This is a genomic window from Streptomyces vinaceus (assembly GCF_008704935.1).
Lineage (GTDB): Bacteria > Actinomycetota > Actinomycetes > Streptomycetales > Streptomycetaceae > Streptomyces > Streptomyces vinaceus.
Window position 1 is genome coordinate 7533026 of the sequence record NZ_CP023692.1, and the last position, 113218, is coordinate 7646243.

Here is a 113218-nt window from a genome sequence, read left to right on the forward strand (position 1 = left end):
CCGGTCCAGGGTCAGGCCGCCGTGTGAGTCACCCTGCCGCCGCCAGACCATTCGTGTCGTGCAGTCGATGTGCACGCACTAAACGGTCTGATCCACGAAGCCCGCATGTCCACCAGGACGGCGGCGCACCGGTGCTGGCCGCCGTCAACCGCAAGGCCGCCCAGCACGGAGATCATTTACGGGACAGCCCTTAGGCCGTCGACGCGGGAGCTCTGAGCACCGTCCAGGAGTAGAACTCGTCCATCAGCTCCTCGTGTACCCGGAGACTCCCGCCGCCGCCGTGGTGTACGTCCGTCATGAATGGCGCGAGGAATGCCCGCTGTTCTCCGTCGGCACCTGCCGACCGCCCCACGGTCCGCACCCCGGTCCCGGTCTTGTGGTCGCCGGCGAGGTCGTGCGCACCGATCTACCGGTCGCGCTGATGGAACGGGCGGCCACGAGCGGTCCAGGCGGCGAATGCCCTGCTCTCGTGCCGGGGTCTGCACGGCCAGACTTTGTGGGCGGTACCGAACCGCGGTCGCACCGCCCTCCTGCGCGAGGCGGCAGCCTGGGCGGGGTGCCGAACTGCGACGCCTCACCGATCGGCCCCATCCGCCGAAAACACTGCGCTCGTGATGAATCAATATCTGTCACCGCGACCTAAGGATTTAACGGATCCCGTTGGGAGAGTTTCTATCGCCACGCGGCAGCCGGAAATATTCAACACCCACGGGCCGCCGCAGCGTGCTACTGTCGATCTCGGTTGCAGTTTTGGTACCCAAGAATTTTAAGCGTATCCAGTAGGGCTTCGGGCCACAGGAAACGCTTCGTATTTCCCGGTAAATTTCCGGGCGGGGCATCATCGCGGCGACACGGCGTCCGTACAGTGCGGACGTTGATGTATTGCCCCAAAGGAGATATGACATGGCTGCTGGTACCGTCAAGTGGTTCAACGCGGAAAAGGGTTTCGGCTTCATCGAGCAGGACGGTGGCGGCGCTGACGTGTTCGCCCACTACTCGAACATCGCCGCCCAGGGATTCCGTGAGCTGAACGAGGGCCAGAAGGTCACCTTCGACATCGCGCAGGGCCAGAAGGGCCCGACGGCCGAGAACATCGTTCCCGCCTGACGCTGACACGCTTTCTGCAGCTGGGCCCGCACCCTCGGGGTGCGGGCCCAGCTGCATGTATTTCCCGTGGTGCGTTCACCGGCGGTATCAGAACCTGAGAGATCGCTCTACTTGCCCTCTCGGAGCTGCATTCAATTTCGTTCTTGGTTGTCGCTTCCGCATGACGCCACCTCATTTGAGCGTCTGTCCGCATTTCAATCGGGCCCGTTCTTTCAATTCCCTGCGCCGCGGGAGCCTCCTGCGGTCGCACCTGCGGCCCCGCTTTCGGTACCGGCACCGGTTCGGGGGCGGGGCAGCCGCTTGGGCTCGCCACCCCGAGCCGTTCCGGAGGTCCGAGCCGCTCGGGCGGATACGGCCGCGAACAGATTCCTGTCAGCCAGACTCGCCATTCGAAAACGGGCACCGCGGGCAGGCGGGTCAGGAGTGGAGGCGAGCCCGCGCCTCCCGGGCCCTGCGGCGCTTGACGGCGCGCCGTTCCTCCTCGGTGAGGCCTCCGCACACGCCCATGTCCATGCCCCCTTCGAGGGCCCACTCCAAGCAGCGCTCCAAGACCGGGCATCGGCGGCACACCGCCTTGGCCTCCTCGATTTGGAGCAGAGCTGGGCCGCTGCTCCCGACAGGGAAGAACAGGTCCGGGTCTTCCTCGCGGCAAGCCGCTCGGTGACGCCAGTCCATCGTCATGCCTCCGTTCACTAGTCGGTCGCTCACCCGCGCACCTGACCGGGATCCGCAGCTCTATGCAGTCGGCAGGGGCATCAGCGCATTCTTGACCAACGGCCTGCTGCTCCGAAAATGCCGTACCGAGTTCTGCTGGCCGTCGGCGTCCGGGGCGTGTTGTGCGCAAGTTCAAGCGTCGACGTGTACGCACGGCCGTGGTTCTCGTGGTGGCCTGGCGGTCCTGACGGGAGTCGAGCGGTGGGCTGAATCGGCGGCGTGGCCCAAGGCCGTGCTGCAAGGGCTGCTCTGGGCTGCCGGGGTCACCGCAGCCTGGTGGTTCGCCGACCGGACCCGGGCGGGCAGCCCCCAGCCGCGACGTCTTGGGGGCCCCTATGGCTTTGGTCAAGGTGGTTGGCTGGCAGTGTGGCTGTCGTGAGTGATGACGCGCCTGCGCGAGAGTCGGCGGGCGAGAGCAAGCGGCCGTGCGACTTCTGCGGTCATCCGGTCGTGATGGGCTCGGCTGACGAGCGGGACTGCCCCGTGTGCGGTGAGGCCGCTGAGGATCAGCCGGTTGAGGCTGGTCGGGGTTCGTAGAAGGTTCCGTCGCGGAGCATCGCGAAGAGGACGTCGGCCAGGCGTCTGGCGAGGCAGAGCAGGGCCTGGGTGTGGTGCCCGCCCTGGCTGATCTTCTTGTCGTATGAGGTCCGCGATGCCGGGTCGCCGCCCAGGGGGCGAAGGCGGAGAGGGAGGGTTGTTCGCCGCGGATCGAGCGCGTGACCACCAGGCTTCGTCGTCCTCGAACTTGGAGGTACGGAATCTGCCCTGATGGGGGAGGCACCCCGTCGCCTGGCCCTGTCGCCGTCCCGAAGCGCGCCAGAGACACGTGAGGAAGGCTCGTTCATGCTCCCCACGCTCAGCGCATCCGTTCATGTCGCGCCCGTAGCACCGGCGTCCACCGTGGCGGCGCGCCGGTGGTTGCTCGGCGCAGTCGCGGCCGGTCCGGTGTTCCTTGCGGTCGGTGTCGCGCTGGGATTCGCCCGTGACGGCTTCGACTTCAGCCGGATGGGGCTCAGTCAGCTCGCGCTCGGCGAGGGGGGCTGGGTCCAGACGGTGAACTTCCTGCTCGCCGGCGCTCTGCTGGTCATGGGGGCGGTCGGTCTGCATGAAACCCGCCCTCCTCGCCCGGCTCCGCACGGTCCAGGAAGACTTCGTCTGCGCACTGCTGAAGGACCGATGACCCCCACAGGACGCGGACCGCCGGCTACACGCTCCCGGAGTCGTGGGGCCGATCACCGTCGTGACCAGTCGGGCGTGCTGCCCGGGTGCAGCGACCCAGGGGATCTGGCCGTCCGGCGAGGCGCGGCGGCCGGTGAGGTGATCGCCGGTGTGCGTCGGGCGTGAGGGCGGCCGAGAACACCTTCGCAGCTTCTGGCGGCGCGTTCGGGAAAGCGCTCAATGTCTGCTGACCGGCTAGGCCCATGAGGTGACCGCCTGGCTGCGCGCGTCGCCGGGTGAGACAGTGCCCGCGACCGGTCGGGACCCCGAAGGCGTGTTGTCTGCGGACGCCTGCTTCGTCGAGCCGGTCCATGCAGCGTCCGACACGGCCGATTACAAGGATCCTCATCAAGAGCGCACTCTTGCCTGTTTTCGTGCGGTTCACGACTGACGAATTCTTGCCATGGCGAGGACTTGCCGCCCCTTGGTCTTCACTCCGGCGCTGCTCCGTCGATAGACCCATGGCATGTTCTCCTCCTCTCAGCCCTCCGTCTTCGGGCACAGGTACAGGCACAGGTACAGGCGCGGGCAGTTGATCTCCGCCGCCATCACGGTGCCTCTGCTGACATCGGTGCTCGCAGTCCTGCAAGCGCCCGCACAAGCCGCCCCGAGCAAGCCCACCGTTCCCGTCAGACCTTCGACGACCCACAAAGTCACCTTGGTCACCGGCGACGTCGTCACGGTCACCACGATGGCCGACGGCAAGCAGACCGCCGAGGTCGACCGGCCGGAGAGCGCTGTCGGCGGCGTGAAGATCCAGCAGGTCAAGGGTGACCTGTTCGTCGTGCCGGACGAGGCCGTACCGTTGCTGGGCGCGGACAGGCTCGACCGGCGGCTGTTCAACGTCACCGACCTGATCGAGATGGGTTACGACGACGCGAAGTCGCCCGCGGTTCCGCTGATCGCGATGTACGCCCGGACGAGGTCCGGGGCAGCTGCCGAGCCGGCGCCACCCCGGGGCAGCCGGCTGACCCGCAAGCTCGCTGACATCGGCGGTGCCGTGCTCAGCACCGACAAGGGGCAGGCCCGTACGTTCTGGAGCTCCGTCGCGCCGCAGGGGAGCGCGACGTTGGGCGCCGGCGTGTCGAAGCTGTGGCTCGACGGTCGGGTGAAGGCCAACCTGAAGGAGAGCGTGCCGCTGATCGGCGCTCCCGAGGCATGGGCGGCCGGATATACCGGCAAGGGCGTCAAGGTCGCGGTCCTCGACACCGGTATCGACGTCAACCACCCCGACTTCGCGGGCCTGATCGACGGCACGGCCAGCTTCGTGCCGGGTGAGGCCGTCACCGACGTCAACGGGCACGGCACGCATGTGGCGAGCACGATCGTCGGCTCGGGCGCCGCATCCGGAGGCGCCCTCAAGGGCGTCGCTCCAGGCGCCGACTTGTACGTCGGCAAGGTGCTCGGCGGCGCGGAGGGCTACGGCCAGGACTCCTGGATCATGGCCGGCATGCAGTGGGCCGCCGAATCGGGGGCGGACGTCGTCAACATGAGTCTGGGCGACTCGTACCCGACGGACGGCAGCGACCCGATGTCGCAGACCGTCGACGTGTTGTCCGCGCAGTACGGCACGCTGTTCGTCATAGCCGCCGGCAACTCGGGACCCGAGAGCATTTCCGCCCCGGGCGCGGCCGCCTCGGCGCTGACCGTGGCCGCCACGGACAAACAGGACCGGCTCGCGAGTTTCTCCAGTACGGGCCCGCTGACGCACTCCGGCGGTATGAAGCCGGACATCGCAGCGCCGGGCGTGGACATCACGGCGGCCCGCTCGTCCCAGATGACCGGCGGCGGCGAGGGCTCCTACCGCACCCTCAGCGGCACCTCGATGGCCACCCCGCACGTTGCCGGCGCGGCGGCGATCCTGGCCCAGCAGCACCCGGACTGGACCGGGGCACAGCTCAAGGAACACCTGATGAGCACCGCGAAGGGGCTGGACGGCGGGTACTCGCCGTACGAAGTCGGTGCCGGCCGTCTCGACGTGGCCGCTGCCGTGCACAGTACGGTCCGCGCCACCGGTTCACTCTTCTTCGGCAACTACACCTGGCCGCACGAGCCGAGCGATGTCGCCGTCACGAAGGACCTGACCTTCACCAACACCGGCTCCGCCGACGTCACGCTGAACCTGGCGCTGACCGGCGGCGCCCCGTTCAGGCTGGGGGCCACCGAGGTGAACGTCCCGGCGGGTGGCACCGCGGCCGCCCCGGTGACCGGTGATCCACAAGCCGTCCCGCCAGGCCGGCACACCGGCTACGTCACGGCCACGGACGCGGCGACCGGGCGGGCGGTGACCCGCACTTCGGTGGCGCTCCTCGAGGAGGAGGAGCGCTACGACTTGAACGTCAAGCTGGTGGGAAGGGACGGCAAGCCCGCCGCCGGCTGGGTCGGGATCAACCTCGCGGGCGACGTCTGGCCCTGGTCGCTCTACGTCGACGGATCGACGACCCTGCGCATGGCACCGGGCACGTACACCGTCGCCGGGTACCTCGATGTGGCGGGCGAGAAGGCGGACCGCTCGGGTCTGGCCGTGCTGGTTCAGCCGGAGACCGTGCTCAGGGGCCGCTCGGCCGTCGTGGTACTGGACGCGAGCAGGGCGCACCTGCTGCAGACGGAGGCGCCGGAGCGTACCGAGGACCGCCAGCGCAAGGTCGACTTCAACGTCCACTACAAGGGGCTCGATCCGTCCCTGGACTACCGCAGCGCGTATGTGCTGCCGCCGACCTACGACGACGTTTACGTCGCGCCGACGGAGGCGATGAAGCAGGGCGAGTTCATGCTGACCACCCGATGGCGCAAGGGCGAGCCGAAGCTAGGCCTGACGATGTCGGGCAGTCGGCTCCCCCTCGACGCGCTGGTGCAGGCCGGGAGCGCCCTGGGCACCGCCACGGACAGGCTGGACGTCGTCTACGCGGGCACCGGCGGGGCGGCCGCGTACAAGAAGGTGCGGGCCAAGGGCAGGGCGGTCGTGGTCGACCGCAGCGACGAGGTTCCGCCGCAGGAGCGCACCGCGGCTGCGGTCGCGGCCGGCGCGAAAGCGCTGATCGTGGTCAACGACGGTGTCGGCGCTCTGATGGAGTACGTCGGAGAGTCAGCCATCCCCGTCGCCTCCGTACACCGCGACGCGGGCAGAGCCCTCGTCTCGATGGCCCGGCGCGGCCACGACCAGCTGACCGTCGAACAGACCGAGTACACACCGTTCGTCTACGACCTGACCAGGGACTATGCCGGCCGGGTGCCGGACCGGGCCCTGGTCTACCGGCCGGCCAAGGCTGACCTCGCACGGATCGACGCCCGCTACTACTCCGCTGCGGGCGGCCGGCTGGCGGAGGGCTACCGGTCCGACTTCACCCTCAGCCCGTCGTTCAACTTGCCCGACGAGGAGTGGCACCCGGGCACCCGCACCGAGTGGGTGACTCCGGGACAGGTCTGGAGGGAGTTTCACACGCAGGGCGTCGACGGACCCCTTCCATGGTCGATGGTGTCGGGCGACAACACGTACGCCAAGGGCAGGAGCACCCGGCTGGACTGGTTCGCTCCGGCTACCCGGCCCGGCCAGAGCGAGTCCTTCGGTGTGTACAACTCCCGCTGGCAGAACTACATGACGTGGAACGTGCAGGCGTGGGCCTCCGCCAGCGACACCATGCGGTTGGGAGGCTACCTGCCGTGGGGTGAGACGCCGTCGCACCTGCAGGTCTTCCAGGGGGACACGCTGATCCACGACAACCCGGTCAGCGGAGACATGCAGTGGCAGGAAGTACCGGCGGGCGACTTGCCCTACCGCGCCGTCCTCGACGCGGAGCGGCCCGGTGACCTCTTCCGGCTGTCGACGCGCACCCATACCGAGTGGACCTTCATGTCGGGCACCGTCGACTCGGACTCCTTCGAGCCGTTCTCGGTGCTGAACCTGGACTACGAACTGGAGTCGGACCTGCACGGCGACCTCAAGGCCGGTGCGAAGCAGCAGATCGCCCTCAAGCCGGTGTCCATGGACCTCGGCACGGTGCCGGGCAGGGTTGCCGCAGTGGCGCTGGACGTCTCGTACGACGATGGCACCACCTGGCAGAAGGTGACCCTGGTCAAGGGCGCCGGCGGCACCTGGACGGGCTCGTTCATGGCGGCCAGGAAGCCCGGCGGCTTCCTCTCATTGCGCGCGAGCGCCACGACGGACAGCGGCTTCGGCGTCAAGAACGAGATCATCCGGGCGTACGGCCTGCGATGAACCGTAGTGGCGGGCCCCGGGGCGGCGATGCCTCGGGGCCCTTCCCGTCAGACCTGCTCCCATCAGGCGCTATTCAAGGTCTGCCGCCATGGCGCATACTCTCCCCGCTGCGGCAAGCGGAAGAGAGTCGGTCGCCGATGCTGGATGTTCTGGGCCTCGAACCCGATGACGAGCGCGTCTACCGGGCGCTGCTCGGCCGGCCGGACACCCGCGCATCCCCGCTTGCGGACCAGCTCGTGCTGCCGCAGGCCGACGTCGACAGGGCGTTGTCCCGTCTCGTCGGGTGGGGCCTCGTGACCAGAACGGCGGAAGAGCAATTCACCGCCGCGCCGCCGGCGGTGGCCCTGGGCGCTCTCATCAGCGAGCGCCGGGACGGGTTGCGCATGGCGGAGCACGCGTTGGTGACTTTCGCCGAGGAACACCGGGCGGCGATGACCGGGAACAGCCTCAGCGATCTGATCGAGGTCGTCACGGGTGTCGACGCCATTCGCCACCGCTTCCTGCAGGTGCAGCGGGCGGCCCGCTCGCAGGTCCGGAGCTTCATCACAGCGCCGTTCGTTGCTCTGTCGCCCGGCGAGAACACGGCCGAACCCGCGGCAATCGGCCGTGGGGTGCAATTCCGGGCGGTACTCGACCGGGCCGTTCTGGGAGAGCCCGGCATCATTGACGATGCGATCGAATCACTGCGCAAGGGCGTCCAGTTGCGCGTCGCCGACCAGCTTCCGATGAAACTCGTGCTGGCCGATGCCGATCTCTGCCTCGTCCCACTGGCGGTCACACCGGACGGAGAGCCCGGAGCCGTGCTGCTGCACCGCAGCGGTCTGTTGGACGCGTTGGACGCGCTGTTCGAGACGGTATGGCGCACCGCGCACCCCCTCGAACTCTCGGAGACCGGCGCAGACGCCGAACCCGCCGTCGAGTTCGGTGCGACCGGCCCGACCGACCTGGACCGGAAGATCCTCGGGCTGCTCCTGGCCGGACTGACCGACCAGACGGCCGCGGCGCAGCTCGGTCTGTCACCGCGGACGCTGCACCGACGCCTGCGCCACCTCACGGACTTGGCGGGAGTCCGCACCCGGATGCAGCTCGGAGGTTACGCCGTCCGGCACGGCTGGGTAGGGCCGCACCGAGACTGCGAGGGTCAGGACGGCTCGGCGCCCCCCTCGCCCTGAGCGGCGGCATCACGCGTTCCGAGGCGAGCTACGAGGCAGGCCCTCGCCGCTCACGACGTGAGCCCGCACATGGCTGCGGCCGATGCCGCCAACAAGGCGTTTCGCGCGGGCCCGGTCAAGGTGCTCGAGTTGTCGGGAACGCCCGTGGCCTGACGGCTCCCGGAGTCGGATCAGGGCGGGCCGAGGGGCAGCGCCGCCGTCGGCGGCTGAGGGATCCGGCAAAGCCGAGGAAGTCGTGGCGCGGGCAGCTTGGCCGCCGCTCTCGGGTTAGCGTCTTGGGATGGTCGAAGAGGGCTCTTCAGTGCTGGTCGATGTGCGGAAGTACGACGGCAGGGTGAGCGCGCGGTGGACTGCTGTCCGGCTGGGGGAGGACGAGCACGGCGTGTGGCTGGGTACGGCGCGGGGTGTCCCCGTCAGTTCGTCCGCAGGCGAGCGGCCAGGCCGGTTCGCGTACGTGGTGCTGGTCCCGCGCAGGGGGTGGTGGACGGCCACGTTCTGTGCGGCCCCGGGTCCGGAGGTGTATTGCGACGTGTGCACGGTTCCCGAATGGAGCGCGGACGGGACCGTTGTGAGCATGGTGGACCTCGATCTCGATGTCGTGAGGCCGCGGGGAGGCGAGGCCCACGTCGAGGACGAGGACCAGTTCGCGGAACGACGGGTGCGCTACGGCTACCCGGACGGCGTCGTCGAGGCGGCCCGGCAGACCTGCGAGTGGTTGATGGAGAGGGTCGGCCCCGAACGTGGTGGGGCCGTCGAACCCTTCGCCTCGACGTACCGCTACTGGCTCGGCCTTGTCGGATAGATCCCCGCCGGCGACTCCGCTCGGTGGTGCCGTTCGGCCGGGTGTGGGCGAAGGCGCCTTCGGCTAGGACGTGTACAGAATCCGGGTGAATCGAGGTCGGGTTCCAGTGCGGGCAGCCGTACCCACCGGGTGGTCCGTTCGGCCCGGTGCTTAGGGTCGCGGTGTGATCCATCCTCTTTCAGGGCCTCCCACGTGGAGGCTTCCGTTCGCCGCATTTCTTCTTGTCCTTGCGACATTCACCTGCTGGTACGGGCTCCAGCCGGTTCCCCAGGAGTGCACGTTGCTGTACGGAGGGGGCAGCAGTTGGAAGGAGGCTTATCGGCACGCGGTCGAAGCGGGCGTCTGTGAGGCGCCGGCGCGTTGGAGGACCTGGATCGGGTGACCCGATCCGAAGCCCGCGACGGAATCCGGGCGGGGGGCGTTCCGTCCACCCGGCGGTCTCCCAGCTGCCCCGCCAGCCGGGGCCCGACCAGGACGAAGCCGATGCGGGGCCCATAAGCGTCGCGGTAGTGCCGACAGGGTGAGGCCGAGACCGGCCACCGCCGCGTCCGGGCGCCGGGGAATACGGAAAGCCGGAAGGTGCCCCGCGACGTCTCCGCCTCTGCCGTCGAGGAGAGCTTTCGTGCTCGAACGTAGGCAGGTCAAGGACCGCACCCACGTCACGTTCGTCCTGCCGGCCGAAACCCCGCCCGGCCCGGTCGGTGTGGTGGGTGATTTCAACGACAGGCAGCCCGGTGTCCACACTCTGGAACCGCGCCACGACGGAACCAAAGGCCGCCTGCTCGGGGCGAAGCGGTGACCATGGGCGCGGACGACGATGCCGCGGAGATACTGTGCACCGTGACCGGGCACAAGGTCCGCCGCCTCCCGGTGATCGATGGCCACCGCCTGGCCGGCATGGTCGCCCAAGCCGCTGTCGCCCGCGCCCTGCCCGACCCGCAGGTCGGGGAGGCGAGGGCCGTGAGAGTTACGGTCAAGGCGCCCCGGCGTTCCGCTCGCCCGCCGCTCTCGTGGAGAGGGCAAGCCGGCGCTGGGCCCGGCGCAGCATCAGGCGGGTCATGTACGGGTGGGCGAGGCCCGCCACCGCGACGTACAGGCGTCCGCGGGTGTTGTGGAGTCGTACGGCCGCTGCCAGGGCCACGGCGTCGTCCTCGATCACGATCGAGGACCGGAAGTCCAGGTGGGAGGCGTCCTTGCCGACCATGAGCTCACGGTCGGCGGTGCCGCGGACGGGGAACGGCGGCACGTTCCTCCAATCCCGTGGGTCGCGGGACATCCCCGGTGGCAGGGGCAGACGCCATGCGTCGGTGAAGTCCGGCCGGGGCACGGCCTCGTGCAGCAGCCGGGCGTGCGAGGGCACGGGAACGGCGTGCGGACGGGCCCAGAACAGCCGGTTGGCCAGCAGTGCGCGCGGCTGTCGACGGGTCGGCGCGTGGGGCGGACGGCTGAGGGCGCTCCGCTCGATGTTGTCGAAGACCTCCTCGATCATTTGCACGAACGGCCTGAGCGGCATGGTGAGTTCGAGGACATGGACGACCCGGCAGCGGTCCGGCCCGAGGGGTTCGACGTCGAAACGGTGGTACCCCTGCCCCATCGCCCCACCGGTGGTGTCGAAGCGTACGGAGCGCCCCGGCGCGTACGCGGTCACGCAGTAGCGGACCGCCAGACCGGTGTGGGGAAGATGGGGTCGTCGGGTGCCGACACCCGGTCGAGGAGCGCCCCGACGCAGTCGGCTGGTGCCGGGATGATCCGCTGGCCGCGCTGTACCCGCAGGGCCAACTGGTCGAGATCGCCGACTCGTCCACCCTCATCCCCGAGGACCAGCCCGAGGCCACCGTCGTCGAACGCCGTGCCGAGCTGCTGTGCCTGTACACCGGGCTGCCCGGGGAAACCCGCCCTTGCGCGGGTCGCGCGGGTCGATGCTCCCGCGCCCGGATCCCTGCTCATCCATGAGCCGGATGCCGGCCAGCTGGTGCCGGGGGCACGGTGACGGCCGCTCTGGGATGCCTGGACAAGTACCGGTGGCTGAGACGAATGGCGAAACGGCCGGGTTCGTTGGGCAAACGCCTCGATTGGGTGAGAGCGCTCGGCTTCGGGAGTCACGGGGTGATCCCCCCGCTTGGCCAATGTCGATGAGTTCGGCGTTCTGGGCACAGAAGCTGGGATGAGGATGCCCGCGCCGACGGGGACGACCAGGCTCAGTGATCTGGGCTCCGTTCGGATCGGCGGGTAGCTCCTTCAGGCCCATCCGGCTGTGTTCGCGCATGGTCATCTCTCCAGTGAGCAGAAGAGACGCAGCGAGTTGCCTACCCCCTTGGAGGGCAAGCACGATGGCAGACGACGTACGGCCGGGGAATGGGTCCTCGGCGAGCATTTCCGCGGGCGAACAGATCGCCGCCGCGCTGAACAGTCTTCCTCCATCCATGGTGGTGGCCCTGAAGCAGTTGATGATCTCATTCGGGTTCCCCGCGACGGGCACCGTCAACGAAATGCCTCCGGGTGTTGCCCCCGCGCTGACCGCGATCGCGGACGCGTTCTACGGAAGCAGCTCGGGCGGGCAAGGGACGGCCTCGCGGGGTGGCGGAACCCCGCCCTTCCCGAACACGCCGCCGCTTCCTCCGCCCCCGCCCGGCGTGATCACCGGCTAGCCGCTGCCCGGGCAGGGCCTGGTGGGAGCCCTACGGCCTCGGCTGCCGACCCCGGCCCCGCCAGGTCGTCGCCTTGCGCCGGGATCCCACCGGTACGGCAGGGCAGCGGATCGACACCGCGCGCCGGGGGGCTTTGGGCCCCTCGGGCAGGGCGCTGCGCCCCGTGCCCACCCTCACGAGGTAGAGGAAGCAAAACCCGTCCCGATCCCGCCGGCTCCCCGATCGGGGTGCGGGCGGTCCGCGTCGATGGTGCGACTGCGTCAGGGCGCTGCCGGGCTGCTCGCACGCCTTTGCCGGCCAAGGAGCACGCTGTGGAGCGGGTACCTGAACGCTTGCCTCCGGGCTCAGTGCACTCAGTGGACGGCTGCGTCGGGCGACGGAGTGAGGGCCGAGGGCGTGAGGGTCGAGGGCGTGAGCCCCGGAGAGCAGCTTCACAGGGCGAAGGTCCGGCGCCGATCGCGGACTGCCGCCATGTCCGCCGCGGCGCGGCGTGCGGCGGCGGCGTGGTGGGGCGCGTTCCAGGCCAGGGCGACACGTTCGGCCAGCGCGTAGGCGTCGGCCGCGGCCCGCTCTTCGCCGAGGAGGAGGTGGAGGTCGGCCAAGGGGTGGGCGAGCGGGCGGGTGGCGTAGGCAGCGTTCGCCGCGCCGGCGAACTGGTCCCGGACCGGGCGCAGATGCTCGACCAACAGGGCCGCGGAGTCGGTGTCGGCGTGCAGGACGGCGAGTTCGCTGCGGTAGTCGAGCTCCACGCCGTAGAGGTGGTCCGTCATCGGTTGCGGGGGGAAACGCACGTCGCGTGCCTCGTCCAGTCGGCCCTGGCGGGCCAGCACGAGAGCGTGCGCGACGGCGACGGGGGCGCCTACGGCCTCGTGCACCTCGCGGACGCTCTGCGCGATCTCGGCGGTCCGTCCCTGGGTGAAGCGGATGGTCCACAGGCCGAGCGTGCGTGGGCCGGTCGCGTGGTGTGCCCCGACCCGCTGGAACAGCTCGTCCGCCTGGGCGTACCGCTCCTCGGCCTCCGTGAACCGACCCGCGATGGCGGCGAGCATGGCCAGGGTCGTGACGTTGATGCCGAGCGCCCACAGCATCCCGTAGCGGTGCGCGAGGTCCAGGCCCTCAGTCGTGTGTCGGTGGACGGCCGCGGGCTCGTTGCGGACGGCTGCCGCCACGGCGTCGAGATGTTCGCACACCCAGCGGTGAGCGGGCAGGTCGTGCTCCGCGGCCAGCGCGCGCAGTTCGGCGACGAGCGCGGGCCGGGTGGCGCCCTGCAGTTCGTACGGCAGCAGCTTCGCCGAGGTCATCACGGCCGAGGCGAGCAGCCGCGGTCCGCCGGCGGAGCGGGCCAGGGCCAGCTGTGCGCCGGCCGCGGCGCGAGCACGCTCGGAGTCCTCGCCGGCCACGGCGTCGGCGAGGACCTGGAGCACGCGGGCCCGTGTCGCCCCGTCCAGGGAGTGGTCGCGGGCCAGCCGTTCGAGACGGGCCAGCGCCGTCCGGTCGATGAACCCCTCCAGCCGGCTGCGCCAGGGTGAGGGCTCGGTCCAGGCCCCGTAGACCGCCGCCACCAGGTCGTCGCGATGGGCCCGTACCGCGAGGTCCACGGCCTGCTGCCGGGTGCGCCGGGCCGCGGCCGTGGCGCCGGCGCGGAGCTGCGCCCCGAGCAGGCGCATCAGGAGGGCGAGGGTGGTGTCGGGGTCCGCGTACGGGTCGGCGGTGGCCGCGCTGTGCACGTCCAGCGCCTGGGCGATCAGCCCGACCGCGACGTCGTGCGCGTACCGGCGCTCCGCCAGCCCGGCAGCGCCCAGGGCGTATTCGACGGCCAGGGGGGCGTTCACGGCGCTCCCGGATCGGGCGAAGTGGTGGGCGAGCGCGGCCAGGTCGTCGGGCCGCTGCCGGTGCAGCGTCCGGGCGATGCGGTCGTGCAGGCGGGATCGCCGTACGCCGGAGAGGTCGGTGTAGACGGTGTCGCGGACCAACGCGTGCACGAAGCCGACCCGGCCGGGTCCCGCCTCGGTCAGCAGGTCCGCGGCGAGAGCGGCGTCGAGTCCTTCGAGTACGGTCTCCTCGTCCGTGTCGGACGCCTCGACCAGCAGCGCGACGTCCGCCTCCACCCCTACGGCGGCGGCGAGCCGCACGACCGCCAGCGCGGCGTCGGGCAGCAGGGCCAGGCGCCTGCGCAGGACGTCCCGGACGCCTTGGGGGACCTCGGAGAGGGCCACCAGTGCCCCTTCGCTGTCGAGCAGGCGCGCGCTCTCCCAGACGTAGAACGGATTGCCGCCCGTCCGGGCCGTGATCGTGGCCACGGTGGCCCGGTCGACCGGCTTGCGGCAGACGGCGTCGACGAGGGTCGCGACGTCGCGCGCTGAGAGTCCGCCGAGCGCGATCCGGTGCGGGAGGCGCGGGGCGAGCTGCGCGAGAGTCTTGCCCAGCCGGTCTGTCACCTCGGCGGGCCGGTAGCAGGCAATGGTGAGCAAGGGGACGCCGGTGACGGCGGCCGCTGCTTCGAGCAGGGCCAGTGTTTCCCCGTCGGCGCGGTGCAGGTCGTCCAGGAGCACCGCGAGGGGGCGCCCGGCGGAGGCGGCGGTGAGCCACGCCGCGAAGGCGCGGTGCGTACGGAAGCGGTCGGCTGCCGCCTCGTCGCGCGTGGCGGCGGCCGCCCCTTCCGGCTCGTGCAGGAGGACAGCCAGGTCTGCCGTCTGCGCGGGGGGCACCTCCCGGGCGAGCGCACCGAGCGCCTCCACCCACGCCCAGGCAGGCGGAGCTCCCTCGTGCCCGGGGCAGCGGCCGATCACCACGGTCCAGCCCTCGCGGCGCAGCCGGTGCGCGAACCGGTCGAGGAAGGCGGACTTGCCGGCCCCCGCTTCGCCGGTCACCAGCAGCAGTCCGCCGGTGGTACGGGCTTCTCGTGCCGCGGTGTCGGCGGCGGCGAGTTCCTTCGTCCGGCCGAGGAAGAGGGGCGGTCGGCCGGCGGGCAGGGCGCCGGAGCCCGCGTTCGGGGTGCTGCCGTGGCCGGGCCTGGCGATCTCCGTACGCGGATCCGGTCCGGCGGTGCCCGGCCGTTGCTCTGGCACGTGCGCGTGCAGCACTTCCAGCTGCTGGTCGAGGAGGGCCTGCTCGAGCTCGACCAGGGCGCGGGAGGGATCACAGCCCAGCTCCTCGCGCAGCACCGCCCGGGCCCGGCGTAGCGCGGCCAGGGCATCGGCGCGCCGCCCGCACGCCCAGTGGGCGAGCGTGAGCAGACGCCAGCCCTCCTCCCGCAGGGGGTGCTCGCCCACCAGGGCCTCGGCGGCCGACGCCGCCCTGACGGTGTGTCCGGTGCGCAGGTCCGCGGCGAGGGCCAGCTCGCGGGCGTCCGCCCGCAGCGCGGCCAGCCGGGCCGCTTCGGGACGGGCCCACGTCTCGTCGGAGAACTCCTGGAAGGCAGGGCCCCGCCACCAGGCCAGCGCTTCGGCCAGCAGCTGGCGCGCCTGCGCGGCCGGGGCGCGCTGCGCCCGGTCCAGCCGGTCCTCGAACCGCCAGGCGTCCACCGCCTCCTGGGGGAGGAGAAGGGCGTACCCCGGAGGGGAGGTGACCAGGACCGCCGCGGGCGTGCGGGGCGGCCGATCGGGTTCGAGCACGCGGCGGAGGTTGGACACGTAGGCGTGCAGTGACACGGTGGCCTTGGCCGGTGGGGTGCCGCGCCACAGGTCCTCGACGAGGCGGTCGACGGACACCACCGCCCCGCGGGCCGCGAGCAAGCAGGCGAGCACGGCCCTCTGCCGCGGTGCTCCCAGGGGACCGGCGTGCCTCTCGTCTCGGCCTCCAATGAGCCCAGCACTCGTATGCGCAACACGTCCGGGAATCTACCGGAGGTGGCGAGAACGAGTCGTCAACGAAGGCTGAACGCCCAGGTCGGAGGCGGTTCCGGCAAGGTCCGTAGGAGACGGCCCATGGGTTCGCCAAGCCAACACCAAGTGGCGACGGGCAGTTTCGGTACGTCCATTGCCCCGCATGCGATCCATGGAGCGAGCGAGCGTGTCCCCCAGCACCACCTCCCAACGACCCCACACCCACGAGATGGTCGTGGTCCACCGTGTCTTCCGCCGCGAGTCGGCGCTGCTGCCGCGGCTGGTCCGGGCCGTCCCGGACGGTGCGACCGGCCGGGCCGCCCAGGTCGGGGCGCACCTGGCCGAATATATGGAGGGGCTGCGCCACCACCACACCGTCGAGGACGAGACGATCTGGCCGCTGCTGCGCGAACGCGCGGCGGATGAGGAACTGGTCGCGCGGATGGAGGAGCAGCACACCGGGATCGACACCTGCTCAGCTATGGTGGCCGACCGCGCGCTCCAGTGGCAGCGGACCGCCGACCGTACGGCGGGGCAGCAGCTCGCGCTGGCGTTGGACGAGCACCGTACGGCGTTGTTCGAGCACCTCGACGACGAGGAGCGGCTGGTCCTGCCCCTGGTGGCCCAACACCTGACCGTCGCTGAGTGGGACGCGGTCGGGCGCCGCGGTATGGAGGGCATACCCAAGGAGAAGCTCATGATTGCGCTCGGTGCCCTGCTTGAGGACGCCACCCCGCAGGAAGAGGCCTACTTCCTCGGCAGGGCCCCGTTCATCGGGCGCCTGCTGTGGAAGGCGGTCGGACGCAGGCAGTACGCCGCTTCCTGCCGGGCCCTGAGGGCCCCGCTCTCCGAGCTCGACGGTGGCCCGGGACGATGACCGTACTCGACTCCGCCCCCACGGCCCTGGACGCCTACCGGACCTGCGAGTTCGTCACCCTCGGCAGGAACGGGACCCCACTGGCCTGGCCCACGGCGGTGGCCCGGCGCCCGGACGGGACCCTCCTGCTGACCACCTCCCTGGCCTTCGCGCAGAAGGCGCTGAACGTGCGCCGGGACGGCAGGGTCGCCCTGCTCTTCTCGGACCCGACCGGCAGCGGCCTCGATCCCGCCCCGCAGGTCTTCGTGGGAGGCCGGGCCCAGTGCCCGGACGAGATCATGACCGGCCCGGAAGGGGCGGAGGAGTACTGGCGGATGCTCTTCGACCGGCAGCCGCACAGCCGTTCGTACCTCTCGGCGCCCATGCGGCCACTGATGCAGTGGTACTACCTACGGCTCCTCATCACCGTCGAGCCCGAGCAATTGACGGTACGGCCGCCCCTGGCCGCGCTGTCGGAACCGGGTGCGGCGGCAGCCGTCACCGGGACCGAGGCGCTCTCCGGCGCCGCGCAGCTGAGCCGCTTCCCCACCGCCGTACTCGCCGCACGGGACGCCACCGGGGCGCCGCTGCTCGCCCGGACCCGGCCGCGGCCCACCCCGGCCGGCTACCTGGTGGACGTGCCGCCGGACTGCGCGGTGGAACGCGGGTCGGCCTCGCTGCTGGTGCACCGACACGACGAGCGGCTGAACCACATGTACAACGCATCCGTCCGCGGGGACCTGAGGCGGACCGACGACGGCTGGTTGCTGGTCCCGTCGGCCGTGGTCGAACCGATGGGGTCGGGACGGCCGACCGACGCGCTCCGCGTCCTGCGGCACACGAAGCGCTCCACCGACCGCTATCTGGAGCGGAGGGGGCTGCCCCGGCCGAAGGTGCAGTGGGACCGCTTCCGTGCCCTGGCGAAGTCCGCGGCACAGAAGGAGCAGGCCTCGTGAGCAATCTGGTGGTCCGCCTCGCCGCCGCGCTCACGGGCGTCCGGAGCCGCGCCGCACACCCCCGGGCCCGGACCGGCGGTGACCGCATGCGGCAGGTGATGCGCTCGCCCCACCACTGACCTGCGAACTGCGTGCGGGTCGTTACAGGACCGAGGCGGAATCCCGCCTCGGTCGCCGCTCAGATCCTGGTAGGCGGCAATGCCTCACCGTGTGCGCGCTGCCTGAAGAGGCGCTACTCGTGGCCGGCTTCGACAGTGCAGCACCGGTGCGGCTGACGCCTGTCTGCAGCCCGCTGTTCTGGGACCCTGTGTTTGTTGCCACACGCCTTCCACCACACCGCCCCATGTGCCGCGACCAGGGGCCTTTTCGCGCAGTCGAGTGTCTTGCACCTCAGTGCCTCTCCACCGGGTCTTCTGAGGCGATGTCGAGTTCGACGGACCATGTCGGACCGGCATGGTCGCCCGAGGCGGGGTCCGAGAGATCGACTTCGGGACAGGCCTGGGCGACGGCCGTGAGTACGTCGTGCCGCCGACCGAGCTGGTCCGGCGTTGCCCGCTAGGCCGACGTTGCACCGTCGGTCGGGGAGGGTCGCCCGTGCTGAGCGTAGTGAATGCCGATGGAACGACGAGACCGGCTCCCTGATTGACGACATCGTCCGCAGGCGCTAGGCGGATGCTGGTCGCCGCTGGCGAGGCTGAACTCAACCCCTACATCGCCGAGTTGGCTGACCAGCGAGATGAGAGTGGGCGTCGCCTGGTGGTCCGCATCGCCGGCCACCGTCACCCGGCTGACCGCCCAGTGGCAGGGCGACCACAAGGCGTTCAGCAAGCGTGACCTGTCCGCCACGGACTACGTCTACGTCTGGGCCGATGGTATCCACCTGCGCATACGGCTGGAGGAGGCGTACGGCGCGGAGTTCCCCAAGGCCGGCAATAAGATCGTCGATGACGAGGATGAGCTGCTGGCGTTCTTCGACTTCCCCGCCGAGCACTGGATCCACCTGCGGACAACCAACCCCATCGACTCGACCTTCGCGACCGTCCGTCTGCGGACCAAGGTCACCAAGGCCGCCGGATCCCGGGCCGCCGCCCTGACGATGGTCTTCAAGCTCGTCGAGTCTGCCCAGGCCCGCCGGCGCGCCGTGAATGCACCCCACCTCGTTGCCCTCGTCCGCGCCGGGGCCCGCTTCGAACGCGGCCAGCTCGCTGAACGGCCGCAGACGACCGCATCGTGAATAAGGTGGCGGACCTGCCTCGAAGTTCGAGAACATCCGGTCATGTTGGATGGCACGGCAGGACAGGACCTTCCGGTCGGCTTCGGATTCCGCCCGTATCGTGGCGACGAAGACCACGGCGCCATGGCCGCGGTGCGGCTGGGGTGTGTTGAACGGGACCGGGTCGATGTCCATTCGGTCGTGGAAGGGCTCCCGACAGCCGCCGAGATCGCCGAAGCTTCTGCCAGGTTGGAGGAGCCGTCCAGGAACCAGATCCTGGTGGTGCTCGACGGGAGCGTCGTCGGCTACTCGACGATCCGGTGGTGGCAAGAGCGGGACGATACGTGGCTGTACCTGCACCGCGGCCACCTCTTGCCCGAGCATCGCGGCCAGGGCATCGGCTCGGCCATGCTGAGCTGGGCCGAAGCGCGGATCCGCCAGCTCGTCATACAGCACGGAACGGCGCGGACGGCAGTGATCGGCGCGAACGCCACGGCCTCCGAGCAGGACGCCACGGCACTTCTGCGCGCAGCCGGCTACCGACGTGTCTTCAGCCTGGTCGAGCTGGAGCTGGGCGATCTGCAGCAGGTGCCTGAGCCAGGCAGCGCACTGCCAGCCCGGATACGGACAGGGCCGATCGGACCAAGCCACTACCGTGCAGCCTGGAGGACGGTCGTCGATTCGTACGCGGACACCGGTTTCACTCAGAGATGGCCTTTCCAGGACTTCGTCGACACCGCCGACCCGGCATGCTGGAGGGCTGCCTGGAACGGGCAGGACATGGTCGGCGTCGCCCTCTGCTCCATCCACCGTCACGACCACACCGTGGGCGAGGTGGAAGAGCTGAGTGTCCGCACGGACCAGCGACGCCTCGGAATCGGCCGGGCTCTGCTGCTGGACGGGCTGCGGAGCCTTCGCGAGCAGGGTGCAACGACCGCCCGGCTGTTCACGGGCACGGCAAATCCGCACCGGTCCTACGACCTGTACGAGAGTGTGGGGTTCCGGCAGCAGAACGAGTACGTCCGTTATCGCAAGCCGCTTGCTTGATCGACCGGCCACGGGGCTGTCAGGTCAGGCCACAGGATTTGACCATGCCTCCTCGACGCCCGAGCGGGCAGGCCGGTGGCGCTGACAAGAGCCGTGGCCGACTTCGCCTGCAGCCCCGGGTTCCTTCCGGCGGCGGACCATCCCAGCAGAATTCAATGCAGAAACGTTGCGAGTTTCGGCACGGATGCTCTCTGGCCATCCTGGTGTCCTCGGGACACCCTGCGATCGTGGGAGAGCCCATGCGCCTTAGAGACGAAATGCCCGTGGACCACCGGCTCAGTCAGGTGTACAGAGTCGGTGCCGCAGTCTGCGGGCTGCTGCTCCTCCTGTTCGGCTGTCTCGGCTTCGCCGACGGGCTGTCCTCCTTCGGAACGGATGGGCAGCGCATCGCAGGCCTGTCCACCAACAACCTGCTGAGCGGCGTCTCGGTGGCCTTCGGGTTGCTTCTGGTCGTGGCCGCGGCGGTGGGAGGGAACCTTGCGTCAACGGTCAACATCAGCGTCGGCGTGCTCTTCGTCCTGAGCGGATTCGTCCACCTTTTCCTCATCGGGCATGAGGGCAACATATTGGACTTCGGCATGTCCAACGTCGTCTTCAGCTTTCTGATGGGTCTGCTTGTCATGACCTTCGGGATGTACGGCCGGGTCAGCGGCGGGCTCCCACACGACAACCCCTACTGGCGGCGCCGACACCCCAAACAGGCGGCGCGCGAGGCGCCGATCTCCCTCCCGCAGGCCGGTATCGCGACAGCCGCTTCCGACCGGCTCCCGGAGCGTCGAGATGACCACGTGTGACTCCAGCCCACGAGTACTTCTGGTCGGTGCGACCGGGGAGGTCGGCCGACTCGCGGCGACGGACATGATCGGCCGCGGCGCCCACCTCGCCCTGGCAGGGCGCAACGAGCAGAGGCTGGCCGAGCTGGCCGCGAGTTCAGGCTGCCCCAGCCGTCGGCTGGACGCCTACGACCTGGATGCCTGCGCCAGAACGGGCCCCTGGGCACTGGTGAAGCTGGGCAGACTCGACGGTGTCCTCGTGACGATCGGGATCGCGGGCTTCGGACCGGCAGCGGAGGTCCCGGACGCCGCCGCCGAGCACCTCATGACCGTGAACGCCCTGTGCCCGATGGCCGTGCTGAGAGGCGCCATACCCGCCGTACGCGACGGCGGATTCCTGGCCGCCGTGAGCGGGGCGATCGTCAACGCTCCACTCATAGGCACCGCGGACTACGCGGCGTCGAAAACCGCCTTGGCCTGCTGGCTCGGAGTCCTGGCACGAGAGGTGCGCAGCCGCCACATCGCAGTGGTCGATGCCCGTCTTCGCCACATGGACACGGGCTTCGCCTCACGCGCTGTGGTGGGAAACCCGCCGCCCCTCCGGCCAGGCAATGATCCAGGCCCTGAGGTGCGGGCGCTGATCGATCATCTCGTCGGGCACCTCGCGAAACTCGCACCCCCAGGACCGCGGCCTCACCAGGGCCGGTGAGAACCGAACCTGCCCAACGCAGCGGACATCACAGGAGGAATCATGTCTACGCCGAAGGTTTCACCGGAGGAGACACCCGAGGTGGAGGGCTCGACAGCTTCCCCCCACGCGGAGCGCCCGGACGGAGGGCTCTGGGAGCATCCCTGGGTCATTCTGGCGCTCATCGCCACCGGAGCGGCCATGGTCGCCGCCTTCTTCGCCGTCCGTATCGTGCAATGGTGAACGGATACCAAGGGATGAATCACCGATCGCGCGCCGGCGACCATGGTGCACGCGTTTGCTGACGGGGCGCCTTCCGGGGAGGTTGACGGGTGGTCATGGGAAGGTGGCGCACCGCCGATACCGGCTTCGCACCCCGTCCCGTGGCCGCACGTGCGGCCACCGTTGGGTCGCGCGGACCTGGTCGGCGGTGTGGGGTAGCTGCGGCCAACCAGAGCAACGCCGTACCCGCACAGCTGCCAGACATGTCCTTGCCCCCGAGCCTGGCCTGTCGCGGCGGTTGTGCGCGCGGGCCGACGCCTGGCAGCCCCGACAGCGTCGGAGGAAGTCCGGCACTTCGCGGGCACCACACCCTGCTGCGCTTGGGGTAGGGACGGTGGCAAGTCATTCGAGAAGGCTCCAGCAGGTCCTGAGGGGCGGCAGGACGCCAGGAGCCGCTCGATCACGCTCGGACGCTCCCGCGGAGGCCTGGGCACCAAGGTCCACCTGGCGGCCAGCGGCCGGGCCGGCCCCTGACATTCACCGTCACCGCAGGCCAGGCCGGTGACGCGCCTGCCTCCGGGATGGTGACGGACCGTATCCGCTTTCCTCGCACCGGTCCGGGCAGGCCCCTGACGAGGCCCCACGCTGTTCTGGCCGACCGGGCCTACTCCTCCCGGGCCATCCGTAATCACCTGTGACGCCGGGGTATCCGCGCGGTCAGCCCGCAGTCGTCGGACCAGATCGGCCACCGCCGATTGCGAGGCCGTCACGGCGGCAGCCCGCCCGGCAGGGCCCGCGCGGCGAGGTCGCGGGCCGCACGGTCGGCGCGACCGGCAGGGCACTGCACCCCGCAATACGGGCAGGCGGCTCTTCGGCTTCTGGGCATGTACTGGAGGGGACCTACCGTAACGACGTCCGCATTCCTATCCTGTTGCTGCCCGAACTCCGGGCAGCAACTTGAAGGGGCATGAGGCGCGTGTCCGAACGGGGGAGCGATGGCATGGGGGGCACGTCCGGGGACGGTGATCGGGGGGCGATACCGGTTGACCCGACCACTGGGCGCCGGCGGTTTCGGTGAGGTCTGGGAGGCCCACGACCCGGTGCTGGATGTGGACGTGGCGATGAAGATGGTGCGCCTGAGCTCGGTCCCCGATGAGGCACGCGCGGAACTGCTGGCCCGGGCGGCCCGGGAGTCCCGCAATGCGGCCCGCTTACGGGACCACCCGCACATCATCACCGTCCACGACGTGGTCGAGGTCGATGACGCTCCATGGATCGTCATGCAGCTGGTGGAAGGCGGGTCGCTCGCGGACGAGCTGAGGGCGAACGGCCCGCTGACGCTGTGGCGTACGCTCGACGTCGCCGAGGCACTTCTGAGCGCGCTGGGTGCGGCCCACGGCGCGGGCATCATGCACCGGGACGTCAAGCCGGCCAACGTGATGCTCGGCGAGAACGGTGACGTCCTGCTGACGGACTTCGGCATTGCCGTAGCCCACACCGATCCCCGGCTCACCCGCACCACCATGGTGATCGGGTCGCCCGCCTACATGGCACCCGAGCGCTGGCAGGGCGCGCCGAACGACGGCAGGTCAGACCTTTTCTCGCTGGGCGTGACGCTGTACGAGGCAGTGGAAGGCGTGCCCCCGTTCCCCTCGGACAACCTCACCGCCGCTCTGACGGAGACGCCCCGTGCCCCGCAGCGCGCCGGTCCGTTGACGTCATTGCTCATCGGCCTGCTGGCGAGGGACCCGGCCGATCGCCCCACCGTCCCCCAGGCGCTCGCAATGCTCGGCCGCGCCAGAAGGACCGGCGCGCGCTCCACGGAGGGCAGGCGGTCGGGAACACCGCCCACCCTGCGGGCGACCGACGAGCGGCGACAAGGAGCCCAGGACCCTTCTGTCCTCCGGCTCGCGGCCGAGCACGGTGTGGACGTGAACTCCGTCAAGGGCACGGGCGCCGACGGCCGTGTCCGGGTGCAGGATGTCATCGCCGCCGTCAAGGTGATGCACGGCGCCTACGCGACCCGCGCAGCAAGGGAGTTCGCCGCCCAGCAGGGCATCGACCTGACTGGAATCGCCGGAAGCGGCAAGCACGGACTCATCTGCATCCAGGACGTCAAGCATCCCTCCACTGGGAAGACGGGTGCCGGAGGCGTGGCGGTCGCCGTGGTGTGCGTGGTGCTCCTCCTCTTCCTCCTGGCGCGGCTCAGCTGAGGGACTCCCGCCGAGGCCCGCCCCCACCGGCACCGGGCCCGAGAGCGCGGGCCGGCTCGACGAGGTCCCAGGACGTGCCGGGCGACGGTGCCCCTGTCCGTGGTCCATTCGCTCACGACCTACCCAGCGCCGGCGTGCCTCGGACGCCGTCACCGACGGGGGCACCCGTGACGTCCTGGACACGGAGTTCTCAAAGAGTTTTGTTCCGGCGGGGGTGTTTGGTAAGTCGCGCGGTGTGAGCGGACCGGGGGTCACTGGCCCGCCCGCGAGGCGGCCTCCGAGGACCCGCAGAAGGTGGCCGCTCCCTCAGCCTGACCGTTGAGGTACCCAACGCCTGCTCGTCCGGTTCGGCTGCTTCAGCCCTTACTGCCAACTATCCCCATCGCTGGTGGTGCCGAGCAGATGCCAACTTTGTCGCGCAGCGGCAGCCAGCTCATGGTCGGCGACACGCTGTCATGGGTGCGCGTCCTCAGGGCAGGGGAGGGGAGGGCTGGCGAGGATGTCCGGCGGCCTCTGGCCGCTGTCGACGGGCGGGTGCATCCGGGGGCGGGTGATCCGGCGGTGGAGCTTGTCCTTCCTGGTCCTGACCGTTGGCCTGCCGACGACGGTTGGCACGCGTCCAGGCTGGCAGCCGTTCCGCATGATCACTCGCAGGGACACCCAGAGCCACGAGGATGGCTTTGAGCTGGGTGCGGGAGCTGGGGAAGCGCTGCCGGTACAGGACCCGGTGCACCGTAGTGCGCGGCACTCTGATGCTGCCGGGGCTGGTGCGGGTGCGCTTCTCGACCTCCCGGCAGCTTGGGTTTCCGGCGTTCAGGCGCAGGTTGTAGAGGGCCGCGGCCAGGCCAGCCTCGTCGCGGATCCTCTTTGTGGCGGGTGCCGCACTGTGTGCAGGGCGCCATACCTGCACCGCTTCCTCGCGCAATTTCAGGAGCGGACCGGGCTCGGTATCGCACGCCTTCGCGTGCGTGGTGACCGCTTCCCTGGTGGGTAGGGTCCTGCCTGACGCCGCGTTCTGCAGCGTAGGCCGGCTGAAGCCGGGAGCCCGGTCGGCCAGCTGCCTGTAAGTCAGGTCCGCTCTGAGCCGCGCGTTGCGGAGCCCTTCGGCGAGACGCCCAAGGGGCACGCTCCGGGTACGGCACCGGCTGTTCTGGCCGGCCCACTCGGCTCTGCTCTCAGCTGGGGGAGTTGAGGAGATTGCGGATCACCTCGCGTACGGGCGTGCCGACGGCGAGGCGCCCGGACAGCGCGCCGGCCGCGCCGGCCCCGAAGACCAGGAGCAGGGCATCGGCGAGCGGGGTGCCAGTGTCGACGAGCGCGGTGGCGCAGCACGTGGAAATGGCGACCGCGAGGCCGTTTCCGGCCGGGGACTGGCCCTGACCGACTACGGAATGCGGCATGACTCGGAGCGTCTGGCGCCGCTGTGAGACCAAACGCATCCTGGCACCCCCGCGCACACCCCCACCGACCAGCATCTGCGTGGCGGAGGATTCGGCTAGCGGGTCCGCTGGGCCTATGTCCGTATCAACCGGGCCGCCGAGTTCCTGAACTCGATGGCGGCGCGCGGGCTGCTCCTGCGAGACGTGACCCAGCACGAGGTGGACGCCTGGCTCGCGGTCAACCCCGGCACCCGCTTCCCTGTCCGGGACTTCGTCGTCTGGGCGACCCGCCGCGGCCACGCCAAGGTCCTGGACGTCCCGCACTGGCCCAAGAAAGATCCGGTTGGCATGGACGAGGACTTCCACTGGGAGCTCCTCCTCCACCAGCGCCTGACCGACACCGAACTACCCCTCGGTGTCCGTGGAGCCGGGGGATCCTCCTGCTCTTCGGCCAGCACCTGACCCGGATCGCGGCTCTGACCACGCACTCAGTGACCACCCTGGGCGAGGACACCCTGCTGACCCTTGACCGCACCCCCATCCCGCCGCCCTCGTCACTGGCCCGCCTGCTGACCGACCTCGCGAACATGCCGCCGCCCACCAACTGGGCGGCGAACTCTTCCCAGGGCTGGCTGTTCCCCGGAGGCCGCCCCGGGCAGCAGCTCTCAGCGACCGTGCTCGGCCGCCGCCTTGCCAGCCACCACATCCCCGACCGGCCCGCTCGCAACGCCGCCCTCGTCGCCCCGGCCCAAGACCTGCCTCCGGCAGTGCTCGGACCGATGCTCGGCCTTCATCCCGTCACCGCCGCACACTGGCGACGCCGCGCCGCAACCGACTGGACCGCGTACCTAGAAGCCCGCACATCTCAAGCCCACAGCTGACGCTCGGCTGTCCGATCCCGCAGGCAGCCTGCCCGTCATCGCGGATCTGGAGGGCTGGTCACGCCGGCCAGGTCGAGCAGCCGGTGCATCTCTGCGGGCGACAGGGCGGGGTTTGCCGCAGCATGCCGTGCGGAGCCGGGAAGGGCGAGCCTTCGAAGGAGTTCTCCGGACGGCAGTCTCGGGTCTCGCAACGCCCAGGGGCCGACTTCCGGGTCGTCGATCAGTTGCATGACGAGATCCGGGCCCCCGTCCGGATCGTCGAGGGCAGCGTGACGCAGCCGTGGGTTGGGGTGGTCGGCGTATCGGGCGAGGCCGGGTTTGGCAAAGTTCGGATGGAATCGCAGATTGCTCCACGTCAAGCCGTGCCAGTGGGCGTACATCTCCACCACGAGGTCGTGCGGTGCCTTGTCACCGTACTGGCACAGGGTGAGTTTGACGAAGAAGTCCTCGTCACTGGCGAGACGCTTCACTACGTCGTCGGGCAGGTGTTGCTGCATCGCGATGCTCCGCCGCAGCAGGACATGCTCGGAAGTGGCGGCCCTACGGGCTACCTCCGGTTCATGGCCGCTTTCCACGATCCAGCGCGGCGGTGTGTGGTAGCCGTGCGGTACGACGTACGTGATGGCGGAGCGCTGGGCCTCGGTGAGGTCCTCGCGCATGGACAGGGCGAGCCGGACCGCGTCATCGGGGTCCTGGGAGAGTTCCAGTGCCAGCTCGGTCGGCACCCGCGGGTCCTCGGCTGCGGCGCGACGTACGGCCGGGTCAGGGTCCTGTATTCGTGTCTCCGTAGGCGGCGTATCGAGCTGGTCTTTCGGCTCATCGGGAAACATCTTGGCGAGGGCTGCTCGGACTTTGGGCTCCGGGTCGGCCAGCAGCCTCTCCTGAACGGACGCCGGAAGGCAGGGCCACAGCGCTGGTGTGAGAGCCGCGGCCCTCACACCGGCGTCTCGATCCTCGGCGAGGCGCGCTCGTACGGCTGTGGGCATTTCCCACTGTGTCGCCCTTCGCCGGACCCGTACCTCGCTGTCTTCGGCCAGAGCTTCGACCACCCCGGCGGGAATGCGGCGGCCGAAGTCCCCGGCGAAGGTCGCGTAAAAGGTCCGGACCCGAGGGTCCGGATCCCGGGCGAACGCCGCCAGAACGTCCACGTCCGCGTTCCCGTTCTCGATCAGCCAGAGCCGGTGCTCAACCTGCGGGGAGGCGGCCAAGACGGCCGTCTTCTCCTTGTCGAGGGAGCAAATCGTGATCCAGGAGGCAGGCCGGGGCAGGCCCTCGACAGTTAGTAGCCGCGCCAAGACTGAACCCGTCAGCCCTGGGTTCCACATCAGCCCCCCGAACCACTCCTGCACCAACCCGTCGTCCACGTCACACGCCCGAAGGAAGTCCCCACCCACGTCACTCATGGCCTCATTCTCCCTGGCCTTCGGCCCGGCACCGGCAAGCCGGCCGGCGGCGAGCGGAGCACCAAGTACGCAACGCTGCGATGGGAAGCACAGGCGGCAGCGGCGCACTCGCAGGTCGATCCGCGAGACCCTCAAACGGAATACAGCACGGTATGAATGACGCTCCCCACCAGCAGGCGCCAGTTCGTGGACCGCGAAGCGCCGTGAGGCGTACGCCAACGACCAGGGTCACTGTCCTCCCTGGTCGCGGTGACCGCCCGCTGGAACCGGTCGAAGGCTGACCAGGATCCGGCCGAGTGGCTGCCGCCGGCGCCGGACGCGCTGTGTCGGTACGGGGCGGAGTGGACGGCGACCAAGCTCCGCTGGTACCTGGCCGTCGATAGGCGGAGCGGGACAGGCTGCTGGATATCGCGGCGGGCTGTGGCGGCACGGAGGTGGAGTTCACTCCCGCCGCGTAGCTACGACGCCGGTCCGGGCGCCCGCACAATGGTCTGCGGGCGGCCTCGGGATGGCGTGGTCTGTTCGGGAGGGGCGGTGCGCGAGTCTGGTCGGGGTCAGGGGTTGAGGTAGTCGTTGAGGTAGCTGTGGGCGGCGGCTTCGCTGGTACCGAGGGCGGTTGCGATCTTGTTGAGCGGTAGGTCTTGGGCGGAGAGTTCGTACACGGCGTCCTGTCCGGTCTGGGCGATGACGTACCTCAGGTCGGCCAGACTTTCAGCGCGGTCAGCAGGTGGTCGAGGAAGCGGACGAGCGCGGTGAGCTCGGCGGGCAGGGGGACGGCAGCGGCCCGGGTCATGGACAGGTGGACCTCGTAGTCCGCGATCGGTCCGGACTACGGCTCCACTCTCGCCATCCCCTGACCGCGGACCATTGCCGGTCACCTGCACCAGCGGAGGCGATACAGCAGATGGTCTGTCGGCGCGTCCCGGTGATCGTCGTACTTCACCGGATGAGGTGCACTCGGTCGGGTCGGGTCAGTCCCGGCGGTGACATCATCGCCTTCTACACGCTCAGCCCCGCTGACGGCAGCCCGTCATCGACCTCGCAGGAAGCCATCGTCCGGTACTCCCGCCAGCAGCCCGGCGGCGTCTGCGGTCCGGACAACTGAGCCGTGTGAGGCAGGTCCTCGCCTCAGCTGCTGTGCTGCCGGGCGAAACCCGAGGCCATCCGTGCCATCGTCGGAGCCGAGGGCGGGCGCAAAAAACAGACCTGCTCCCACGGTTGCATCAGATGCAACATCGTGGGCGTTGGATCATGATCCCCCGAGGTAGAAGGCCCCGTCATCACTGGATGAGCGACAGCCGCACCTCTTCGACCAGGTCAGAGGTGGTCACCGAGCCAGGCGGATGCAGACGATACAACTCCGCCTACTTCGAGTAGTGGACCTCGGCCAGCGGCACGAAGTGGTGCACATCAAGCCGGGCCGTGTCCGTCACCACGTCGTCGTCGTAGGCGCTGCGCCAGGAGCCGACGGTCAGCTTGCAGTCGGCCGCTACCTGCGGGGCCACGACGGCTTCGGTGAGGATGACCTCCTTGCGGTTGTCGCAGCCGTCCTCGGCGTTCAGGCCCTTGTTCCAGGGCTCGTACAGGTTTCGCTTGTAGCCCTCGCGGTGCTCGGCGGGCAACCCCTCGAACAGCCCAGGCCCAGCTGCGACGCCTGGTCTCAGCGGATGTCGGTGGTCCCTGCGAAGATCCCGGTCTTGGAGCTCCTCACCGCCCTTGCCGGACTCGATGCCCACCCGCAGAGGACTTGGTGCCGGGCCTGGAGGCCGGCCGGGAGCTCGGTGACGTTCACGCGGCCAGCCCGAGGGTGTCGCGCCAGGCCGGAGACGGTGTGGTGAGGCGGCGGGCCATGTTCGAGATCGAGGCCCAGTAGACGCGGGAGGCGGAGGTGTCGGGCCGGTGGTCGTACTCACGGGCGAGGCGGCGGTGCAGCATCAGCGTGCCGTTGACCTGCTCCACGATCCACCCCTTCGGTTGCGGAATGAAGCCTTTGCCCTGGTCAGCGGGGCTGCGGCGGACGATCTCGACGTCGATGCCGGCCAGGGCGCCGTCGATGAGGACCTCGTCCTTGAAGCCCTGGTCCACCAGGGCCTTCTCCAGGCGGTTGCCGCACCGCTCGGCGGCCTGGTCAAGCAGGGCGGTCCCGGCGGCGTCGTCGTGTGCGGAGGCGGCCAGCACGACGACGTCGATGACCAGCCCCGTCACATCTACGGCCAGGCCCCGCTTGCGGCCCGACACCTTCTTGTGCGCGTCCAGTCCCGTCGTGGTCTTGGGGACACCCGCCGCGGCGCGGACAGACTGGGTGTCGATGATCACGAGGGACGGGTCCTCTAATCGGCGGGCTCTCTCCCTCACCTGGCAGCGCAGGAGCTCCTGGATGCGCTGGTCGAGACCGTCCTGGCGCCACAGCGTGAAGTAGTAGAACACCGCCGACCAGGCCGGCAGGTCGTGGGGCAGATAGCGCCACTGGCAGCCCGTCCGGTCTGGTAGAAGATCGCGTTCACAACTTCCCGCAGATCACAGGCCCCGGGACCACCGCTCGCCGACCGTGCCACCCGGTCCTGCTTCCACGCCGTGATCATCGGCTCGATCAACGCCCACTGCTCGTCCGATAAGCCGCTGGGGTACGGCTTCCTCTCCATGGCCCGCATATCAGCATGGACATGCCCAACACGGACTTAACGTCCACTGAGCCCGGCTTCGTCCTGTGCGCTCGGGTTGCGTTTGCCAGTCGCCAGGGGGCGCCGGAGACTGGTGATATGAGCATGGCCCCGCCTCTGGAAACTGGGCCGGCCGGCGCCGATGCTTCTTCCGCTGTTGCCACGCCCAGTGGGCTCTTGCACTTCGTCTTGCCGTTCGTCCACGAGACCCTCGCCAAGAGGCGTGGCAAGGCCGTGTGCTGCCGCATCGAACGTCGCGAACCCTCCCCGCCCCGGTGCCTGCTTGCCCGTTGCTCTTCCTTCCCAGGATGTGTCCCATGAGCAAGACCTCCCGACTCAACTGCATCATCCCCCCGCACCTTCTGAAGAAGCTTCTGGAGAGCCAGGACGGCGAAGTGCGCCAGGCCGCCTTGGACACGATGCTGACCACCGCTCGCCTGCGGGGCGAACGAGCGGTCCGGGCGTCCTTCGCCGGCCCGGCCGCAACCGCCACCGGCAACGGCCGGCGCACCGTCTTCGACTGCGACCAAGGGAGCTTCCTCGCATCCGCCGTCATGGCCAGGTCCGAGGACGGACCGGAGTCCGCGGACGAGTCCGCGAACCGGGCGTTCGACGGACTCGGCCTGACACGCGATTTCTACAAGGAGGTGTTCCAGCGCGACTCGATCGACGGCCACGGAATGCGCCTGGACGGGTACGTTCACTTCAGTGCGAAGTTCAACAACGCGTTCTGGGACGGCCGTCAGATGGTCTTCGGCGACGGCGACGGAAAGATGCTGGGTGACCTCACCCGATCCCTCGACGTGATCGCGCACGAGTTGACGCACGGAGTCACCGAACACACTGCCGGGCTCGTGTACCACAACCAGTCCGGGGCTCTGAACGAGTCGTTGTCGGATGTTTTCGGATCGCTGGTGAAGCAGTGGTCGCTGAAACAGTCGGTCGACGAGGCGGACTGGCTGATCGGGGCCGACGTGTGGACTCCGGGCATCGATGCCGACGCCCTGCGTTCGATGAAGGCCCCGGGGCACGCGTACGACAACGCACTGTTCGGAAAGGACCCCCAGCCTGACCGCATGAGCAAGTTCATCCACCTTCCCGACACCGAGGAAGGGGATTCCGGCGGGGTGCACTTCAACTCGGGCATCCCGAACAAGGCGTTCTTCCTGGCGGCCGTGGGCATCGGCGGATTCGCATGGGAGGGTGCCGGGCCCATCTGGTACGAATCGCTGAAGGCGTCCAGCTCGGAGACCCAGTTCCAGGACTTCGCGGACACCACGTTCCAGAAGGCCGGGGAACTCTTCGGCGTCGGCAGCGCCGAGCAGTCGGCCGTGCTGGCCGCGTGGCAAGGGGTGGAAATCCCCATCAGGGGCGTCCCGGCCGGAGTGGCCCGGGGGCGGAGCCGGACCGTCGACGGGAACGGTGGTCTGAGCCGACAGGACGGCGTCGCAGCCCTGACCAGGCAGGTCGGCGAACTGAGCGCCCAGGTGACCAGACTGGCCAAGGAAGTGGCCGCGTTGAAGGGGACCGGCTGACACCGGGAATTGCCGCCGATACGAGGGTGCGCGCAATGAAGGTGACTCTGGCGGCACACGGCGGGCTGGCGGCGACGGTCAACCTCCGCCTCCCGCCCAAGGTGCTGGATACGGACACCCTGCCGGAGAACGCGGCTTCGGAGCTGGCCCGGTTGGTGGCGGCGGCGGTCGCACCGCCCGTGGCGGACCAGCCCGGCCGGGCCAGGGACGCGATGAGCTACACGATAACGGTGGAGGACGGCGGCCGATCGACGGTCCTCAAGCAGTCGGACGCCGCCATGACCCCCGCGTTCGCGGCGTTGCTCGCACGGCTGCAGGAATACCTGGACCGGCAGTGACGCCTGGTGAAACACCCTGGTGGTGTGGCCCACGGAGGTGTGCGATGAGCCGTGCCGAGGGGGCGGATGTCGATCGGCTGATGACCCTTTCCCGCCCCGCTCTCGATGAGTTGTTCCGTACGAGTCCCCCAGGAGAGGTACCCGTCGGGGATGAACGCGGCACCGTGCTGGTGGCGCGTGGGGCGGCGCTGTCGACGGTGGTGGCCGGGCTGGTGCGGCTCATCGCGTGGAAGGGCAAGGTGTTCGACGCCGACCGGGGCGAACTGCGCAACAAGGTCACGCCGTTCGGAGTGCGCGCGATACGGGCGAAGGTGTACCGGGGCGCCAGCCGGCTCGACGGCGGGGAGTGCACCGTGCTCGACTACTCCCGGACGTCCGCCCTCGCGCATTGGATCCGCGACGAGATCCGGGAGGTCACGCCCGGCGTCCATCTCGGCATCGTCTATTGGGGGCGGCGCAAGGTCCTCAATTTCGCCCTGTCCTCTCCTGGTTCGCCCACTTCAGCTTCGCCCCGACGCGCGTCGCAGCAGATCGCCGTCACCGTCCGGGCCACCGTGCCCACGGACCGGGTGGCCGAGGTGCAAGAGGTATTGGCCGAGGCCAACCGCCGCCACGCCGGGGGCGAGTTCTTCCCCTTCGCCGAGATGGTGGGCGTCCACTTCGCGCGACTGGTCCTCGTTCCCGAGGATACGGACCACACCGGGCAGAGGATGCCGGCGAGCATCGTCTACATGAGTGAGGCCGACGCGCCGCTGGACGCGCACCTCGCCGACCTCGTCGCCAAGGCAGGCAGCGGCCTGGGAACGGTGTTCGGGCACTGCCGGAACTATCCGCCCGCCGGCGCACCGGATGCCGCGCGGGTCGCGTGGCTGCGGGCCCACTGCGTGTCCAGCGACGCCTTCTACGTCAACACGGTCGGCCGGGGCCTGCACCAGATCCAGCAGGAAGCCCGGCTGCGCGAGGCGATCCAGGAGTTCCTGGACCGGCGCGGCGCCGAGCAGGCCACCGCGGATCCGGCGGAGGTACGGGTCGCCATCCAGCGGTACGTCGCCGGTCGCCCCGACCTGGCCTGGGCGCGGTCGGGCCCCGCCCCGCCCGCGCTGCGGTGGCGGATCCGGGAGGCGGTGCACCTCGCGGGCGTACCGCTCGTCGCGCTCGCGCTGCTGCCCGTCATCCTGATCGCACTGCCGGTCTGGGCCGTGGTGCTGCGCTGGCGCGAGCGGGGTGACGTCCCCAGCCAGGAGCACCCCTCACGGGACCACGTGGCCAGGCTGGCGGCCTGCGAGGACTTCGCCACGCAGAACCCGTTCACGGCGGTGGGCCTCGTCAAGTCCGGCCGGTTCCGGCGGGCCACGCTGACCGGGGTGCTGTTCGCCGTCGACTACGGCGTGCGCCACTTCTTCAACCGGGGCAGCCTGGCCGGGGTCAAGACCATCCACTTCGCCCGCTGGCTGTTCCTGGACGACAAACGGCGCGTCATTTTCGCGAGCAACTACGACGGCAGCCTCGAAAGCTACATGGACGACTTCATCGACAAGGTCGCCTGGGGCCTCAACGCCGTCTTCAGCAACGGCCACGGCTATCCGCGCACCAGGTGGCTCCTGTGGGACGGCGCCGAGGACGAACTGGCCTTCAAGCACTACCTGCGCTGCCACCAGTTGCCGACACAGGTGTGGTACTCGGCGTATGACGAGCTGACCACCCGGAACCTCGAAACCAACGCCTCCATCCGCGCGGGCCTCTTCGCGGACCTCGGCCCGGCCGAGACCAGGGCCTGGCTCGCCTTGTTCTAGAGAAGGGGTGTGACGGTGATGGCGGAGACTGCTGCGCCCTTGGAGCTGGACGACATCCAGGGCCTCGTCGTACGCGGCTACGGCGCCCTGAAGTCGGCCTGTTTCCTGCTGATCACGGTGGAGGACCCGACGGCCGCGCGCCCCGCACTGGGGCGGCTGGCTCGGCTGGTGACGAACGGCGGCGCGCAGTCGCCCGAGTCGGCCCTGAACCTGGCCTTCACCTCGGACGGTCTGCGCCGCCTCGGGCTGGAAACCCGCGAACTCGACGGCTTCTCACAGGAGTTCGTCTCGGGCATGGCCGACTCCAGTCGCTCCCGTCTGCTGGGCGACGTGGGGGAGAACGCGCCGAACGGCTGGCGCTGGGGTGGCCCGGACTGCCCGCCCGTGGACGTCCTGGCGCTGTTGTACGCCCGGGACGAAGAGCTCCTGGGCCGGCTGGAGGCGCAGGTTCGTCAGGACGCCCTCGGAGGCGGCGGGCTCACCGTGGCCGCCCGCCTGGGTACGTCCCCGCTGACCGACCGTGAACCTTTCGGCTTCCGCGACGGCATCTCCCAGCCGCTGGTCGAGGGGCTCTCCAAGGTCGCCGCCGGCGACGACGCGGTCAAGGCGGGGGAGTTCGTCCTCGGCTACGCCAACGAGTACGGTCTGCTCACCGACCGGCCGCTGCTGCCCGCCGGGTACGACACCACCGGCCTGCTACCCCGTGCGCCGGACGGCGGCGGCGCCGCCGATTTCGGCCGCAACGGGAGCTACCTGGTGTTCCGGCAGCTCCGTCAGGACGTGGCGGGCTTCCACCGGTACCTCGAAGAAGCGACGCGGCGCCCCGACGGCTCCGCCGATCCCGAAGCAGGCGAGGCACTCGGGGCACGTATGGTGGGCCGCTGGCCCAGCGGCGCGCCACTGGTACGCGCACCGTTGCGGGACGACCCCAGTCTCGGCTCGGACAACGACTTCGGCTACTTCGCCACCGATCCGGAAGGCCTGAGCTGCCCCCTCGGCGCCCACGTTCGCCGGGCCAACCCGCGCGACTCGCTGGATCCCGAGCCCGGATCGGCTAAGTCGGTCGCGATCGGACGACGCCACCGGCTCCTTCGCCGCGGCCGTGCGTACGGCGGCGACGGCGAGGCCGACGGCGACGGGGAGACGGGCTTGCACTTCCTGTGTCTGGGAGCGAACATCTCCCGCCAGTTCGAGTTCGTCCAGCACACCTGGCTGAACAATGCCCACTTCAACGGGCTGTACGACGGTCCGGACCCGGTCGTCGCGCCCCGCGAGAACCATGATGCGACGTTCACCGTCCAAGCGGTGCCCGTCCGCACCCGCTACCGCGGCCTGCCCCAGTTCGTCTCCATCCGGGGCGGCGCCTACTTCTTCCTGCCGGGCCTCCGGGCGCTGCGCTACCTCTGCGAGGGCTGACGTTGTATCCCGGGCACACGGATCCCGGCACGACTGCCGCACGGCGCGCGAAGACCTACGATCCCCATTACGATCGTATAGGACGCCCGAGCTCCCACACTGTCTATTCCCCCTATGTCTCCTTGGAAGGGGTAATGGCCATGAACGCGCGCTCCTTTGCGCGGTACAGCCTGGCCGGAATCCGGCTGGTGAACGGTGTGGCGGCGCTCTTGGCCCCGCAGGTGGTGGCCCGTCGGCTGGGTGCGGACGGTACGCAGCCTGCCCTCTCCTACGTCCTGCGGATGTTCGGTGTGCGGACCGTGTTCATCGGCGCCGAACTGCTGCTTCTCCAGGACCCTGCCCGGATCGCCCGGGCCTTGCGCGTCGGCACGGTCGTCCACGCCAGCGACGCGTTGTCGGCCGTCGCGGCCGGCCGGTGCGGCATGCTTGCGCCACGGGCGGCGGCGACCGCCACGGCGATCTCCACGGTGAACGTCGCCCTCACGCTGGTGGCCGGTTGGCCGCGGCGGGGCACGGGTTGACCATTCGACCGAGTGGCGCCGAAAGGAACTCCGCGATGCGAAAAGCCCCCTTCCACGCCCGGACCCGCACGCACCCGTCGGCTCACGCCGAGGGCAAGGGCGCCTGCTCGCCGTTCGTACGCCTGCACGACAATGTGGCGCTGGCCGTCGACCGCAAACTCGGCTGGCAGCGTCTGCCGACGCCGCTCGGCCTGCTGACCCTCATGGGCCTGCGCGACAACCTGCGCCGCAAGAACCTGCACGACACCAACGGGTACCCCGCACAGGGGGTGCCCGACATCGAGCCGCCGGCCGCGCGGCACCTCACCGAGCGCACCGCCGACGGCTCCTACAACGACCTCGACAACCCGCGCATGGGCATGGCGCACTCCCGCTTCGGCCGCAACGTCCCGCCGGAGGTGACCTTCCCCGAGCCGGAGCCGCAGATCCTCACTCCGAGCCCGCGCGAGGTCAGCCGTACGCTCCTCACCCGGGACGAGTTCATCCCGGCCACGTCCGTCAACGCCCTGGTCGCCGCATGGCTCCAGTTCATGATCCGCGACTGGGTCAGTCACGGACAGGGTGCCATCGACGACCCCTGGCGGATCGAACTGGAGGACGGCGACCCCTGGCCGACCCAGCCGATGCTCGTACCCCGGACCCTGCCCGACACCACCCGCACCGATGACGGGGACGGCCTGCCGCCGACGTACATCAACGAGAACTCGCACTGGTGGGACGCCTCCCAGCTCTACGGGAGCGACCTCGCGACCCAGCGGCGGATGCGCTCGGGCGAGAAGGGCCAACTCAAAGCGCCCCGCGACGGCATGCTGTTCGCGGACGCCCCGGAGCTGGATCCCGCGAACACTCCGGGCTTCTGGCTGGGCCTGCTGATGATGCACCACGTGTTCGCCCTGGAGCACAACGCCATCTGCGACCGGCTGAGCCGCGATTTCCCCGCCTGGTCGGACGAACAGCTCTTCCAGCGGGCGCGCCTGATCAACGCCGCACTCATCGCCAAGATCCACACCGTGGAGTGGACCCCCGCCGTCATCAGCCACCCGACCACCGTCAGCGCACTGCGCGCCAACTGGTACGGCCTGCTCGGCGAGCGAGTGCAACGGATACTCGGCCGGATCAGCGGGAACGAGCTGCTCAGCGGCATCGTAGGAGGCAACACCGACCACTTCGGCGTCCCTTACTCCCTCACCGAGGAGTTCGTGGCGGTCTACCGCATGCATCCGCTGGTGCCCGATGACTGGAGCTTCCGCTCGGCCGCGGACAACTCGCTGCTCCAGGAGACCAATTTCCGCGAGCTGACCGGCCGGCGCGCGTACGAGGTGTTCGCCAACCACGGCCTGCCGGACCTGTTCTACTCCTTCGGCACCTCGCACCCCGGCCTGGTGACCCTGCACAACTACCCGAAGTTCCTCCAGGAGTACCAGCGTCCGGACGAGAAACTCATGGACCTGGCGGCCGTCGACGTGCTGCGGATCCGCGAGATGGGCGTGCCCAGGTACAACGAGTTCCGGCGTCGGCTCCACCTGGAGCCGGCCGCCGACTTCGCCGCGCTGACGGACAACCCGGTCTGGGCGGAGGAGATGCGACGGATCTACGACGATGACATCGAAGGCGTCGACCTGATGGTGGGCATGTACGCAGAACCTCGCCCCAAGGGCTTCGCCTTCAGCGACACGGCCTTCCGCATCTTCGTCCTGATGGCCTCGCGCCGGCTCAACAGCGACCGGTTCCTGACGAGGGACTACACACCACAGGTGTACACGCAGACCGGCCTGGACTGGATCGAGAACAACGGCATGACCAGCGTGATGCTGCGCCATTTCCCGGAACTGCGCTCGTCCATGCGGGCCGTGGACAACGCCTTCACCCCCTGGAACACGCTGCATCCGCTGACATGATCGCCATATGGACACACTTCAGGCCGGGAGCGGCGGGTCCGAGGCCAAGGCGGGTGCGCTGAGTGGGTCCTGCGCCGCCTCGTGTAGGGCGCGCATCATGACGAGTCGTGTTCAGGTGACTACTTTGCCTGCATGGCGAATGCTCAGGCGAAGGTGAAGCTGCGAGAGGTGCCGGGCTGGGCGGTGTGGTTGTGCCTGTTCGGGCTTGCCGTCGGGCTCTTCATGATCCTCTGGTACGCGGCGGATCCACCGTTCCGGGCCAGACCCTCGCAGGACGGCGAACTGCTGCTGCAGTTCCCGGTGAACGCGGATACGGCCCGCGCCATCGTGAAGGACGCAGGCGGGTCCGAGCTCTTCCAGGACGGCCTGGTGCTGGACTGGCGCTGGTTGATTCCCGGGTACGGAGCGGCTCTCGCCGGGGCTTTCGGACTCGGGCACCTGTTCCTCTACCGGAAGTCCACGCGCCTGTGGGCCCGGCGCGCGCTCTACCTCACCCCCGTGGTGGTGGCGGCGGACTGCGTGGAGAACATCTTCCTCTGGAAGGCGCTGGACCGGATCAAGGCCGCCCCGGACGGTCCCGTACTGCCTTGGGCCGGCGTCCTGCGGACGGCCTCGGAGCGTGATCTGGAGCGGTACCTGCAGTGGGCGTCCTACTTCGCCCAGGTGAAGTGGGCGCTCGTCATCCCGCTGGTGGCGGCGGCCGTGGTGGTCGTCGTCACCCTCTACTGCCGCCGTGTGCAGGACCCCTCCCTCGTACAGAGCGGGCGGGAGGACCATCCCCGCCCCGTCGTGGCCCACACCAATCGGCCCGCCGGCGAGACGGAGAGCCAGCGCAGCCACCCCGACGTGATCCTTCCGCCCGCTGCGCCCCACGACTGGGAGCCCCGACCCGAGTGGACCGCCGCCCCCGACCCGGCACCACCGCACCAGGCCCAGGCTCAGGACCCCGCCGACAAGGCGGCCAACCGCTGGCGCACGCGTGCCTACCAGCCGCCCGGTCGACAGCCTGCTGAGGTCGGCTTCTGCGTTTCCGGCGGCGGTATCCGGTCGGCCTCGATCACCCTGGGCGCGCTGCAGGCGCTGCGCGAGCAACTACTCAAAGCGGACTATCTGGTGGCGGTGTCCGGCGGGGGGTACACGGCCGGCGCCCTCCAGCTGGCCCTGACCGGTGCCCGCCTCACGGACGCGGACGGGAACCCTTCGGTGCGGCCCGGTCTCGCGGAGCCCGCCGACGCGTTCTCGCCGGGCAGCCAGGAGGAGGACCACATCCGCCGCCACGCCAAGTACCTGGCCGACACGCCCAAGGAACGGATGCACGCCGCCGGGGCGGTGCTGCGCGGCATGGCCGTTTCCTTCGGCATGCTGGCGCTGCTCTTCGCCGTGGCGGGCCAGTTCCTGAACGCGTTCTACTCGCACCTTCCGCTTACCGACCTGCACCGCTTCATGCCGCGGGTGAGGGTGGTCGCGCCGACGTGTGAGGTTCCGGACGTCCCGAAGTGTCCCGGGGCCACGGAGGTGTTCCTGCCGTCCCTTGAGCTGTATCCGAACGCCTGGCACCCGGTGCTCGCCCTGTTCGGTCTGGCGGGCCTGGTGTCCGTGGGGGCCGCCTTCGTCGGGGCGGGCACCATGAAGTCCCGCCCCGCCTGGCTGCGCAGCATCGTGAACACGATCGTGGCCATGGCCCTGGTGGTCACCCTGATCGCCGTCGTCCTTCCGGCGGTGATCTGGTTCTTCGCCTGGCTGGCGGTCGAACAGGGTGTGGTGCACAACGACGGCAGGGGACTGTCGGCGCTCGCCGCGCTCACGGCGGTGGCGGCTGCGGCCGGCACCTGGTTCACCGTCGTCCACAAGACGGTGAAGGAGGTGAAGCCGGACGGGGAGAAGGCCGGCTTGTTCGGCAAGAGCGGTCCGTCCCTCGTCGTTCAGGTCGGCACCGGCTGGATGAAGGTCGTGGTGTGCTGGCTGGTGCTGCTCCTGGTCGCGTTCTTCTACCTCGCCCTCATGTCCTGGGCCGCCGTGTACGCCGACAGCTGGGACATCTGGTGGAAGGTCGGAATCCCGATCGCCCTGATCGTGCTGGCGTTCGTGATCGACCAGACCACCTTCAGCCTGCACCCCTTCTACCGACAGCGGCTCGCGGGCGCCTTCGCCGTCCGGCGCTCGGTGTTGAAGGACGGCTCGGTGGGCGCCCTGCCGTACGACTACAACCGCGAGCCGACCCCACTGGATCCCTACGCGCGACGAGTGGCGGGCTTCCCCCAGGTCATCTTCGCCGCCTCGGCGGCCATCTCGCTGCGCAACCGCACCGCCCCCGGGCGCCCCGCCGTGCCCTTCACCTTCGCCTCCGACTACTGCGGCGGCCCCGACACGGGCTGGGTCCGCACCGACACCCTCCAGAACACGGCACCCGCGCTGATCGGACGCGATCTGACCGTGCAGTCGGCCGTCGCCGTGTCAGGAGCGGCCTTCGCCTCCGCGATGGGCACTCAGACGATGTTCATGGAGCGGCTGCTCGCCCTTTCCAACGTGCGGCTCGGCACCTGGGTCCCCAACCCGCTCTACCTCGCGGAGCTGGCGAAGTACGGGCCCTGCCGGATCATGCCGCGGCTGCCACGGGTACGGCGGCTGCGGTACCAACTCCAGGAACTGGTGGGCTGGTACTCGGACACCACTCCCTTGCTCCTGTGCACGGACGGCGGGCACTTCGACAATCTCGGTCTGGTGGAAACGCTCCGGCTCCGCTGCCGGACGATCTACGTCATCGATTCCTCGGGAGACTCGCCACCGCTGGCCACCACCCTCGCGCAGGCGGTCACGCTCGCCTACGAAGACCTCGGAGTGAAGATCACCTTCGAGAAGGACGGGCAGAAACTGCTGCTGGGCCTGGTACCCGGCAGCGCCGAACCGCTCCCGCCCGAGAAGCCCATGGCGGCGCTGAACGCCCGGTTCTCCGCCACCTGCGTGGTGCGCGGCACGATCGAGTACCCCGAGCCCGTCGAGTTCTCGCCCGGCACACCCCCCGACACGAAGGGGACGATCGTCTTCCTGAAGGCCAGCCTGACCCGCGACATGCCGTACGAGCTGCTCAGTTACGCCCTCAGGGAGAAGGCCTTCCCCCGCCAGGCCACGTTCGACCAGTGGTTCGACCATGCCCAGTTCGACGCCTACCGGGCGCTTGGACACTTCATCGGCAGCCAGGCCCGCCGGCCGCTCCCCGACGGTACGGGTCAGGTGGCGCGGGAGGAGCGGTAGGAGAGGGTGGGCCGGGGATCCAAGAAGCGGCCGGAGGTGGAGAACGCGGATGCGCCGAACCCCTCCGGCCGCACGTCGACCGCGGGGAACTCCTTGCAGGCGGTCTGCGGCTGGGCGGTGGAGCTGTTGAAGCGGCAGGCGAGGCCCGTGAGCCTGATGGTGATGAAGTCCGCGATCTGGGCTCCGAACTCGATCGGCCTCCCGCCGATGGTGATGTCCCCGACAGCGAAACCCTTGGCCTGGGGCACTTCGTAGACGGCGCGGACACGGTGTTCCGAGTCGCCCCGCACATAGGTCCAGTAGCTCCGGGGATCGGAGCCGTCAGGGGTCTCCCAGCCGTCTGTCGACAGGTCGTCGAAGTACAGTCCCACCGGGTCCGCGAGGCTGATGTCGGCCTTCTGGCGGGCCAGGGCGTTGACTCCCGCGCCGATGTGGGGATCACTGTTGCGTTCTGCGGCCCCGTACTTGCTGCAGTTGACGAGCTCCTGCTCCGTGCTCAACTCCTGGCCGTTGAGGACGCGTCGGATGGTGGCTGCGGCAGCCAGCTCGATCTCCGCGCCCAGGGTGTTGTTCGCCTGGATCAGGTGCATGGCGCCGTGGCTCGTGGAGTCGTTCCACTTGTTGCGCGGCTGGTACCTGCCGCTGGGCGAGAACAGATCCTCCTTGCGCACGTCCGGACTGATGAAGGCGCGGTAGAGGTCGACCACCTTGTCCGGGTTCGTTTGCGCCAGGACCTCCCAATACTCGGGGCCTTCACAGGTGAACGTCACCCGGGTGATCTTTCCCGAGCCGTCGCGGGCGACGCTCCACTCGCAGTATTCGTCCTGGACGTCGCGGCTGGCGTCGGCGCGCTGCCATCGCTGGAGATCGCCAACGGAAGTGATCTTGATGATGCGGGGGAAGGCGGTCCACGTGATGGAGGCGCGCTGGACGTCCGAGGCCGTGTCCGTGCCGGTCAGGTTGTAGAACTGCGGTCTCGGGCTGTCGTTCAGTACCTGACGGGGATCGGGGCCCTGAACGGCCTCGTCGACCGTGTCGGAGATGAACTTGTTCCAGGCCTTGCGGCCGAAGTCATCCAGATCGTCGAGGTTGCCGGGAGGCCCGTACGCATCGAGTGTGGCCATGGCGCTGGTTCTCCTTGCTCGTGAAGGCGGAAAGGGGGCGGGGCGGCTTCAGGTCAGCTCCGTGACGGTGCCGTCCTCGCGCATCGCCAGTGGTGGCGCACCGGGAGGAATGTTGGTGACCGGCATGGTGAGCTCGAACTCATGCAGTTTCATGCGGCGAAACTGGCGACGCCGCGACTCGGCCAACCGGACGTAGTCGTCGAATCCGGATGCGGTCTGGGCCCGTTGGGTGACCTTGCGCAGATAGGCGTCGACCCGTTGTCCGAGCACTGATGGCCAGGCGTCTTCGGGTACTTGCCAGTGCGCGGCGAAGCGGGCTTCGGGACTGTCGGCGGACAGGTCGCGTGTGCGCGTGGCGTCCAAGATGGCCCGGGCGACCTTGTCACCCAACTCCGCGGCCTTGGTGGGAGTGGTCGGCACGTACCGCATGAGGAGACTGCGGGCGGGGCTGAAGACAGGGTTGGGAAAGTCCACCATCAGCGCGCAGGCGGCGAACCTGGCGGAGATGAGCCCCGTGCGGACCATCTGCCGGACCACCTCGTTGTCCTCGTGGGCGGCCTCGGGGACGACGAAGGCGAAGAACGTGTCACCCGGCTGGGAAAAGCCGCTGAACTTCTCCTCCAGCCGGAAGCCGAACCGTGTCAGGCTGGCCAGGTACGCGGCGGCCTGTGCTCTCGGCGGAGCAGCCTGCGTGAACAGGCGAAGGTCGTCGAACAGGAGGTCCTGGTTCAGCCAGAACCCTGTGGGCAGCGTCAGCTCGCCACTGTCCGCCGTGATGGTGCTGCTCTGCCGGTCCGTACTGGTGAGGTTGATCGTGGTGTTGGTGAACAGGTGGCGCAGCAGCCGGTCGGGGTGGTCCACCACGCCGTTCGCGGTCACCGCGGCGAGGCGGGCAGCCGTCCACCGCGCGACGAGGGACCTGACGGTGAGTTCCAGCCGTTCGGCTCCGATGACCTGCTGGAACAGCAGGTCCTGGCGGAGCGGGTCATCCTCGGCGAGCCGGATCGTGGCCCGCTCCGACTGCCAGTTGAGCCAGGGGATCCTCAGTTCTTTCATCACGGCGCTGCCGTTGACGTGGCTGTCGAAGCAGCCCTTGCCCCGGGAGTCGGGCTCCAGCGCGTGCCAGGAGTTGCCCGCCCACACCCAGCTCGACCCGAACCGGGCGTAGAAGTTGAAGACCTTTGCTGCGGAATCCCACGCCGCGACCTGGAGAAATCCGCGCTCGGGGTCGCCGCCGGCCTGGGTGCTGACCAGAAGGTCCACCTGACTGCCTTCCACGGCGGTGGTCATCGCGAACCGCATGTCGCGCTCGCCGATGGCACCCGGTGAGATTTGCCCGGCCTCGCTGACCAGGTACACCTTGCGTGAGGCGGCCGCCGTGGCGGGGAGTTGGGACAGCAGTTCCTGCACGGTGGTCGGAAACCTGCCCGCGCGGAAGAACGTGACCGCCAGCGGGTCGCCCAACTCCGCCAGTTCCTCATCGCTGACGGGCCGAGCCCGATCGTCACGGCCGCTGATCCTGCGGTACAACCGGCCCGGCTCCAGCGCGGTGGAACCCGGTCCGCAGGCGCCGGCGGCGATGTCAGGCTTCGGCGGGAAGTGACCGGATGCATCGGGCAGGGCGACCGAGACGCGGGCGGCGTCGCCCTCCTCGACGGCAGTTCCGCTCATCCAGGCGGTCGCCCGCCGCAGTTGCGCGTGGTCGGGCATGGCCGGTCCGCTCCCGCAAGGTGTCATGCTTCCAGTGGTAATAAAAGCCAATGTGCACATACGTACCCGGGCATACCGCCCCATTCCGGCGGCAGCTGCAGATCCACTCCCATGGCGGTACGTGAGAACACCCTCGCCCGCCGGTCAGGTTCCTTCTGGCCGATGGACGAGGGCGCTGTGGGGCTCGGTGCCGGTGGTGTTCAGAACGTGATGGTCCGGCCCTCGCGCTCGCCTTCTTTCGCCGTGTAGGCGACGCCGTGGACTTTGATGCCGTCCGGGTTGACGAGGGTGATCGTGCCGCCCCGGTTGTCGAGATGGAATCCGTTGCCGCCCGGGACGGTGAGGGTGGTGCCGGGCTGGAGCGTGCCAGCGGGGAGCGGCAGGGAGTGCTGGTTGAGGTCGGTGAGCTGCCAACCTTGAAGGTCGACGGGCGCCGGCGAGACGTTCAGTACGGTGACGGCTTCGGGTGCGGGGCCGGAGGGGTGGACCAGGGCGGCCATGATCCGCAGGGGCTCGTCGCGGTCGCCGGCGCGGAGCGGTGCGGTGTCGAGGGGGTGGCCGGTTTGGTCGGCGGTGTGCCAGGCCTGGGACTGGAAGGCCAGGAAGATCGCGATCCAGCGGTTTTCGGCGGGGAGGTGCACGAACAGGGCGCCGTCCTGCCAGACGCCGTTGTCGGAGCGGAACCGGCCGCTGTTGCCCTGGTTCATGTGGATGTCGTGTACGCCGTTGCCGGGCCGGAAGCCGAACACCTTGTCCGGGATGTTCTTCTCGGGGCCGAACCGCTGCCCGAAGAGGTAGACGGCGGCGGTGGGGTCGGCGATGGCACGCTGCACGTAGTGGTCGAGCAGGTCGGCCAGGTCGTTGTCGGCGCCCTCGACATCGGGCGGGAGCATGCGCATCGCGGCGGGGTCGAACATGTTGCCTCGGATGAAGTCCAGGCTGGCTTTGCCCGCTTGTGACACGAGGGCCGTCCATCCGCTGCCGGCCGGCGGGAGCAGCTCGGTCACGGGATGGCGGAAATCGTCGTCGGCCAGGTACAGGAGCTCGGAGGGCGCCTGCTGTGACTCCACGTTGACAGCGGCCCGGTAGTGGGTGCCGGCGTTGTCGGTGAGGTGGATCTGGTAGTGCGGAGTGTCTCTGGATCCCTCCCGGCGCCGGTCGACGGCGCGGGCGGCCAGGACACCGTAACCTTTCAGCGGCATGGGTCATCCTCCGGATTCCGGTGTGGAGCGGCGCGGCCGGGGTGTGGGCGTTGGGCGAGCCGGGGCAGCCCTGCCGACCGCTCATCCTCCTCGCCGTTATCCCCGACCACGGCTCGGAGGGACACCGAATCACCCAATGTTCACCCGCCTGCCCTGCGGCCAACGAACGGGCCGATACGTCCTCGCAGCGGTGCGGCACCCGGCTGACAAGCGTAGATTTGGTGGTGCGCCCGGCTGGAGGGAGACGATCCCATGGACACAGCCATCCGCATCGAGGTACTGCCCGCGCGATTGGGCGACTGTCTGCTCGTGGAGTGCGCGCGCGGCAGCGGACCGCCTTGGCGCATGCTCGTCGACGGCGGCCCTCCGAGCACTTGGCCCCGGCTCGAAAAGAGGCTGAGCCGGCTCGAACCCGACGAGCGGCACATTGACGTCGCCGTGGTGACCCACATCGACAGCGACCACATAGGCGGCATGCTCCCGTTCCTGCGGAGCGAGTATGCCGAAGGCGTCGGCGACTACTGGTTCAACGGCCCCCGCACCTGCCCACAGAGCGCAGGGTGGAGGGCAGCGTCGCCCAGGGGGAGAGCCTGGTGGCGGCGTTGCTCGGGGAATCCGCCGGTCCCGTACTCCCGTGGAACCGGGCGTTCGGCGGCGGTCCCATCGACACCGGGGACGAGTTCGGGTTCATCGAGGTACCGGTCCCGGACGGGCCGTACATCACCGTGCTCTCACCGACCAACGAGCGCCTGGTGACGCTGGAGCGCGAGTGGTCCGAAACCATTGAGCAGGCCCGGCGTGGCTGGCAGGCCGACATGAGGCCCGACGTCCTGGAGCCCCTCGGCGATCTCGCCGCCGTCGCCGCCCACGAGACGACCGACGACACGACAGCTCCGAACGGGAGCAGCATCGCGCTGCTGATCGAGCACCGCGGCGCCCGCGCCGTGCTCGGGGCGGACGCGTTCGGCGCGGTGCTCGGGGGAGGCCTGAAAGGGGTGGCCGACCACCGCGGTCTGCGGGCCTTGGAGGTGGACGCCTTCAAACTTCCGCACCATGCCAGCCGGCGGAACGTGACCGAGGCCCTGCTCGAAGTCGCCCCTGCCCATCACTACCTCGTATCCACCAACGGTGACACGTACCACCATCCCGATGACGAGGCACTCGCCCGCGTCGTACTGTCCGCACCGGACGGGCCGACGCTGTGGTTCAACTACCGCACGCAGCGCACCGCCCGGTGGGCTGATCCGCAGCTGTGCGAGCGCTACGGATACTCCGCGCGCTTCCCCGCAGACCCGGAGACCGGCGCGGTCCTTGAACTACCGGCGACGGCGTGACGGCCACGACCTCCATCCCCGGGCCGCCCGAACAGTCGCGGGCCGTGGGTGTTGATCCGCTGCGCCGTCCGGCCGCTCCCGCGGGATGTCGCCACGGCTCCGCTCCCGGCCCGTGTTCCGCTGGCCGGAGTCCACGCCCACCGTCATGAAGGATGGTGCCCGGTGTACCGAGCCCGCTTCCTCGCCGCGGCCGCGCCGTCCCCGCCTGTGGCTGCTCTCCTCACGGCCCTGCCCCGCAGTCCGGTTGCGCGGCATGCGACGCAGAGTAGCGTGGGAAGTGTTCAACGCTGCTTGATTCTGGAGGTAAGCGATGTACCTTCGACGACTGCGGCGCCGTGTACCGCATCGGCTTGTCTTGTTCGGCAACGGCCGCTTGATTCGAGGCTTCAGCGGGGAACTCTACGACGGTCACGGGTACCAGTCCTGACACAGCCCGCCACGTCGAACTCGGCCTGTTGCAGAGTATCTGCGGCAGGCCGAGTTTGGGGTGTGTGAGGTGACAGAAGAGACCGATGCCCTGGCGGCCGTGACGCGGATTCTGTCACCGCACTGCCGTGTCACCAGGATGTCCAACGGTGCCCTGATCTCCGACTGGAGGCGGCGCACGCGTTTTCTCGGCATGACGGCGACGGACATTGAGAAGTTCGCCGTGGGAAGCGCTGAGGAGCGCGCCGAGCTCGTCACCGATCTCATCCGCACCGGATGCGCGACGGGTTGCAGAAAGGCGTACTCGGACGCCGAGGTCGGGCTCTGGCTGCGCGGAGTGCATCTCTCGATCCGGACCGTCGGGTTCGGGCGCGTCCTTCGGCTCCTGTCCTTGGCCGCCCCGGTGTGCGCACGTGCGGACCTCCCTTCAGCGGAGGAGGTGTCGCGGCTGAAACGAGCACTGCGTACACATGGCCGCAGAAGCTGGTTCGTCAACGACGACTGCAAGTCCGAGGCCGTGACCGCGTTCGTCCTCCTGCGGCGGTGCGGCCTCGATGCGGTGCTTCATGTCGGTGTCCGCGAGCACCCGTTCGCCCTGCATGCCTGGAGCTCCTCGGTGGGTGTGTGCATCCCTGATGCCGATCCGCGCGGACACGGGTTCACGCCGGTTCTCTCGATCAGTTGCGGCGGCCGGTGACATGCAAGCACTCCGCCTTGACTGGGCCGGGGGCGCACCCAGGCTCCGGGCGGCCGAGGCGATGGCGCGGCACGGACTGGTGACGACGGTCTCCTCACGGGCCGGCACCGCCGTGGTCGTCGGCTGGGTCGGCTCGGTCCGTGACCGCGTGGCGGGCGCACGCGGCCTCCTGGACGACGTAGGCCGACCGGGAGCCACACCCCGCCTGCCGATCGGCGACTACGCGGCCATCCTGGTGTACCCCGACCGCATCGTGCTGATGCGCGACTGTCATGCGCGCATTCCCCTGTTCTTCAGGGAGTCCGGTGGGCGCGTGAGCGCGGTGAGTACGTCGGCGCGCTGTCTGGGCGACTCCGAAAGGCTGGAACACGGCTACTTCTGCCGGTACCTGAGCGGGAACCTGGCGCAACCGCATTCGGAACTCACCCCGTTCTCCGGTGTGCACCGGATTCTCGGCGGTGAGGTCGTGGAACTTTCGCTCACCGGGCAGATGCGCGGTCGGGTGCGCGGACGCGTCGGTGAGGCCGACGCCCTGAGGGAACCGACAGCGGGCGGGCTCCGTCTCAGCGGGGCCGGAAAGAACCTGCGCCTCGCACTGGAGAGCGCCGTCGGGCGCCGAGTGGGCCGAATGACGGCATGTCACGTATCGGGCGGTACCGACTCCACCAGCATCGCGTTGCTCGCAGCCCGCCTACTGGGCAGGGGACAGGGCCGCGGTGAGGACCTCGCCCTGCTGGCCGGGCGCTTCGACACAGGAGAGCTGGCCGGGGAACGGTCGTACCTCGAAGAGGCCATGAAGGAGATCCGCCGTCATGCACCCGCAGCCCGCCCGGTGATGGTGGACGCGGGCGACGTCACCGACTTCGACGACTTCGAACACCACGCCGGAGCCGCGGACGAGCCTCATGCGCACGCCTTTCGCGCCCCGTTCTGGAGCAGACTCCACGGCGCCGCGGCGGAACTCGGCTGTGACATCCTCATGACCGGTTGCGGGGCCGACCCGATCGTGGACGCCAACCCCCTCCACCTGCACAAACTGGCCCGCACAGGGCAACTCCGGCAGATGACGAAGCAGGCACGAGCCTGGGCCGCGGGAACCGAGCGCGGCGTGCGCGACGTCGTCTACGACTACGTCATGCGGCCGGCCCTTCCCCTGGCGGCGGAGCGCATCACCGCGCTCGCCCGCCGCGGAACCGTGCTGGGCGGCCTCGGAAGCTTCACCCGCCCCCGTTGGCTGCGACCGGGATTCGCACGGGCCCACGGCTACCGTGAGGCAAGCATCGCGGAGAGCCGCTTCGTGTTCGGACGCAGGCCGGAGGAGTCGTTCTTCGACGCGGCCAATTACCTCGCCGCTCCCGACGCGGTGTCCTGGCACCGGGCACGGCAGGACGGATTCTTCCTCTCGCACCCCTTCCTCGACCGGGAGGTCACCGCCACGATGCGCAGCCTCCCCGTTGCAGCCACGTTCCATCCGGGCCGGCCGAAGGCGGTTCTACGCGAAGCCATGGACGATCTGCTCCCCTCCCGGATCCGCGACCGAGCGGTGAAGGTCCCCTTCGACCAGCTCTACGCCCGCGGCTTGAGGAAACACGGCGATGAACTCATCGACCTCTGCCGCTCCGCGAGGCATCCGCTGGTCGAGGAGATGTTCGACGTCGAGGTGCTGTGCCGGGCAGTGCGGGAGGCACAGCTCGGCGTGGGGAACGCAGCGTCCTGGGATCGCATGAACAGCTCACTTGCCCTGGTGGCGTGGCTGGACGGATTGGCGGCCCCACGCACCAGCGCGCCCGGTGCGGCAATGCCGGTCATTGACGGATCTTGCTCTTGATGTCCCACAGTGATCGCTGGATCGGGCCCGTCGTGGCATCGACGAGGCCGTATCGGTTGCTTACCGCGCGGGCTTCCGCTTCGGGTGGGATGCGATTTTCATCGCCCTTTTTCGTGATGGATGCGGACACCTCTGCGCCCTGCGTGCCGAATTTCCAGTAGATGGAGACGGAACGGGGATCCATCGTACGTTCGTCGATTGAATTGTTTTGATGCACCCTGCCGATGTAGATGAGGGAGTCGAAGTTTTTCTGTTCCTTCACCCACTTGGGCACTTTGCCGCCGCTCCAGGAGAAGCTGTCAAAAGTAACTGAATCCAGGCCGAGTCGGTCTTTGCGCGCGAGGCTCGCGGTGGCATAAAAGGCTACTTGGTCGTACGGCGTGTCGATAGGAAGCTGTACGAGCGTTCGCATGGCGACCGAGTCGCTCGCCTCGATGTAGCCTCCAGGGGCCATCCATGGCTGCGCCGCCAATAGCTCGCCTGGCTGGTGGACTTCCCTGCGGGAGAGTGGGCTTCTCTCCTGGTACCCCGCCCACCGCTCGGCGTCATCACGCCATTGCTGCTGGAGCCGGTCATGCGTGCTCACCGGCACCCTTTGCCCCATGGCGTGGAACTCGGCGCCCATGATGTAGAAACCCACGTCGCTGTGGTTTTCGAGCGTAATGTCGACCGGTACGGCGAATGATTTTCCGTCCATCTTCAGTTCAGGCTGCCCCACGGTCAACTTGATGGCAGGCCTCCCTCCGTGCTGAGATGGCTGATAGAGGTTTTGGTAGCTGAAATTGGCGATCGCGAATACGGAGGATGCGATGACTGCCGTGGCCACCCGCTTCGGAGCCGGGATTTTGGCCAATGTCCGCCACACCGCGTAGACGGCCCACGCGGAACCAACCGTGAGCAGGACAAACAGGGTCTTGTAGAACAGCGAGTCGGAGTTCAAGATCTCGAATAGGACCACGGCGTTGGTCAGCAACGCTGCGACCGTGCAGATCAGGGCAACCATTCCTGAATAGGGGAAGATCTTCCAGACCCAGTGGTCCACGACCGCGGCGCTGCCCAGCAGTGCGGCGGCCGAGGCAATGATGAGGCCGGCGCCTGTGATGCGACCCACGAAGGTCAGGGCCTCGTTGAGGTCCTCGAAGCCGAACAGACCCAGGTAGAACGCCGTCAGGAGGAGGACCGGCAGGATCAATACCGCGGTGGTCCGTGACCGGGCTCTCCTCGATACCTGTCGCGCCCGCAGACGCGAGCCGGCTCTGGACTTGGGCGGAGTCCTCATGCGATCGCCTCCTGGGACTGCAAGGGCATTCGTGGTGCTCCGGATGCGCCGATGACGACGGTGACCGGTACGGTTTCGCCTTCCCGTACCGTTCCAAGCGGTCCGGCGCTGCCCTGAGGGTTCGAGCACCATCGTCCGTGCCAATCCGTGGTATCACCATCCGGATGCCTCTGGACGGCCTAACGCGGCCTGCACGATCCCGAACTCGGGGCCCTGTGCCGTACCGCTTTCACCGAGCAGCGGTGACCGGGGGCTGGCGTGTTGGGAGTCTTACGAGGCGAGTTGAGGCGAGGCATTGTCGCGTGAGAGCCGCAGGGCCGAGAAGGCCCAGATGTAGTCGAATCGTGCGGCCTTCCGTCGCCGTGTACAGGCCCACGGGAAGGCACACTGCGGACCTTGATCTTGCGGTCGGCGCCGCCGCACCAGGGCCCTCGCCGGCCCGGCGTACGGCGAGTGCGCCCTGGGGGAGACGGCCCGGACGGCCGCGCCCCGGGGCACCGTGATCCGCTGTCGGGCGCCCTGGCCGGCATCGACGTCGAGATCGTCCGCCGCAGCCCCGCTGACCAGGCAAAGGCTTCACTCCGCAACCGAAGGGGTGGATCGTGGAGCAGGTCAACGGCACGCTGATGCTGCACCGCCGCCTCGCCCGTGAGTACGACCACCGGCCCGACACGTCCGCCTCCCGCGTCTACTGCGCCTCGATCGCGAACATGGCCCGCCGCCTCACCACACCGTCTCCGGCCTGGCGCGACACCCTCGGGCTGGCCGCGTGAACGTCACCGAGCTCCTGGCCAGCCCCCAGGCCCGGCACGACGAGACCACCGCCCGGGCCGTTGGACTACGCGACCAGCTCAAGCACTTGACCGCCGCCCTGGCCGAGACCGAAGCACGACTCGCGGAACAGGCCACACCGCCAAGGTCATCGCCGAACTCGCACCCGCCGGAGCCGAGCCCGATCCGCCCGAGACGAACACCGCCTACCAGGCCATCGTGAACGCCTTCAACCAGCACCCGGACCAAGTGTTCCGAGCCCGTGAGCTGCACGAACTCCTCGACATGCCCACCGATGAGGCACCCGTCGACACCACCCGCAGCCGCCTCGGACGCCTTACCCGTCAAGGCTTCCTCACCCAACCCGGACGACGCCGCGAGGTGTGGCGGCGGGCTCGTGCGCGCAGGCTTCGTCGATGCCGTACGTCTCCCACGCCGGGAACTCGTCCTCGGCCGGGACCGGTTCGTCCGGGCTGAGCAAGCAGGCTTCGAGGGCCGCCCGGAGGGCATCGGCGCGCAGTCCGGTGCCGATGAAGACCAGCTCCTGGCCCTGGGCGGTGTCCGGGCCGCGCGCTCCGGAGGGCTCGAAGCGGGCCACCGCGCCGGCCTGGGACCACAGGCCGGTCACCCTGGGGCGGCTGGCGAGCCAGAAGAAGCCCTTGGAGCGCAGGATCCGCCCGAAGGTGCCGCTGTCGAGGCCCTTGGTGACGAACGTCCACAGTCTGGCCGGGTGGAAGGCCGCATCGGCTCGGAACACGAGTGAGGAGATGCCGTACTCCTCGGTCTCCGGGACGTGGTCCCCGTTGAGCTCCTTGACCCAGCCCGGGGCCTGCTGGGCGCGCTCCACGTCGAACAGTCCGGTGCCCAGGACCTGTTCGAGCGCGACGTGGCCGCGTACGGCGGGCACGATCCGGGCCTCGGGATTGAGCCGCGTGAGGGTGGCGCGCAGGCGTGCGGCGTCGCCCGGTCCAACCAGGTCGAGCTTGTTGAGGACGATGACGTCCGCGAACTCGACCTGGTCCATGAGGAGATCGCTGACGGTCCGCTCGTCCTCCTCGTACTGGTCCAGGCCGCGCGCCACGAGTTCGTCCCCGCCGGCGAGTTCCCGCAGGAAGTTCGCGGCGTCGACGACGGTGACCATGGTGTCCAGGCGGGCGAGGTCGCCGAGGGTGGCGCCGTCGTCCCGGGGGAAGGAGAAGGTGGCGGCGACCGGCATCGGCTCGGAGATGCCGCTGGACTCGATGAGCAGGTAGTCGAAGCGGCCCTCGCGGGCGAGCCGGTCGACCTCCTCCAGCAGGTCGTCGCGCAGGGTGCAGCAGATGCACCCGTTGGTCATCTCGACCAGCCGCTCCTCGGTGCGCGAGAGCGCCGCTTCGCCGCCGCGCACGAGGGCGGCGTCGATGTTGACCTCGCTCATGTCGTTGACGATCACGGCGACCCGCAGGCCCTCGCGGTTGCTCAGGACATGGTTGAGCAGGGTGGTCTTGCCGGCGCCGAGGAAACCGGACAGGACGGTCACCGGCAGGCGGTCGTGCGGGGCCACGCGATCAGCCTTCGGGGCGGATGAGGCCGCGCTCGTACGCCTTCACCAGGCGCTGCGGGACCTGGTAGACGGAGCCGTCGACGGTGATCGGCACCAGCTGGGGCGTGGTCGCCTTCCACTGGGCGCGGCGGTGGCGGGTATTGCTGCGGGACATCTTCCGCTTGGGGACGGCCATCGTGGAACTCCTCATTCTGGGTGGCGATACGGAGAGGCTATATGAAAATGGGTCCCATTATCAATCTGGCCTGGGTGGTGCGCAGTCGGGCGGGGGCGGATGAGCCGTCAGCTTTCCGCTGCAGGCTGGAAGAGAAGGTCGGTCCATCCGCTCCAGCTCGCGCGGCCGAGTGACAGTTCGGCGTCAGTGACCAGGGCCGCATCCAGTGCGCCCCTGATGCGTTCGGCGTCGACGCCCGGCCCGGTGAGCCTGATCTCGCTGCGCCGCTCACCGAAATGGTCGTCCCAGAACCAGCAGGCGACCGTTCGGCGCTGGGTGGAGCCCGCCTGCCAGGCGCGGGCGTCGGATTCCTCCAGCCAGCGGTCGGTCTCGCGTAGGTCGAGGTGCGGCCCGGCCGAGCGCCAGTTGATGACGGTGTCGGGCCTGTTGGCGAGCCAGAGGTGGCCTCGGCTGCGCAGCACGCCGAACATGACGTCCCCGAGGGCTTCGGTGAGCCGGCCCGGGTGCAGCGGCCGCCGGGCATGCCATACGAGACTGGACACCGCGAGGTGGTGGGGGTCGGGGGGTGGAGGGAGGGAGGTGACCGCCTCCAGTGATGACGCCCATGACTCGCGTACGCGGCCGGGTGACCGTCTGTCCGTCAGCGCCGCTTCATTCACCGGGAGTTCGTGCAGCGCGGAGATACGGGCGCTGGGGTTGAGGTGTCGTACGACAGCGGCACCGCTCTCTGCGGGCCGGGAGTCGTCCGGGGCGGCCATTGCCATGAGGAGGGTGTCGGCCGCCTCGATCTGCCTCACCGCGGCCTCGGCCGCGGTAAACGGCTCGCTGCCCTCGGCGCCTTCCCACAGCCGCTCCGCCCGGCGTACGTCGGTGACGTCCTTCAAGAAGGCGAGGGGGTCCACGGCGGCGAGGACGGGGGCGCAGTCGTAGCGGTCCTTCAGGTTGTCGACCCCGATCCTGCTGCGCCACAGCTGCAGCAGGAAGGGCAGGGTGTCGACCTCCTGGGGGAGGGTGAGGAGGATGTGTACGCCCCTCCTGGCCCGCCGGAGTGCGATCAGGTCCTGTCGCAGGATCACCGTCGGGTCGCCCGTTGTCCCCGACGAGACGTTCACCTCAAGGTTCGTGCCGGGGTCGTCGGGGGTCGTCAGGCGCTGGACCACCGGGTAACGACCGGTCGTCGCGGTGTGGACGGAGAGGGAGAGGGTGACGGCTGTCGGATGTCTGCGGGACAGCTGCCTGGTGAGCTCGCCTCGGACCTCGGGGGTATTGCCGATGAGGATGCTGAGGAGGCCCTTCGGTGCGCCGGTTGTCATCAGCTCTGACCGGAGCGCGCAACGTGGCGCAGTGGCGCGCCGTTGGATCCGGGGCTGCCCTTCACACGGATCCCTCTCTTGGTGCTCGGGGGTTTTGATGCGGGTTTCGAATCGGATGCGCGCCCAGTGCGGGGGAGGGGTGAATGTGGGCGGGGGAGTGACTGCCGGCGGCTGAGTCGCGGCGACGCCGAGAGGGGCGGGGTCACGATTCGCCGTGGACGGCGCACGGTCGGACCCGGCTCGTGGGCGGGCGTGCCTCGCGAGTCCCTCTCGGAAGCCGAGCCGGTTTCCGCCGCGAGGGCTCGGCTTGCGCGACATACGCGTGCGGCCCCCTTCGGGCCCCCCTTTCTTGCCCGTCGAGGTGCCGCACGCGTACGCGACGCACCCTAACCATTAATGGTATTCATTTTCAATGCCCGCGTGGCATGGATCCGTGCACGGCTTCTGCACGGGTCGTGCACGGGCGGGTCGGGTGCGCGGTCGGGGTCTCGCCTACCAGGACGACTTCGTCACTCCCGGCAGGAAGCCGGCGTGTGCCTGCTGTCGGGCCCGTACGCGGGAGAGCCCGAACTTGCGCAGGTAGCCGCGGGGGCGGCCGTCCACGCTGTCGCGGTTGCGGACGCGGGTGGCGCTGGCGTCGCGCGGTTGCCGGCGCAGCTCCGCGAGGTCGGCCTCCCGTTCGGCCGCGGTGGAGGACGGGTGGCGGATGACCTCTTTGAGCTCGGCGCGCCGCGCGGCGTACCGCTCGACGATCTCCTTGCGCTTCTCGTTCTGCGCGATCTTGCTCTTCTTCGCCATCAGACCTTCCCTCCCCTGGCGCGGATGCGGGTCACGGCGGCCTCGATGCCGATCGCGTCCACCGTCTTGATGGCCTTGGTGCTCAGTGTCAGACGGACGTGGCGCCCCTCGCTGGGCAGCCAGTAGCGCTTGCGCTGGATGTTCGGATCGAAGCGGCGTGAGGTGCGCCGGTGCGAGTGGGAAATGTTGTTGCCGAAGCCGGGCTTGGCGCCGGTCAGTTGGCAGTGGGCAGACATCGGTCCTGCTCCTTCTTTCCGTGGGTCCCGTTGTTGGTAATGGAAACCATTGCCATATAGTAGCGGCATGGCACGCAACGAGATCCGCCCGGTCATCAAGCTCCGCTCCACCGCGGGCACCGGGTTCACCTACGTCACCCGCAAGAACCGCCGCAACGACCCCGACCGGCTGGTGCTGCGCAAGTACGACCCCGTCGCCCGTCGCCACGTCGACTTCCGCGAAGAGCGCTGATCCTCGGCACCCCCCGCCCCACCGTCGAAAGGTTCCTGCCATGAAGCCCGGCATCCACCCCGCCTACGGGCCCGTCGTCTTCCGCGACACCGCCTCCGGCACCGCTTTCCTGACCCGTTCCACGATGACCAGCGACAAGACCGTCGACTGGGAGGACGGCAATACCTATCCGGTGGTCGATGTGGAGATCTCCTCCGCGAGCCACCCCTTCTACACGGGCACCGCCCGCGTCCTCGACACCGCCGGCCGCGTCGAGAAGTTCCAGCGCCGCTACGGGGCCCGGTGATGGAACGCGATCACCAGCTCCCGGTCGTGATCGTCGCCGGGATGCACGCCGAGGCGCGCAAGGAGGTCGTCGAACGCCTTCTGCAGTCCGTACAGGGGAGCGTGGCGCTACACCACGATCTCGCCGGGGCGCCCGACGGCACCGTGCTCCGCGTGATCCGCGAGGCCTCCGGCACTCTCTCCACCGGTGACACGCCGCTGGTCAACGACTGCGCGTGCTGCGCACTGCGCGAGGACTTGGTGCCGGAACTGGAACGGATGGCGGACAGCGGCCTGACCCGGCTCGCCGTGGTCGAGCTGTGGGACTCGGTCGAACCGAAGGCGATGGCCGAGGTCATCGCCGCGCACGGCGGCGACCGGCTCGTCCTGACGAACGTGATCACCGCCGTGGACCCCGCACTCGTCCTGCCCTGTCTCGGTAACGGCGACGACCTGGCCGAAGCCGGTCTCGCGGCGGCCCCCACCGACCAGCGGACCATCGGGGACACCTGGGCCCGCCAGCTGGAGTACGCGCCGGTCCTCGCCCTCGTCGACAGTGACGAGGCCGACGACGAGGACCGCGCGCTCCTCGCTCAGCTGCACCCCACCGCCCAGCGGGTACCGGCCGGTTCCGTCGAACTCGCCCGGGCCGCGTTCGCCGGTTTCGACGTCGAGGCCGCCGCGGCGGCCCAGCATCCCGCGTGTGCGCTCCTGCCCCAGGACGCCGACGAGGCCGGCGTCGCCACGCTCGTGTGGCACCGTCGCAGGCCGTTCCATCCCGAACGCCTCTACCAGGCACTGGAGGACCTGTGCTGCGCCGCAGCCCGCAGCCGCGGCCGGTTCTGGCTCGCCGACCGTCCGGACACCCTCCTCGCCTGGGACGCGGCAGGCGGAGCCCTGTCCGTGGAGAGCGCCGGGCCGTGGCTGGCGTCGCTGCCGGACGCGGCCTGGGACATGGTCCCGCCGATGCGCCGGGCGGCGGCCGCGCTCGACTGGCACCCCGACCACGGGGACTGCTGCCAGCACCTGGTCTTCACCTCGCCCGGCCTCGACCGGGACGGGCTGGAACGCCTCCTCGATTCCTGCCTCCTGACGGACGCCGAGTACACGGCGGGGCGTGAAGCCTGGAAGGACCTGCCCGCCGCCTTCGACTCCCTCCTCGACGCCGCCTGACACACACCGCATACGACCCGGTCTCGGCCCGGCACGACCGTGACCACACCTTCCTTTCAGGAGACACCGACATGGCCCGACGCCACGACATCCGCAAGCCCGTCAAGTCCCGCCCCAACCCGCTCGACGCCGCCAAGATCACCTACATCGACTACAAGGACACCGACCTCCTCCGGAAGTTCATCTCCGACCGCGGGAAGATCCGCAGCCGCCGCGTGACCCGCGTCACGGCCCAGCAGCAGCGGGCCCTCGCCGCCGCCATCAAGAACGCGCGAGAGATGGCCCTGTTGCCCTACGCCGGCCGCTGAACCGCACCCCGGGCGCACCGCCCGGAGGCTTGAGCCCGTCCGCTGGAGAGCTTCGCGGTGCGGGGAGATGATCCAAGTGATTGCCATTTCGCTTCCCTCACGCAGGGAGGAGGGTATCCGTCACGGCTTGTCGCCCCGCGCACCAGCGGTGGTTCTCGGGCTGTCGCGGCGTGGGCTTGCGCGTGCGGCGGACCCTCATCCGCGGCCTCCGCACCGATTCCGGTCGTCGCTTCGACGAACCTGTACGGAGACGTCGCCCGGCAGATCGGCGGCGGGCGTCTCCGGACTCCTCCATCGGCGAGACGGCCCGGCTCGTGGCGGGCGGGGCCGTCCTCGCGTTCGTGGCCGTGCGCCGTCTGCTGGCCCGGCCCCGCATCGGCATCGGGTCCTCCGGACTCCTCGGCATCGTCACCGTCTTCACCGGTCTGCCGTTCTTCCGCGGGCCCTGCGCACGCTGCGCGGGCGCGGTCATCCCGGAACCGGCAACCTGGTCACCGCCGCGACCGTCATCTCCTTGGTCCTGCGGGAGAACGTGGTGACCCACCGTACGCGCCGACTCCGTGGGCCGGATCATCACCCGGGTCGAGGAGGCCCAGACCGACCGGGCCCCGATCCGGACGGTCGCCACCCGCTTCACTCAGCGCCTCGTCCCCGTGTCGTTCGCGCTGGCGGCCCTGACCTACGTGGTCACCCGCGATGCGCGCCGGGCGATGACGATGCTGCTGATCGCCTGCCCGTGCGCAGTGGGCCTGGCCACCCCGACCGCCATCAGCGCGGCCATCGGGAACGGCGCACCCCGTGGCACCCTCATCAAGGGCGGTACCCACCTCGAAGGCGTCGGCCGGGTCACGGCCGTGGTCTTCGAGGTGGGTACGCTGACCTTGGGCCGCCCCCTGGTCACCAGTGTCGTCACCCTCAACGAGCGCTTCGGCGCCGACGAGGTGCTCAGCCTGGCCGCCTCCGGCGAACTCCACGCCCGCCGCCCCCTCGCTTAGACCATCGTCACCCACACCGAGGAGCAGCACCTGCACGTCCCGCTCCACCAGGCCTGCGCGGTCGTCCTCGGCATGGGCATGCGCGCCGAACTCGACGGCACCCGGCTCCTGGTGGGCAGCCCCACCCTGCTGCGTCGGCACGGCATCGCGATCACCGAGGACGCCCAGAGCTGGACCGACCACCTGCGCCGGGGCGGCGTAACCGTCATCTGCCTGGCCCAGGACGCGGAGTTCATCGGCCTTCTCGGAGTCTCCGACGCCGTTCGGGCGGGCGCCGACATCGTCGTCCGGCAGCTGCGCGACCTGGGTGTCTCGCGGCTGGTCCTGCTCACCGGTGACGCCCCGGAATCGGCCCAGGTCGTGGCGGACGCCCTGGGCATCACCGAAGTGCACGCTCGCGCCCTGCCGGAAGCCAAGCTCCAGCTGGTCCGCGACCTCCAAGCCGAAGGCCACACCGTGGCGATGGCGGGCGACGGCACGAACGACGCCCCCGCCCTGGCGCTCGCGGACGTCGGCATCACGATGGTCGAGCACTCCTCCCACGTGGCCCTGGAGACCGCCGACATCGCGCTGGCGGGCAACGACCTGCGTCAGGTCGCGGGCGCGGGTGGCTCGACGAACCCGGTGTTCGCGATGCTGCCGCACAACACCAGCAGCATCGCGGTCGTGGGCAACTCCGCCCGCCTGGTCAACCACACCCCGCACCTGCCCCGGGTGGACGAGGGCGTACTCAGGCTGGCGCCCCTGGAGGAGCGCCGGGTCACCTGACCGAGGCTGGCTCCCGGTCAGGTCCCCTCCCCGGTCAGGAATCCGTTCCCGCCGCGGGCAGCGGCATCTCGAAGTGGACCGTCCCGAAGCCACCGTGCTCACCGGTGGTGCGGGCATCGAAGATCTCCGTGGCCATGCTGCGCCAGAAGGGTTCCGCGCCCGGGATGTCGACGTTGGTGTGGAGGTAGATGCGCTCGTAGCCGGGTACCGCCGCGGCGAACGCGCAGGCGGTGTGCACCATGGCGCGGGCCAGCCCGTACCGCCGGTGGTCAGGGCGCACGTACACGCGCAGCAGCTGCGCGGTTCGCCCCGACGGGTAGCGCTCGACGAGGCTTCGCGGGTGCGGGTGCGGGTGCGGGTGCGGGTGCGGGTGCGGGTGCGGGGGATGGGCGGGGCCGCGCGAGTTGAGCGCGGTGGTGCCGACCACCTCGCCGTCGCCGCGGACGGCCACGACGAGGGTGTGCCGTGGGTGGCGCAGGTAGGTGCCGTTGAGGTCGACCACGTCGGGGTGCCAGTCCGGCACATCACACCGTCGAGCTGCCGGCCACGTCCGGTTGCACCGGCGGATGCCCTTCTCGCTACGGATGCGGGCGCGCTCCTTGCGTTGGGCGGCCAGGACGTCGGGGTGGGGGGCGTTGGCGTTGCGCCACCGCATGTGGGCGTGCAGCGCGCAGGTCTGGACCGTGTGGTTCGGATGGCTCGAGTTGGCGAGCGTGAACTGCCGCAGTGGTCCGAAGTGCGCCTCTATCGGGTTCGTGAAGCAGAGGTAACCATTGTTGTTCTCCGCCCAGCGCAGGATCTTCTTGCCGTTGTGGGCCGAGAGGTTGTCCCGGATCATGTAGATCGGGGCGCTGTCAGGACGGCGGCCCGGATGGACCGCAGTGCGGCCAGGGTGTTCGCGGGCCCTTGCGCGGTCGGTTGACGCCCCACCGGGTGTCGTCACCGACCGAGTAGCAGCTGTGGAAGTAGGTGACGCCGTGTCTCCTTCCCGGTCTTGGTGCGCTGGAAGGTGACGCCGCGCCGGGCGAGCAGGCAACGCAGAGCCTCGCGGCCGGTGCGGATCACCTGGCCGATGACCCGCCGCAGGTAAGCCGCCAGTTTGCGGATGGACCAGCGGGTGAAGGGCCGTCCGAGTTTGGCCGGGCGGGTGGTGGCCGTCTGGATGACGAACTCCTCGTCATCAGGACTGAGAAGGCAACGACAGCCTCCCGCCCACTGAGGGTCCAAGCGGGCCGGACCGATCTCGTTAAGCCGGTGGACCACGCACCGTGTCCTCGTCCGCCTGCGCGAGCCGGTCGATTACCGGAACCCTGTTGCCGCCGGCCGAGGCCAGCATCATCATCGCCCCCGATAGCGCACCGAGTTGGTGCTGCCCCGCCGCACGATCCTCTGTAGCTGCCGGCCCTCGTGGTCCGTGAGGCTGCGGACCTCGACTGCAAGCGCGGCTGGCCGAGGCGGCACGAGCACGACGCTCTCTCGGCCCGAATAGTGGACAGCGGACGGCACCTCCCACTGGCGGCCTAATGACCAGAATTTTCGGGCCGCGTCTACTAGGCTCCGCCCCCCTAAAGGGTGTTGCAGAAGTCTGTCTCGGCCAGGCCTGAGTGGTGTCTGGCCTGCTGATTCAGTCGGTCATGGCGATGTTGTGCATGGTGGCGACGGCCTGGACGGCGTGGTGGAGGCCGTCGCCTTTCTGTCGGCAGTCGCGGAGGATCTTCCAGTTCTTCATCCGGGCGAAGGTGTGCTCGACGCGTGCCCTGACCCGTCGGTGTTCGGCGTTGTCCTCCTCCTGCCCGCGCAGGAGAGGACGGCCGGCCCTTCTGCGGTGCGGGACGATCAGCCCGGTGCCCAGGTAGGCGCCGTCCGCTATCACCGTCGTCCCGGCCGCCGCGGCCGGCAGGTCCGATTCGCGCCAGACGTGGGCATCGGCCTTGTTTCCCGGCGCCGGGCGGGCTGAGGCGACGACGAGACGGGTGTCGGCATCGATAGACCACGGCGATGTCGACCGGCCGTGGCGGGGTGGTACGAGTGCGAGTCATGGCGATGATCTTGCCGACACTCGCTGACAGCGGGCCTAACCCAGCAGGACGAGCCAAGTCCCTCCTGCGTGCGGCGCGACTGGGTGCCTTTGCAGGATTGGAAGGCGTGGGCTTGGCTAGATGTATGGGCTGGTGAACATGGGCGGGGGGCCGAGTCGGGACACCGGGCGTGGTGGCCCCTGCGGAGAGCGGTGATCACATGCTGGTCGAGTCGTTGATGGCCCTGGCCCTGTCTGGTGGCACCGCAGTGGTCCAGGCCGCAGGAACCGATGCGTGGAACGGCCTGCGAAGACGGGTTGCGGATGTTTTCGCCCATGGTGAGCCCGCGCGGGCGGACGCTGAGCTTGAGCGTCTGGACCACACAGCCGAGGTCCTGAGCAGCGCGAACGACACCGGCAGCGAACGGTTGCGGCAGGAAGGTGTGTGGCAGAACCGGTTCGAGACTCTGCTGGAGGGCCTCGATGCCCCTGGGCGCGAGCAGGTAGCTGAGCAACTCCAGGAGATGCTGTCGTTCGTTGCTGCTTCAACGGGTGATGTGGCCATGGGAACAGGGCATGCGACCGCCCGGGAGGGCAGCAGTGCGGTCACCGGCGTCAAACGCGGGGGCGGCAGTCAGACCGGCCCCGCGACGGCGGTGAACACAGGGGACGCGGACGCCCAGGGGACCGGCTCCAGCGCTGTCAGCGGCATCGTCAACGAATGACCGCCCCGCCGCCCTCGTACTGATCAAAGCAAGCCAAGGAGCCGGCATGGTCCGATGGCTGGGGGGCAAGGCCAATACGGGCAAGGCCGCCGCGCCTGCGCAGGCAGCGGAGACCGACACCCCCAGTGCACAGCCGGCTCCCCGCGCCGCAGCGAGGGGCGCTGGGCAGGTTGTGATCAACAGCGGGGACGCGACTGCCACCGGCGGTGGGTACGCCATCACCGGGATCTTCAGTCCCACCGTGCACCTTCCGCCCGAGGCCATGCGAGCTCCCGCCGAGGTGGACGCCCCGACGGGGCTGGACAATCTGCCGCACCGGCCGGCACTCTTCGTGGGCCGTGGCAAGGAGCTCGACCGCCTGGACGCGGCGCTCGTCACCCCAGGCGCGGCCCTGGTCCAGGCAGTGCACGGGCTGGGCGGCGTGGGCAAGAGCACCCTGGTCGCCCACTGGGCCGCCACCCGACCCCACGGCTGCGCGCCCGTGCGCTGGATCACCGCCGACAGCCCCGCCGGCGTCGAGCAGGGGCTGGCCAGCCTAACTACCGCCCTGCAGCCCGCCCTGGCCACGGCCCTGCCCGTCGAGGGACTAGCTGAGTGGGGGCTGCAGTGGCTGGCTAGCCACACCGGCTGGCTGATCATCCTCGACAACGTCAACGATCCCGCTGACATCGCCCCTGTGATCGCACGCGCCCCCGGTGGGCGGTTCCTGATCACCAGCCGCCTCGCCACCGCCTGGAACGACGCCACCACTTTGGTACGCCTCGACGTCATGGAGGAGGCCGAGTCCCTCGCCCTCCTTACCCGCACCACCACCGCAGCTGGCCCCCGCGACCTGGATGGCGCTGCCGACCTGTGCACCGAGCTCGGCCACCTGCCCCTTGCCGTCGCACAGGCAGCCGCTTATCTCGCCCAGAACCCACTCACCGCCCCCCGTGCTTACCTGGACTTGCTGGCCCGGTATCCGGCGGACATGTACGGCCACGGCGGGGCCACCACCCCAGCCCAGCGCACCATCGCCCGCATCTGGGACATCACCCTCGACCAGATCGCCACCCGCCAGCCCGCAGCCAGCGACCTCCTGCGCACCATGGCCTGGTACGCCGCCGAAAACATCCCCCCTGCCCTCGCAGACGGCTTCACCAACCCACCCACGCTGAACCAGGCAATCGGCCTCCTCACCGCCTACAACATGATCACCCCTGACCCCGGCACCAGCACCTTGGCCATCCACCGCCTCGTCGCGGCTCTCGCCCGCACCCCCGACCCCGACCCCGACAACCCCCACCGCAGGCGCGACTACATCGACCTCGCACGCCAACGGGCCGCCAGCAACTTGCGTAACGCGCTGCCCCCCACCGTCGATGACCCCGCCAGCTGGCCCAACTGGCGAAACCTGCTACCCCACATCGACGCCTTCGCCGACCACACCACCCCAAACACCGACACGAGCGACACGGCTGACCTCCTCAATGCCGCCGGGATTTCCCTAATCAAACAGGGCCTGCCCGCCCGCGGGATCATGCACCTGCAACGAGCCGTCACCGACTACGAGCGCCTGCTAGGCAACGACGATCCCGCCACCCTGGCCTCCCGCGACCACCTCGCCCTTGCCTACCAGGAGGCAGGGGACCTAGCCCGCGCCATCCCCTTGCACGAGCAGACCCTCGCGGACTGCAGGCGCCTGCTGGGCGAAGACCATCCCTACACCCTGACCTCCCGCAGCAACCTCGCCCTCGCCTACCAGAAGGCAGGGGACCTAGCCCGCGCCATCCCCCTTTACCAGCAAACCGTCCCGGACTGCGAGCGCCTGCTGGGTGAAGACGATCGCGCCACCCTGACCTCCCGCAACAACCTCGCCAGCGCCTATGAAGAAGCGGGGGACCTGGGCAGAGCCATCCCCTTGCTCGTACAGTCCGTCAGAGATCGTTTGCGTGTACTGGGCGAAGACCACCCCGACACCCTGACCTCCTGGAACAACCTTGGGCTTGCCTATGAGAAGGCGGGGGACTTGGGCAGCGCCATCGCTGTGTACCAGCGGGCCGTCTCCGACTGCGAGCGCGTGCTTGGCGAAGGCCATCCAGACACCATGACCTCTCGCAGCAACCTCGCCGTCGCCTATCTGCAGGCGGGGGACCTGGGCCGCGCCATCCCTCTGTCCGAGCAGGTCCTCACGGACTGCGAGCGCCTGCTGGGCGAAGACCACCCTGCCACCATGACCTCCCGCAGCAACCTCGCTAGCGCCTACAAGGACGCGGGAGACCTAGGCAGCGCCATCCCCCTGTACGAACAGGCCCTCAGCGATCGGTTGCGCGTGCTGGGCGAAGGCCATCCCGACACCCTAGTCACCTGCAACAACCTTGCCCTTGCCTACCAGGAGGCTGGAGACCTGGACCGAGCCATCCCCCTCTATCAGCAGACCCTCACGGCCTGCGAGCGCTTGCTGGGCAACGATCACTCGCTGACTCATGCCGTTCGAGAGGATCTCGCTTACGCCGTGGCCAAACGTGAGGGCGGCACCTAGTTCAGAGAACCGACCAGCCCGAAACTCAAGACCCCCGCCCACACGGGACGCGCCACAACCCTCACCGCCCATCGCCTGTGGCCTGTGACGAACGGCGCCTGCCCGCCCTCACCCCGCTCCAGGCATAGGGCCAGCCCGGGGGTGCCCAAGCTCTCCACGGTCGGCTGGACGTTCAAGGGCGGAAGGAAGTTCGCGCAGGGCACGGCGCTGTGCGTGGAGTTCAACGTCGTACAGGGGGAGCCGTGCGCGGTGATCCACCGGTAGCCGGCCCCAGCAGCCGGTGCCGCTGACCGACGCACGGCGGGCCGCCACCCCTCCCGGGGCGGCGGCCCGCTGCTGTGCTCACTCCTCGCCGGTGTCCGGGCTCCACACCGCTGGTCCGCCGCCGCGCCACTCGATGAGTAGCGGGTCGTCCAGACGGACGTCGTCGGGGTCGAGGCCGGCGCGGCGCAGGAATTCGAGGAGGTCGCGGGGGCCGAGGGCGCGGCCGAGGATCTCCCCGTCGACGCGGACGTGGCGTCCGCCCTCGGCATCCGGGGGGTAGACGACGATGCGCTGGTCAGGGGGCATGCCTCCACCCTGCGGTCGGCTGTTCACTCCGGCATCCCGAGGGCGGTGTCGGGGCGGCAGTGTGGGCAGGCGGGTATCCCCTCGACGAGCGCCCGGCGCGCCTGGTCGGTGCTGATGGCCGTGCAGCGTTTTCGGCTGTCCCAGCAGCCCCCGGCGTGGACGCGGACCGGCAGCCGGCCCGCTCCGATGCCGCGCTCGATCAGCCATGCGGGTGGCTCGGCCGGCGGGCGGCGCCGCGCGGCGAGGGCCTTGCGCTCCTCCGCTGTGTTCAGCGCCCGCTCGGCGCGGCCGAGCTCGCCGCGCAGGTAGGTGACGACGGTGCGCAGACGGGGCAGGTCAGGCGGGAGTTCGGACACCGCTCAGCCCCCGTACTGCGCCTGCCGTGCGGCCTTGCATGCCGGGCAGAGCGGCGAGGCCCCGACTCCGTAGCGGCATGTCGGAGCGTGGCAGCGGGCGCAGGGGCCGGTCTGGCTCGGCGCCCAGGTAACGGGCTGGGGTCTGGCGGGCGCGTCGGGGGCGGCCATGTGTGACTGAGCGCGGTACATGGCCCAGATGGACAACTTCGATGCTCAGAACCGCGCCGTGCCCGACTTGCGGCTGCGGAGGACTTCGTCCCGGGCTGTGCCTTAGTCGTTGGGGTCTTCCCGGGCCTCGTACCCTTCGAGGCCGGCCCAGAGCAGGGAAGGGACGAGTGCGTGCAGGTACCAGGCGAGGTCGGTGAACTGCGGCGCGTCCGGGAGGCGCCGATGGGCGATGGTGGGAAGGAAGGAGACTTCCCTACGCTGCGCTGAGAACATGAGCATGCCGCCAGTCCCGCCCTGCGGGTGGTAAATGTTCAGTGCCACGGTGTAGGGCAGGTTCGCCGTCGAGTCCAGCTCCGTGAGCACGGCGTCGAGGCGGTCGGGGGTGCTGTCGTACCACTCGTGCATGTCGTCTGCGTCGTTGATCATGTACGAGATGCAGCCGAGGTTTTCCTCGGCGGCCCAGCCGGCCGGCGTCAGCGCCTCCAGCAGGGCGCGCACGGGGGTCGGGTGTTGGAAGGTGAAGTCGATGTCTGCTTGTCGGTTACCCACGTGCGTCTCCGAGGGTTTGAGTGGTCGCGTCGCATACTCGCCGTTACGCAACACTCCGTCGACCCGATTTCCGGGGGTCGCCGCTTCAGTGGTGGAGTGGCCGACGCAGTGCTTCCACCAAGCTTGAGCATCGGTCGGTCCTCGGTAGGCCGCCTTCGATTCCGAGCATCGGAGTCGTCCATCCAGGCCACATAGCGTGCTCAGTCACACCGGGTGTGGCTGAGCACGATACTTGGCCCCTGAGCGAGGTAGTTGGTCCATGCGTGCGGCAGTCGGCCCGCGCAGACCCCTGGCTGGTGGCCCCTGTGGACTGCCGCGAGGCTCCGTCTACCCTGGCGGAATGATGGGGTAGGGGGATTTTAGGGTCGGTGACGTGCTGTCGGTCATGTGCCCGTTCACGGTTACCACGGTCGAGCAGGGTGTCACCTGGGATCAGGTGTCGGTGCGATAGCCGTGGTGGGAAATCGACGTCGGCAACGAGTTCGGGCACTGGAATGGGATCGTCTCCCTCGGTGTGGGAGGCAGTGCGCACGCCGCGCCTGAGGTGGAGGCCGTACTGTTTCGAACGGACCCTCCGCCCGAACATCTGAAGGCAGGAGATGCCTGCCGAGTCGGCGTACCGCCCACCGTGGTGCACGTAACGGAGGTCCACCATCACGCCCCCCGCTGCAGACAGTCTGGTTGCCGCGTCCCACCCAGACCGTGACCGTACTGCGCCGGGGCCTGTCCTATCGGGACTTCCCGCACGGGAGCCATCTCTATGGCTCGGGGTACACCATCCACCCCGGCGACGGGATCCCGTTCGCCTTCGAGCTGCTGACGCGTCCGTACGCGTCTCTCCAGGCGGGCGACGAAGTCGCCGACATCGCCGGCCGGGCATGGCGGTTCGAGGGCCCTTGGGATTGGGCTGCCTTCGATGGAGAGCCGGCCGGTACGGGTCCTGCGTGGCCACTCGTCTTGCTCACCCGAGCGGGGAAGCCGTGTTCGGTCGAGGACGCTGAAGCAGTGGCAGCGAGCACGGCCAGCGGTTCGCACCAAGAGACGGTCCGAGACTGGATGGTGCTCACGGAGGCATCGCCTACCCCCTGACCCTTCAGGACGTCTCTTCTGTGGCTGAGCGCGGATCTGGCCCTACGGGCCAGCGGAAAGCGGGATTCATGGGGCTCTGGGACAACGCCACCCCCGGGTGGATCCGGCCGAACCGGCGGCCTGCTGCGGTGTGAGAGGAAAACGCTACTCCCACGAGATGTCCTGCGATGTGTCCTCGTCGCATCCCATGCCCGCTCCTACGCTCCGAGGGGAGAGTTCACTCAAGGGGGCCGCCCCGGGCCCTGCGGCACGCTGATCGAGGAGGAGGACGAGGATGTCCGCAACCATGCAGGCCGGCGCGTTCTTGGTATGCGAGGCCGATGACGGCGCGGCCGCCACGGCACCTTTGGACACCACCGTCGTCAGCGAATCCGTCTCCATCGTCCTTGAACCGCGTGAGTACCTGATCCATATCCCCGCGGTGCTCCTCTGCCGACGTGGTCCGGGTCCATGTAGCGTCAGGGCTGGGGGGATGAGATGAACTTCGACGAGAACGAGCCGCAGTCTGTTCGAGAGGAGCGCTTCGCTGTCGAACGGGCCGAAGCCCGAGCGGCGCGTAAGGCTGCGTCGCTCGACTTGTGGGGAGCCCACGTCGGCGCGGTCATCGTGACCGTCGCCGTGGTCCTCCTCACCTGGAACGGCAAGCTGGTCGCTCTAGGCATCGTCGGTGGGATCTTCCTGCTCTGGTTCGTCGCAGGCCTCGCATGGGCTTACGCCGACGGGGACCATGGTCGGCACGCACTCCAGCGCGCGTATAACATCACCTTCGGTTGGGGCAACGGGGTCTGAGTGCGAAGCACTTGGCACCTGCCCCCGAGCGAGGGCAAACAGAAGTACTGGAGTTGGCGGTCGCGGTGGTGACCGTGTCAGTCCCTGGTGTGTTCGCGGGAGGCCGGCTGGCTGGCCCTGCGGGACTGTCGGCGGGTGATGCGCCTGGTCATCAGGGTGATCGCGGCCCAGGTGATCAGCGATTCGGAGTGCTGGACGAGGCGCTCGTAATCGCGGGCGTGTCTGCGGGACGCTTCGCGGCCGGCCCTGCCCCTTACCGCTCACGCGCCGCCCTGAAGACGAATCCGCTGCGCGGGCGGGTGGGGACCCGGGACAGCGGAATCGTCAGGTCCTGCTCGGGAACCTCGAAGTCGAGGTCGGCGAGCTGCGTGACGAGCGTCGACAGCACGGCGACGGTGATGTCCTCACCAGGGCAGCGGTGACCCCGGGCGGGGTCACCGCCACCCTGCGGGATGAGCTCGTCGGCGCCGGGTTCCCGGTCGGTGAAACGCTGCGGGTCGAAGCGGTACGGAGAGTCCCAGAGGCCGGGGTCGTGGTCGTGGCCGTACAGGTCCAGCAGGACCAGGGTGTCCTTCGCGATGTTCTCGCCCCGCCAGGTCAGGTCGGAGACGGCGAGTCCGCCGATGAAGGGGGCGAAGGGGTAGAAGCGCCGTACCTCGTGGGCGAAAGCCCTCGCGTAGCGGCTGGCCGTGTCCTTTCGCAGCGGTTCCCGGTGGGCCGGCCAGCGGTGAAGGGCGTGGGCGGCGAAGACGGCGAACCAGGCGATGGCGACGGTGGGCCGGATGATGTTGAGCAGCTCGACGGCCGCCGTGTGCGGATCGAGAAGCCGGCCGTCCGCGTCGCGGTGCCAGGCCACGACCTCCAGGGCGGTGCCGCTGTCGCTCACCAGTTCCCCGCCCTCGCGGGTGGTACGGATCTCAGCGGCGAGCGCCCCCTCCTGGCGCTTGCGGGCGGCGCGGGGCGCGCCAGTGCCGGGGTCCCGGGGTGGCGAAGCCGTCGACCATCGCGACGCAGTCCTCGGCCACCCGGCGGTAGGCCTCGTCGGACCGTTCGACGCCCACCCACGCGCAGACGGCGCGGGCCAGGATCACGGCCGCCTCGTCGAAGAGCACGACGTCCCGGCCGTCCTCCCACTCGGCCGCAGCCTTGGACCAGTGCTGGGCGACGTGCTCGGCCAGCGCGGAGACGCCCGCGCCGTCCTTGAGGAGTGCGAGGAACATGGCCTTGCGGACGCGGTGGGCATCGCCGTCCAGGGTGTGCACGGCGCCCCGGCCGAACAGGGTGTCGAGCACGGGCCCGGGTAGGGCTGCGGTGCGCTTGACGTGCCGTTCGTCGTAGAAGAAGCCGATGGCCTCCGGGCCGCGCAGGGCGATCACCGGGCGCCCCAGCAGCCTGGTTCGCACCGGCTCGCCGTCCGTGGCGCGCATCCTGTCGGGCAGCCACGCGTATCCGCCGGCGAGGAGGGGGAGGGTGCTGTCGGTCCAGGGGGCGGAAGCCGTCTTGATCGGGTGCATGCGGATCGCCTACCCGCCCGTCCCGGCCGCACACCCCGGCCCCCCGCCGCCCCCCCGGTCGGCGGAGCGGGTTCGGGGCTCCGGCGGACCCGTCATCTGTTCGGGCGAGGTCCGTATGTGCGCCCTGGCTTGTCACGCGGTGGGCAATCGGCCCGGCGGGGCATACGGGGTCCCATGGGTGACATCAGGGTGGGCGCGTGTTCGTGGACGGATCCGGCACTGGTCGCCAGCGGGTGGTACCCCGCCGGGCGGCGGGACGCGGAGGGGCGGCTGAGGCACTACGCCACCCGCTTCCCGGTCGTGGAGGTCGACTCCACCTACTACGGGCTGCCGAGTGCCCGCAACAGCCTGCTGTGGACCGAACGGACCCCGCCGGGCTTCCAGTTCGACGTGAAGGCGTTCTCGCTGCTCACCGGCCAGCCCACCCGCACGGCCGCCCTCCCCGCCGATCTACGACCGGTGGGAGGCGGCTCCGCCTGGGTGCGGGCCGACGGCGGACTCCGCAAGGAAGTGTGGGAGCGCTTCAGTGGAGCCCTCGTGCCCCTGCGCGAGGCCGGACGGCTCGGGACGCTGCTGTTCCAGTTCCCGGCCTCGCTCGTCCCCGGGGCGCGCGCCGAGGCGGTACTGGAGGAGTGCGCCGAACTGGCGGCCGGCTGGCCGCTGGCCGTGGAGTTGCGCCATCCGGGGTGGTGGGCGGAGGGGCGGCGGACGGCCACCGCCGCCCTCCTGACGCGGCACGGAATGGCGGCCGTCGCCGTCGACACGGCCCAGGGACTGTCCGCCTCCGTCCCTCCGGTCGTGTGCGTCACCTCCCCTGACCTCGCCATGGTGCGTTTCCACGGGCGGAGTCCCGCGTGGGGTTCCAGCGGCCCCGGTAGCAAGGAGGCGAAGTACCGCCACACCTACTCCGAGGCGGAGCTGGCCGAATGGCTGCCGCGCCTGCGGGACATGGCGGAGCGGGCCGCTTCCGTCCATGTGCTGTTCAACAACTGCTGTGCCGACGCCTCGGTACGGGCGGCGGAGACGATGAGCCGGATGCTGGAGGGCGATGCGGCCGCTCACGGGCGCGGGCCGGTCCCCTCGGCGCGGCGGGCCGGGAGCACACCTCGGACAACGCCCGAACCGGTGAGGGGTGGACGCGGACAGGGCCGGAGGAATGCGAGTCGAGCTGATCGGCCGGCGGCCGCTCGTGCGGACGGAGATGGATCAGTGCCGCATACGCGCCCTCTTCGGATCAGTCGCGGTCTCCTCAGTGGGCATCGCCGACACACCGAGTCCTACGGCTTGGGCGACGCGGGAGGGGCGGTCGGCGAGGACGGCTCCGGGAGCGCATTGGGCTGCGCCTCCTCGGGAAGGGACCAGACGTGCTTGGGTGACACGATCTTGGTGATCCTGTTGGCGATGAGGGAACTCAGATTGCCGAATTTCCCGTCGACGTCGGAGTTGACGATGATCACCAAGGTGGCTCGGTCCTGCGGGAGGCGGACGGCGATGGTCTCGTAGCCGGGCAGCTCGCCGTTGTGGCCGATCCAGCCGGCGAAGTCGGCGATGCCCAGCCCGTAGCCGAGCCCGGCGTTCCCGGTGGGCAACATGTGCAGCCGCTCGGCCTGGGTGGCGGGTTCCAGCAATCGGTCGCCGTCCGGCAGCCGCCCGCCGACCATGGTGGGAACCCAGGTGCGCAGGTCGTCGATGCTGGAGATCATCGCCCCGGCCGCCCACCCCAGGACGGGTTCCAGGTGGAGGCGTCGACGGTCGCGCCGTCCGGGGTGAAGTTCGTATAGCCGTGCACGTACGGGCTGGTGATCTCGGCGCCGGTCGGCAGCGAGGTCTCGTTCATGCCGGCAGGCGCGAAGACGTGTTGTTGCAGGTAGGTGTGCAGGGGCTGTCCGCTCATCTTCTCGACGAGCAGGCCCAGCAGGACGGTGTTGGTGTTGGAATACTCCCAGCGCGTCCCGGGCGCAAAGTTCGCCGGGTGCCGGAAGGCGATGCTCAGCAGCTCCTTCGGGTTCCAGGCGCGGTACGGGTCGGCCTTGAAGACGTCCAGCCAGTGCGGGTCCTCGGTGTAGTTGTAGAGGCCGCTGCGCATGTCGGCGAGCTGCCGGACGGTGATGCGGTCGCCGCCCGGCACCCCGTCGAGGTACGTCGAGATCGGCGCGTCGAGCCGTACCTTCCCGTCGTCGACGAGTTGCAGGACGCCCGTGATGGTGAAGGTCTTGGTGACGCTGCCGATGCGGGTGTGCATCCCGGTCTTGATGGGGGTTCCCGTGGTCTTGTCGGAGGCGCCGAAGGCGCGTACGTAGGAGCCGTCACCATCGACCCACAGGCCGACGCCCACGCCCGGGATGCCGGCCTCGCGCATGGCCGTGATGATCGCGTCGTCGAGCTTTTCGGCGGTCACGTCGTCGATGCCGATCCGGCCCGGCGGGGCGGCGGCCGGGGCCTGGCCCGCGCACAGCGCGGTCAGCAGGAGGGAGGCAGCGGCCACGACGGTGGGCGTACGGTACCGGCCCATGCGGGATCACCTCTGAGGCACGTCCCCGAGCCGACCTCCCCATGGTAGGAAGCCGGGTCCGGCACGGCGACCGGGGCCGCGGGGTGGCCGGGCCACGAGCTACTTGCCCCTGGGCTGCGCGGTGTCGTGGACCAGCTCGGCGAGCTGGAGCAGGAGGCCGTACGTGGCCATTCGGCCGTGGATACGGAGGAAGTAGGACCGGCTGGAGCACTTGAAGATCTCTCGTCGGTTCACCCTCCAGAGCTTGTGCTCGTACGTGCTCGCCGTCTCCAGAAGAATCGATTCGGCTTCCTCCGTGCTGCCGTCGAAGTCCGCGACTGTTCACGCGTTTCGATCCGCCTCGCTGACACCGTCGACGGACGGGTATGGCAAGCACAGTCCATCTGGGCACGCTGAGATCCGTTCTCCACCGTGAAGTGACAGGCAGCCCCTTGCCATCAGAGTTGCGCTCGGTCGGGGAGGGGGGCCTCGGCCGTGAGTGCCGAGACCCCCTGCGGAACGTGCGATCACCTGTCGACGGCGTCGGTCACGCGAATCCAGTTGTGCAGGTCTGCGGTACGGGCCGCCAAGGCGGTGCGCATGCCGGTGGCGCTGGAGGTGCCGAGTGCCAGGCGCAGCGGGGGGTTCGGGCTGTCGACCGCGGTTCGGATGCCTTCGGCGATCCGGGCTGCGGAGGAGAACGCGGATGCGGGCAGTTCTCCGATGCCCTTCTGAACCGCGCGCACGGTCGGGTCGTAGTCGCCGATGCCGGCCGCGACGTCGAGGTTGGAGAGGAAGGGGGTGGCGGTCATTCCGGGCTGGACGATCGTGACCTTGACGCCCAGCGGCGCGACCTCGGCAGCCAGTGCGTCCGACAGCCCTTCGACCGCGTACTTCGTCGCGGCCAGAAGCCCCACGCCGGGGTGGGCGGACTGCCCGTAGATCGAGGAGCCCTGGAGGATGTGTCCGGATCGCTGGCCGCGGAGTACCGGGAGCGTCGCGCGGAGCACATTGAGCACGCCGAAGACGTTGGTGTCGAACACAGCGCGGGCTTGCGCGTCAGAGGCTTCCTCGACAGCTCCGAAGAGTCCGTAGCCGGCGTTGTTGGCCACCACGTCGATGCGGCCGAACCGCGATAGCGTGCGCGCCACCGCTTCCCGGACGACCTCCTCGTCACGCACGTCCGCCCGGATGAGCAGCAGACGCTCCCCGTGCGCTTCGGCCAGTTCGTCCAGGGAAGCGGTGTCGCGGGCGATCGCCGAGACGGCATCGCCGTTCTCCAATGCCTGGAGGGTCAGTTCACGGCCGATGCCGGATGTGGCACCGGTGACGAGCCACGTGCGGGGACTGATCTGCTGGTGTTCGGTCGCATTCATGTTGCGACCGTAAGTTGTTAGCTCATAACGAGTCAAGGGATTGGGTGCTGTGCGTTGCGCGTTACTTCGCTTAGTGCATCGTCCCGCTGATGTAGGGTGGAGGGATGAGCAGTGCTGTAGCCGGATCTGCGAAAACCGACCCCCGCGCCGCGATGCCCGCGGTGGAGACCGTGCTCGCCTTCGTGAACACGCGTGCGAACGGAGGCGGAGAGCAAGAGCTGTTCGTGGACGGGCACTCGTTCGCCGCGTGGCTCGCGGGGCGCGACGATTTCGGAGGCGAGATCGTGGCGACCGACGCCGACGCCGCTGCCGCGCGGGAGCTGCGTGACGCCCTGGTGACTCTGTTGCTCGCACACTCGGGCGACGAGGAGAGCGTGGGCGAGCCGCTCCACCACGCCGAGGAACACCTGCGGCGGGCGGGTGCGCTCTACCCGATGGCGACGGTGGTCACAGCGCGCGGCGTCGAGCTGACGTCGCCGCAGGCAGGGGTGCCGCGTGTGTTCGGGACCGTACTGGCCGCGGTGACGACCGTCGCCCAGACCGGCGACTGGGGCCGCGTCAAGGCGTGCCGCAACCCCCCGTGCCATTTCGGCTTCTTCGACCGCACCCGCAACGGGGGAGGGCTGTACTGTAGTACCGGCTGCGGCTCTCAGGTATCCATGCGCAATTACCGCCAGCGGCGGCGTCGGGGGAGCGAGGCACCGCCCGAGTCGTGAGGACCGCACAGGTCGCGCCCGCGTTCATGGCATCTGCACGAACGCCGTAGGCGCTGGTGAGAATCACTGACAGCGGGCCGACGTTGTCGCACTCGTGAGCGATTCGCCCCGGCGTGACCGGAAGGAGCGCAGCGGGTCGACGTCCGCCGACGTTCGTGAGCGGCTCGCAGCCGACCGTGCCGACAAGCTCGCGCGGATGGCGGCGCTCGGCCGCGACTACGACGGGATCGTCGCGGCGAACGCCTTGGTGGCGGTGGACGACGAGCACGACCCCGAAGGACGCACCACCGCTTGCGAGCGGGCGCATAGCACCTCATTGCTGATGCAGGCACGCCGGCACCTGGAAGAACTGGACCGCGCCTTGGAACGGCTGGCACGGCGAGTACGGGACGTGCGAAAGCTGCGGCGCGGCGATCCCGCCCGAGCGCCTGGAGATCCGTCCGGCGGCGACCACCTGCGTTGCCTGCGCCCGGCGGGGAACCGCCGAAAGGACCTAAAGTGGACCGTCCTCGTAGCCGTCGGGCCGAGCGGCCCTATCAGCGCGGGGATCGGTTCGGCCACGACCTGAACCGCGCCTGGCACCCGCCAGCCGAGGAGGCGCTGTGGCGCCCCGACCTCCAACAGGCCAAACGTTCCCAGAACGGCAGCGTCAACGTGCGGTACCGCAATCTCGACAAGGCGGCGGCCGTCGACTCGGTCCGCCGCCTGGTGGCGTCGAACGCTCCCTGGTTGCGTATCCGGTTCGCCTTCTGAAGCCGGGGGCCCGTACGCCGTCGTTCTTTCGTTGTACGCACCGCTCGGATGCCCGCTGGGCCGATCACGGCGCGGAGTCCGCCTCCCGATCGGACCGTGGCCATACGTAGGGCAGGTCGTCCGGGACACCTGGGAAGCGCTCCTCGTAGAAAACCGGGTCCTTGCGCACCAGCGCGGACTGGTGACTTCGATGGAAGTCCGGTGCCCCCAGCCACGGCGGGAGGTCGCCGTCGGCGGCCAACTGCTCCTGCGTCCGCGGGGTCGCCGCCGCGTGCAGCTCCCCGAACTCCCGGACCAGGGTGTCGGCGCAGGTGTCGGCCCGCCCCGCGGCGCTCCACGCTGCGCAGATCTCCAATCCGTAGCGGACGAGGGCCTCCTCGTACCCGGTCCACATCCGCACCGCCGGATGTCGGCGCCATCCGTAGCCCGGAACGACCAGGCCGCGCCGCACCTGCACCGCCTCGACCCGCTGTTTGCCGAGCCGTCGCACGTCCAGCACGGCCGCCGAGGCGTCGAACGACGGGAACGGAAGGAACGTCTGCACGGGGGTCTCCCTCCGGGGCGGTGGCATGGGGCGAGCTTGCCAGATGTCGTGGAGACAGCCGGCTGTCCGCCGGCTTCCGGGCCCCACCGGGCGGCTCTGGAGGTCTAGGCCGCGACGTAGTGTGCGTCCGAGGTGCGGGTACGCGAACCCACATGCGATCGGCTGATCGGCGTAGGCGCCTGCCGGGGGTGCGGCCTGGGCCATCAGGGCCCGCGACGGTGGCCGCACACCCGTACCGCCTTCGCTGCTCTGGGCTGTCATCGGCGTCCTCTGTGGTGCGTGACTCAGTCGGACGGGGCGGCGCCCGTCAAGAGATCGATCAACCGCGGCAGCCCGCCCTCGGCGAGAGCACGGCGCTGGCTGTCGGCGGCCGTGCCGTTCTGCAGGAGACGGTGCACGAGCGCACTCACCACCCGGAGGTCGCCGGCCTCCTCCAGGGCCGGTGTGATGTGGTCCAGCAGGGCGTACAGGACGTCGCCACTGCTGTGCGGGCGCCCGAGAGGGTCCAGAAGGGTGCCGTTCAAGCCGTGCCGCGCCGCATGCCAGTTGGCGAGCTGCAACAGCTCCGGCGCCGTGCTGGACAGACGCGCTCCCGCCTTCTCCTCGGCGATCGCGGTGGCGACCAGCGCCCGGACGATGCCGGCGAACATGACGGCGTCGTCGGCCCTGATCTGGACGTCCGGGCAGCGCACCTCGATGGTGGGGTAGCGGTCGGACAGACGCGCCTGCCAGTAGACCTGGCCCCGGTCGGCGACCACGCCCGAGGCCACGAGCGCCTCCAGCCGCTGTTCGTAATCCGCGAGCCCTTCGAAGTGCGGCGGCGGTCCGCTGACGGGCCACCGTCCGAAGACGAGGGTGCGCCAGCTCGCGAATCCGGTGTCCCGGCCGTCCCAGAAGGGTGAGTTGGCGGACATGGCCAGCAGCGTCGGCAGCCAGGGCCGGATCCGGTTGAGCACCGCCACGCCCGTCTCCCGATCCGGAACTCCTGCGTGGATGTGTATGCCGCAGATCAGATGTTCGTCGACGAGTTGCCGCGCGTCGCCCTCAATCCTCAGGTAGCGGGGAGTCCGGGTGACGGGTACGGGACGGACTCCCCGCAGCGGCGCCGCTCCCGTGGCGGCGATGCGGCAGCCGTGCGCCTCGGCCGCCGACCCCACGGCGTGACGCAGGCGCAGCAGGTGGCCGCCCACTTCCTCCAGGTTCCAGCACACGGGAGTGGCGACCTCGATCTGGGCCTGGAGGAGCTCGTCCTGGACCTCGTCGCCTTCCGCGAAAGGCCCTAGACCGGCCGTACGCAGGACCTCCTCCGCGACGGGAGCCGGCTCCGCCGTGACCGGATCCACCAGCAAGTACTCTTCTTCCACTCCTACGGTGATCACGTCGTGCGACTACCCCCCTTCGGCATGATCACCCACACGGTTGATCGCCGGCATCTGACGGCGCGGACATCGTCGGGCCGCAGCCGGGTAGGGGTGCGGCATGAGCAAGACGGATCGATGCAAACCATGCGATACCGGACCTCGGGGCGGCCTCCGCGCGCGTGACTGCGCCACGGACCGCCCACGGAGCAGGAACACCGCCGTCCGCGGGCCCCGGTTCCCCGCCTCGGCTCACGAGCGTCCGGAACGGCACCGTCCGCCACGGCCCGCGCGCACCCCGGATTGAGGGGCTCCTCGTGCGACTGCGTACCAGCGACGTGGCGGGGCCGGGATGGCGCAGGCTGCGCCACGGCCGCGGCTTCCGCTACCTGGACACGGACGGACGGCCGCTGGCCCCGGCGGACCGGGACCGGGCGCGAGCCCTCGCGGTCCCGCCGGCGTGGAAGGACGTCTGGATCTGTCCTTGGCCCAACGGCCACATCCAGGCGGTCGGCACCGATGAAGCCGGCCGACGCCAATACATCTACCACCCGGCATTCCGTGCGCAGCAGGACGCCGCCAAGCACGCGCACGTCCAGAACGTGGCGCGTGTGCTGCCCGCACTGCGGGAACAGGTGGAACGCGACCTTTCCGGCCGGGGTCTCACCCGTGTGCGCGTCCTCGCCTGCCTGACCCGGCTGCTCGATCTGGGATTCCTGCGGATCGGCGGTGAACGCTACACCCGGGACAACGGCAGCTTCGGACTGACCACCCTGCTGCGGAAGCACGCGCGGTGCCGCAACGGCGAGGTCCACCTGCACTTCCCCGCCAAGTCGGGGAAGACCGTGACCCGTGCGCTGGTGGACGAGCAGGCGTACGCCGTCGTGCGGGCGCTGCTCAGGCGCAAGGATCCGGGGCCGCGGCTGTTCGCGTACTGGGAGAGGGGGGCCTGGCATGAGGTCCGGGCCGAAGAGCTGAACGCCTACCTGCGGGAACGGGCGGGGCAGGACGTGACGGCGAAGGACTTCAGGACGTGGTACGCGACGGTCCTGGCTGCGGTGGCCCTGGGGGTGTCGGACGGCACGTCGCACGCTTCCCGCGGCCGGCGCGGCACCGTCGTGGCGCGCGCCGTGCGCGAGGTGAGCGGTTACCTGGGGAACACCCCCGCGGTGTGCCGAGCCTCCTACATCGACCCGCGCGTCATCGAGCTCTACGAAGACGGCAAGACCGTCGCGCCCGCCCTGGACTCACTGGGCGAGAACGGCCTGTTCGGCCGTCCGGCGACGCACGGCCCGGTTGAGGAAGCCGTCCTGGAGCTCCTGCGGGACGGCCGGGTGGGAACGGTCGGTTCCTCGGGGGCAGCCGGTGCAGCGTCACGTCGTGCACCGTCCCGTCCGCGGCCGTCAGGGTCATGAACGTGCAGAGGGCTGCCGTCTGCGGTCCGTCGGGGAACCCGGATTGAGCGGGCGCAGGCCCGCCGTCGTGGAATGCAAGGGGATGTGGCTGTGGCCGAACACCCAGGACATCGACATCGGGGAACCGTTCAAGCGGTTCGCGAAGGACACCGTGCTGATCGTGGACAGCACCCTGGTGCCCACACGCGATCACACCGCCGCCGAGCAGTCGAAGAACTACCGGTACTCCACCAACCACCAAGTCGTCATTGACGCCGACACCCGCCTCGTCGTGGCGGTCGGCAGGCCCTTGCCCGGCAACCGCAACGACTGCAAGGAGTGGAGGAGTCCGGCGTAAAGGCCGCCGTCGGCACGACCATACTTTTGGGGCCAGCCTCTGCTCTGTGAGGAAGACCTGGGCTGCGGTCACGAGGGTGACGTGGTGGTGCCGGCCCGGCCAGGATCTAGTTCGCGCAACGGGAGACCGACACGTTGCCCTCCCGGGTTCCGCTCGCTCGGGGCGTCTCCCATCGAACTCGCTCCGCGAGGCGCGGGGCACGACCGGATTGCCTCACGCGGCGGGCCCGGCAGGGTTCGCTACCGACAACTCGTCGCCCCTACAGGGGAATTACCGGACCACATGCCGATTGTGGGACAGGTCACACGAGGAGAGAGTGAGCGCCCTCACGACAGGAACGAGGAGCCATGAGCACGGATACCGGCACCGGTGGCGGCGCACTACAGGTCCAGCGGCTGAAGGCCAATTCGGTGGGCCTGGTGGGCGTCGTCTTCATGGCCGTCGCCACCGCCGCCCCGATCACCGCCATGACCGGCAACCTCCCCATCGCCGTCGGCTTCGGCAATGGGATCGGCGCTCCCGCCGGGTACCTCTTCGCGACTGCCGTCCTCACCGTCTTCGCCGTCGGCTACGTGGCCATGGCCAAGCGGATCACCGCGGCCGGTGCCTTCTACGGGTACATCTCGCACGGCCTCGGCCGGATCGCCGGCATGGCTTCCGGCATGCTCGCGGTCCTCGCGTACATCGTGTTCGAGGCCTCGATCGTGGGCGTGTTCTCCTACTTCGCCCAAACCACCGTCCACGACCAACTCGGCATCGACCTGCCCTGGATCGTGTACGCGACCGCCATGCTCGCCATCACCGCCGCTCTCGCGCACTTCGACATCAACCTCACCGCCAAAGCGCTCGGCGCGATGCTCGTCGCCGAGATCGCCGTCCTCTTCGCCGTCGCGACCGCCGTGCTGATCGCGGGCGGCGGTCCGGACGGGATCCCGCTCGAACCCGTCAACCCGAAGAACGCCTTCACCGGAACCTCCGCCGGCCTGGGCCTGTTCTTCGCCTTCTGGTCCTGGGTCGGATTCGAATCCACCGCCATGTACGGGGAGGAGTCCCGCGACCCCAAGCGGGTCATCCCCAAGGCGACCTTGGTGTCCGTAGTCGGCGTCGGCCTGTTCTACATCTACGTCTCCTGGATGACCATCGCCGGCAACGGGCTTGTGAAGTCCGTAGAACTCTCCGCCTCCGCGAGCCCGCTCGACCTCTTCTTCGCGCCCACCCGGACCTTCATCGGCTCCTGGGCCGTGGACGCCTTCCAGTGGCTGCTCCTCACCGGCTCCTTCGCCTGCGGCATGGCCTTCCACCAGTGCGCCGCCCGCTACCTCTACGCCATCGGTCGCGAGGGCTTCCTCCACCCCGGCCTCGGCCGTACGCACGCCAGGCACGGATCCCCGTATATCTCCTCCCTGGTGCAGACGGCCATCGCCACCGGCCTGGTCGCGCTGTTCTGGCTGACCGGGCAAGACCCGTACATCCACCTGTACACCCTGCTCGCGATCCTCGGCACGATGGCGATCCTCATCGTGCAGACCCTGTGCTCCTTCGCCGTGATCGGCTACTTCCGGAGGAACCACCCCGAGGACCGGCACTGGTTCCGCACCTTCACCGCCCCGCTGGTCGGCGGCCTCGCCATGGCCGCCGTGGTTGTCCTGCTGCTGCTGAACATGAAGACGGCGGCCGGGCTGGCCGCCGACTCCATCTTCTTCACGTTGATCCCCTGGATCGTCGGCGTGGTGTTCTTCGGTGGCCTGGGGCTGGGCCTGTGGCTCAAGTTCAAGGCTCCCGAGCGCTACGAGATCATCGGCCGGGTCGTCCTGGAGGACGCCGCCGAACGCACCGACGAGCCCGCCCCCTCCGCCGCGAACATCTGACGAGGAGCCACCGCCATGGCACGTACCCCCCTGATGCACGCGCTCCGTCGGCTCGCCGCCGATCACGCCGCAGCCCGCCGGCTCGGCCTGCCCGTCGCCGACGTCCGCGGTTCCACCAGGCGCCAGCTCCTGGGACGCGCCGCCGCCCTGGGGCTCGGCACCGCTCTCGCCTCGGGAGGGGGTGCCTCCGCAAGAACCCAGGCCGCGGAAACCCTCCCCGAGAAGAAGCCCGTCACCCCCGCGCGGGTGGCCGTCGTCGGCGCGGGCATCTCGGGGCTGACCGCCGCCCTCACGCTCAAGGACGCGGGCGTCGACTGCACGCTGTACGAGGCCAACCCGAGCCGGGTCGGCGGCCGGATGTGGAGCCAGCGCTCCCTGTGGGCCTACGGCCAGACGTCCGAGATCGGCGGTGAGCTGATCGACACCAGCCACAAGAAGATCCTGGAGCTGTGCCGCCGCTTCAACCTGCCGACCGAGGACTTCCTCGGCGGGGGACCGAACGGCGCCGAGGAAGTCCTCTGGTTGGGCGGCACCTACTATTCGCGCACTCAGGCCGACGCGGACTTCAACGCCGTCTACCAAGCGCTGCACCGCGACCTCCAGAACGCCGGCGAAGTCTCCTGGAACGCGACCACCCCTGCGGGCACCGCCCTCGACAACATGACCCTGTACGAGTGGATCGAGACGCGGATCCCCGGCGGCCACGGCTCGCAGCTCGGCCGCTTCATCGACGTGGCGTACAACGTCGAGTACGGCGCCGACACCGATCAGCAGTCCGCCCTCGCCCTCGTCCTGCTGATGGGCTACCAGCCGAACCCCGGCAACTTCAACGTCTGGGGTCTGTCCAACGAGCGCTACCACATCGTCGGCGGGAACGACCGGCTGCCGAACACCATCGCCCAGGCACTGCCCGCCGGTTCGCTCGTGATGGGCCGTGAACTCGTAGCCGTCCGTGTCGCGGCCGACGGCACCCAGACGCTGACCTTCAACGACGCCGGCGCCACCCGCACGGTCGTGGCGGACCACACGATCCTGTGCCTTCCGCTGCCGATCCTCCAACGGATCGACATCACCGGTGCCGGCTTCGACCCGCTGATGACGAACTTGCTGCGTGATGCCCGCATGGGTTACTGCACCAAACTCAACATGCAGTTCACCAGCCGCCCCTGGCGCGGTACCGGCCCCTGGCCCGGAGTCTCCTCCGGCGACTGCTTCACCGACCTCGACGTCCAGCAGACCTGGGACACCACCAAGGTCCAGCCCGGCACCGGGGGCATCCTGCTCCAGTACGGAGGGGGCACGCTGGCAGGGTCGCTCACGCCGGGGAGCCCGTTCGCCACCGACTCCGACCCCTACGTTCGCGCCCTCGCGGGCCGGATGCTCACCGGGATCGACCGCTTCTTCCCGGGCACCAAGGCGGCCTGGACCGGGCGGGCGCAGCTTTCGGCCTGGCACCGCAATCCGTACGCCCTCGGCGCGTACTCGTACTGGCCGACCGGCTACTTGCACAAGTACGCGAAGTACGAAGGCACCGCTCAGGGTCGCATCCACATCGGCGGCGAGCACTGCAGCTACGACTTCCAGGGGTTCATGGAAGGCGGGGCCACCGAGGGGGAGCGGGCGGCGAGGGAGGTGATCACCGCCCTGAGCTGAGCTGAGCCGAGCTCGGCCGAGGACTGCTCGCGGGCCGGTGAGCACGAGCCGGCGCTCGCGCCCGTGGGGGCGAGCGCCGGCCCGGTAGCGAGCGCCTGGACCAAGGCGCCCTCGACCGCCCGGCAGCCGCCTTGGCCCAGGTCCAGCCGAGGCAGGCGGTCGGGGCACGTTCCGAGACGGGCAAGGACGTCTGCCACCTGCACGAACACGTCATCATCCCCGCGTGGACCGACCGTGTGCCCATCAGACCTGCCGGACGGGACGCAGCGGGTCCCGAGCGCATCGACCACGATCAGCCGACGGCCGGCCAGGGCCGATCCGACGGGAGACGGGCTCTCCGGGCCGGGCCGGGCCGCGCCCCGCAAACGCCGGGGGACGAGGATCCGTACGGCACGCCAGGTTCGGGCGTCCCAGGGTAAGACCTGGTCACATGTTAAGGATATGAGCGGAAAGTTCCACTAAACAGGAGGTATGTGATGATGCGTACGACTCTTCACCGCGTGGCGACCGTGGTGGGCGGCGTGGCGATGCTGGCCGCCGTCGGCGCCGGCGCGGCCACCGCCGACGGCGTGGGCAACTCGGGCATCGGCAACCACGGCGTCGGAAACGCCGGCGTCTTGAACGACGGCGTCGGAAACGCGGGCATCGCCAACTGGGGGTTGGGCAACGCGGGCATCGCGAACACGGGCATCGGCAGCCACGGCATCGGCAACTCCGGCGTCGGAACCTCCGGCATCGGCAACTGACCCGACACCGGGCCCCGCATGACCGAGTGACACGGCGCGCCCGGATGACAGCCGGGCGCGTCCACCTGCCCCACCTCGCCGAGAGGGGTACCTCCCTGCTGACGTTGATGGCGAAGAAGCGATGAGCGGCACGTGGGTGCCGGCAGGGGGCCCGGCCGTCAGTTCACCCTCGGCCCGAAGCGGCGCTTGTACGCCGATGGTGTGATGCCGGTCTCGCGGCGCATGAGCATGCGCAGATTGGCGGCGGTACCAAGCCCGCTGCCTCGAGACACCACCTCGAAGCGTCGCGCGGCGGCTGCCCGGCTGCATGATCCGCGGCGCGTTCGTCACCCTGCCCGCCTTCCCGCTGACCGCCAACGGCAAGACCGACCGGCGCCGGCTGCCCGCCCCCGGCTCGGCCGGCCGCACCCCCACCGCCGGCTACGAGGCACCCCGCGGGCCGGTCGAGACCGCGCTCACCGAGGTCTTCGCCCAGGTCCTCGGGCACGAACGGGTCGGCGCCCCGGACAACTGGTTCGCCCTCGGCGGGGACTCCATCCGCTCCCTCCAGGTGCTCGCCCGGATCCGCGAACGAGGCCTCGACCTCACCGTCGCCGACCTCATGAGCTCCTCGACGGCCCGCGCCTCGCCCCGCACGTCACCTCCCGGGACCGGACCGGGCCAGCAGGTCCGGATCGCCCGGCCCGGCAGCCGTGCCGGACCGGTTGCCGGGAGCCGCGCCCGGCGCGGCCGCGTCGATTAGACCGAGGAAAGGCCACCTCCTCGCCGGCGGCCTCCAGCCGGGCGGCCATCTCGTAGGCCATCGTCCCGCCCAACGACCAGCGGGCCAACAGGTACGGGCCGTGCGGCTGCTCCTCGCGTAGGGCGGCCAGGTAGCGCTCGGCCATCTCGGGCACCGTTTCCAGAGGCCGCTGGCCGGTGTCGTAGCCCACCGACTCCAGACCGAGGATCCGCCGGTCGCCCCCGGGACTGGCGGACAGGTCCCGCACCAGGTCCCGGTAGCAGACGACATCGCCGCCCCGCGGGTGGACGAGGACCAGCGGTGGCCTGGACGGGTCACCGTCGGCCAACGGCACCAGCAGCCTGGCCGCGGCCGCCCCCGCCTCCGGCAGCGCCTCGCACAACAGCTCCACGGTGCGTCGGCGGAACACCGGGTTCAGCGGCAGCTCCACCCCGAACTCCCGGCGCACGGCCGCCATCAGGGCGAACGCCTTGAGCGAGTGGCCGCCGAGCGCGAAGAAGTCGTCACGCACCCCGATGGCGAGGTCAGTGAGGCGGTCGCAGGGGAAGCCGCAGTGGCGTACTCGCTGTCCCGCCTCGGACTGTCGCGCCTCGGATCCGGGGGCCCGGCCTCGTCCTGACACCTCTGCATCCTCCTCGCCCCGGAGATCCTGTGGGAATGCGTCCGCGGTGTCAGCCGGACCTCAGGAGGTCGTCGACAGCGTTCTTCGACAGTCCCACCCTGACCAGGGCCGCCGCCAGCTTCGGCAGGGACGCGGCGTCCACCAGGTGCTCAAGGCCCCGGGCGTGGTCGGGAGGCCGAGTTCGGACGCGGCCTCCCGCGCACGGTCGTCGAACGACGGGCAGAGCTCCGGCCAGAGGGCTTGCGCCTCACGGCAGAAGATGTCCGCGCCCACCGGACCGATCCGAGGAACCTCCTGGAGCAGTTCGCGGATCCGGGCGGGATCGCCGTCAGCCCGGTCGCGGAGCCGGCGAAGGTCCCCGCGGTAGCGCTCGACGACGAGTTCCGCTCCGGAGCCCAGAGCGGTGGCCGTGCTCTCGTCGTAGCGGCGGTAATGGGCGCGGCCGAGCGCGTCCACCCGGTCCTGCCAGGAGGACTCCGCCATTGCACGGGGTGTGCGCCAACCGGCTCCGAACAGCTCGCGCGCGGCGGCCACGGCGATGTCGGCCTTGATGCGCACGGAGAAGAGCACGCAGAGAACGAGCAGCTGGTAGAGGGGCGCGGGTGTGTTCCGCAATGTGATGCCGGCTTCCTCGGCATGGGTGCGCCCGTACCGGTCCATCAGCTTTCCCACCGTCGTACGTTGTCGCGACGTCATGGTGTCTGGCTCCCTTCGTTCCGGCCCGATGCGGTGGGAGGTCGCGGACTCTCCGCAGTCCGCGGGGCCGCGGCGAGTCCCGCACTTCGGGCGGCGGGCCCTCCTCGTGAGGCGGCTACCCGGCTGCGCCGCCGTCACCCGCACCGCCGTCCGCCTCACGGGCTGGGGGAGCGGAACGGGACGGCGCGGGGTGGTTGGGGGCATCCCGGGAGGGGGCGGGCGCACAGACGGAGTCCGCCACCTGCCCGTGATCGACGGATCCGGCCGAGAGGCCGGCACGCGAACGCGAGCGTCCCGAGCACGTCATCGAGGAGGCGTGATGAAAGCTGTGACCTGGCAGGGCCGCCGCGGATAGAGGTGGCAACCTCCGCACCCGCGGATCGTCACCCCACCGACGCCGTCATCGAGGTGAGGACAACGGGTTTGTGCGGATCGGACCTGCATCTCTACGAGGTCCTGGGACCCTGCCTGGACGCCGGGGACATCCTCGGGCACGAGCCGATGGGAGTCGTCTCCGAGGTCGGCCCCGAGGTCCGTAACCTGAAGGAGGGCGACCGAGGTCGTCGTCCCGTTCAACGTGTCCTGCGGAACCTGCTTCGTTATGTGAGCGGGGCCTGCACTCGCAGTGCGAGACGACCCAGGTCCACGAGCACGGCAGCGGCGCGAGCCTCTTCGGCTACACCAAGCTCTACGGGCAGGTACCCGGTGGACAGGCCCAGTACCTCCGCGTCCCCTTCGCCGACACCCTCCCGATCAATCGGCGGCTGCGGTCGCTTGATCGGCCTGCTAGACCCCCTGCAGCACGGTCGACAGCAGGGCGGTACGCGGTGGCGAGCAGCTCGGTCGCAGCCTCATCGCGGCTGCCGGTACGTCGCGTAGGCCGGCGGCCCACCGGGCCGTGCAGGGGTCGACCTGATTGCTCAGCGCGTCGACCCCGACCGCGGGCCGGGCGATGTACGCGGGGTCGGTCCAGCCGTGCCGGATGATCCCGGTACCGCTGCCTACAACGACCAGCTGCTCCGCCAGCTCGAGGACCCCATCGGCTGGGCCGGCTACGTGGTCACCCCGACTTCTGGAACCGGACCCTGCAGAACTGGCAGTCCGACCTCCTCGCCGTCGCCGCGATGGCCGTCCTGTGCATCTACCTCCGCCAACGCGGCTCCCCTCAATCCAAGCCGGTCGGAGCCGCCCACACCACCACGGGCATCGAGGGCTGATGCCGAGCCGTCCGGCTGTCGGAGCGGCTCTTCCAGATCGCTCTCGGCAGCATCAGTCCTTGGACGGCTTCTGCCCGGCCACACGCTTCTGGGTCGCGGTGTTCGGCGACAGTGCGTCGCCGGCCTCTCCATCACCTTCACCCGGCTCCAGAGCCTCCTCGGCTTCCCGTCGCGCCTCCGGGTCCCCGCTTTCACCGGGAGCCTTCGAAGGCGGGGTCGTCGCCCCGTTTCGCCGCTGCTCGCTCATGTCGCGCTCCTCACCCTCCGTATCCCTGTGCCGCGAGACCAGCAAGTGGCGGCACCTTCTGTGTGCCCGGCCGTCTGCCCCCCGACGGGACTCCTACGCCTGGCCACCTCGCTCCGGGCCGCTGCACCCGCCCGGCCGCCGGACAAACGCGCCGCCGAAGCCCGGGGGCGGCCGGGCCCGGCGGCGGGGTTTGTGCCCGATGAGCGGGGGCACGCGCTCATCGGGCGGGTCCGCGGACTTTGCAGCCCGGTGAGGGACCTGTCGACGTGAGCGGCGCCATGTGTGCGGCGCGAGGCCGGGCGAGGCCCCCGCGCGGCGCGCGGGTCCGTGCAGGCAGCCGAAGCACCCGAGTGATCGGAGTGGCCATGAACACCCGACTCCCCAGCACGGAACCCCGTACGCAGCCCTCAACCGAGCAGCAGCGCCTTTCGGCGATCTATCTCAACGACCATCTGGCAGGCGCCGGCAGTGGTGTCTCCCTCATCCCCCGCATGGCCAGGGCCCATCGGAACAGGCCCGCGGCGCGAACGCCGGCCGTACTCGCTGCGGAGATCGCCGAGGACCGTGAGAGCCCGCGCGAACTCATGACCGCTCTGGGCGTGACCGAGCAGTGGCCCAGGGTGGCGGTGGGGCGGCTGGCGCAGAAGGCGGGCTTGCGGGTGCGGGCTGCGCGGCGGACGTTCACGACCACCACGACCGTGGGCGCCCTCGGCAGTTCGGCGCGGTCACGCCGCAGCTTGCAGGAAAGGGCCGGGTGGGCGTCATGAGGGTCGTCGTGACCGGTGCCACGGGTAGTGCCGGCACCAGCGTGGTGAGGGCTCTGGCCGCCGACCGGATGGTCACGGACGTGCTCGGGGTCGCCCGCCGGCTGCCCGACGTGCGCATCCCGGGCGTGCGCTGGGCGGAGGCGGACATCGACCCCGGCCGGGCCGGGCTGGTGGACCTGTTCGCGGGCGCGGACGCCGTCGTCCACCTCGCCTGGAAGTTCCAGCCCACCCACGACCCGGTTGCCACCTGGCGGACCAACGTGCTCGGAAGCATCCGCGTGTTCGAAGCCTGCGCCGAGGCCGGGGTGAGCGTACTGGTCCACGCCTCGTCGGTCGGCGCGTACTCGCCGGGCCCCGCGGACGGGCGCCCGGTTGACGAGTCCTGGCCCACCCACGGCTGGCCGGGAGCCGCGTACACACGCGAGAAGGCCTACCTGGAGCGCTATCTCGACGGGTTCCAGCTCGCCCATCCCGACATACGTGTGGTGCGGATGCGACCGGCGTTCCTCTTCAAGGAGGAGTCGGCGAGCGAGCAGCGGCGGATCTTCGCCGGCCCGCTCCTGCCGTGGCGCCTCATCCGGCCTGGCCTGCTGCCCGCGCTGCCCGCCGTCTCCGGCCTGCGCTTCCAGGCCCTGCACACCGACGACGCCGCCGAAGCCTACCGGGCAGCCGTCGTACAGCCGGTCCGCGGACCGTTCAACCTGGTGGCCGACCCCGTCCTGGACACCGCAGCCATCGCCGCGATCCTGAACACCCGCACGGTGCCGCTCCCCGCGGCCGCCGCCCGCGCGGCGCTCGCGGCAGCCTGGCGCATGCACCTCGTCCCCGCTGCCCCCGGCCTGCTGGACGCCGTCCTGCGACTGCCCCTGCTCGATGCGGGCCGGGCCCGCGACGAACTGGACTGGGTGCCGTCGTCCACCGCCACCCAGGCCGTCGCGGCGTTCTTCGAAGGCCTTCACCAGGGACTCGGCGCCGACACCCCGCCGTTGGCCGGAGCCGGGGCGGGCGCCGGCCGGGACTCTTCTGCCGGCGGTGCGCCGTGAGCGCAACCGACGCCCTCCCTCGGGACCATACGCAGGCCATCCTGGAGTCCACCAAACGCGTGGGCGCACTCCTGAAGGAAGCGGGAGTTCAGTTCGCGCTCGCAGGAAGCGTCGCTGCCTTCGCGCACGGCCTGCCCGCACGATTCCGGCACGACACGGACTTCTGCCTCTGCCGGGAGGATGCGCCGGCCGCCGTGGCGGCGCTGCGTGCCGGCGGCATCACCATCATCGACGCCCCGGAAGACTGGCTGATCAAGGGTCGGGACGGTGACGAGGACATCGACCTCATCCTGGACCTCGCCGGCCGACCGGTGGACCGGGAACTCCTCCAGCGCGCGGACGTGCGGGCCGTCGACTCCGTACGCATGCCGGTACTGGCCCCGACCGATCTCATGGACAGCCGCCTGACCGCACTGTGCGAGCACTACTGCGACTTCGCCGACCTGCTCCCCATGGCCCGCATGCTCCGAGAGCGCATCGACTGGGCGCTCCTCGACCGGCACCACCGTGACCAGCCCCTGCCCGACGCCTTTCTCTACCTCCTCGAACGCCTGGAGGTGATCGAGCCCCGGAAGGAGGCCGGACATGGCCACGCTCGACCCCACGCCGTCCGAGTACCGGGCCCAGCACCTGCGTGACCTGCTCGCCCAGGAGGACATCGCCGAACTCGGGGTCCGCGTCGAACTGCGCGGCCAGGCGGTCATGGTCTGGGGAGCGGTCTCCAGCCCGGGTTGCCGCGAGACGGTCCTGCGCATGGCCGCGGAAGCCCTCGACCCGCTGGTGTGGCACCACGACCTGACCGTCGTCAGCGCCCGCCCGCCCGACCGCGGGGAGGACCTGAGGTGATCCGCGTGGCAGCGGTGGGGGACATCCACCTGGGTCCGGGCAGTGAGGGTTCGCTGCGGCCGGCCCTCGCAGGTCTCGGTGACCACGCCGACCTGCTGCTCCTTGCCGGTGACCTCACCCGTCACGGCACTCCCGAGGAGGCCGCCGTGGTTGCCGGCGAGGTCGCGGGCCTGCCCGTGCCGGTCGTCGCCGTACTCGGAAACCACGACCACCACGCGGGTCGGCCGCAGGAGGTCACCGGCGTCCTCACGGAGGCCGGGGTCACCGTCCTGGAAGGCGGAACCGTCGTCTTCGACATCCACGGCACCGTGGTGGGAGTGGCAGGGGCCAAAGGGTTCGGCGGCGGATACGCCGGCCGGTGCGGCAGCGAGTTCGGGGAACCCGAGATGAAGGCCTTCATGCGCCACTCGCGAACGTGTGCGGACGGACTGCGCCGCGCGCTCACTGACCTCGCGGAGGCCGACATCGCTGTGAGGATCGCGCTGACCCACTACTCGCCGGTCACGGACACCTTGGCCGGTGAGCCCCCCGAAATCCACCCGTTCCTCGGCAGTTACCTCCTTGCCGAGGCCATCGACGAGATCGGTGCGGACCTCGCCGTCCACGGGCACGCCCATCTGGGCACCGAACACGGCATCACGGCCGGCGGTGTCCTGGTCCGCAATGTGGCGATGCCCGTCATCGACCGTGCCTACGCCGTCTACCAGCTCTCTCCCCGCCCCGACGAGGCTGCGGGGAGCCTTGTAGCACCCGAAGTGCGAGGAGGCGCTCAATGAGGGGTATGGAGCACAAGCGTCAGAAGCCCGGCATAGGACGGGAGGAACAGGTCCGGGAGTATCCGGACCCCGACCGGGAACCCCCTGAGTCCGGCAGGCCTTCCCCGGGCAGGGCTGCCGAGGAGGCACGGCGGCTGAAGGAGGCCGAGGCCCACGAGCACGACGACGGGCAGTGACTGCCTCAGCCGTACGACCACGGCCGTCATTCCGTTCAGCCGCCGTACGCCCGTACGCCCGTACGCCCGTACGCCCGCACGACGCTCGCCGCGCCCTCAACCTGCTGGACGGCGCTGCGGCGTACCGCTGCTCCATCGCGGGGCGAGCCGGTACGGTGGTACCGACGGAAGGAGTTCGACCTTGAGCGCCATAACGGAGCACGGCCACGAGCCCGGCGTCCCGCGCACCGCGAACGCGATCGCAGCCGCCCTCGCCCCCGGGCGCAAGGGCGTGTTCCTGGAAGAACTGCTCGCCGCCCAGGCCGGCGACGACCAGCTCGCGGTGATGGAGCGCTGGCACCTGCGCGCGACCGCCGACTCCACCCGAACCGACGCGGACCGCATCGAGGTTGCCGCCCTGCGCGCGGGCAGCCGCTCCGGCGTCCGCGACCTCGATCACGCTCTGGCGGCTCTGGCGCACAACCGGTGAGGCACGGTCTGACCGATCAGGCCGCCGCCGTCCTCGGGGCCATGGCCGACAAGGCGCCCGAGGTGTTCGCGGCGGTGGTTCGGGCCCTGCCCGTGATCACGGCCGCGCACGAGGGCGGACGGCTCCCGGAGGGAGCCAGCCCCGCCGACTCATGGGGCGACCTCTACGACCTGCCAGTGCCTGGCATCCCGGTACTCGTGGAGTTCTTCACGGGCGATCCCGAATCTCTGACCATCACCCGCATCACGTGGATGGCTTAGCCGGGAACCGGACGTGGCATGGCTAGGTCAATGGAGAGGGCATCGGGCCGCTGCGCGCGGACGGTCTCCAGGGCCTCGGCGCTGACCGTGACTTCCGTCGTCGTGTCGGCGAGGCGCCGCAGGGGCACGCCCGGAGTTGCTGCCGGTCCTGCATACCGCGCGGGACAGGATGGTCGTCACCTGGCTTTCCGATACGAGCCTGCGGGTCGGGGGTCTGACGGGGCTGCACCTGGTCGACCTACATCTGCGGGAGAACGCGGCCTGGGGAGAGTGCCGGAGTCCGCATCTGCACGTCTGTCACCGGTGGGCCAAGGTCGGCGAACAGGGGCCCGCCCCGGTGCGTTCGCATCCTGGCGGGGGCGGGGGCGGGGGCGGGGGCGGGGGCGGGGGAGGAGCGGCGAGGCCTCCACCTGTTTTGGTAGGGGGTCTCGTCCCGTAGCGGCGCGGGCGGGGTCGCTGCCCTTCGCGGGCTCAACTGCTCTTGCCCATCGCGACCGTGAAGCTGACCTTGTTACCGTTGTGGTAATCGGTGCTGTCCCACACCGAGATGTGCGACCTGTCCTGCATCCGCAGTTGCAGCACCTCATCGGCGTCTCTCCAGTTGTATCCGACGAACTGGAAGTTCGGCTCCGGACTGTCTCCCATTCGCCTGTTTCCCCAGCTGCAGATATGTGACGAGTCGTTCTCGCAGACGGACCAGGCCCTGGCGTACAGGTGGCAGTCCTCTCCCTGCCATACGTCGATACGCTTCAGCCTCGCGTCGGACGAGCGCCACGTTCCGTTGAACCGGTTGGCGGAGCACGAGGCGGCTGCTTCTTTCGCCGAGGTGACGGTGAGTACCACCGAGAGGGAGAGCGTCAGGGCGGCAGTCAAGAGCACGGCCATGATATGGCGTAGCGGAATGCGGGCAGAAGAGACCTGTGTCATCGTGAACCTCCGATAGTGGGTCGCAGCGCGGGGCATCCCGTCGTCACACGACGCGTCGTCCCCCTACTTCAGCTGAATGTCACCCATTCAGGCCCGGATCATTTGACCCTTTACCCCTTGCCCATTCCAGGGCAGCACTCCGCAAGCCTGATCGCAAGTCGGCAGGATTTTACATTTGCGCACTGTTCAGCGATGAATGCGATCCAAAGTTGATCGGTCAATGAACTTCTTCAGCCTTGACGCTCCAGGGTGAGGGTGGTTTTGGCGATTGACGTCATGCGTTCGGACTGCTCCGGACCTGCGGAAAATCCGCCAGAATTTCAAGCGGGCGACGCCGCGTTCGACCGGTGCCCGTGCCGCGGCCAGGGCCCGGTTGACGGCCTTCTCGGTAGGGGTGAGTTCCTGCAGAGGCCTGCGTTTGATGCCCGTGGTCAGCCATGCGTCACCGCCCTGGTAGGTGAGATCGGCCAGGATGGGAAGGGGTGGACGCCGGCGACCGCATCTTCCGCAAGGGCGCCTGACCGCAGGTGCCGGGTCGGCGGGCGTGCCTTAAGGCGGCACTCGATCGGGGTGGAGACAAGGACCGAATCAGGCCTTGTCTTAGTGACGGATCGTCAGTCATGTGTGTTCGTAATGGTCGTGTGACCACGAGCCGTTTCCGTTGCCACATGGAAGTGGTGCGCGGAGTGGTTGTCGCTGTCATGGCGCGGTACACCACCAGGGTCTCCACTGCCACGGAAACGGTGCTTCTTAGCCACGGGAGCGACATCGATCCCATCACTTGGTCAGTGGCCTGGCTGAAAGAGCTCACTCATCGATATAGGCCGGGTAATCGTTTTTGCGGTGAAGCGATGTCCGCCACCTGGGCTAGTTTCGGCCTGGCGCTCGGTTCGTCTGTGACTCGGAGTTGGTACAACCGTGAGCGTAGCTGAAAACCCTTCCTTACGGGCTGTCCACAGCTGCCCGGTATTGCCGAGACCTGTACCGGAACCTGTCTGCTGCTATCGGCTAGCAAGTCTGGAGCCTGGTTGCGCGGGCATACACCCAAGAGAGAAGGAAAATTAATGGCGTCCGTGCAGATGTTCAACGCATTCATTTTCAATACGATCACGATCCCTGCTGGCGGGGCCCAGGGCTATTGGGTGGGGCCGAGCCCGGCACTGGGCTCCGGAACCGTCACAGTCACGGCGCACAGCCAGCCTGGATTCGTAACCGGGGACATGATCCTGGGTGTAGAACTCCTCAAGACACGATGGCCGGGGGCGGGGGGAGGACAGAATCCGTTCATCGACATCACGGTGCGGAATCACGGCACAAATAGCTGCCCCTTCGTTCGCCTGATGGTGAGCACCGTACAACCGTAGATCGCTTCAGTGAGGGAGTGAAGACAGATGAAGGCACTCGCCGTTCATGACGCGGGGGGCAACATTTTGCACCTCGTGCTGTCGCCGGAAGATGGTCCGGCCTTCGGTGTGGAATCGCGCGCCGGACAATATATGCACACCGTGGAGATTTCAGATATCTCCCTCGATATGCCGGATCGCGAGATCTACCAGCGGCTGAACGAGGTCGCCACTAACTTCCGGGTCGAAGTGGCGGAACCGGTTGACGTGTCACCCGCGGCGCAACTCGTCACGAAAAACAGCTCGACAGAATCGTGACGTCCAGGCCGACTGCGCAGCCTCGTAGGACACCGCAGTTCCTGACGTCTTCGAAAATCCCTGCCGCAAGCCAGGGCATCGACGCGGGCAAGAAGATCGCGGGCCGTAAACGGAGCATCGTCACCGACACCCTCGGGCTTCTCCTCGCGGTGCTGGCCACCGCGGCCAGCGTCCAGGACTCCGTCGCCGGCACCCGGCTCATCGACCAGGTCGCCGCCGAATACCCCACCGTTCGGAAGGTGTGGGTCGACGGCGGCTACCGCCGGCATCTCGTCGAGCATGCCGCCGCCCTCGGCATCGACATGGCAATCACCGCCCGCAAACCCGGGACCAGGGGTTTCACCCCGACCCCGAAACGCTGGGCAGTAGAGCGGACTACGGCTGGCTCATGCTCCACCGCCGCCTGGCCCGCGAGTACGAAACCCTGACCACCCGCTCCGAAGCCCTGGTCAACCTGGCGATGACCGACCTCATGACCCGCCGGATCACCGGCGAGAGCACCATCTCCTGGCGCGACCTAAAAATGACCACCAACCATCACATCCCGGGATGAAACAGCGGGATAAAACGCCTTCTAAAGGGCACAGAGCCGATGGTGGCACCGGCTGCGGCGCAGGAACGCCGCAGCCGGTGGCGGTTGATGAGGCGGCGACACACTGAAGGGCCGCTCACCCAACGGCTCCACGGCGAGCCGGAGAAGACCGTCCAGCGGAGCGCCGACGCGGCGGGGGAGAGAGACCGAACTTCTCGGAGTCGTCGGCCCGGTAGACCACCGCGTTGTCGACGGGAGTGAACGGTCGGGTTTCCAGGGCCTCGATCACGAGCGCCAGGGTCTCGCCGTCCTGCCGCCACGCCACGACCGTCCGCGGCGGCTTGTCGTAGTGCTTCTCCGCGGACGTTCCCGAAGTCTCGCCGCTCCAGCGGACCGTGGTGTCGAAACTGCGGCACCGGGGGTTGTCAGTTCCCGGTGTTAGCGTCGCCATCATGGCAAACCGTTCTTATCTGTACGCCGCGGACTCGATGCCGAACGAGGCGGGGATCCCCCAGCGGATCCGATGCATATCCGAGCACAACTGGGACATCCCGCTCGCGCACAAGCTCCTGGCGGGGCGCGGGACGACCGTCGTCCCGTCCCTGATCTGGAACCCTCTGGTCGGCATTGCCGCGGACTACGTTGGCGGGGCGGCCTTGTTGCGCGACCTCCTGGCCGCGGTCGGCAAGGGCCTGGAGGACGACGCCGAGTTCGCCGAATGCGTCGCCAGGACCACCGCCCACCTGGAGAAGCAGCAGGCGAAGTACTTCGTCCTCGAGACCGGGGAGATCGTCTCGATGTCGGGCGACGATCCGGCTGCGAGCGTGCGGCAGCTGGCGTCCGCGGACCTCCCCGAGGCCGTCGCCCAGGCCGAGGCGGCGATCGCCGGCCAGAACGACGAGTGGCTGGCCTCGGTCCGAGCCGACTGGCAGAGCCACTTCGCCTCCTTCTACAGCGATGCGCTCTACTTCTCCTTCCCGGACTGACAGCGCCTACGGCGCGGCGGCTGGTCGTCCCCGCGGGCGGGGCCGGGCCGCCGCGCCGCAGGCGTGGATGCGTACCGCCCGTAACAGGGCACCGGGCGCACGGCGGTTCGGAGCGCCAGGTCCACCGGGCCGCGAGCGGGTCAGTGCCGGCCGCTGTGCCCCAGCCGCACCCCCTGGACAGTTGCAGATGGGGATGTGCATGACCGCCGGGGTGGCTCGGCAGCGATCATCGGCCGAGGCGCCCACGTAGGCGCGTCAGCGCATCGACGTCGACATCGGCGCTGCCAGCCCGCGGTGTCCAGCCGCTGGTCCGTTTCACCCCACCTGATCGAGGATGCGAACGCCGCGGTCGCCGCCCGCCGCGCAGGAAGCGGTCGGGGTGCCGACCGCGAGCGGCCCGGAGCGGGCGGCTCGGCGGCGCCGTGTCACCCGAGTCCTCCACCAGCTCCGCGACGAACGCCAGCAGCGCCTCCACCCGGTGCCGGTCCTCCCGCTGGCCGCGCAGGGCGCGTTCGAGCTCCCTAAGTACGGTCAGGGCCTGCGGGTTGCGGTCCCTCACCCCGTCGAACAGCGACGTGGTGACCAGGTCGAGGCAGCGGCTGAACAGGAGCCGGGTGGCCGGAGCGGGCCCAGTCGGGTCCGGGGCCGCGAAACTGCTGGTCAGGTAGCGCACGGGGTCAGTGAGGCTCCAGCCGACGACGGCGCCGTGCTGGACGAGGAGCGCCACGTCGGGCGCGATGCCGATGCGGGCCTCCAGCGGCTCGTCCAGTACGTCGAGGTCGCGCAGGCAGGTCAGTACGCCGTCGCCCGGTCCGCGGCACAGGTCCGAGGTCACCTCCAGGCGGAAGTCGCGCACCTCGTCCGCGCGCAGCCCGCCCGGGTGCACAGGCGGCAGGTCGGGAAGGCGGGCGGTGTCCTCGGCGTCCGCTGCCTCGGCGGGCACCCGGAACTCCGCGCCGACCAGGTGCCGGCTCACCGGATCGAAGCGGAACTCGTCGGGCGTGTCCCACAGCCAGTCCTGACTGCCGAAGGTGGTGAGCTGGAACCGCTGGCGTTCCTCCACGTCCGCGTACGCCGCGACGCGCACTCGGAAGTCCCGGAAGACGAAACCCGGTGCGATCTCCAGCGGTTCATCCGTAACGGTCGCGGTCCAGTCGCCGTCGATGGTGAGCCTGGTGAGTCTCATGGGGTACCCCGCCTCATCGGATCTGTACGGCCGGAGCCATGGAGCCGTTCTTGGCCGGAATCCTGCCCTCCACGATGTCGGAGTGGGTCATCGGGCTGCCCGGGTCGGTGGGCAGGCCGCCCGTCGCCCTCGCCCCGGAATCGCCCAGGACGGCGGACGAGGAGCGGCCACCGGCGCGGCATCCAGCGCCGCGGGAGCGGCCCTCCTCGACCTTGACGATCCACTGCGGCCGGGCCGGTCCGCCCTGACCAACAGCATCACCCTGGCGGGCATGGCAGCCGGCCCTTGGCCTCCCCCTCGTGTCAGCTTCGCTCCTGCCTGCACGGGCACCGTGTACTTCCTGCTGGCGGTCCTCTTCACCCCCAGCACCATAGAGGCGGCCTGAAGCAGCAGGGCGCTCATCAGGACGGGGCGCCGCCCCAGGTGGTCGGAGAGCGCACCGATGGTGAGCAGGGCCAACAGCAGCTCAGGGAGTAGGCGCTGAAGACCAGGGTGATGGTGAGCGCGGAGAGAGCCCAGGCGTCCTGGTGGTGGAGGTAGAAGGGCGACGGCGCGCCGGATGCCGCGAGGAGCGCGCCCAGGATCGAGGTGTCCAGGACGAAGGACGCCGCGCGGTGGGCGGGCTGGGTGCGGGCTCGGGGGTGGCCGGATGGCGCAGGTGGGCGTGTGAACGGTGGACATGGGACCCCTAGGCCCTAAACGCAACGAGTTTGCTTTAAGTCACCGTGAGGCCCTACAGTCGGCTAACGCAAACATTTAGCTTTTGGGGCCAAGGGTGGGGTTGCCCCGCCCCTCCAGCCCCAGCCCCAGCCCCGAGCAGAGAGAAGTCCGTGTCCTCCGCTGAACTCACCCCGCCCGAGGCGGCCCGCTGGGCCGCCCGCGCCGGGCTCCCGCTACCTGCCGACCGGCACGCCGCGGTCGCGGCCACCGCCCACCACATCCACTCCGTCGTCGAGGTCCTGCGAGAGCTCGATTTCGGGGACACCCCGCCCGCCCCCGCCTACCGCGTGGAACAGGAGATGCACGATGCAGCCGTATGAAGTGCCCCTGAGCGCAGCCGCCGACGCGATCCGGGCCCGGCAGCTGTCCCCCGTCGAGCTGGCGGACTCCGTCCTGGAGCGCATCGAACAGGTGGAGCCGCACCTTCAGGCCTACGTCACCGTGACCGCCGAGCACGCCCGCCGGGCCGCGCGTGAAGCCGAGAACGACATCGCGGCCAGCCGCTACCGCGGCCCCTTGCACGGCATCCCGATGGGCCTCAAGGACCTGATCGACGTCGCCGGCATGGCTACGTCGGCCGGCTCCCGCGTCCGCGCCGACCACCGCGCGCAGGCGAGCAGCACTGTTGCCGCCCGCATGGCGGCGGCCGGAGCCATCCTGCTCGGCAAGACCCACACGCACGAGTTCGCCTACGGGCTGACCACGCCGCAGACGCACAACGCCTGGGACACGGGCCGGGTCGCCGGCGGCTCCAGCGGCGGATCCGCCGTCGCCGTCGCCGCGGGCGCCGCCACCTTCAGCCTGGGCACCGACACCGGCGGATCGATCCGGGTGCCCGCCGCGCTGAACGGGGTCGTCGGTCTCAAGCCGACCTACGGCCTCGTCCCCCGCCACGGTGTCACGTCCCTGTCCTGGTCCCTGGACCACGTCGGCCCTATCACCCGCACCGTCGAGGACGCGGCCCTGGCCCTGACCGCCCTGGCCGGACACGACCCGCGCGACCCCGCGTCCCTTGCCACGCCCGCCGTGGACTACCGGCCGGGCGCGGGAACGGACCTGACGGGGCTGCGCGTGGGCGTGCCGCGCACCTATTACTTCGACCACGTTGATGCGGAGGTGGAGGCTGCCGTACGGCGCGCCATCGAGCAGCTCCAGTCCCTCGGCGCGCGCCTCGTCGAGGTCGAGATCCCCATGACCCGCTACATTCAGGCTACCCAGTGGGGCCTGATGGTGCCCGAGGCAACCGCCTACCACGAGAGCACCCTGCACACGGTCGCCGAGCTCTACCAGACAGACGTCCGCATCCTCCTCGAGGCCGGCGCACTGATGCCCGCCGGGGACTACCTGCGTGCCCAGCGAGCCCGCACCCTCATGCGGCAGGAGTGGGCGCGCATGTTGCAGGAGGTCGACCTGATCGTCGCGCCCACCGTCCCGGCGACCGCGGTCAAGGCCGGCCAGGAGACCATCACCTGGGCCGACGGCACCGTCGAGGGCGTCTCCGACGCATACGTACGCCTCTCGTCCCCCGCCAACATCACCGGGGTGCCATCCCTGTCCGTCCCCGTCGGCCACGATGCGGCAGGCATGCCGATCGGCATGCAGCTCCTCGGACGACCGCTCGGGAGAGCCTGCTGCTGCGGGTAGGCCACGCCTACGAGCAGACACAGCCTGCCCGCGAGCTCGCGCGCGCAGCATGAACGATTGCGCGGGCCCCGTCTGGTCGGCCCGGTCTGATCACTCCGGCCGGGCCGAAAGCGCCGTTCGGCTGCGATCGGCCAGGTGCCGCAAGGTGAAGACCGTCATACGGAGGTGCGGTAAGTGACTCGCTAGACGCAATGATTTTGCTTTAAGATGGGTTCTATGAGCAGGCAGATGGTGCGCCCTGGGGGGCGCAGCGCCCGCGTTCAGGCATCGGTCCACACCGCCGTACGCGAACTCGCGTCGGAAGTGGGCCGGGACGCACTGACCGTACCGCTGGTCGCCCAGCGTGCGGGCGTGACGCCGTCGACGATCTACCGCCGCTGGGGGACCTGCAGGAGCTGTTGTCGGACGTAGCGGTCGAGCGTCTGCGGCCCGACACCGCACCCAACGACCACGGTGCCATGTCGTCCGACCTGACGGCCTGGGCCGAGCAGTTCCTCGACGAGATGGCCTCACCCGCCGGCCGGGCCTATGTTCGCGACGCACTGCTCGGCGACCCGGACGGCAGTAACGCCGGCCAGTGCTCGGCCTACGCCGCCGACCAGATCAGCCTCATCCTCACCCGAGCAGCTGAACGTGGTGAGAAGACGCCCGAAGTCGAGGCGGTCATCGACCGCGTCGTCGCGCCGATGATGTACCGCATCCTCTTCCGCCCGGACGGACTCGACGCCGCGTATGCGTGCCGCCTCGTCGCAGAGTTCCTCGGCCAGACCGGCCCATGACCGTGTGATCGCACAGGCGTGCCCCGCAGGCAGAGCCTGCGTTGCCCAGCCTCGGAGGCCGGCAGGACCTCGCCGGGTCCCGGTCCGCTTCTCGAGCACGCCGAGGCAAGTCACCAGCCGATGACGCGTTTGCCGGAATGCCTCGAACAGGACGCGCCGTCTGTGCCCCGGATGCTGTCGATCACGTGGGAGCCGTGGTGCTGTGCGGCGGCGGCATGAGACTGGCCGGCATCCGCGTCCAGGAGCCATCGCCCGTGCCGGACACACACACCCGCTGCCGACGCGTCACGTACCGCACGACTCGCTCCACCCGCCATGTACGCCGGGTCGTGCACAGGCGGCAGCCGAACGCCCTCGTCCCGGTGCCCGCGGCGCCGATCCGCCATACCGCTACCGGAACTCCGGAAGGTAGCTTGGCGTCGTCCTGCTCCCAGGACGGCAACGCCCGCGCCAGCACGTCTCCTCTGACGCCGCACAGGCCTGCCAGGGGCCGTCGCCCGGCTGCGTTCAGCAGCACTTCGACGTCGGCCCGCGCGCCTCTGCCATCGTGCACAGGTTGGTAGTTGCTCCATACCACCGGCACCTCAACGCCTTCGCTCTCATCCCTAGCGGCTCGCGATGCGGCAGATCAGTGGCTTCGGGTTCTGGCACGTCGAACATCGCCGAGGACGACCTCCCGGACCCGAAGTTCGAAGACCACAAGATCCCCGAACCGCAGCCCCAGGGACTCGTCACCGACCACTCATGCCGGTGGTCCCCGCGCTCGTCGCGGCGCGTCCCGGATGGGCGGGCGTATGGCGCGGCCGCGCCTTGGCCTTCTGGGGCTTGGGTTTCACGGCGTGCTTCGGCGGGCGGCCCTGTGCCGGGGTGCCGGTCGGGCGTGCCGGGTCTCGTCGGATGCCTTGCGGGCCGGCCTACGGCGGGCGGGTGCGGGCGAGCGGTCGTCCTCGGGGGGCGGTGGGCGGCTGAGGCAGCCGGGAGAGGGGCAGTCCCGGCCCGGTGTCCGGCCGTGCGGGGCGAGGATTCGTCGACTGCTTGCGGTCCGCCGGAGCGGTGGCGAGGGAGAGCTTGGCGGGCGGGGTTGGGGCGGGGTGGACGGTGACGCATCGGCGGCCGAATGCGCCGGCCCGCTCCGGCCGATGCGCCTGTTCGGCGTCACCGCGCAGACCGCCATGCGCCACGCCAGCACTGCCTGACCGGAGCGCACCCCGAAACTGCCCAGGTAGCGGGCCCGCTCCGAGCCCAACGCGGTAGCCGAAAGCCCGTGGTGACGAAGCAGCGGGTCCGGCATCATCCCCTCGTGATTCTTATGCAACCCGTTCTGGAGATCTCCGCTTCCGACGACTGCGAGCTCTGGCCCGTCGGCGAACACGAGTCATATGGCTACCTCGTGCTGAACGGGGGGCTGACCCCGGCGGAGGTCGGCACGGCCGTTATGCAGATCGCCGACTGCAATGACTTCGAGCCGCAGGAGGAGCACGAATCGTGTCCGACCGACCCGCTCGGCGCCTTCCTACACGGGCTGCTCACCGTGCCTGACCCGTTCGCCGCCGGCGGCTTCCGGGCGCGTGACAACGCTACCGACACCGTCTTCGTCGAGCCGGGCTGCTGCAACGGACTGGAGACCTGGCGGGACTGGCTGGAGGTCCTCGACGGTACCGGTTGCGCATACTTCGGCCACGATCCATCCTCGGTGCCCGAACGCGTAAACGACGTTGTCCGCTTCACGTTCGATGCTCACGGGGTAGACGGCAGCCCGGTGATCGAGCTGCCGGTAGAACAGGTACGCAGGCTCGTCGCCGAAACCCAGCAGGATCTGCAGGACTTCCTCAGCCTTGCCGAACCCTGGGCAGAACACCACCTGCCAGCACATGCTGCTGCCGTCACTACCGCCCTCGCACGCGCACTGGACCTGGCACCCACACCATGACCAGCTTCCTGACCCACCGAGCGCACGTGCACGACGCCGGGCTCCCCCTCCACCGGCGGCACAGCGCGCTGCGCACTTGCCTCACCGTCTTTGCTCCTTATGGTCTGCGGGCGACGTACCACCACCTCACGCTCAGCGCCGCGATCCCCCGCCGGCTGGAGGCGGACCCGGACGCGCTGGTGCGGGCGGTGGAGGAACTACACGAAGCGCGAGTGCTGTGGCTCGTGCGGGCAAACGAGTACGCCGCGCAACGCCGGGCGGAGAAGCAGGCTGGGCGGCGGGCTGCACCGAACCCTCGGCCGTGGTGGCTGTGGAGCTGGTGGGAAAGCCCCGACCGTGCCTGGTACGAAGACCCGTTTCGCCACCCGTCGCTGCGCTTGTCGGAGTACGTCCGGCGGCAGAACGCGATTCTGGACGGAGCCGAGCCGTCCGGCTGCCCGGCTTGCGGGGATGAGGGACCGCGAGTGCTGAGCTCGACCGGGCACGGTTGGGTCGAGCTGTGCCGGGGGTGCGCATGGGTGCTGGCGCCATGTCCGTGCGGGCGGCGGCACCGGTTCGTGCCAGAGACTTCGTTCAAATGGAACGAGATCTGGCGGCGGGCGCACATGAACGATGACGGCACGCCGAACTCACATTGGCCTGCGGGCTAGCCGGTCTGATCGGCTCGGCGAACGCTCGGAAGATCAGATCCCGCCAGCTTCACCAGAACCTGTGCGCGGGATCGCCTTAAGAGGTCGTTTTATTGGTGAGGCAGCGGTGGCAGATGAGGGCTGCGGCTATGCCGACGAAGGCGCGGAAGTGTTCGGCCTTGCGCTCGTATCGGCGGTGGAGGCGACGGCAGCCGGCGAGCCAGGACACGGTCCGCTCGACGACCCAGCGGCGGCGTCCCGGAAAGTTCCATGCGGACAAGGGCTACGACTACGTCCACCTGCGACGATGGATACGCGGACGTGGCATCACCCACCCAATAGCGCCGCGGCATCGAATCCTCACAGCGGCTGGTCCGCCACCGCTGGACCATCGAACGCACCATGGCCTGGCTCGTCGGCCGCTGCCGTCTCCACCGCCGCTACGAACGCAAAGCCGACCACTTCCTTGAGATCCACCGCGCCCTTTACCGCCCCGTACATCCTGGCCTTGGGCTTCTGGATGCCACGCTCTCTTCTGGTTGCCCAAACGTGGCACCTGGATTGAGGTGAAGGAGGCTGGCATACCCCAGGTCGCAGTCGTGCACCGCGCCATCCTGATCAGCCGTGGCGATCTGCCGGGGTGACCACGACCGCGGCCCCCCCCGGGCCCACGGTCACAGCTGAGGCGTGAGGACCGTCAGGCGCAGCAGGGCGGTCAGGGCCAGGCCGGCAGGGATGGCGTACCACCAGCGGCGCAGCCATTCGGCCTTCACGAAGACCCATGTGAGCAGGGCCGCCGCGATGGAGAAGGCGAGTCCGAGGCCGGCCGCGAACTTGGTGTTGCTGACGGCCTGGCTGTCCCAGGGGCCGTCCGGCTCGACCATGTACGCGGTGAGCAGGACATAGCCCGTCACCACATGACCGACGACAAGGACGACGGCGCACACGGCCGTACCGACCCGGCTCGCCGTCCGCAGCGGGCGCCCGCGATGCACGTCGGCCGCCGGTCCCGCGCTCCCGCTCACCTCAAGGCCTCCTTTGCCTGGTCCACTTTCCGGTCGAAGCCACGACCATACGCCTGGGCGGCGTCGCTCTCGTAGTACGGGCCGCCGTTGTAGCGGGCGGCGATCTCCTGCATCTGGGCACGCGTCATCTGCTCCGGCGGCACGTCCGCGAAGCCGCTCTCGGCCTTGAGCTGCGCCAGGTACTCAGAGGCGATGAAGATGTTCTTCGCAGGGTCCTTGATCGCGGACACCACCTGGTCCCGCTGAAGGTCGGTGAGGTTGTGCGGCTCGTACCCGAGCACCTCGGCAGCGCGCCGGACCTGGATGGCCATGGGTCCCATCGAGGTCTGATCGGGGTCCTCGCTGCCCGGCAGGATCTCGCGGCCCTCGTAGGCTGCTTCGTCGAGCCAGCCGGGGTCGCCCTCCACTTCCTGCCAGGCAATGCCTGCGACCATCTCGGGCGGAAGTCCCGAGTCGCTTGCAGCTGCCTTGATCAGATCCTTGTTCGCCGAGATGTACTCGCGGCGGCCGTCGTCGGAGTTGGACCACAGCCAGTAGTTGTTGCCCTGCCCCTCCGGGAGTCCGTCGACCCGGCTCGCGATGCCATCAGCGCTTCGGAGACCACGACATCCGAACGCACCGTAGGTATCGAGTCAACCTTGGGGCCTGCGCCCGGCAACTGGACGTTCGGGTTGGCCCGTGCCTCCCGCGCTTCGCTCTGGAGCGGTCCGAGACCCCGGAGGAACTGCTCCGGGTCGGGAATCGTCCCCTTGAACTCCGGGATCTGCCTGTACGCCGCCCTGATGTCGGCGATGCAGGTCTCACGGGCCTCGGACTCGACGCGGAGGGCGTCGTCGAAGTGATTTTTGGTCTGGCTGTAGTAGCGCTCCGCCTCCTCCAGGATCGCGTCCACATCGACCGTCAGTTCGGCGAAGAAATCCAGCACGCCAGTGGTGCCGCGCAGATCTTCCCACTGCCGCAAGGGTTCCGCTGCTCGCGCTGTCGGAGTGATCGCTTGGGCTTCTCGGGACATGACCGAGGAGAGCCGCCTACCAGCGGGCCTTCGCCGAAATCGCCGCCGCCAGCCGCGGCCGACCCGCCGCCGAGATCATTCCGCTGCTGCGCCGCGCCGCCGACGAAGCGTTGCTCGGCTTCACGGACGCGGACCTACGCGAGCAGGCCCAGGCCATCAGCTCGGGCGAGCCATACGTCCTGCGCGTCACGGTGGCCTGACCCCGAACAGGTCGGGCCCCCAGCCCCTGCGGGGATCAGTTCTTTTACGAGCCCTGCCGCGAATACCCGTTCTCCATCTCGGACATCGCACGCCAAGCGGTGAGGCTCCTTGGCGACAACTGGCACGCCGAGTCCGGCAACTGAGGCGTGACCGGAGAGATCACGACCCGGGACGGCGCCCGTTTTATCGTGGGCGTCGACCACGAGGGAGACCTCTACGTCCATGCGGACAAGAACGCCGAGCCGACCTTCCTCCTGGAGTACTTCGACTGCACCAGCGCTTCGGACGGCCTGGAGGAGGTCACCAAGCGCGTGGTCGCGGTGATCCTCGACATTGCCTGACGCGCGTAACCGAGTCCAGCCCCGGGCGCCAGGGCGCGCCCGGACCCTACCCTTCGAGCCGGACGCGCTCCAGCGGATGGTCCTCGTCGCCGTCGCCCCCTGCATCGACCGCGTGCGTCCTCGCGCAGCAGATCGCCCGTGAGTAACATCAGCGCCGCATGTCGGCGTACACATGAACGTGCTCAGCCGGGTACGGATGTACGTGCTCACCTTCCGGTAGGACTGATCAGGAAAATCTGGAGGAAGGTTGCTGCCTCAGTGAGGGAACCTGGTGGCCCGTTGGTGGGTCGCGCGGATGAGGAGGAAGACCAGGGTGGCCAGGTCTGCTGCCCCGGCGTCGTCGTCCGCGTAGCGCGTGGTCTGCAAGGGGCCGACCTGGTCCAGTCGGACTCCTTCCCACTCCAGGACGTAGGCGAGGGTGAGCATGGCAAGGCGGGCGTTGCCATCCGGGAAGGGGTGAAAGAAGGCCACGTCGAGGTAGGCCCTGGCCGAACGGGAGGCCAGGGGGACTCGCGGATCGGCGCTATCGCGCAGACATTGCTCAAAGTCGCGTTGGGTGTGTGGTGTCAGGGCGTATCGTTCCCGGCCGTCCTTGGCGAAGGCGTCGCCTCGTCGGAACCGGACCTCAGGCATGCCAAGGACCAGCTGCTGCCAGCCGCTCAGAAGGGTGCAGGTGAGAGGGCGCCTGTGGGAAGCGTCTGTGCGCGACTGAGCCAGCGCCGCGAGCAGTCGGCGGCCTCGATCGGGGTCCGAGGAACGACTTCCTTCCCCGCACCAGGTGGTGAGGCCGTCCACGATGGGCTCGACCGGGGCCGGCACCTCACCGGCCGCGGAAGTCCAGTCGATCTGGTTTCTCACCTGGACCCAGGCGGCCAGGGCGTCAGCGCTCACGGTAGGGCTGCACTCCGGTCAGATCTACGGCGAGATCCTCTCCCACTGCGTCGATCAGGGTCCGCGACGGCACGGTCCAGCTCTTGAACCGTCCACCGATCGCGGTGTCGACGGCGTTCTTCGCGTCTTCCGCCCCCATGCCCGTGGACGAGAGGAACCACGTCAGCACCGTGTGGCAGAGGCCGTACCAGCCGCATTCGGCACCAGTGCGATCCATGACCACGGTCACGAGTCGGGTGGCCGCCCGTTCCAGGTGCCAGCTGTGGTCCTCGGCATTCGCTCCGGCGAGCGGAGCCAACTGCTCGAACCGCTCCGACAGCTCCTCCAGCCAGTCGCGCCACTCCAGCAGCGACGCGACGACTTTGGCGGCCGTTGCTGCGGGCCTACCTATGGAGTGGGAGTTGCAGCACCAGTGGGTGACGACACCGCCACCACCGCCCTCGCCGACCGCCCAATGCCATCCGCAGGCCCACCGGCCGTATCGGGCGGCCAGGAGCGCCGTGACCTCGGTGGTGAAGCGATGTTTGTCTTCCCACCCGGCATCGTCAGAAGGCACCATCGAGGCGATCACCGTGGTGATCTCGGATGCCTCCGCTTCGTCCCAGGTGAAGGCGATGAGATCGGGATCGGCGGCAGACCACGGCAGCCAGGCCGGAGCAAGCTCGTAGTTGATAGCCGTGGTGTTCCTCCAGAACCGGGCGTGATAGGACAACTCGGCGATCATGCCAAAAGCTCGTAGCCGCGTCACGCGACTTTCTGACACGCCCGTCTACCGCCAGGGCACACGGGGCGACACTCCCTGGACGTCTGCTCCGCCGATAAAGCACTCGACGGAGCACGTTCGCTTGTACGTGGCTGAGCACTCTGAGAAGTACGCCGACACCGCGGCGCTGTCCGACTACTTCGACGGATGGGCACGGCCAGCGGGCGGACGTTGGGCTGAACCTTCAGTACGTCTCGAAGTCGGGTTTGCAGTCAGGGTCGGGCTCCTCATCGTCGTTGAGGACTTGGGCCTTGATACCCGCGAGATCGAGTTCCCACCTCGTGAGTGTGAGCCCGCACAAGCGGCAGCCGAAATGCCGGGGGAGGAACCAGACCTGCAGGTAGTCTCCGTCCTGCTTGTCCCGGCCGCTGGCGAAGCCGGTGTGCCCGCACGCTGGGCATTCTGCGGGTACGGCCAGCGGCCACGGAGCGGCAGTCGGCAGAGCGGAGAGACTGCTGCCGAGTTCGGTGATCTCCTCTACAAACAGGCGCTGGGTGGTCTTGGCGAACTGCTCACGGGCCTGTCGGAGTTTCGCCTGGTACCGGACCTCCATCTCGCTGGTGGCCTGGGCCACCAGCGCGGTGCAGGCTTCGAGGTGCGTGCCCCAGAAGCCGGCGGGCTCCGTCGACAGGGGTTTCAGCCCACGGTTCCGGACTCGGCAAGGTGCGCTGGGTCATAGAGCGCGCCTTCGCCTGGCTCCACCAGTTCAAGCGCCTCCGTACCCGCTACGAGCGACGCGCCGATCTCCACCAGGGACTGCTCGGCCTCGCCTGCAGCACCATCTGCCTCCAGTGCCTTCGAAAGTCATTCTGAAACGATCAGTTAAGGAGACATTGATCCCGAGTGCGCGTTGCTGGTCTACCTCGGCGTTACCCTCCCTAGCTGGTAGTTCCGAACGTTCCGCCAGTCGACCGTCACGTAGGCATGATCGTCACGTTCTCCTTCAGCGCTATTTTCAACGTAGTAGGTCCGGCTGACGGATTCTCCAGGTGGAACGATGATGGGTGCGCCGGGGAATCCGAAAGTAAGGCCGCCGTCTAGATCTCGGGTATCCTCACTTGTACCTTCAAAGAAAAGTACCCTGCCTCGGTCTATGGTGAGGGAGTTGTCGGAATTTAGGTCGGCTTGGTAATGTATCTCGACTCTGATTTCCCCACCGCACTTGCCGGAGTGAGAGAAGTCTTGAGGAAGGTAGCGGACTGTATTTCTTGTCTGTGACCAGCGGGTGCAGTTCGTGTCCTTGCCGACGTCCTCGTGATCCCTGATCTGAAAGTTGACGGTGCTGATGAGGGTGGCACTCGGCGCCCGTTGGGGGGACGCGTGAGCAGCTGTGCCCACTGAGCCGCCGATTGCCATAACTATGGCGACTGGCGTAACGGAAAGAGCTTGCCTACGCCTGCGGGATGAGAGGCTCATGCCAGTACCTCCTCGGATCTGCACTAAAGGCGCTTGCGTATCATCTCCAGTAAAGCACTTATGGAGTAACACGCCGTATGATGGCGAAGATTGACGATGCAAACTCCGTGCCGTCCATCGGCGGCCGTGGAGGTCCCCCTTTTCGCCGATCCGGCGGCGTGCTGGTGGGCCCTTTTAGGGCTGTCCCGCAAGTGATCTGAGGCCGCGTTTGAGGTCTGCCGTAGCTGCGTGCGTGTGCGACCTCACCGGCCCGTTCGACGTCTTCCAGCCGACGATCTCCCACTCGGGACGCAGCTGCTGGCCAACTCCCTCGCCACCGTCTTCGGCCCACCCCACCATCTACTCCGTCGCCTTCCTCCAGCTCTACAACCACCTCGGATATCCAAAGAGCGTGCCGTCGAACGGGTGGGTGTCGTCTCAGCGGGCGTGGTGGTGGACGGTCCGCTGCTGGTGGCGCCGACCGCGGCGCGGCACAGGGCCGTCATGTCGCCTGCCCCGTGTCGGCGGTGATCCTGAACACGGCGATGAGCCTGGTTGTGGTGGTCACCGCGCTGAATGTGCGGCAGCCGCACGGTGGGTGGCGCGGCTGCGTCGGCCGGGGACGGGGTTGCGCCGGGCGGGGACGCTGGGGGCCGCGGCCAGTAGGGCGATGAGCGCGGGGCCCGCGACGAGGAAGCGTCCGTCGCCGACCTCGGCCGCGAGATGCTGCGGACGCCGGGATCTGGGACCACGCCCGCGTACCACGCCCACCACCGGGCCTTGGTCCACTGGCGGCCGGATGCGGGCTGGCCGGGCTGCTGCTGCGGCGATCAGCGCACGTCCAGTGCCCCGCGCTCCGCGCGGCGGCGACCAGGCCCGCCATCTGGCTGGGGACAACAAGGCATCCAGGGCTGCGATGGCAACGGCCGCGCCGCGCACGTTCTTTGGGCGGGACGGTGCCGAGTGGCTGCTGGAGGCGTGCGGTGGGCGGGTGTGGGAGCCTGTTTGGTGGCTGTGGCTTCGCCACGGGCCTGGTGGCGACCTGCCCACTGCGCCCCGCATAGCGGGCAAGGGGAGCCTGGGCGAGTCACCCCGAGCACCGGGCTGGGTCCAGGTGGAGCGGGCCGGGCGGCGTCATCGGGCACGGTCAGCCGAGTCTTCTCGCCGGGCCCGGGCCATGGCTGGCCGATGACCGATGGTCGGTCACCTCGCGTCCCTCTTCTGCCACTCGGCGGAGCGCGACGCCTCGCCGACCTCGTGCGGGCGTCGGCGATATGAGCTCGACGACCGCACGCGCTACCGGAAGATGCGACGGACAGGCGACCGATTCCCCACCGGGGAGCTTCGCATTTCCGCTCCTGCCCGTCGGCCGGCAGGCAGGAGCGGCGGTCGGGAGGCGTCACTGTTGTGGAAGGGTCACTGGTAGAGGTAGAAGCCCTTGCCGGGCGGGCGACCGGTCACGATTGCCGGTCTGCGTATACCGCGGGGGCGGGAGGGCCGACAGGCCATCCCGCCCCCGCGACGGCGAGTTCAAGCGTCGCCCGTCACAGCTGACGGGTTATCTGGCGGCTGTTCCAGGTGCGGCTCCCAAGGGGCTGCTGGAGCGAGGACACCGTCCCCCGAATTGGCTCTGCGGCGGTAGGCGTTAGGCATATACGTTTCGGTGGCCTGCGCCGTTCTCAGTGAAGTGTGTGAATTGCTGTACCGTGGCGCCGCTTTATCCGGCGAGTGAGGAAAGGCAGCCGGTCACGCCGCCTGCGACGACATTCGTGGCTATCTTCTTGGCGGCGTCCTTGTTGACGCGGCCGACTATCAGGGCGGCTGCTCCACCGATGCCAGCCTTGACCAGGCAGTTCTTGGCGGTCTCGGACATCGGCCTGGTGGAGAGGAGCTTCTCGCAGGCCTTGGCGTCTTTCTTCTTGCCCAGGTAGCAGTTCTTCACGTTGTTTTCCTGGATGACGTCGACCGCCTGGGCTGCGGGGGCGGCACCCGCGATGATTGCTGCGGTGAGCGCGAAAACAGCGAGCTTCTTCTTCATGGCCTCTTGCTCTGTTCGTCCGGTCGGATTTCTGGATTCCCTGGGGTTTCCGTCGTAGGTCAGTTTTGAACGGACGTGATCTTGTGGGTATCCGCCGTCCGGCGTGGAAATCGGCCCGCAGTGTGGGGAATTCGGTCGAGAGGATGGCCGAAAGGCGGGATGATGGACCGCTCGGCTCCGCCGGGCGGCGGGGGGCGGGCCCTGGTGTGTCCGGGGACGGGCTGAGGGTGGGGGCTCCGATCGAGGTTCGTACCGGCGGGCTCCGGTACGCCGGTGCCGCCCGAGGGTGCCGGCAGCCTCGCTGGGACGTTCGGTGAGCGCCGTCGCAGACGGCTGCCGGGCTTGGCGGCCGCGGTTGCCCGGGTGTTGGGCGCTTTCGTCGTCCGCGCTGCGGTAGTCCTGGGGGAGATTCAGCCCGCCTCGTCTCGCGGGAACGGATGTGGTTGGCCGTGTGTCGGGCGGTCGGCCTCCGGCTGGCGGGGGAGGGGCGCTGCTCGGCGGGGTGATGCCAGCCGGTCGGGGGATCGTGTGCGGGGCAGGTCATGGCGATGCTCAGGGGGCCGGGGGTTCGGCTGGGCACTGCTGTCGGCTGTGCCGCCGGCCGACGGTGGTGCGGGCCGGGTCTGCGTGAGCGGGTGCGCGGCGGGCGGAGCGGGATCCGCCGCGGTCCTGTCGTCTGGGCTGTGCGCAGAAGCCTGTGGCCGATGCGTGTGGGTGAGTGTGATCCGGCGGGAGGTGTTGCGCCTGCGGCGCTGGCGGCCGGGTTCCGGTGGCGCCGCTGTGATCACGCGGGTGGCGGTGTCGGCGGGCTGCAGCTGGTGGGCGCCGGGACTGCTGCGGGTCGGTGCTTTGCGGCCTGTTGCGGAGCGTGTGATCGGGGCTCTCGTTCGTCCCGGGGCTGTACGGGGGGTCCCGGGACGGACGGCAGGCCTTGGACGCTGCCTTGTCGAGAGGGGATGTGGGTGGATCCGCAAGCCAGTTCGGGCGGTGTGCGGGGAGTGGGCGGGTGCCGGTGTGGTGTGGCGGATGCTTTCGCGTGGCAGGGGAGGCCGTTGGAGCGGCTGACGGGGCGTGAGCGGCAGGTGCTCCTGCTGCTGGGCGGCGGTGCTTCGAATCGCGCGATCGGGCGCCGGCTGGGGATCGGGGAGCGCACCGTGAAGAAGCACCTGACGAGCATTCTCGCCAAGACGGGGGTGTCTTCCCGGCTGGCGGCGGCCTTGTTGGCCCAGCACCGCCATGCGGAACTCTGCCCCTACGCCGGGGGCGTCGCATCCGAGGGGGTCCCTGAGGGGCACCGGCCCTAAGGTCCACTGCCGACCGGGGCCGGCCGCCGGTCATGCTTGTCCGTGTCAGCCTGGTCGGCCCGTTCTCTGCGGAGGCGACGGTGCCTTGCCGTACCCGCGCGGCAGGGCACCGTCGGGCCGGCCCGGTCTTGGAGCGCGGCCGGAGGTCCGGGCAGCGCTCTGCCCGCGGCTTCGCCGTCGCCGCGGGGACCGCCTCGATGCGCGTCGGCCGCCTTGACCCGCTCCGGGTAATCGGCCGGCGCAGGGCATGGAGGAGCCATACCGGGTTGCCGCGACCGCCTCGCGCGGCAGCCCGTCTAGGCCCGCCGGCAGTCCGAAGCCCCGGTCGTCCAGGCCGGGGGGCGGTTGCCCTCCCCCACGGGTGCCCGCCTGTCCCTGGGCCTGATCCGCGCCAAGACGCTATCCCGCCCGTGCCGGGAGCGCCGCTGGGTGTGAGGGGCGAACCCAGCCGCCCACAGCCTTGCCGCCCTGCGCTCGACGGGAGGTCCGGATCCCAGGGATCCCGTTCTCCCGCCGTGCTTGGGCGGCCCCCGCATGCCGCCTGCGTTCCGGCTCTCCTGCGCTTCCCCGCCTTCGCGGGTTTCGGTAGCCATGGGTGTGACCGCGGCTATGTGGACGCCTGCGGGCCTGCAGCGGGGCTCGTTTGGCAATGCGGCCGCAAGAGGCGCTTGATCTGTCTCCTGGCATTCGGATAGGAGCCCGCCCCCGCGGGACGGCTGTTCAGTGGCCCTCCTTTCGGCGGGATGCCCTGCCGGGTACCCGCCGCTCGGCGGATGGCCCGGCCGCTCTATTTGGCCGATGATCGTTTCATTGTTCAACGATCGGCAGTGAAGTCGGGATTCATGAAGAACCAGATGTGTGTGACTGCCCTGCGCGCCCTATGGGTGCGGAGCGGCGCCGAGGCGGCGGGCTGCACCGTGGACGTCGCGCGGGAAAGGGGCGGCAAGGGGTGCTGCTCAGAGGAGAGGGGGCGGGCGGCGCGTGCGCGGCTCCTTGCGGCCAAGCCGGTGTTCAGCCCCGCCCAGGGCCGGATGGTGGAAGCAGGCGTCGGCGGTGCGGGCTCACGCTTGATCGAGCGGGCCGGCAAAGACTTGTCGGTGGTACCGGCCGCTGATGTGGCTGTGGAGGTGTGAGCGATGTCTGACTCGCGTGTGGGCGCCGGGCGCCGGATTGCCGCGAAGGTGGCAGCCGCCGTGGTTGCCGTGGCTGTGGTCGTTGGTGTCAACAGGTACCTGGTGACTGCCTACTGGCAGGAATTGGTGGTCACCGCCGTGGTGGTGGCTGCGATGACCGCCGGCATGAGCCGCTTGGACCGCCGCGCCCGCCTGCGACGGCAGCCGTGATCCCACCGCTGCTGGTGGCTGCCCTCAGCCGCGGCGGGGTGGCGGGCCCAACCGCTGCGGTGAAGGGGCCAGGGCCGCTGGTGCGGAGCGTACGGGGCGAGGCCGCCGTCGCGCTCGCCTCCCCGGCGCCCTTCACGGGCGCCATTCGCGGCGCGCGGCGGCGGGCCGTGCCGCCGTCCACCGGCCCCGACCGCATGACGTAAAAGGTGGGAAACGTGACGTTGCGGACATTCGCGGGGGAGGGCAGGCTGGAGAGGTGAGGACCCGGACCGTGTACATCCCGCTGTTCGACGGCGTCGAAGCCCTGGACGTATCCGGGCCGATGGCCGTCTTCGCCGGAGGCAACACGATCCAGGCCGCCCGCTCGCCGGGCACGACCGCCTACACCCTGCGCACCGCCAGCTGCGCCGCTTTACCGGTGCGTTCGGCCAGCGGTCTGACCCTGCTCCCCGACGAAGACCTCGACATGCTTTCCGCACCCCACACCATCCTGGTTCCCGGCCTGACCATGGACGACCGACAGGACCGCGCGCCGGGCGTCGTGGCCTGGCTGCGCGAAAACGCCGCCCGTGCGCAGCGCGTGGTCTCGGTGTGCACCGGCGCGTTCCTGCTGGCCGAAGCGGGAGTGCTCAACGGCCGTACCGTCACTACCCACTGGAACTGGGCCGACCGACTTGCCGAGGAGTACCCGAAGGTCACCGTGAATGCGGACCCCATCTTCATCCGCGACGGGAAGGTCTCCTCTTCCGCGGGTGTCACTAGCTGTATCGACCTCGCTCTCGCCCTCGTCGAAGAGGATCTCGGCCGCGACGCCGCACTGGTCATCGCCCGCTACATGGTCGTCTTCCTGCGCCGGCCCGGAAACCAGAAACAGTTCAGCACCCAGCTCGCCGGTCAGCTCGCACACCGCGACAACCTGCGCGAAGTCCAGCAGTGGATCGCCGACCACCCCGATGGCGACCTAGGCATCGAAGCCCTTGCCCGGCGGGCGGGCCTGTCGCCCCGTCAGTTCACGCGCGCCTTCACCGCCGAGACCGGCATCTCGCCAGGCCGCTACGTGGACCAGAGCAGAATGGAGACCGCGCGCCGCCTCCTGGAAGAGACCCGCGACAGCGTCGAACACATCGCCCGCGCCAGCGGATTCCCGAGCACCGAGGCCATGAGGCGCGCCTTCCACCGCGTACTGGGAGTCTCCCCGGCCCAGTACCGCACCGTGTTCTGACCCTCGTCCCGCCTGAGACCCGGTCCTGCCCGCGCAACGGGACCCGCCTGCACTGGCCTTCCGGCACCGAACCTGCCGGTACCCACCTTGCGGAAACCGGACTGCCTGTCCTGGTCTATCCCCGGAGCCGGATCCGCCGCTACCAGCCTGTCCCGAACGGAACCGCCGCTACCGGCGAGTGGGAGCCGTTCCGTTCCTTCGCCCCCACACCACCCCATGCCCCCTGAGCGCCAGGAGCCCTCTGTGCCCACTCCCGCCTGCCCGGCCCTCCGGGTCATGGTCGTAGACGACGAAGCCCTCCTGCGGTCAGGCATCTCAGCCATCCTGGACACCGCATCCGACATCGAGGTCG

At 69.5% G+C, this 113218-nt stretch carries 103 protein-coding genes and 27 pseudogenes (1 of these 130 only partly in view); 82 read left to right on the top strand and 48 right to left on the bottom strand.

From position 1 onward, the window contains the following. Positions 1–229 precede the first annotated feature (229 nt). Both CP980_RS36195 and CP980_RS34165 read left to right on the top strand, forming a co-directional pair. Positions 230–557 (top strand): annotated as a pseudogene (locus CP980_RS36195) (FAD-dependent oxidoreductase); the annotation flags it as partial. A gap of 346 nt (positions 558–903) precedes the next feature. Continuing rightward, the gene (locus tag CP980_RS34165) at positions 904–1107 is read left to right on the top strand and encodes a cold-shock protein (RefSeq protein WP_008734853.1); all 204 of its coding nucleotides are present in this window, start codon (positions 904–906) and stop codon (positions 1105–1107) included. A gap of 417 nt (positions 1108–1524) precedes the next feature. Here CP980_RS34165 and CP980_RS34170 read toward each other — a convergent pair whose 3' ends face one another. Further along, complete coding sequence (locus CP980_RS34170) at positions 1525–1782, bottom strand: WhiB family transcriptional regulator (RefSeq protein ID WP_030872953.1); 258 nt, start codon at positions 1780–1782, stop codon at positions 1525–1527. A 545-nt stretch (positions 1783–2327) separates the two neighbouring features. Continuing rightward, a pseudogene (locus CP980_RS36200) lies at positions 2328–2533 on the bottom strand (IS110 family transposase); the annotation flags it as partial. Between the two features lie 131 nt (positions 2534–2664). Between CP980_RS36200 and CP980_RS34180 the strand changes: the two are divergent. The 6 genes and pseudogenes from CP980_RS34180 to CP980_RS36205 form a co-directional block, all read left to right on the top strand. Next, positions 2665–3165 carry a DUF998 domain-containing protein gene (locus CP980_RS34180; protein WP_150529966.1) on the top strand — a complete coding sequence of 167 codons (501 nt, stop codon included), beginning with the start codon at positions 2665–2667 and terminating at the stop codon, positions 3163–3165. 532 nt (positions 3166–3697) lie between these two features. After that, on the top strand, positions 3698–7255 hold the full coding sequence (locus tag CP980_RS34185; RefSeq protein WP_229907128.1) for a S8 family peptidase: 3558 nt from the start codon (positions 3698–3700) through the stop codon (positions 7253–7255). A gap of 137 nt (positions 7256–7392) precedes the next feature. Continuing rightward, a complete protein-coding gene (locus tag CP980_RS34190; RefSeq protein WP_150529968.1) occupies positions 7393–8427 on the top strand; it encodes a helix-turn-helix domain-containing protein in 1035 nt (344 codons plus the stop codon). Positions 8428–8707: 280 nt separating this feature from the next. After that, positions 8708–9229: a ribonuclease FAU-1 family protein gene (locus CP980_RS34195; RefSeq protein ID WP_150529969.1), complete on the top strand. Its 522-nt coding sequence runs from the start codon at positions 8708–8710 to the stop codon at positions 9227–9229. A gap of 622 nt (positions 9230–9851) precedes the next feature. Further along, a complete protein-coding gene (locus tag CP980_RS35385; RefSeq protein WP_167535747.1) occupies positions 9852–10028 on the top strand; it encodes an early set domain-containing protein in 177 nt (58 codons plus the stop codon). Next, a pseudogene (locus tag CP980_RS36205) lies at positions 10010–10180 on the top strand (CBS domain-containing protein); the annotation flags it as partial. The gene CP980_RS35385 and the pseudogene CP980_RS36205, both read left to right, overlap by 19 nt. A 22-nt stretch (positions 10181–10202) precedes the next feature. Here the strand turns inward: CP980_RS36205 and CP980_RS34205 are convergent. After that, positions 10203–10877, bottom strand: a complete 675-nt coding sequence (locus CP980_RS34205) for a DUF2867 domain-containing protein (protein WP_308439384.1) — start codon at positions 10875–10877, stop codon at positions 10203–10205. Positions 10878–11559: 682 nt separating this feature from the next. Between CP980_RS34205 and CP980_RS34210 the strand changes: the two genes are divergently transcribed. After that, entirely contained in the window at positions 11560–11877 is a 318-nt protein-coding gene (locus tag CP980_RS34210; protein WP_150529970.1) for a hypothetical protein, read from the top strand. A 431-nt stretch (positions 11878–12308) separates the two neighbouring features. On the opposite strand, the gene CP980_RS34215 is transcribed toward CP980_RS34210, so the two are convergent. Next, complete coding sequence (locus tag CP980_RS34215) at positions 12309–15623, bottom strand: ATP-binding protein (protein WP_150529971.1); 3315 nt, start codon at positions 15621–15623, stop codon at positions 12309–12311. Positions 15624–15888: 265 nt separating this feature from the next. On the opposite strand from CP980_RS34215, the gene CP980_RS34220 reads away from it, so the two are divergent. The 10 genes and pseudogenes from CP980_RS34220 to CP980_RS34260 all read left to right on the top strand — a co-directional run bounded on the left by CP980_RS34220 (position 15889) and on the right by CP980_RS34260 (position 23669). Then, positions 15889–16578 (top strand): hemerythrin domain-containing protein, encoded by a 690-nt coding sequence (locus CP980_RS34220; protein ID WP_229907129.1) that lies wholly within the window; start codon positions 15889–15891, stop codon positions 16576–16578. After that, positions 16575–17513: a pyridoxamine 5'-phosphate oxidase family protein gene (locus CP980_RS34225; protein ID WP_150529972.1), complete on the top strand. Its 939-nt coding sequence runs from the start codon at positions 16575–16577 to the stop codon at positions 17511–17513. The genes CP980_RS34220 and CP980_RS34225 overlap by 4 nt, the downstream gene beginning before the upstream one ends. Next, positions 17510–17632: a hypothetical protein gene (locus CP980_RS36465; protein ID WP_268257426.1), complete on the top strand. Its 123-nt coding sequence runs from the start codon at positions 17510–17512 to the stop codon at positions 17630–17632. Before CP980_RS34225 ends, CP980_RS36465 begins: the two co-directional genes overlap by 4 nt. A gap of 647 nt (positions 17633–18279) precedes the next feature. Then, a pseudogene (locus CP980_RS34230) lies at positions 18280–18747 on the top strand (transposase); the annotation flags it as partial. A 42-nt stretch (positions 18748–18789) separates the two neighbouring features. Further along, complete coding sequence (locus CP980_RS34235) at positions 18790–19773, top strand: GNAT family N-acetyltransferase (RefSeq protein WP_150529973.1); 984 nt, start codon at positions 18790–18792, stop codon at positions 19771–19773. Positions 19774–20012: 239 nt separating this feature from the next. Continuing rightward, the gene (locus CP980_RS34240) at positions 20013–20567 is read left to right on the top strand and encodes a DUF4383 domain-containing protein (protein ID WP_150530465.1); all 555 of its coding nucleotides are present in this window, start codon (positions 20013–20015) and stop codon (positions 20565–20567) included. Further along, positions 20554–21255 carry an SDR family NAD(P)-dependent oxidoreductase gene (locus CP980_RS34245; RefSeq protein WP_150529974.1) on the top strand — a complete coding sequence of 234 codons (702 nt, stop codon included), beginning with the start codon at positions 20554–20556 and terminating at the stop codon, positions 21253–21255. Before CP980_RS34240 ends, CP980_RS34245 begins: the two co-directional genes overlap by 14 nt. Positions 21256–21297: 42 nt before the next feature. Continuing rightward, on the top strand, positions 21298–21477 hold the full coding sequence (locus tag CP980_RS34250) for a hypothetical protein (RefSeq protein ID WP_132760879.1): 180 nt from the start codon (positions 21298–21300) through the stop codon (positions 21475–21477). Between the two features lie 428 nt (positions 21478–21905). Further along, positions 21906–22241 (top strand): annotated as a pseudogene (locus CP980_RS35630) (transposase); the annotation flags it as partial. Between the two features lie 258 nt (positions 22242–22499). Next, a complete protein-coding gene (locus tag CP980_RS34260) occupies positions 22500–23669 on the top strand; it encodes a protein kinase domain-containing protein (protein WP_167535927.1) in 1170 nt (389 codons plus the stop codon). Between the two features lie 469 nt (positions 23670–24138). On the opposite strand, the gene CP980_RS36810 is transcribed toward CP980_RS34260, so the two are convergent. Beyond that, on the bottom strand, positions 24139–24795 hold the full coding sequence (locus tag CP980_RS36810) for a helix-turn-helix domain-containing protein (protein WP_167535928.1): 657 nt from the start codon (positions 24793–24795) through the stop codon (positions 24139–24141). 49 nt (positions 24796–24844) lie between these two features. Beyond that, a complete protein-coding gene (locus CP980_RS34270; RefSeq protein ID WP_150529976.1) occupies positions 24845–25069 on the bottom strand; it encodes a hypothetical protein in 225 nt (74 codons plus the stop codon). Positions 25070–25252: 183 nt separating this feature from the next. On the opposite strand from CP980_RS34270, the gene CP980_RS34275 reads away from it, so the two are divergent. Further along, positions 25253–25510 (top strand): hypothetical protein, encoded by a 258-nt coding sequence (locus CP980_RS34275; protein WP_150529977.1) that lies wholly within the window; start codon positions 25253–25255, stop codon positions 25508–25510. Positions 25511–25539: 29 nt separating this feature from the next. Continuing rightward, on the top strand, positions 25540–25929 hold the full coding sequence (locus tag CP980_RS34280; RefSeq protein ID WP_150529978.1) for a hypothetical protein: 390 nt from the start codon (positions 25540–25542) through the stop codon (positions 25927–25929). Between the two features lie 35 nt (positions 25930–25964). Here the strand turns inward: CP980_RS34280 and CP980_RS34285 are convergent, their stop codons facing one another. Continuing rightward, positions 25965–27332: a HEAT repeat domain-containing protein gene (locus CP980_RS34285; RefSeq protein ID WP_150529979.1), complete on the bottom strand. Its 1368-nt coding sequence runs from the start codon at positions 27330–27332 to the stop codon at positions 25965–25967. A gap of 172 nt (positions 27333–27504) precedes the next feature. On the opposite strand from CP980_RS34285, the pseudogene CP980_RS36210 reads away from it, so the two are divergent. Further along, positions 27505–27790, top strand: a pseudogene (locus tag CP980_RS36210) (HNH endonuclease); the annotation flags it as partial. 906 nt (positions 27791–28696) lie between these two features. Here the strand turns inward: CP980_RS36210 and CP980_RS34295 are convergent. After that, positions 28697–28954 (bottom strand): hypothetical protein, encoded by a 258-nt coding sequence (locus CP980_RS34295; RefSeq protein WP_189998872.1) that lies wholly within the window; start codon positions 28952–28954, stop codon positions 28697–28699. A gap of 166 nt (positions 28955–29120) precedes the next feature. Next, positions 29121–29974: pseudogene (locus tag CP980_RS34300) on the bottom strand (IS5 family transposase). A 335-nt stretch (positions 29975–30309) separates the two neighbouring features. Here CP980_RS34300 and CP980_RS34305 point away from each other — a divergent pair. From CP980_RS34305 to CP980_RS34335, 7 genes are all read left to right on the top strand, one after another. Then, positions 30310–31527, top strand: a complete 1218-nt coding sequence (locus CP980_RS34305; RefSeq protein ID WP_150529980.1) for a M4 family metallopeptidase — start codon at positions 30310–30312, stop codon at positions 31525–31527. Between the two features lie 35 nt (positions 31528–31562). Further along, positions 31563–31865 carry a protealysin inhibitor emfourin gene (locus CP980_RS34310; RefSeq protein ID WP_150529981.1) on the top strand — a complete coding sequence of 101 codons (303 nt, stop codon included), beginning with the start codon at positions 31563–31565 and terminating at the stop codon, positions 31863–31865. A 164-nt stretch (positions 31866–32029) separates the two neighbouring features. Further along, positions 32030–33658 (top strand): hypothetical protein, encoded by a 1629-nt coding sequence (locus CP980_RS34315; RefSeq protein ID WP_229907131.1) that lies wholly within the window; start codon positions 32030–32032, stop codon positions 33656–33658. 18 nt (positions 33659–33676) lie between these two features. Continuing rightward, complete coding sequence (locus CP980_RS34320) at positions 33677–35074, top strand: Dyp-type peroxidase (protein WP_150529982.1); 1398 nt, start codon at positions 33677–33679, stop codon at positions 35072–35074. Between the two features lie 140 nt (positions 35075–35214). Beyond that, positions 35215–35595, top strand: a complete 381-nt coding sequence (locus CP980_RS34325) for a hypothetical protein (RefSeq protein ID WP_150529983.1) — start codon at positions 35215–35217, stop codon at positions 35593–35595. Positions 35596–35630: 35 nt separating this feature from the next. Then, complete coding sequence (locus CP980_RS34330; protein ID WP_150529984.1) at positions 35631–37493, top strand: peroxidase family protein; 1863 nt, start codon at positions 35631–35633, stop codon at positions 37491–37493. A 132-nt stretch (positions 37494–37625) separates the two neighbouring features. Continuing rightward, the gene (locus CP980_RS34335; protein ID WP_150529985.1) at positions 37626–40745 is read left to right on the top strand and encodes a patatin-like phospholipase family protein; all 3120 of its coding nucleotides are present in this window, start codon (positions 37626–37628) and stop codon (positions 40743–40745) included. Here the strand turns inward: CP980_RS34335 and CP980_RS34340 are convergent. The 3 genes from CP980_RS34340 to CP980_RS34350 all read right to left on the bottom strand — a co-directional run bounded on the left by CP980_RS34340 (position 40721) and on the right by CP980_RS34350 (position 44781). Further along, on the bottom strand, positions 40721–41869 hold the full coding sequence (locus tag CP980_RS34340) for a hypothetical protein (protein WP_150529986.1): 1149 nt from the start codon (positions 41867–41869) through the stop codon (positions 40721–40723). The genes CP980_RS34335 and CP980_RS34340 overlap by 25 nt on opposite strands. Before the next feature lie 48 nt (positions 41870–41917). Continuing rightward, complete coding sequence (locus tag CP980_RS34345; RefSeq protein WP_150529987.1) at positions 41918–43579, bottom strand: hypothetical protein; 1662 nt, start codon at positions 43577–43579, stop codon at positions 41918–41920. A gap of 200 nt (positions 43580–43779) precedes the next feature. After that, positions 43780–44781: a DUF2278 family protein gene (locus CP980_RS34350; protein WP_132760892.1), complete on the bottom strand. Its 1002-nt coding sequence runs from the start codon at positions 44779–44781 to the stop codon at positions 43780–43782. Positions 44782–45126: 345 nt separating this feature from the next. Between CP980_RS34350 and CP980_RS36815 the strand changes: the two are divergent. The 4 genes and pseudogenes from CP980_RS36815 to CP980_RS34370 all read left to right on the top strand — a co-directional run. Then, a pseudogene (locus CP980_RS36815) lies at positions 45127–45261 on the top strand (MBL fold metallo-hydrolase); the annotation flags it as partial. A gap of 80 nt (positions 45262–45341) precedes the next feature. Further along, positions 45342–46115 (top strand): ComEC/Rec2 family competence protein, encoded by a 774-nt coding sequence (locus CP980_RS34360; RefSeq protein WP_244328243.1) that lies wholly within the window; start codon positions 45342–45344, stop codon positions 46113–46115. A gap of 496 nt (positions 46116–46611) precedes the next feature. After that, complete coding sequence (locus tag CP980_RS34365; protein WP_150529990.1) at positions 46612–47238, top strand: lasso peptide biosynthesis B2 protein; 627 nt, start codon at positions 46612–46614, stop codon at positions 47236–47238. Position 47239: 1 nt separating this feature from the next. Next, positions 47240–49066, top strand: a complete 1827-nt coding sequence (locus CP980_RS34370) for an asparagine synthase-related protein (RefSeq protein ID WP_150530468.1) — start codon at positions 47240–47242, stop codon at positions 49064–49066. Here CP980_RS34370 and CP980_RS34375 read toward each other — a convergent pair. Continuing rightward, positions 49044–50258 carry a hypothetical protein gene (locus tag CP980_RS34375; protein ID WP_229907133.1) on the bottom strand — a complete coding sequence of 405 codons (1215 nt, stop codon included), beginning with the start codon at positions 50256–50258 and terminating at the stop codon, positions 49044–49046. The two genes, CP980_RS34370 and CP980_RS34375, sit on opposite strands and share 23 nt — an antisense overlap. A gap of 689 nt (positions 50259–50947) precedes the next feature. Here CP980_RS34375 and CP980_RS36215 point away from each other — a divergent pair. Continuing rightward, entirely contained in the window at positions 50948–51118 is a 171-nt protein-coding gene (locus CP980_RS36215; protein ID WP_229907134.1) for a hypothetical protein, read from the top strand. A 353-nt stretch (positions 51119–51471) separates the two neighbouring features. Here CP980_RS36215 and CP980_RS34390 read toward each other — a convergent pair whose 3' ends face one another. The 5 genes from CP980_RS34390 to rpmB all read right to left on the bottom strand — a co-directional run bounded on the left by CP980_RS34390 (position 51472) and on the right by rpmB (position 55181). Further along, positions 51472–52659 carry a GTP-binding protein gene (locus CP980_RS34390; protein ID WP_150529991.1) on the bottom strand — a complete coding sequence of 396 codons (1188 nt, stop codon included), beginning with the start codon at positions 52657–52659 and terminating at the stop codon, positions 51472–51474. Between the two features lie 4 nt (positions 52660–52663). Then, positions 52664–52834, bottom strand: a complete 171-nt coding sequence (gene rpmF / locus CP980_RS34395; RefSeq protein WP_150529992.1) for a 50S ribosomal protein L32 — start codon at positions 52832–52834, stop codon at positions 52664–52666. 107 nt (positions 52835–52941) lie between these two features. Further along, positions 52942–54147 carry a GTP-binding protein gene (locus CP980_RS34400; protein ID WP_150529993.1) on the bottom strand — a complete coding sequence of 402 codons (1206 nt, stop codon included), beginning with the start codon at positions 54145–54147 and terminating at the stop codon, positions 52942–52944. Positions 54148–54639: 492 nt separating this feature from the next. Further along, entirely contained in the window at positions 54640–54945 is a 306-nt protein-coding gene (rpsN, locus tag CP980_RS34405) for a 30S ribosomal protein S14 (RefSeq protein ID WP_150529994.1), read from the bottom strand. Then, positions 54945–55181, bottom strand: a complete 237-nt coding sequence (gene rpmB, locus CP980_RS34410; RefSeq protein ID WP_150529995.1) for a 50S ribosomal protein L28 — start codon at positions 55179–55181, stop codon at positions 54945–54947. The genes rpsN and rpmB overlap by 1 nt, the downstream gene beginning before the upstream one ends. Positions 55182–55248: 67 nt before the next feature. Between rpmB and rpmG the strand changes: the two genes are divergently transcribed. From rpmG to CP980_RS36225, 6 genes are all read left to right on the top strand, one after another. Beyond that, positions 55249–55413 carry a 50S ribosomal protein L33 gene (rpmG, locus tag CP980_RS34415; RefSeq protein ID WP_150529996.1) on the top strand — a complete coding sequence of 55 codons (165 nt, stop codon included), beginning with the start codon at positions 55249–55251 and terminating at the stop codon, positions 55411–55413. Between the two features lie 40 nt (positions 55414–55453). Then, positions 55454–55699, top strand: coding sequence for a type B 50S ribosomal protein L31 (locus CP980_RS34420; protein WP_150529997.1), 246 nt, complete (start codon positions 55454–55456; stop codon positions 55697–55699). Continuing rightward, on the top strand, positions 55699–56850 hold the full coding sequence (locus tag CP980_RS34425) for a CobW family GTP-binding protein (protein ID WP_150529998.1): 1152 nt from the start codon (positions 55699–55701) through the stop codon (positions 56848–56850). The genes CP980_RS34420 and CP980_RS34425 overlap by 1 nt, the downstream gene beginning before the upstream one ends. 71 nt (positions 56851–56921) lie before the next feature. Next, positions 56922–57158, top strand: coding sequence for a 30S ribosomal protein S18 (gene rpsR / locus CP980_RS34430; protein WP_150529999.1), 237 nt, complete (start codon positions 56922–56924; stop codon positions 57156–57158). A 560-nt stretch (positions 57159–57718) separates the two neighbouring features. Beyond that, a complete protein-coding gene (locus CP980_RS36220; RefSeq protein ID WP_229907135.1) occupies positions 57719–58153 on the top strand; it encodes a P-type ATPase actuator domain-containing protein in 435 nt (144 codons plus the stop codon). A 72-nt stretch (positions 58154–58225) separates the two neighbouring features. Further along, positions 58226–58921, top strand: coding sequence for an HAD-IC family P-type ATPase (locus CP980_RS36225; RefSeq protein WP_229907136.1), 696 nt, complete (start codon positions 58226–58228; stop codon positions 58919–58921). A gap of 34 nt (positions 58922–58955) precedes the next feature. Here the strand turns inward: CP980_RS36225 and CP980_RS35390 are convergent, their stop codons facing one another. From CP980_RS35390 to CP980_RS34445, 3 genes and pseudogenes are all read right to left on the bottom strand, one after another. Further along, positions 58956–59489, bottom strand: a complete 534-nt coding sequence (locus CP980_RS35390; RefSeq protein WP_229907143.1) for a GNAT family N-acetyltransferase — start codon at positions 59487–59489, stop codon at positions 58956–58958. Further along, positions 59484–60382 (bottom strand): annotated as a pseudogene (locus CP980_RS36230) (helix-turn-helix domain-containing protein); the annotation flags it as partial. The pseudogene CP980_RS36230 and the gene CP980_RS35390, both read right to left, overlap by 6 nt. 163 nt (positions 60383–60545) lie before the next feature. Beyond that, positions 60546–60908 (bottom strand): annotated as a pseudogene (locus CP980_RS34445) (transposase family protein); the annotation flags it as partial. 251 nt (positions 60909–61159) lie between these two features. Between CP980_RS34445 and CP980_RS34450 the strand changes: the two are divergent. The 3 genes from CP980_RS34450 to CP980_RS36470 all read left to right on the top strand — a co-directional run bounded on the left by CP980_RS34450 (position 61160) and on the right by CP980_RS36470 (position 64448). Continuing rightward, entirely contained in the window at positions 61160–61663 is a 504-nt protein-coding gene (locus tag CP980_RS34450) for a hypothetical protein (protein WP_150530000.1), read from the top strand. A 46-nt stretch (positions 61664–61709) separates the two neighbouring features. Continuing rightward, positions 61710–64184, top strand: coding sequence for an FxSxx-COOH system tetratricopeptide repeat protein (gene fxsT / locus CP980_RS34455; RefSeq protein ID WP_150530001.1), 2475 nt, complete (start codon positions 61710–61712; stop codon positions 64182–64184). Positions 64185–64325: 141 nt separating this feature from the next. Beyond that, positions 64326–64448, top strand: a complete 123-nt coding sequence (locus CP980_RS36470; RefSeq protein ID WP_268257427.1) for a hypothetical protein — start codon at positions 64326–64328, stop codon at positions 64446–64448. 78 nt (positions 64449–64526) lie between these two features. On the opposite strand, the gene CP980_RS35635 is transcribed toward CP980_RS36470, so the two are convergent. The 3 genes from CP980_RS35635 to CP980_RS34470 all read right to left on the bottom strand — a co-directional run bounded on the left by CP980_RS35635 (position 64527) and on the right by CP980_RS34470 (position 65827). Next, a complete protein-coding gene (locus CP980_RS35635; protein ID WP_189998879.1) occupies positions 64527–64754 on the bottom strand; it encodes a hypothetical protein in 228 nt (75 codons plus the stop codon). 23 nt (positions 64755–64777) lie between these two features. Then, positions 64778–65110: a DUF6233 domain-containing protein gene (locus CP980_RS34465; RefSeq protein ID WP_150530002.1), complete on the bottom strand. Its 333-nt coding sequence runs from the start codon at positions 65108–65110 to the stop codon at positions 64778–64780. A 270-nt stretch (positions 65111–65380) separates the two neighbouring features. Beyond that, on the bottom strand, positions 65381–65827 hold the full coding sequence (locus CP980_RS34470) for a hypothetical protein (protein ID WP_150530003.1): 447 nt from the start codon (positions 65825–65827) through the stop codon (positions 65381–65383). Between the two features lie 1566 nt (positions 65828–67393). Between CP980_RS34470 and CP980_RS34480 the strand changes: the two genes are divergently transcribed. Next, positions 67394–67705, top strand: coding sequence for a hypothetical protein (locus CP980_RS34480; protein ID WP_150530004.1), 312 nt, complete (start codon positions 67394–67396; stop codon positions 67703–67705). A gap of 61 nt (positions 67706–67766) precedes the next feature. Here CP980_RS34480 and CP980_RS36820 read toward each other — a convergent pair. Together CP980_RS36820 and CP980_RS34490 are read right to left on the bottom strand one after the other, a co-directional pair. Next, positions 67767–67935 (bottom strand): annotated as a pseudogene (locus tag CP980_RS36820) (IS5-like element IS4811 family transposase); the annotation flags it as partial. Between the two features lie 23 nt (positions 67936–67958). After that, positions 67959–69219 (bottom strand): annotated as a pseudogene (locus tag CP980_RS34490) (cytochrome P450). 174 nt (positions 69220–69393) lie between these two features. Here CP980_RS34490 and CP980_RS34495 point away from each other — a divergent pair. Beyond that, positions 69394–70263, top strand: a pseudogene (locus tag CP980_RS34495) (DUF72 domain-containing protein); the annotation flags it as partial. Positions 70264–70496: 233 nt separating this feature from the next. Here the strand turns inward: CP980_RS34495 and CP980_RS36235 are convergent. The 4 genes from CP980_RS36235 to CP980_RS34505 form a co-directional block, all read right to left on the bottom strand. Next, positions 70497–70922, bottom strand: coding sequence for a serine hydrolase (locus CP980_RS36235; protein WP_425281775.1), 426 nt, complete (start codon positions 70920–70922; stop codon positions 70497–70499). Further along, a complete protein-coding gene (locus tag CP980_RS36240; protein ID WP_341874213.1) occupies positions 70919–71731 on the bottom strand; it encodes a serine hydrolase domain-containing protein in 813 nt (270 codons plus the stop codon). The genes CP980_RS36235 and CP980_RS36240 overlap by 4 nt, the downstream gene beginning before the upstream one ends. A gap of 99 nt (positions 71732–71830) precedes the next feature. Beyond that, positions 71831–71965 (bottom strand): hypothetical protein, encoded by a 135-nt coding sequence (locus CP980_RS36475; RefSeq protein ID WP_268257428.1) that lies wholly within the window; start codon positions 71963–71965, stop codon positions 71831–71833. Between the two features lie 272 nt (positions 71966–72237). Further along, positions 72238–73086, bottom strand: coding sequence for an SDR family NAD(P)-dependent oxidoreductase (locus CP980_RS34505; protein WP_150530005.1), 849 nt, complete (start codon positions 73084–73086; stop codon positions 72238–72240). Between the two features lie 104 nt (positions 73087–73190). Here CP980_RS34505 and CP980_RS34510 point away from each other — a divergent pair, with 104 nt between their 5' ends. The 3 genes and pseudogenes from CP980_RS34510 to CP980_RS34520 all read left to right on the top strand — a co-directional run. Continuing rightward, entirely contained in the window at positions 73191–73802 is a 612-nt protein-coding gene (locus CP980_RS34510) for a CGNR zinc finger domain-containing protein (RefSeq protein ID WP_150530006.1), read from the top strand. Positions 73803–73998: 196 nt separating this feature from the next. Beyond that, positions 73999–74299 (top strand): annotated as a pseudogene (locus CP980_RS34515) (TraR/DksA family transcriptional regulator). A 61-nt stretch (positions 74300–74360) separates the two neighbouring features. After that, positions 74361–74555 (top strand): annotated as a pseudogene (locus CP980_RS34520) (spore photoproduct lyase family protein); the annotation flags it as partial. A 64-nt stretch (positions 74556–74619) separates the two neighbouring features. Here the strand turns inward: CP980_RS34520 and CP980_RS34525 are convergent. Together CP980_RS34525 and CP980_RS34530 are read right to left on the bottom strand one after the other, a co-directional pair. Next, positions 74620–75099: an MSMEG_6728 family protein gene (locus tag CP980_RS34525; protein WP_150530007.1), complete on the bottom strand. Its 480-nt coding sequence runs from the start codon at positions 75097–75099 to the stop codon at positions 74620–74622. Between the two features lie 284 nt (positions 75100–75383). Then, on the bottom strand, positions 75384–76478 hold the full coding sequence (locus CP980_RS34530) for a carboxylate-amine ligase (protein WP_150530008.1): 1095 nt from the start codon (positions 76476–76478) through the stop codon (positions 75384–75386). A gap of 296 nt (positions 76479–76774) precedes the next feature. Between CP980_RS34530 and CP980_RS34535 the strand changes: the two genes are divergently transcribed. Next, positions 76775–77872, top strand: coding sequence for a DNA topoisomerase IB (locus CP980_RS34535; protein WP_150530009.1), 1098 nt, complete (start codon positions 76775–76777; stop codon positions 77870–77872). On the opposite strand, the pseudogene CP980_RS36245 reads toward CP980_RS34535, so the two are convergent. After that, positions 77808–77999: pseudogene (locus tag CP980_RS36245) on the bottom strand (metallophosphoesterase family protein); the annotation flags it as partial. The gene CP980_RS34535 and the pseudogene CP980_RS36245 sit on opposite strands and share 65 nt — an antisense overlap. Between CP980_RS36245 and CP980_RS34545 the strand changes: the two are divergent. The 4 genes and pseudogenes from CP980_RS34545 to CP980_RS34560 all read left to right on the top strand — a co-directional run. Next, a pseudogene (locus tag CP980_RS34545) lies at positions 77994–78238 on the top strand (transposase); the annotation flags it as partial. The pseudogenes CP980_RS36245 and CP980_RS34545 overlap by 6 nt on opposite strands. 318 nt (positions 78239–78556) lie before the next feature. After that, positions 78557–80077: an APC family permease gene (locus CP980_RS34550; RefSeq protein ID WP_150530010.1), complete on the top strand. Its 1521-nt coding sequence runs from the start codon at positions 78557–78559 to the stop codon at positions 80075–80077. A 15-nt stretch (positions 80078–80092) separates the two neighbouring features. Next, positions 80093–81730, top strand: a complete 1638-nt coding sequence (locus tag CP980_RS34555; protein ID WP_167535930.1) for a flavin monoamine oxidase family protein — start codon at positions 80093–80095, stop codon at positions 81728–81730. Between the two features lie 479 nt (positions 81731–82209). Continuing rightward, the gene (locus CP980_RS34560; protein ID WP_132760903.1) at positions 82210–82476 is read left to right on the top strand and encodes a hypothetical protein; all 267 of its coding nucleotides are present in this window, start codon (positions 82210–82212) and stop codon (positions 82474–82476) included. A gap of 158 nt (positions 82477–82634) precedes the next feature. Here the strand turns inward: CP980_RS34560 and CP980_RS36250 are convergent. After that, a pseudogene (locus CP980_RS36250) lies at positions 82635–82760 on the bottom strand (AraC family transcriptional regulator); the annotation flags it as partial. Positions 82761–82783: 23 nt separating this feature from the next. Here CP980_RS36250 and CP980_RS36255 point away from each other — a divergent pair. Next, positions 82784–83218, top strand: a complete 435-nt coding sequence (locus CP980_RS36255) for a phosphopantetheine-binding protein (RefSeq protein ID WP_150530011.1) — start codon at positions 82784–82786, stop codon at positions 83216–83218. A 22-nt stretch (positions 83219–83240) separates the two neighbouring features. On the opposite strand, the pseudogene CP980_RS36825 reads toward CP980_RS36255, so the two are convergent. Then, positions 83241–83840, bottom strand: a pseudogene (locus CP980_RS36825) (thioesterase domain-containing protein); the annotation flags it as partial. A gap of 49 nt (positions 83841–83889) precedes the next feature. After that, positions 83890–84536, bottom strand: a pseudogene (locus tag CP980_RS34580) (endonuclease). Between the two features lie 319 nt (positions 84537–84855). Here CP980_RS34580 and CP980_RS34585 point away from each other — a divergent pair. Both CP980_RS34585 and CP980_RS36620 read left to right on the top strand, forming a co-directional pair. After that, a pseudogene (locus tag CP980_RS34585) lies at positions 84856–85291 on the top strand (alcohol dehydrogenase catalytic domain-containing protein); the annotation flags it as partial. A 330-nt stretch (positions 85292–85621) separates the two neighbouring features. Beyond that, the gene (locus CP980_RS36620) at positions 85622–85753 is read left to right on the top strand and encodes a DUF6766 family protein (protein ID WP_341874217.1); all 132 of its coding nucleotides are present in this window, start codon (positions 85622–85624) and stop codon (positions 85751–85753) included. Between the two features lie 52 nt (positions 85754–85805). On the opposite strand, the gene CP980_RS34595 is transcribed toward CP980_RS36620, so the two are convergent. After that, positions 85806–86000, bottom strand: a complete 195-nt coding sequence (locus CP980_RS34595; RefSeq protein ID WP_150530013.1) for a hypothetical protein — start codon at positions 85998–86000, stop codon at positions 85806–85808. Positions 86001–86365: 365 nt separating this feature from the next. On the opposite strand from CP980_RS34595, the gene CP980_RS34600 reads away from it, so the two are divergent. The 8 genes from CP980_RS34600 to CP980_RS34630 all read left to right on the top strand — a co-directional run bounded on the left by CP980_RS34600 (position 86366) and on the right by CP980_RS34630 (position 90337). Further along, a complete protein-coding gene (locus CP980_RS34600; protein ID WP_150530014.1) occupies positions 86366–86767 on the top strand; it encodes a hypothetical protein in 402 nt (133 codons plus the stop codon). Continuing rightward, positions 86764–87810, top strand: a complete 1047-nt coding sequence (locus CP980_RS34605) for an NAD-dependent epimerase/dehydratase family protein (protein ID WP_150530015.1) — start codon at positions 86764–86766, stop codon at positions 87808–87810. The genes CP980_RS34600 and CP980_RS34605 overlap by 4 nt, the downstream gene beginning before the upstream one ends. Beyond that, entirely contained in the window at positions 87807–88448 is a 642-nt protein-coding gene (locus CP980_RS34610; protein WP_189998887.1) for a hypothetical protein, read from the top strand. Before CP980_RS34605 ends, CP980_RS34610 begins: the two co-directional genes overlap by 4 nt. Then, complete coding sequence (locus CP980_RS34615; RefSeq protein WP_099895077.1) at positions 88396–88656, top strand: hypothetical protein; 261 nt, start codon at positions 88396–88398, stop codon at positions 88654–88656. Before CP980_RS34610 ends, CP980_RS34615 begins: the two co-directional genes overlap by 53 nt. Beyond that, a complete protein-coding gene (locus tag CP980_RS34620) occupies positions 88653–89432 on the top strand; it encodes a metallophosphoesterase family protein (protein WP_150530016.1) in 780 nt (259 codons plus the stop codon). Before CP980_RS34615 ends, CP980_RS34620 begins: the two co-directional genes overlap by 4 nt. 5 nt (positions 89433–89437) lie before the next feature. Next, positions 89438–89608 (top strand): hypothetical protein, encoded by a 171-nt coding sequence (locus tag CP980_RS35400; protein WP_167535932.1) that lies wholly within the window; start codon positions 89438–89440, stop codon positions 89606–89608. 181 nt (positions 89609–89789) lie between these two features. Next, the gene (locus CP980_RS34625; RefSeq protein ID WP_099895080.1) at positions 89790–90077 is read left to right on the top strand and encodes a hypothetical protein; all 288 of its coding nucleotides are present in this window, start codon (positions 89790–89792) and stop codon (positions 90075–90077) included. Next, entirely contained in the window at positions 90074–90337 is a 264-nt protein-coding gene (locus tag CP980_RS34630; protein ID WP_099895081.1) for a hypothetical protein, read from the top strand. The genes CP980_RS34625 and CP980_RS34630 overlap by 4 nt, the downstream gene beginning before the upstream one ends. A 471-nt stretch (positions 90338–90808) precedes the next feature. Here the strand turns inward: CP980_RS34630 and CP980_RS34640 are convergent, their stop codons facing one another. Next, complete coding sequence (locus CP980_RS34640; protein ID WP_150530017.1) at positions 90809–91264, bottom strand: hypothetical protein; 456 nt, start codon at positions 91262–91264, stop codon at positions 90809–90811. Positions 91265–91494: 230 nt separating this feature from the next. Next, positions 91495–91753: pseudogene (locus CP980_RS34645) on the bottom strand (transposase family protein); the annotation flags it as partial. A 575-nt stretch (positions 91754–92328) separates the two neighbouring features. Between CP980_RS34645 and CP980_RS34650 the strand changes: the two are divergent. The 4 genes and pseudogenes from CP980_RS34650 (at position 92329) to CP980_RS34665 (ending at position 94443) form a co-directional block, all read left to right on the top strand. Further along, on the top strand, positions 92329–92628 hold the full coding sequence (locus tag CP980_RS34650; RefSeq protein WP_132760909.1) for a hypothetical protein: 300 nt from the start codon (positions 92329–92331) through the stop codon (positions 92626–92628). A gap of 27 nt (positions 92629–92655) precedes the next feature. Further along, positions 92656–92925, top strand: coding sequence for a hypothetical protein (locus CP980_RS34655; protein ID WP_150530018.1), 270 nt, complete (start codon positions 92656–92658; stop codon positions 92923–92925). A 74-nt stretch (positions 92926–92999) separates the two neighbouring features. Further along, positions 93000–93478: pseudogene (locus CP980_RS34660) on the top strand (transposase); the annotation flags it as partial. A 431-nt stretch (positions 93479–93909) separates the two neighbouring features. Continuing rightward, positions 93910–94443: a DUF7822 domain-containing protein gene (locus CP980_RS34665; RefSeq protein ID WP_150530019.1), complete on the top strand. Its 534-nt coding sequence runs from the start codon at positions 93910–93912 to the stop codon at positions 94441–94443. A gap of 226 nt (positions 94444–94669) precedes the next feature. Here CP980_RS34665 and CP980_RS34670 read toward each other — a convergent pair whose 3' ends face one another. Beyond that, positions 94670–95629 (bottom strand): hypothetical protein, encoded by a 960-nt coding sequence (locus CP980_RS34670; RefSeq protein ID WP_229907137.1) that lies wholly within the window; start codon positions 95627–95629, stop codon positions 94670–94672. Positions 95630–95667: 38 nt separating this feature from the next. Here CP980_RS34670 and CP980_RS35405 point away from each other — a divergent pair, with 38 nt between their 5' ends. From CP980_RS35405 to CP980_RS34710, 6 genes and pseudogenes are all read left to right on the top strand, one after another. Further along, a complete protein-coding gene (locus tag CP980_RS35405; protein WP_167535749.1) occupies positions 95668–95877 on the top strand; it encodes a hypothetical protein in 210 nt (69 codons plus the stop codon). A gap of 582 nt (positions 95878–96459) precedes the next feature. Then, entirely contained in the window at positions 96460–96669 is a 210-nt protein-coding gene (locus CP980_RS34685) for a hypothetical protein (protein WP_150530020.1), read from the top strand. Then, a pseudogene (locus CP980_RS34690) lies at positions 96656–98046 on the top strand (amidase). Before CP980_RS34685 ends, CP980_RS34690 begins: the two are co-directional and overlap by 14 nt. Before the next feature lie 175 nt (positions 98047–98221). Beyond that, positions 98222–98772: pseudogene (locus CP980_RS34695) on the top strand (TetR/AcrR family transcriptional regulator). Positions 98773–100036: 1264 nt separating this feature from the next. Beyond that, the gene (locus tag CP980_RS34705) at positions 100037–100702 is read left to right on the top strand and encodes a hypothetical protein (protein ID WP_308439389.1); all 666 of its coding nucleotides are present in this window, start codon (positions 100037–100039) and stop codon (positions 100700–100702) included. Next, entirely contained in the window at positions 100699–101352 is a 654-nt protein-coding gene (locus CP980_RS34710) for a hypothetical protein (RefSeq protein ID WP_150530021.1), read from the top strand. Before CP980_RS34705 ends, CP980_RS34710 begins: the two co-directional genes overlap by 4 nt. 76 nt (positions 101353–101428) lie before the next feature. On the opposite strand, the gene CP980_RS34715 is transcribed toward CP980_RS34710, so the two are convergent. Further along, a complete protein-coding gene (locus tag CP980_RS34715) occupies positions 101429–101560 on the bottom strand; it encodes a hypothetical protein (protein ID WP_373312919.1) in 132 nt (43 codons plus the stop codon). 4 nt (positions 101561–101564) lie between these two features. Here CP980_RS34715 and CP980_RS36270 point away from each other — a divergent pair. Next, positions 101565–101901 (top strand): annotated as a pseudogene (locus CP980_RS36270) (transposase); the annotation flags it as partial. Between the two features lie 104 nt (positions 101902–102005). Here the strand turns inward: CP980_RS36270 and CP980_RS34725 are convergent. The 3 genes from CP980_RS34725 to CP980_RS34735 are packed head-to-tail and all read right to left on the bottom strand — an operon-like array spanning position 102006 to position 103281. Then, positions 102006–102356: a hypothetical protein gene (locus CP980_RS34725; RefSeq protein WP_150530022.1), complete on the bottom strand. Its 351-nt coding sequence runs from the start codon at positions 102354–102356 to the stop codon at positions 102006–102008. Then, positions 102353–102790 (bottom strand): hypothetical protein, encoded by a 438-nt coding sequence (locus CP980_RS34730; protein WP_150530023.1) that lies wholly within the window; start codon positions 102788–102790, stop codon positions 102353–102355. Before CP980_RS34730 ends, CP980_RS34725 begins: the two co-directional genes overlap by 4 nt. 38 nt (positions 102791–102828) lie before the next feature. After that, positions 102829–103281 carry a hypothetical protein gene (locus tag CP980_RS34735; protein WP_150530024.1) on the bottom strand — a complete coding sequence of 151 codons (453 nt, stop codon included), beginning with the start codon at positions 103279–103281 and terminating at the stop codon, positions 102829–102831. A 434-nt stretch (positions 103282–103715) separates the two neighbouring features. On the opposite strand from CP980_RS34735, the gene CP980_RS34745 reads away from it, so the two are divergent. After that, positions 103716–103910: a hypothetical protein gene (locus CP980_RS34745; RefSeq protein WP_150530025.1), complete on the top strand. Its 195-nt coding sequence runs from the start codon at positions 103716–103718 to the stop codon at positions 103908–103910. Positions 103911–104165: 255 nt separating this feature from the next. Here the strand turns inward: CP980_RS34745 and CP980_RS36275 are convergent, their stop codons facing one another. The 3 genes from CP980_RS36275 to CP980_RS34760 all read right to left on the bottom strand — a co-directional run bounded on the left by CP980_RS36275 (position 104166) and on the right by CP980_RS34760 (position 106138). Beyond that, positions 104166–104801, bottom strand: coding sequence for a Fic family protein (locus tag CP980_RS36275; protein ID WP_229907138.1), 636 nt, complete (start codon positions 104799–104801; stop codon positions 104166–104168). Further along, complete coding sequence (locus CP980_RS34755; RefSeq protein ID WP_150530026.1) at positions 104791–105525, bottom strand: hypothetical protein; 735 nt, start codon at positions 105523–105525, stop codon at positions 104791–104793. The genes CP980_RS36275 and CP980_RS34755 overlap by 11 nt, the downstream gene beginning before the upstream one ends. A gap of 223 nt (positions 105526–105748) precedes the next feature. Next, positions 105749–106138 carry a hypothetical protein gene (locus CP980_RS34760; protein WP_150530027.1) on the bottom strand — a complete coding sequence of 130 codons (390 nt, stop codon included), beginning with the start codon at positions 106136–106138 and terminating at the stop codon, positions 105749–105751. Between the two features lie 68 nt (positions 106139–106206). Here CP980_RS34760 and CP980_RS34765 point away from each other — a divergent pair. Continuing rightward, positions 106207–106377: pseudogene (locus tag CP980_RS34765) on the top strand (transposase); the annotation flags it as partial. 2299 nt (positions 106378–108676) lie between these two features. Here CP980_RS34765 and CP980_RS34775 read toward each other — a convergent pair. Then, entirely contained in the window at positions 108677–108997 is a 321-nt protein-coding gene (locus CP980_RS34775; protein ID WP_150530029.1) for a hypothetical protein, read from the bottom strand. 956 nt (positions 108998–109953) lie between these two features. Here CP980_RS34775 and CP980_RS36280 point away from each other — a divergent pair. From CP980_RS36280 to CP980_RS34800, 5 genes are all read left to right on the top strand, one after another. After that, on the top strand, positions 109954–110301 hold the full coding sequence (locus tag CP980_RS36280) for a response regulator transcription factor (protein WP_150530030.1): 348 nt from the start codon (positions 109954–109956) through the stop codon (positions 110299–110301). A 773-nt stretch (positions 110302–111074) separates the two neighbouring features. Then, complete coding sequence (locus CP980_RS34785) at positions 111075–111434, top strand: hypothetical protein (RefSeq protein ID WP_150530031.1); 360 nt, start codon at positions 111075–111077, stop codon at positions 111432–111434. A 3-nt stretch (positions 111435–111437) separates the two neighbouring features. Then, positions 111438–111644: a hypothetical protein gene (locus CP980_RS34790; protein WP_150530032.1), complete on the top strand. Its 207-nt coding sequence runs from the start codon at positions 111438–111440 to the stop codon at positions 111642–111644. 256 nt (positions 111645–111900) lie between these two features. Then, on the top strand, positions 111901–112866 hold the full coding sequence (locus CP980_RS34795) for a GlxA family transcriptional regulator (RefSeq protein WP_150530033.1): 966 nt from the start codon (positions 111901–111903) through the stop codon (positions 112864–112866). Positions 112867–113142: 276 nt separating this feature from the next. Next, a protein-coding gene (locus CP980_RS34800) for a response regulator (RefSeq protein ID WP_150530034.1) crosses the window boundary here: on the top strand, positions 113143–113218 show its beginning. Its footprint extends 578 nt past the window's final position; only the first 76 of its 654 coding nucleotides appear in the window; it begins with the start codon at positions 113143–113145; its stop codon lies beyond the right edge, outside the window.

Bases quoted from the DNA above. Each gene is read 5' to 3' on its own strand.
- CP980_RS34605 (WP_150530015.1), top strand. From the start codon at position 86,764: ATGAGGGTCGTCGTGACCGGTGCCACGGGTAGTGCCGGCACCAGCGTG.
- CP980_RS34235 (WP_150529973.1), top strand. From the start codon at position 18,790: ATGTTGGATGGCACGGCAGGACAGGACCTTCCGGTCGGCTTCGGATTC.
- CP980_RS34245 (WP_150529974.1), top strand. From the start codon at position 20,554: ATGACCACGTGTGACTCCAGCCCACGAGTACTTCTGGTCGGTGCGACC.
- CP980_RS34650 (WP_132760909.1), top strand. From the start codon at position 92,329: ATGGCGTCCGTGCAGATGTTCAACGCATTCATTTTCAATACGATCACG.
- CP980_RS34270 (WP_150529976.1), bottom strand. From the start codon at position 25,069: ATGCCGCATTCCGTAGTCGGTCAGGGCCAGTCCCCGGCCGGAAACGGC.
- CP980_RS34225 (WP_150529972.1), top strand. From the start codon at position 16,575: ATGACCGTACTCGACTCCGCCCCCACGGCCCTGGACGCCTACCGGACC.
- rpmG (WP_150529996.1), top strand. From the start codon at position 55,249: ATGGCACGCAACGAGATCCGCCCGGTCATCAAGCTCCGCTCCACCGCG.
- CP980_RS36235 (WP_425281775.1), bottom strand. From the start codon at position 70,922: ATGATCTCCAGCATCGACGACCTGCGCACCTGGGTTCCCACCATGGTC.
- CP980_RS34790 (WP_150530032.1), top strand. From the start codon at position 111,438: ATGTCTGACTCGCGTGTGGGCGCCGGGCGCCGGATTGCCGCGAAGGTG.
- CP980_RS34755 (WP_150530026.1), bottom strand. From the start codon at position 105,525: ATGATCGCCGAGTTGTCCTATCACGCCCGGTTCTGGAGGAACACCACG.
- CP980_RS36240 (WP_341874213.1), bottom strand. From the start codon at position 71,731: ATGGGCCGGTACCGTACGCCCACCGTCGTGGCCGCTGCCTCCCTCCTG.
- CP980_RS34450 (WP_150530000.1), top strand. From the start codon at position 61,160: ATGCTGGTCGAGTCGTTGATGGCCCTGGCCCTGTCTGGTGGCACCGCA.
- CP980_RS34730 (WP_150530023.1), bottom strand. From the start codon at position 102,790: ATGGTCGCAGGCATTGCCTGGCAGGAAGTGGAGGGCGACCCCGGCTGG.
- CP980_RS34195 (WP_150529969.1), top strand. From the start codon at position 8,708: ATGGTCGAAGAGGGCTCTTCAGTGCTGGTCGATGTGCGGAAGTACGAC.
- CP980_RS34420 (WP_150529997.1), top strand. From the start codon at position 55,454: ATGAAGCCCGGCATCCACCCCGCCTACGGGCCCGTCGTCTTCCGCGAC.
- fxsT (WP_150530001.1), top strand. From the start codon at position 61,710: ATGGTCCGATGGCTGGGGGGCAAGGCCAATACGGGCAAGGCCGCCGCG.
- CP980_RS34165 (WP_008734853.1), top strand. From the start codon at position 904: ATGGCTGCTGGTACCGTCAAGTGGTTCAACGCGGAAAAGGGTTTCGGC.
- CP980_RS34665 (WP_150530019.1), top strand. From the start codon at position 93,910: ATGGCAAACCGTTCTTATCTGTACGCCGCGGACTCGATGCCGAACGAG.
- CP980_RS34310 (WP_150529981.1), top strand. From the start codon at position 31,563: ATGAAGGTGACTCTGGCGGCACACGGCGGGCTGGCGGCGACGGTCAAC.
- CP980_RS34510 (WP_150530006.1), top strand. From the start codon at position 73,191: ATGAGCAGTGCTGTAGCCGGATCTGCGAAAACCGACCCCCGCGCCGCG.
- CP980_RS35635 (WP_189998879.1), bottom strand. From the start codon at position 64,754: ATGCCCCCTGACCAGCGCATCGTCGTCTACCCCCCGGATGCCGAGGGC.
- CP980_RS34640 (WP_150530017.1), bottom strand. From the start codon at position 91,264: ATGACACAGGTCTCTTCTGCCCGCATTCCGCTACGCCATATCATGGCC.
- CP980_RS34670 (WP_229907137.1), bottom strand. From the start codon at position 95,629: ATGAGACTCACCAGGCTCACCATCGACGGCGACTGGACCGCGACCGTT.
- CP980_RS34655 (WP_150530018.1), top strand. From the start codon at position 92,656: ATGAAGGCACTCGCCGTTCATGACGCGGGGGGCAACATTTTGCACCTC.
- CP980_RS34775 (WP_150530029.1), bottom strand. From the start codon at position 108,997: ATGAAGAAGAAGCTCGCTGTTTTCGCGCTCACCGCAGCAATCATCGCG.
- CP980_RS34370 (WP_150530468.1), top strand. From the start codon at position 47,240: ATGCAAGCACTCCGCCTTGACTGGGCCGGGGGCGCACCCAGGCTCCGG.
- rpsR (WP_150529999.1), top strand. From the start codon at position 56,922: ATGGCCCGACGCCACGACATCCGCAAGCCCGTCAAGTCCCGCCCCAAC.
- CP980_RS34325 (WP_150529983.1), top strand. From the start codon at position 35,215: ATGAACGCGCGCTCCTTTGCGCGGTACAGCCTGGCCGGAATCCGGCTG.
- CP980_RS34190 (WP_150529968.1), top strand. From the start codon at position 7,393: ATGCTGGATGTTCTGGGCCTCGAACCCGATGACGAGCGCGTCTACCGG.
- CP980_RS34320 (WP_150529982.1), top strand. From the start codon at position 33,677: ATGGCGGAGACTGCTGCGCCCTTGGAGCTGGACGACATCCAGGGCCTC.
- CP980_RS36280 (WP_150530030.1), top strand. From the start codon at position 109,954: ATGTGGGTGGATCCGCAAGCCAGTTCGGGCGGTGTGCGGGGAGTGGGC.
- CP980_RS34340 (WP_150529986.1), bottom strand. From the start codon at position 41,869: ATGGCCACACTCGATGCGTACGGGCCTCCCGGCAACCTCGACGATCTG.
- CP980_RS34560 (WP_132760903.1), top strand. From the start codon at position 82,210: ATGCGTACGACTCTTCACCGCGTGGCGACCGTGGTGGGCGGCGTGGCG.
- CP980_RS36255 (WP_150530011.1), top strand. From the start codon at position 82,784: ATGATCCGCGGCGCGTTCGTCACCCTGCCCGCCTTCCCGCTGACCGCC.
- CP980_RS34550 (WP_150530010.1), top strand. From the start codon at position 78,557: ATGAGCACGGATACCGGCACCGGTGGCGGCGCACTACAGGTCCAGCGG.
- rpmB (WP_150529995.1), bottom strand. From the start codon at position 55,181: ATGTCTGCCCACTGCCAACTGACCGGCGCCAAGCCCGGCTTCGGCAAC.
- CP980_RS34785 (WP_150530031.1), top strand. From the start codon at position 111,075: ATGGCCCGGCCGCTCTATTTGGCCGATGATCGTTTCATTGTTCAACGA.
- CP980_RS34180 (WP_150529966.1), top strand. From the start codon at position 2,665: ATGCTCCCCACGCTCAGCGCATCCGTTCATGTCGCGCCCGTAGCACCG.
- CP980_RS34210 (WP_150529970.1), top strand. From the start codon at position 11,560: ATGGCAGACGACGTACGGCCGGGGAATGGGTCCTCGGCGAGCATTTCC.
- rpmF (WP_150529992.1), bottom strand. From the start codon at position 52,834: ATGGCCGTCCCCAAGCGGAAGATGTCCCGCAGCAATACCCGCCACCGC.
- CP980_RS34240 (WP_150530465.1), top strand. From the start codon at position 20,013: ATGCGCCTTAGAGACGAAATGCCCGTGGACCACCGGCTCAGTCAGGTG.
- CP980_RS34615 (WP_099895077.1), top strand. From the start codon at position 88,396: ATGGCCACGCTCGACCCCACGCCGTCCGAGTACCGGGCCCAGCACCTG.
- CP980_RS35405 (WP_167535749.1), top strand. From the start codon at position 95,668: ATGGAGCCGTTCTTGGCCGGAATCCTGCCCTCCACGATGTCGGAGTGG.
- CP980_RS34330 (WP_150529984.1), top strand. From the start codon at position 35,631: ATGCGAAAAGCCCCCTTCCACGCCCGGACCCGCACGCACCCGTCGGCT.
- CP980_RS34425 (WP_150529998.1), top strand. From the start codon at position 55,699: ATGGAACGCGATCACCAGCTCCCGGTCGTGATCGTCGCCGGGATGCAC.
- CP980_RS34335 (WP_150529985.1), top strand. From the start codon at position 37,626: ATGGCGAATGCTCAGGCGAAGGTGAAGCTGCGAGAGGTGCCGGGCTGG.
- CP980_RS34400 (WP_150529993.1), bottom strand. From the start codon at position 54,147: ATGACAACCGGCGCACCGAAGGGCCTCCTCAGCATCCTCATCGGCAAT.
- CP980_RS35400 (WP_167535932.1), top strand. From the start codon at position 89,438: ATGGAGCACAAGCGTCAGAAGCCCGGCATAGGACGGGAGGAACAGGTC.
- CP980_RS34710 (WP_150530021.1), top strand. From the start codon at position 100,699: ATGACCAGCTTCCTGACCCACCGAGCGCACGTGCACGACGCCGGGCTC.
- CP980_RS34600 (WP_150530014.1), top strand. From the start codon at position 86,366: ATGAACACCCGACTCCCCAGCACGGAACCCCGTACGCAGCCCTCAACC.
- CP980_RS34505 (WP_150530005.1), bottom strand. From the start codon at position 73,086: ATGAATGCGACCGAACACCAGCAGATCAGTCCCCGCACGTGGCTCGTC.
- CP980_RS36225 (WP_229907136.1), top strand. From the start codon at position 58,226: ATGGGCATGCGCGCCGAACTCGACGGCACCCGGCTCCTGGTGGGCAGC.
- CP980_RS34285 (WP_150529979.1), bottom strand. From the start codon at position 27,332: ATGAGTGACGTGGGTGGGGACTTCCTTCGGGCGTGTGACGTGGACGAC.
- CP980_RS34480 (WP_150530004.1), top strand. From the start codon at position 67,394: ATGAACTTCGACGAGAACGAGCCGCAGTCTGTTCGAGAGGAGCGCTTC.
- rpsN (WP_150529994.1), bottom strand. From the start codon at position 54,945: ATGGCGAAGAAGAGCAAGATCGCGCAGAACGAGAAGCGCAAGGAGATC.
- CP980_RS34595 (WP_150530013.1), bottom strand. From the start codon at position 86,000: ATGAGCGAGCAGCGGCGAAACGGGGCGACGACCCCGCCTTCGAAGGCT.
- CP980_RS34170 (WP_030872953.1), bottom strand. From the start codon at position 1,782: ATGGACTGGCGTCACCGAGCGGCTTGCCGCGAGGAAGACCCGGACCTG.
- CP980_RS34345 (WP_150529987.1), bottom strand. From the start codon at position 43,579: ATGCCCGACCACGCGCAACTGCGGCGGGCGACCGCCTGGATGAGCGGA.
- CP980_RS34555 (WP_167535930.1), top strand. From the start codon at position 80,093: ATGGCACGTACCCCCCTGATGCACGCGCTCCGTCGGCTCGCCGCCGAT.
- CP980_RS34305 (WP_150529980.1), top strand. From the start codon at position 30,310: ATGAGCAAGACCTCCCGACTCAACTGCATCATCCCCCCGCACCTTCTG.
- CP980_RS34350 (WP_132760892.1), bottom strand. From the start codon at position 44,781: ATGCCGCTGAAAGGTTACGGTGTCCTGGCCGCCCGCGCCGTCGACCGG.
- CP980_RS34250 (WP_132760879.1), top strand. From the start codon at position 21,298: ATGTCTACGCCGAAGGTTTCACCGGAGGAGACACCCGAGGTGGAGGGC.